Source organism: Priestia sp. TRM10, assembly GCF_057808375.1.
Window position 1 is genome coordinate 115,344 of record NZ_JBJZOT010000002.1, and the last position, 115,343, is coordinate 230,686.

The following is a 115,343-nucleotide window of genomic DNA, read 5'->3' on the forward strand; positions in this document are numbered from 1 at the left end:
ACAGGAAAAAATTTAGCATATGTTATGTATACTTCAGGATCTACAGGGAACCCAAAGGGAGTGATGATTGAGCATCATTCAGTGATTAATTATCTTGAATGGATGCAACATCAATATCCACTTTCTGAAAAGGATGTGATCTTGCAGAAAACGCCATTCTCATTTGATGTATCTGTTTGGGAGTTATTTTGGGGTATTAGCGTAGGCGCGTGTGTCTCTTTCTTACCTCCAGGTGGAGAGAAAGATCCTTCTATTATAGCTGAAGTGATTGAAAAACATCAGGTTACTATTGTTCAATTTGTTCCTTCGATGTTATCTGTTTTCTTAGATCATTTCAATCATATTAAATTGAATTTGAAATGTTCGTCCGTGCGTCATGTATTTTCTGGTGGGGAAGAGCTAAGTTCAGGGGTGGTTAGACGATTTCAACAGCAATGGAATCAGAGCGGACAAGTAAAACTAACCAACTTTTATGGACCAACTGAAGCAACTATTTACGTAAATGCATTTGACATTCAACCTAATCAAGAATTTGTTTCTATTGGCCAGCCGATACAGAATACGCAATTGTATGTATTAGACCAAAATCAACACGTGCAATCGATAGGGATAGAGGGTGAGTTATATATTGGTGGTGCAGGTTTAGCGCGTGGATACTTAAATCGTCCTGAGCTCACTGCTGAAAAATTTGTTCCGCATCCATTTCAATTGGGAGAACGACTGTATCGAACAGGAGATTCAGTAAGATATCTAACTGATGGGAATTTAGAATTTATAGGGAGAATGGACCATCAAGTGAAAATGCGTGGTTTTCGGATTGAGCTTGGAGAAATTGAAGCGACTTTAGAAAAGTATTCGTCCATTAAAGAGGCTGTCGTATTAGTTAGAGAAGATCGCCCGGGCAACCAGCGATTGGTGGCATATGTGATAAGCGATGGAAATATCAAAAAGTGGCGAGAGTATTTACAAAATCAATTACCGAATTACATGATTCCAGCGCACCTTGTAGAGTTGGAACAGTTCCCGCTTACTCCGAATGGGAAAATCGATCGAAAAGCCTTACCAGCACCTGATGAGCAACCTATAGGGGATTTTAATGTTCTACCTCGGACGCCATCGGAAGAGCTTATTGCTTCGGTTTGGAGTCAAGTGTTAGGGGTAGAAAATATTGGTGTTCAGGACTCCTTCTTTGAACGAGGTGGGCATTCACTACTCGCTACTCAAATCGTCTCTCGATTACAAGAAGTGTTCCAGATTAAAATCCCGCTACGTGAACTTTTCACGCACGTTACAGTAGAGGCATTAGCGAAGCGATTGGATCAGTTATGGAAAGGAGAGAAAAAACGAGAGGTTCCACCACTTGTACCTATGACGCGGGGAGAATCTATTCCGCTTTCCTACGCACAGAAACGTCTATGGTTTATTGATCAATTAATGCCAAATAGTGCGATGTACAATATTCATGCAGCTTGTCGATTAACAGGGAAATGGTCAATTCAAGCATTGGAGACCGGATGGAATCAATTGTTGGAACGTCATGAATCATTACGGACGATAATTCAAGAGCAAGAGGGGGAACCGTTTCAGCAGGTTCAATCTCATGTTTTCAAACCTATCCCTCAAATGGATCTAGCAAATCTCTCTCTAGAAGATAGGGAAAGAGAAATGAAACGGCTCATTCAAAACGAAGCGGAGGAGCCATTTCATTTGAGGAAAGGTCCTTTGATTCGAACACGAATATTGAAAGTGGACAAGGAAGAATGGGTGCTTCTTTGTACGATGCATCATATTATCTCGGATGGGTGGTCAATGGGAATCTTACTTGAAGAATGGATGGCTTTTTATGAAGGAGCGATAAGCGGAAAACCAGTGGAACTGAAGGAGTTATCTGTTCAATATGCAGACTTTGTCATGTGGCAAAAAGAATGGCAAAAAGAAGAGAATTTGGATCAGCACCTTCAATATTGGAAGGAAGAATTGTCTGGAGAACTACCGGTTTTACAATTACCGATGGATCGTCCTCGACCTGCGGTGCAAACCCACCGTGGTGCAAGTCAGTTCCTGATGGTGGAGAATTCTCTACTGGAAAAGCTCAAAGATTTAAGTCTGCAAGAAGGATCCACCTTATTTATGACCTTGATGGCGGCGTATCAAAGCTTCCTATCTCGTTATACAGGACAAGACGACATCTTGGTGGGAAGCCCGATTGCAAACCGAAATGTTAAAGAGATTGAAGGATTAATAGGTTTCTTTGCAAATACGTTGGTTTATCGAGCTGATTTTAGTGGAAATCCGACGTTCCAAAAACTTTTGTCGCAGACACGAAAAAAAGCACTAAAAGCATACGAGCATCAGGACATTCCATTCGAGAAAGTAGTAGAATCCGTAAAACCTGAACGGAATACAAGTCATTCGCCGATTTTTCAAACCATGTTTACTTTACAGAATATGAAACAAGAGGTATCTCAGCTATCTGAAAGAAACATGGAGCTGATGGAAAGTCATACTTCTTTTGCTAAATTTGATTTGAGTTTATTTGCTTCGGAGACGGAAGAAGGATTATTGCTAACTTTTGAATATAATACTGATTTGTTTAATGATACAACCATTGAACGTATGGCAGCTCATTTTGAACATTGGTTATATCAAATTGTATCTCATCCAAGAGATTCACTATCAGAACTGAATATGTTATCGAAAGTAGAATATAAGCAATTACTAGAGGAATGGAATGAAACAGGGGTTGTGGATATACGTGAAAGTAAGATTCATACACTGTTTGAAGAACAAGTAGAGAAAACGCCAGAAGCAATTGCGGTAGTGTGCGAAGATGAAGAACTAACATATCGAGAATTGAACGAACGCTCGAATCAGCTGGCACATTATCTACAGAAACGGGGAGTGGGATGCGAATCATTGGTTGGGATTTGCGTTACACGTTCACTCGAGATGATTGTCGGCCTCTTAGGAATCATGAAGGCAGGAGGAGCTTATGTTCCAATTGACCCAGCGTATCCGGAAAGTCGGCTGCAGTATATTTTAGCGGATGCTCATATAAAGGTACTGGTGACACAGGAAAAGTTACAGCAAAAAATGATTTTACCTAAATCCGTTGACATGATTTGCATTGATCGTGACCGAGCAGAAATTGAACAGGAAGTAACGACGGTGTGTATGAGTGAAGTGACAAGTTATAACTTAGCTTATATTATCTATACCTCAGGGTCCACTGGAAATCCTAAGGGAGTGATGATTGAGCACCGGAATACAGTAACAATGATTCATTGGGCGCATCAAACTTATTCCAGAAAGGATTTAGCAGGAGTGTTAGCTTCAACTTCGCTATCCTTTGATTTGTCAGTCTTTGAAGTGTTTGTTCCCTTAACAATGGGTGGCAAGGTGATTGTTGCTGAAAATGCTCTTCACCTAGATAAGCTGTCTACCAAGGGAGTAACTTTGGTCAACACTGTACCAGCAGCAGCAAAAGAGTTGGTTCGAGCAAATGCAATCCCTTCTTCGGTAAAGGTGATGAATTTAGCTGGAGAGCCATTGCCGCACTCACTTGTCCAAGACTTATATGAGAGAAGTACGATTGAGAAGGTGTACAACCTATACGGTCCATCCGAAGATACTACGTATTCCACATATATGGAATTAGAAAAGGGTGTCATGCACAGGATACCACCAATTGGTAAGCCCGTCTTCAATACAGAAGTATATATACTGAGCGCGAACCAGAAAATGGTTCCAATTGGTGTAATCGGTGAGCTTTACATTGGGGGAGCAGGATTAGCACGTGGATACTTAAATCACCCTGACTTAACAAACGAGCGTTTTATTCCGCATCCGTTTAAAGGAGAAGAGCGAGTATACCGGACTGGAGATCTTGTCAGGTATCTGCCGGACGGAAATTTGGAGTATTTCGGTCGAATCGATCATCAGGTGAAAATCCGTGGGTTCCGGATTGAACTAGGGGAAATTGAAGCAACCTTACAAAATCATACATTGATTAACGAAGCTATTGTGATGGTGCGTGAAGATTATCCTGGTGATCCGCGTTTGGTTGCCTATGTAGTGGGAGATGGAGATGTTCATACGTGGCGTAGTTATCTCAAGATCCAGTTACCAAATTATATGGTTCCAGATCATTTTGTCAGATTGAATGCATTTCCACTCACCCCCAATGGAAAAATTGATAGAAAAGCATTACCTGTACCAGAGTGTAAGGAAATAGCGAGTGGTTATATTGCTCCTCGTACACCTACGGAAAAAACCATCGTTTCAATATGGCATCAAGTTTTAGGTATAGAAAATATCGGAATTCAGGATTCATTTTTTGAAATCGGTGGCCATTCATTACTTGCTACACAGGCTGTTTCCAGTCTTAAAGAAGTCTTTGGAATTGATTTACCATTGCATGATGTATTTACGTATCATACGGTGCAGGAATTGGCAGAACGGATTGATCAATTGCTCTGTAGCGGAAATAAAGAAATGCAGAATGATAGTAAGGAGAATGTAAGTTTTCAAGACTATATTCAAAAAGAAGCAGAAGTGAGTAATGATGAAGAATTACTTGAACTTCTTAAGCAATTGGAAGAGTTATCGGAGGAAGAAGCGCAAGGTATATTCGAGAGTAATTTGGTTGAGAAAGGGGTAAAAAATGAGAAGTGATTTACTTGCAAAGCTGAGTTCACTTTCTCCTGAGAAGAGAGCTTGGCTTCAGGAGCAGATGCAAAAAAAGGGGAATAAAGAAGCGCTTCCGTTGTCTTATGCACAACAACGTTTGTGGTTTATGGATAGATTTAACCCCAACAGTTCATTATATAATATCCCGACAGTATGGCGTCTAAAGGGAACCTGGATACCTGAAGCTTTGGAAAAGGGATTCAATCGACTGATTGAACGTCATGAATCGTTACGTACCGTTTTTAAGGAAGTAGGAGAGCAACCTGTCCAACATATTGTCGAATTCCTTCCTAGAACATTACCTGTGAGGGATTACTCTCATCTTCCTCTAGAAGTAAAAGAAAAAGAGATAGATAGTTTAATTGCCAGAGAAGCGCAAGAACCATTTGATTTAATGAATGGCCCTTTAATTCGTAATCAGCTTGTTCAATTAGGAAAGGATGAATGGTTATTGCTGTGTACCATGCATCATATTATTTCTGATGCGTGGTCTATCGGTATATTAATGGATGAATTACTTGCTTTCTATGAGGAAGAAATGAGCGGAAACCCTGCTAGATTAAGTTCACTATCAGTTCAATATACAGACTTTGCGAAGTGGCAAAAGAAGTGGTTACAGGGTGATGTGCTAAATCATCAACTCACGTATTGGAAGGAAGAATTGTCTGGGGAGCTTCCCATACTACAACTGCCAGTGGACCGCCCTCGACCGGTTACGCAAACGTACGCTGGAGACACCTATCACGTGGTTTTTCCTCATAAATTACTCAGTCAATTGAAGGATATAAGTCGCCAAGAAGGGGCTACCTTATTTATGACTTTAATGGCTGCATATCAGAGCTTTCTTGCTCGTTATACAGGGCAAAAAGATATTCTCGTCGGAAGTCCGATTGCGAATCGGAATCATAAGGGAGTAGAAGAATTAATCGGTTTCTTTGTTAATACGTTGGTTTATCGAGCGGATTTGAGTGGAACGCCTACTTTTCGAGAGATTTTGTTTCAAACAAAGAAAAAGGCGTTAAAAGCGTATGAATATCAAGATGTACCGTTTGAAAAAGTGGTAGAAGCTGTGCAACCCGAACGAAGTATGAGTCATTCTCCTGTCTTCCAGACCATGTTTACACTACAGAATATAAAACCAGAACGACTAGAGTTGTCTGGTAGAAGCTTAGAAATGATAGAAAGTAATATTTCTATTGCGAAATTTGATTTGAGTTTAACTGCTTACGAAGTGGAAGAAGGTCTATTTGTCTCTTTTGAATACAATACAGATTTATTTGATAGTAGTACCATTGCACGTATGGCAGGGCATTTTGAGAACTGGTTAAATGAAATTGCGTATCATCCAGATGAATCATTTACAAAGCTGTCAATATTATCGGACACAGAGCAGAAACGGCTCTTAGAAGAATGGAATGACACTGAGGTAGCTTATGGACATGAGAGCATGATTCATGAACTGTTTGAACAGCAAGTTGCACGTACACCTCAAGCGGTGGCGGTAGTTTATGAAGGTGGACAGCTAACGTATCAAGAACTCAATGAAAAAGCGAACCAATTGGCGCATTATTTACAAAAGCGAGGCATAGGACCTGAGTCATTGGTCGGTATATGTGTTGAACGTTCACCTGATATGATTATTGGTCTCTATGGAATTCTTAAAGCGGGTGGGGCTTATGTCCCGCTGGACCCAAGTTATCCTGAAAACCGCCTGAAATACATTTTAGAGAACTCGCAAATTCAAGTGATTTTAACAAAAGAAGCACTACAGGACTGGTTACCTGAAGATATCCAAGCAATTTGTTTAGACCGTGATCAAGCAACGATTTCTAAAGAGAGTAATTTGGCTCCAGCGAGTGGAGTAACAGCAAATAACTTAGCGTATATCATATACACTTCGGGTTCGACGGGGAATCCAAAGGGAGTTATGATTGAACACCACTCGGTTATCAACCGACTACAGTGGATGCAAAAAAAATATCCATTATCTGAGGAGGATGCAATCCTACAAAAAACGCCGTTTTCGTTTGATGTTTCTGTCTGGGAATTATTTTGGTGGTCATTTGTAGGAGCACGTGTTTGTTTACTTCCACCTGGGGGTGAGAAAGATCCTGCGATGATTGAGAAGTATATCGAACGATATCGTGTGACCACGATGCACTTTGTTCCGTCGATGTTATCCACTTTCTTGGATTATATGGAACAATCTAAATCGAAAAAGAATGTATCATCTTTAAGTCAGGTTTTTACTAGTGGAGAAGAGTTAAACATTGAACAGGTTCGCCGGTTTAAGGGGGTATTTTACGATGTTCAGAAAACGAAGTTAAGCAACTTGTACGGCCCTACCGAAGCGACTGTGGATGTCACTTATTATGAATGTGATTTAGAAAAAGAACCAATGCTTATTCCAATTGGTCGTCCGATTGATAATACAAAATTGTATGTGTTGGATCAAAATCAACAGGTGGTACCGATTGGTGTGGCGGGGGAACTTTACCTTGGTGGAGTAGGCTTGGCACGTGGCTACTTCAATCGATCAGAGTTAACTGCCGAACGTTTTATTCCGCATCCATTTAAGGAAGGGGAACGACTCTATCGAACGGGTGACCTGGTGAGATATCTGAATAATCGTAACTTAGAGTATATCGGAAGAATAGATAACCAAGTGAAAATCAGAGGCTTCCGAATTGAGTTGGGAGAAATTGAAGCGGCCTTACATGATCACTCATCTGTAAAAGAGGCTATCGTGTTGGTGAAGGAAGATCGTCCAGGAGACAAGCAGTTAGTAGCTTATGTAGTAGGTGAAGGGGACGCTGGAGAGTGGCGTGAGTATCTCAAGAAGCAACTGCCGCATTATATGGTTCCGGCATACTTTTTCAAAATTGAAGCGATGCCACTCACTCCAAATGGTAAGGTTGATCGGAAAGCCTTACTGGAAATGGAAGCACAGTTCATAAGTGAAAATATTACTTCACCACGAACACCAGTGGAAGAGCTCATCGTTTCCGTATGGAGTCAAGTACTAGGGATAGGAAATATTAGTGTTCAGGATTCTTTCTTCGAACTTGGTGGTCATTCATTACTTGCTACTCAAGTAGTTTCACGCTTACAAGAAATTTTCCAAATCGAATTACCGGTACGTGAACTGTTTGAGTATTCAACGGTGGAGGCGCTGGCAAAGCGATTAGATCAGTTGTGCAAGGGAGACAAAAAAAGAGAGATTCCCCCACTGATTCCGATGGAACGAGGGGAAGCAATTCCGCTTTCTTATGCCCAACAGCGCTTATGGTTTATCGATCAATTTACGCCTAACAGTGCACTTTACAATATGCCGATGGTATGCCGTCTTACAGGAAATTGGGTACCCCAAGCATTGGAAACGGGATGGAATCAGCTGATAGAGCGACATGAATCATTGCGGACGGTCTTTCATGAAGTGAACGGTCATCCTGTGCAGCAGATTCAACCGTATGCTTTCCGCTCCCTCCAACAAATGGATTTAACTATGCTTTCTCCAGAAGACCTAGAAGCAGAAGTTAAACGTTTGACTCAGCAAGAAACAGAAGTGCCATTTGATTTAGGGGAGGGTCCACTGATCCGGGCAAATATTTTGCAAGTGGGAGAGGAAGAATGGATTCTTCTTTGTACTCTGCATCATATCATTTCGGATGGATGGTCCATAGGAGTTCTACTTAAAGAGTGGATGGCCTTCTATGAGAAAGCCACGGATGAGAAGGTAGCAGAACTTGGACCATTACCAGTTCAATATGCCGACTTTGCTCAGTGGCAAAAGGGATGGTTGAAGGAAGAAGTGCTTGAGCAACAACTCCAATATTGGAAGGAAGAATTGTCTGGGGAGCTTCCTGTGCTTCAACTGCCTAGGGATCGTCCTCGTCCCGCAATACAAACCCATCGTGGTTCGACATACACTGTGTTGCTGCCAAGTACGCTTCGTGACAAACTGAACGAATTTAGTCGTCAAGAAGGGTCGACACTCTTCATGACCCTGTTGGCTGCTTATCAAAGTTTTCTATCTCGCTATACAGGACAGGAAGATATTCTCGTTGGAAGTCCGATTGCAAATCGAAATTACAGAGAGATAGAAGGATTAATTGGTTTCTTCGTCAACACGTTGGTATACCGAGCTAATCTGAGTGGCGAACCGACATTCCAAGATATCTTATCTCAGGTTCGTCAAAAGGCATTGAAGGCGTATGAATATCAAGATATTCCTTTTGAAAAAATTGTAGAAGTTGTACAACCAGAGAGGAGTACAAGTCATTCTCCAATTTTTCAGACCATGTTCATCTTGCAAAATATGAAACAAGAGTTTCCGGTGTTGTCTGGTAGAAGTATTGAAATGATAGAAAGCCATAATCCAATCGCAAAGTTTGATTTAAGTGTAATAGTAGCTGAGACGGAAGAAGGATTAATTTTTACTTTTGAATACAATAAGGATTTATTCAATGTTACAACCATTGAACGGATGGCAGGACATTTTGAGAAATGGTTACACGAAGTTTCTCATCACCCACAAAAACCGTTGAATAGTCTGAGTATGCTATCTGAATCTGAGCGTGCTTTGTTATTAGAAACATGGAATGACACTGCAATAGAAATGTCACATCAGGGCCTTATTTGCGACAGATTCGAGGAACAAGTAGCAAGGCGTCCTGATGCGATTGCAGTAGTTGATCAAACGAGAGAGTGGACTTACAGTGAACTGGATACAAGAGCAAATCAGTTGGCAAATGCTTTACAGAAAAAAGGAGTTACTCCCGAATCAGTTGTGGGCGTTTACCTTCCAAGGTCAGCTGAGCTCATGGTAAGTTTACTCGGCATATTAAAAGCTGGTGGGGCTTATGTCGTCTTAGATCCGTTGTATCCAAAATCAAGGTTACAATACATGATTGAAGATGCAGGAATTCAAATCGTGGTGACGACGGCAGGGCAAAAAAGTCTTTCTGAACAGGTCGAAACGGTGAGGTTAGAAGAAATAACAGAGGAAAGTGTAATAGCGCCGAAGCGCCAGATAAATCCAGAGCACTTAGCTTATATTGTCTACACCTCTGGTTCTACTGGAAAGCCAAAGGGTGTCATGATTGAATATCGCGCATTAATGAATATGGTCTCTTGGCATCAAGAAGTTTATCAAATTACAGCAGAGGATCGGGCGACTCAGATTGCGGGGATTGCTTTTGATTCGGCTGTTCAGGAGATTTGGCCGTATCTTACTGCTGGTGCAGCACTCTACCTGTCAACGGAGGAGTTGAGAGTCAATCCAGAGGCGCTACGAGATTGGCTCATTGATTCGAGGATTACGGCTAGTTTTGCACCTACACCTATTCTAGAGAGACTCTTGAAATTATCTTGGCCAGAAAAGATTGATCTTCGTTTTATCATTACGGGGGGAGATCAATTAACACAGTATCCATCTGAACAAATTCCCTTTGCGGTAATTAATCAGTATGGTCCATCAGAAAATACCGTTGTTACCACGGATTGTTATGTACCTGTAGGAATGACAGCAGGTATGCCATCGATTGGTCGACCGATTGCGAATACAGAAGTTTATGTGTTAGATTCTCAACTTCAGCTGGTACCAATTGGTGTGATTGGAGATCTTTATATCGGAGGAAAGAGTCTTGCTCGCGGATATGCCAATCGTCCAGATCTCACAAAGGAAAAATTTATTTCAAATCCATTCAAGTCCGGGGAACGCCTCTATTACACCGGAGACAAAGCAAGTTATCTTCCTGATGGTGCTCTCCAGTTCCATGGTCGTATAGATGATCAAGTGAAGATTCGTGGTTTCCGGATTGAATTGGGAGAAATTGAAGCAACTTTACAGGCGCATTCGTCTGTGAAAGAAGCTGTTGTATTGGTACGAGAGGATGATCCAGGTGACAAGCGATTAGTAGCGTATGTAGTTGGGGAAAGAAGTGTTCATGAATGGCGAAAACATCTACAAACACATTTACCAAACTATATGGTTCCAGCAAACTTTGTTGAGATGGCATTTTTACCACTTACACCAAATGGAAAACTTGATTTGAAGGCATTGCCTATACCTGGTGAACTATCTACTGAAAATAATGTATACCCAAGAAATCACATGGAAGAACTTATTGCTTCCGTATGGAGTCAAGTGCTAGGGATAGGAAATATTAGTGTTCAGGATTCTTTCTTCGAACTTGGTGGTCATTCATTACTTGCTACTCAAGTAGTTTCACGCTTACAAGAAATTTTCCAAATCGAATTACCGGTACGTGAACTGTTTGAGTATTCAACGGTGGAGGCGCTGGCAAAGCGATTAGATCAGTTGTGCAAGGGAGACAAAAAAAGAGAGATTCCCCCACTGATTCCGATGGAACGAGGGGAAGCAATTCCGCTTTCTTATGCCCAACAGCGCTTATGGTTTATCGATCAATTTACGCCTAACAGTGCACTTTACAATATGCCGATGGTATGCCGACTTACAGGAAATTGGGTACCCCAAGCATTGGAAAAGGGATGGAATCAGCTGATAGAGCGTCATGAATCATTGCGGACGGTTTTTCATGAAGTGAACGGTCATCCTGTGCAGCAGATTCAACCCTATGCTTTCCGTTCCCTCCCACAAATGGATTTAACTAAGCTTTCTCCAGAAGAGCAAGAAAGAGAAGTGAAGCAATGGATTCAAACTGAAGTCGAAGCTCCATTTGACTTAGAACAGGGGCCGGTATTCCGTGGGCAAATCGTGAAAATCTCAGAAGAAGAATGGATTCTCCTTTGTAACATGCATCATATTATCTCGGATGGATGGTCGATGGAAATCTTGCTCCAAGAATGGATGGCATTTTATGAGGAGGCAGTTGGCGGAAAATCAACAGAGCTCGCACCATTACCAGTTCAATATGCCGATTTTGCTCAATGGCAAAGGGAATGGTTGAAAGAGGAAGTACTAAATCAACAGCTTGCATATTGGAAGGAAGAGCTGTCTGGTGAGTTACCGGTCTTAATGTTGCCGATGGATCGTCCTCGTCCTGCGATACAGACTCATCATGGATTAACACACACTGTGTTGTTGTCACGCTCATTACTGGACAAACTTAACGAACTTAGTCGTCAAGAAGGGGTAACGCTTTTTATGACCCTATTAGCATCGTATCAAAGCTTCCTTGCTCGATATACAGGACAATCGGATATTCTTGTTGGAAGCCCGATTGCAAATCGAAATTATAGAGAGGTTGAAGGATTGATCGGTTTCTTTGTCAATACGTTGGTTTATCGAGCTGATTTGAGTGGCGCACCGGCATTTCAAGAGTTGTTGTCTCAAGTACGGAAAAAAGCCTTGAAGGCATATGAGTACCAAGATGTTCCGTTTGAAAAAATTGTAGAAGTTATCCAACCTGAGCGAAGTACAAGTCATTCTCCGATTTTCCAAACCATGTTTACCTTACAAAATACGAGACAAGAGTTGCCAGAGTTTCATGGACGGAGTATTAAAGCAATGGAGAGTTACGCTTCAATCGCTAAGTTTGATTTGAGTTTAAGTGCCGCAGAAGTAGAAGAGGGTTTATTGCTTTCTTTTGTTTATAAGACTGATTTGTTTGACAGTGGAACTATCAAATGCATGGCTGATCATTTTGAAAACTGGTTGAATGTAATTGTGGAACATCCTGATAAATCATTAGCGAAGTTGCCGATGTTATCGGAATTGGAGCAGCAACAACTTGAAGAGTGGAATGATACTGCTATAACGTATCCCCGTGAGAGTGTGATTTATAAATTGTTTGAAGAGCAGGTGAATCGTACACCTGATACGGTGGCAGTGGTAGATGAAAATCAGCAGCTGACCTATCGAGAGTTGAATGAAAAAGCAAACCAGTTGGCCCATTATCTTCAAAAATGTGGGATTGGAGCAGAATCATTGGTCGGGCTCTGCTTCCAGCGTTCAGTTGAGATGGTTGTTGGTCTCATGGGAATCTGGAAGGCTGGGGCAGCCTATGTTCCATTAGATCCATCCTATCCAGAAAGTCGCCTACGATATATTCTGGATGACACAGGAATCCAAGTATTAGTTACGAACGAGGCATTAGAAGGTTGGATACCTAAAGAAGTCACAGCAGTTTGTTTGGATAGGGATCAAGAAATGATTTCGCAAGAAAGCAAACTGTCACCAGTATGCGAGGTAACAGGAGAAAACCTAGCGTATGTTATCTATACTTCTGGTTCGACAGGGAATCCCAAAGGGGCTTTAGTGCAGCACCATTCTGTAATAAACCTGTCGTATGGTTTAAAGAAAGAAGTTTTCTCGCATGAGATACCTGCTAACATGCGTGTTGGTTTAAATGCTTCCATTGCCTTTGATGTATCTATTCAACAATTACAAATGCTGTTGTATGGTTCGAGTTTGTATATTATTCCGAACGAAGTTCGCAGTGATCCTCAACAGTTCATAGCATATATTCGGGAGAACAAATTGGAAATGTTCGATATAACACCGTCATTACTCCAATTACTCCTCGATAGTGGGTTGTTAGAAACAAATGATAGTGTTCATGTTCCAAGCAAGGTATTGATTGGTGGAGAAGCAATCATGCCGTCATTATGGGAACAACTAGTAGGGGATGACAAAATTGATTTTTATAACGTATATGGCCCTACAGAATGTACTGTTGATGCGACATGCTATCATATTAAAAAAGATAGCATGAGAGTTACCATCGGGCGTCCGTTACCGAATGTTCAAACTTATGTATTAGATAGGAATTGGTTGCCAGTTCCAGTTGGTGTGATGGGTGAACTTTATATCGGTGGAGCAGGTCTAGCGAAGGGATACTTGAAACGTCCAGAGTTAACGTCCGAACGATTTATTCGTCATCCATTCAAAGAAGGAGAGAGATTATATCGGACGGGAGACCTCGTGAGATATCTTCCTGATGGTAATTTAGACTATCTAGGAAGAATGGATAATCAAGTGAAAATTCGAGGATTTCGGATTGAACTTGGAGAAATTGAGGCTACCTTACAAGAGGACTTCTTGGTAAAAGAAGCAGTTGTGATGGTTATGGAAAACCACCCGGGAGATAAGAGGCTGGTAGCTTATGTAGTGGGAGAAGGGAGTAAGGAGGAATGGCGTGAGTATCTCAAAACAAAAATGCCAACCCATATGATTCCTTCCTACTTTGTCGAAATGGAAGAGTTACCATTGACCATAAATGGAAAGATTGATCGGAAATCTTTGCCTATACCAGATTATCAAGGGACACAAGAAGGTTATGTGGCTCCAAGAAATGAACGTGAACAAATACTTTCTGTAATTTGGGAACGTGTGCTGGGTTTAAAACGTATTGGCATTCATGACAACTTTTTTGAAATCGGTGGAGATTCAATTCTCAGCATTCAGATTGTCTCTCGTGTGAAGCAAGCAGGTTTACAGTTGACTCCAAAACAAATATTTGAACACCAAACGATTGCCGAGCTGGCGCAAGTAGTCAAAGAAGAACAGGGGGTACAAGCCGAACAGGGAATTGTAACTGGAGATATGATTCTTACACCTATTCAGCAAAGTTTTTTTGCACAAAATCATTCTAACCCACATCATTGGAATCAATCCATGTTCTTTAGAACAAAAGAGCGACTGGACATAGTATCACTAGAGAAGTCAGTGCGTAACCTTCTGCTTCATCATGATGCCCTGCGTTTAAGATATGAATGTTTACCTGATGGAGCTTGGAAACAGTGGAATGAAGGAATAGAAGAACAATCGACGCTGACTGTGATTTCATTAGAGGAAGTACCGCAAGCAGATTGGTATCAAGTGGTTCAAAAAGAGATTAATGTTGCACAAGAAAGTTTGAATTTACATGCCGGTCCGTTAATGAGAATGGTATATTTTGATGAAGGTGAGAAGAAGACTGGCCGATTATTTTGGTCAATCCATCACTTAGCAGTAGATGGTGTTTCTTGGCGGATTTTATTGGAAGATCTGCAAACCGCATATACTCAAGCAATTCAGGAACAGAAAATTCAATTACCTATGAAGAGTACATCCTTTAAAGTGTGGGCGGAGAAATTACATCATTACGCTGAATCTAGAATATCGCAAGAAGCGCTTGATTACTGGGAACAGCAGTCCAAACAAGAAGTAGTTATGCCACCAGTGGATGTTACTGTTAATGATTCAATAAACGAAGTAACTGAGGAAATTACCGTGGTACTAGATGAAAAAGAGACCCGTACGTTATTGCAAGAGGTTTTAAGCACTCATCGTGCCCAAATTAATGAAGTACTATTAGCAGCATTGGTACAAGCTACGACAGTATGGACAGGAAAGCCGATACTGACCGTGGATTTAGAGGGGCATGGTCGAGAAGAAATTATTGAAGACATTGACCTATCGAGAACCGTGGGATGGTTTACAAGTATTTATCCTGTTCACTTAAATATTACCGGTGCCGACACGCCAATTGCAGCATTAAAAGCAGTTAAAGAACAAGTGCGCAAAATTCCTAATAGGGGCGTTGACTATGGGATTTTGCGGTACCTGAACGCAACAATGTGCGAGAAATTGGGATCTCAACGTACACCGTTCATTAGTTTTAACTATCTTGGACAATTTGACCAAATGTTTTCTGACGATGCAATGTTTGTTCCAGAGAATGGATTTAAGCGTTTAGATCATGCTTCTGGGTCCAAGCGATCGCATTTAATTGATTTAATTGGAATTGTAAAGGATGGAAAACTTCAGTTCACTTGGGTGTACAATGTTGGACAATTTGCGAAATCAACTATTCAAAGGATTGCAGAGAATATGCTCCATCAACTGAGAAGATTGATTCAATCTTCGGATAGAGAATCTGCACTGACCGTTTCGGATTTTGCGATGGCTAATCTTAACCAAGTAGGTTTGACAAAAGTACTATCCAAGATGAATCGTGGAAAGAATTATCCGATTACCGATTTATATCCACTATCACCTTTGCAAGAAGGTATGATTTTTCATACATTGCATGACCAAGGGGATGAACATGTAGCGCCGTATATAGTGCAATTAAGTTTCATGATTAGAGGGGAATTGGATATTCCTACCTTCGAGCAGGCGTGGAAATTGGTGATTCAGCAGCATGAGATTTTTCGTTCAGCATTTGTTTGGGATGAAATTGAAGAGCCTTTACAAGTGGTGTATGACAACATTCCATTTAAGGTGAATGAAGAAGACTGGCGTACGCTGACTGCTGAAGAAAAAGAGGCGAAAAGAAAAGTCTTTTTGGCATTAGATAGAAAACAAGCCTTTCTTTTTGATAAAGCGCCATTGATGCGGGTGACTGTCATTAAAGAGGGTGAGGAAGAATATCGGGTCGTTTGGACACATCACCATATTCTGTTGGATGGATGGAGCCTACCGCTGGTCTTTACCGAATTGCTTAAAGTGTATCAGAAGAGAATGAATGGAGAAGCTGTGAATTTACCTAAGTCATTGCCATACAAGAAATATATTCAATGGTTAAGAGAACAGAATCAGGATCAGGCGGAACAATTCTGGAGAAAGAAACTTAAAGGTTTTACAGCGCCAACCCCGCTGGGCTTAGAAAGTAAAGAGCAAGAAAAAGGTTACACAGAGAAGGTTACTCATTTATCAGAAGAGCAGACCCAAGCTTTACAAAGCTGGGCGAAGCGCAATAAGCTCACTTTGAGTACGATAATTCAAGGCGCGTGGGCGTATCTCATGAGCCGGTATAGTGGAGGAAATGACATTGTATTTGGTGTAACTAGCTCAGGGCGCCCTACGGAGATTATTGATGTTGAAAACATCGTAGGCCCTTTTATTAACACATCACCGACGCGAATTCAGTTGATAGATGATATAAAAGTAAGGGATTGGTTGCAAAAGATACAAGAGGAAGAGATAGAAAGAAGACAATATGAGTATGCTTCTTTGACAGAGATTCAGGGATGGAGTGAAGTTCCTAGAGGAACACCGCTGTTCAATAGTTTGTATGTGTTTGAAAACTATCCAGTGAAAGAGGAGTCTTCAGGAAATCTAGAAATTGGCGAGTTGGAAGGAGTAGAGCAAACCCACTATCCATTAGGGTTGGCTGTTGTTCCAGGAAGCCAGTTATCATTAAAGTTAATGTATGATCGTAGCAAATTTAATAGATCAACCATTAAACGGATGCTGGTGCATTTACGCCAAGTGTTAAAGCAAATGATTGAAAACGTTGATCAAACTCTGTCGGAGCTAGTGTATGTTACGGAAACAGAACAGAAGCAACTGTTAGAACAATGGAATGATAATGCTATATCATATCCACGTGAGAGTGTGATTCATAAATTGTTTGAAGAGCAGGTGAATCGTACACCTGATACGGTGGCAGTGGTAGATGAAAATCAGCAGCTGACCTATCGAGAGTTGAATGAAAAAGCAAACCAGTTGGCCCATTATCTTCAAAAATGCGGGATTGGGGCAGAATCATTGGTCGGGCTCTGCTTCCAGCGTTCAGTTGAGATGGTTGTTGGTCTCATGGGAATCTGGAAGGCTGGGGCAGCCTATGTTCCATTAGATCCATCCTATCCAGAAAGTCGCCTACGATATATTCTGGATGACACAGGAATCCAAGTATTAGTTACGAACGAGGCATTAGAAGATTGGATACCTAAAGAAGTCACAGCAGTTTGTTTGGATAGGGATCAAGAAATGATTTCGCAAGAAAGCAAACTGTCACCAGTATGTGAGGTAACAGGAGAAAACCTAGCGTATGTTATCTATACTTCTGGTTCGACAGGGAATCCCAAAGGGACTTTAGTGCAGCACCATTCTGTAATAAACCTGTCGTATGGTTTAAAGAAAGAAGTTTTCTCGCATGAGATACCTGCTAACATGCGTGTTGGTTTAAATGCTTCCATTGCCTTTGATGTATCTATTCAACAATTACAAATGCTGTTGTATGGTTCAAGTTTGTATATTATTCCGAACGAAGTTCGCAGTGATCCTCAGCAGTTCTTATCTTATATTCGGGAAAATAAGTTGGAAATGTTTGATATAACACCTTCAGTGCTCCAATTACTCATAGATGAGGGGCTGTTAGAAACAAATGATGGTATTCATGTTCCAAGTAAGGTACTATTCGGTGGCGAAGCGATTATACCCTCACTGTGGGAACGATTAGTAGCAGTCGATAAGATTCATTTTTATAACATGTATGGTCCTACAGAATGTACTGTTAATGCGACATGCTATCATATTAAAAAAGATAGTAAGAGGGTGACAATTGGGCGTCCGTTACCGAACGTTCAAGTCTATGTATTAGATAGAAATTTGCTACCTGTTCCAATTGGTGTAACGGGTGAGCTCTATATTGGTGGTGCAGGCGTAGCGAGAGGATACTTGAATCGCCCAGAGTTAACAGCTGAACGATTTATTCGTCATCCATTTAATGAAGGAGAACGATTATATCGGACGGGAGATTTGGTTCGCTATTTAACTGATGGCCATTTAGATTATTTGGGAAGAATCGATAATCAAGTGAAAATTCGAGGCTTTCGGATTGAACTTGAAGAGGTTGAAGCGAATTTAGAAAGTCATCCATCGGTGAAAGAAGCAGTAGTCTTGGTAAAAGAGGATAAACTAGGAGAGAAGAGATTGATCGCCTATTTAGTTGGAGAGGGAAGTATGCATGAATGGCGTGAACATCTTAAGACACAAGTACCGAATTATATGGTTCCTGCACACTTTATTGAGATAGACGCGATTCCGCTCACAACGAATGGAAAGGTTGATCGAAAAGCATTGAACAGCTTAACCATTCAAAGAGAAAATAACTTCTCTACACCAATTATACCAAGGGATGAAATTGAGTATCAGCTGATTAAAATCTGGCAGGATCTGCTACAGATAGAAGATGTCTATGTAAATGATGATTTCTTTAATAGAGGGGGGCATTCTCTTCTTGTAATCAAATTGATTTCAAAGATTAGAGAGACGTTTGGAAAAGAGATTAAGGTGTCCACACTGATTAAGAATCCAACAGTGGAAGGAATTGCCTGCCTAATTCGTGACAAGCATGATATGACAAAATCTTTATTGACTCTGGTTCCCCTACAAGAATCAGAGAAAAAGCCTTTCTTCTGTGTTCATCCGTTTATGGGGAATGTATTCTGTTACATTCAACTAGCAAGGTTACTCAAGAACCACTGCTCATTTTATGGTCTACAGAATCCTCTCGTAGAGAAAAGACAAATGGATGGGTTGACTTTGTCGGAAGTAGTTCAACTCTACATAGAGGAAGTAAAGCGCGTTCAGCCAGAAGGACCATATCGTCTAGGAGGATGGTCTTTGGGTGGCGCCATTGCCTATAAAATCGCAACTGTACTAAGGAATCAAGGAGAAGAAGTTGAGTTGTTGGTACTTATGGATACTAAGGTGCCTTCAGAACAGGATTACAAAACAAAGGAAGATGTGATCTCTTATATAACTAAGCATTTCATTCACTTTGATCAAGTAGAACAGGGAGAAGAACTTGTTCATCAACAGGATATACTTGTTGATCGGTTAATTGGGGAAGGAGTGCTCCCACCCGATGCAGATTTTACGAGTTTAAAACAAATTGCCAATGCTCATAGGAAATGTCTAAATTTAATGGCAGAGGATGTTTTAACGCCATATTCTGGGGAAGTAATCTACTTTAGTGCTGAAGAAGGTATAGAGTTGTTTTCGGATTGGCAGCCTTTACTACTGGGGAAAGTGAATAAGTATTTGATTCCTGGATCGCACGAAGAAATAGTCTTTTCCCCAGCTGTGGAAAAGGTATCTAAATATCTCGTAAATAAATTAGAAGGGATAAAGGGAGTTGACTTTTTGTTAGCTCGAAAGTAGAGAACCCAGAAAGGTAAAAGTTCATCAGTATGGTCCTGAATTAGGTGAGCAAGTACGACGTCACTTTAATCTAACCAATGGTTCTTGGCGAGTCGATGAGGCGTATGTGAAGGTCAAAGCGCAATGAGTATACCTATATCGTGCTGTTGATTCGGAAGGCAATACGATTGATTTTTATTTAAGCAAAACACGGGATCATCAGGCTGCAAAGCGCTTTTTCAAGAAAGCTTTGCAGTCTTTTTATGTTTCAAAGTCCGTGTTATCACAGTAGACAATAACCCAGCCTATCCTATAATAATTGAAGAGTTGAAGAAAGAGAAAAAGATGCCCGTAGGCATCCAAATAAGACAGGTGAAATATCTTAATAACATCGTGGAACAAGAGCATTGTTTTGTTAAAAAGAGAGTTCGTGCGATGTTAGAATTGAAATCTTTGCGTACAGCCAAGAACATTTTGAGTGGAATAGAAGCGAGGCATATGATCAAAAAGAAGCAAGTTTACCAAGGGATGAAATCTGCCCGAAAGCAAAAAGAATTCATTCATAAATTGTTTGGATTAGCTTCATAAACTAGCCATTTAAAGGGAATTGATAGTCTATGTTTCTAGCAAGTATTTTTTGAGCCAGAATCAAAAATATCCGTACTATGAAAATGAAAGTATTTTTATTAGTATAATAAGTGAGTTCTAACCAGTAAATGGTTTTTTGTGAAAAATATATAAAGGAATGATAAAAATGAAAGCTATTGTGTTTGGAAGTACAGGGTTTATCGGAAGTCATACTGTTGAGCAATTAGTATTAAAAGGTCATGAAGTGACAGCTGTTGTACGTTCACATCGTAACGTTGCTTTTTTAAAGTCTTTAGATGTTAGGATTGTTGAAATAGACTACTCGGATACTGCATCCATCAAAGAAGTAATCGAAGGTCATGAAGTTGTTTACAACTGTATAGGGAGTGTTGGTTTAAGTTCAAAGATTGATTTAGAGCATTCAGTAGAAATTGAACTTACAAAAAAGTTAGTGAGAGCAGCTTCTTTAAGTGCTGCAAACCGATTCATTCAGCTAAGTTCTATTGTGGTATACGATTTTCATAGCAGTGAGCCGTTAGATGAGTCATATTGCATAAAACCACAATATCCCATTCAACAACTGCTCCTGAGACGAGAAGAAATAGTGAGGAAGATAGGGGAAGAAACAGGTATAACAACAATTATACTACGTCCAGCAAGTGCAATTGGTCGTCGGGATTATACGTCTTTCTTCTCACGCTTATTTCAACAGCACATGAATGATCAGTTTCCACTCGTTAAAAATGGTAAAACGAAAGTATCGCTTGTTGACACAAGAGATGTAGGGCGAGCAATGGAGTGGCTCGGGAGGTACCCATTTCTTACAGGAAGCACAAATATATTTGTATTAAAAGGGTTTGATACAACATGGAGAAACTTGAAGGAAGAGACTGACGAAGCAAGAGGAATGAAGGCTAACATTTACGATTTATCTTGTGTTGTTGAGAATCCAATGTCATATAGTTTAAAGACGTTTCATACGGACCGGATTTGGAATGATGAAAAAATAAGGAAGCTTGGATTTACAACAAAATATTCTCAAAAAGAAAGTATCAAAGATGCGGTTCAAAGTTTACTTGAAAGGGAAAAAGATATAGGTGTTGAAGGCAGATAAATTGACTCCAAAAAAGCGAAATTCATATAATAAATTTGTAAGTTTGATGAGGAGGTGAATCAAAGCGTTACGCTTTGATTATCATGAAAATTGCTGAAGGATTAGAAATACTGAAGTTAGAAATGGGTTCTGGAGAACAGAAAATGGTTGTTTATCCTACGGTTATCTATGATAAAGAGTCTTGTGTGCTTGTTGATACAGGAATGCCTGGTTATGCAAAAGAGCTTTACAACTTAATGAGTGAAGAAAATCTAAATCCTGAACGTCTTACAGGAGTTCTGTTAACACATCAAGATATTGATCATATCGGAAGCTTGCCACAGCTAATAGAGGAGAACGAGAACTTACATATTTACGCTCATGAAGAAGATAGGCCATATATTGATGGAGAAAAGCCGTTTATTAAATTAGATGAAGAAAAGAAGAAACACATGACAAGTTCACTAAATGAGCATGAACGCTTATTGTTTGATGAGACGTTTTATAATCCCGAAAACAAAAATGTGACACATGTATTAAAGGATGGCGAGACGTTGCCTATTGCGGATGGAATAAAAGTGATTCATACACCAGGTCATACGCCGGGACATATTTCTCTTTATCATGAACAAAGCAAAACGTTAATTGCAGGAGACGCAATGATTGTAGAAAATGGTGAGCTTTTAGGTCCGAATCCTCCATTTACGCCAAATATGGAACAAGCTCTCGAATCTCTCAACAAATTTAAACACTTAGAGATTGAAACGTTAATTGGTTATCATGGAGGAATATTTAAAGGAGATATCGAGAAACGTCTTCAAGAATTAACGTCACATTCTAAGTCTTAATACTTGACCTATAAAATAAACTTAGCGGTTATTGCCGTTAAGTTTATTTTTTTATGAAATAATAAATTCTTTCATAATATAATTTCATTGAAAAGAAGAAATGCTGTTCAAAAAGGGGCGATGGAATGGCTAATGAGAAGATTTGGCACGATGTTGATCAGTATCTGAACGGTAAATTAGTTGGTGCTCACGATGTATTTGAAGAAGTGTTAAAAGAGAATGAAAAAGCAGGGTTGCCTGCAATTGATGTATCGCCTACTCAAGGTAAATTTCTTCACTTACTAGCAAAGATAAAAGGAGCAAAACGTGTTTTAGAAATTGGCACACTTGGAGGATATAGCACGGTTTGGCTTGCGAGAGCTCTCCCTAGTGATGGCAAACTTGTAACATTAGAAGTGAATAAAAAGCATGCAGAAGTAGCACAGGGAAATTTGAAGAGAGCACATGTAGATCATCTTGTTGAAATTATTGTTGGTTCTGCACTTGAGACGCTGCCATTGTTAAAAGAGAAGGGAGAGCCGCTTGACTTAATCTTCATTGATGATGATAAGCCTAACAATCTGCACTATTTAAAATGGGCTCTTCAACTATCAAAGAAAGGTACGGTTATTAGTGGAGATAATGTCGTGCGAGAAGGAAGAGTTATTGAAGAAGACAGTGAAGATGAAAGCGTAAAAGGGATTCGCGAATTTATCGATCTATTAGCGGGTGAAAAACAAGTTGATGCAACAGCTCTTCAAACGGTTGGAAGTAAAGGGTATGATGGTTTAGTTTTCGGTATTGTAGGATAAAGAAAGCATCCATTCTTTATCTAAAGAATGGATGCTTTTTGGGATAGGATGAGTTTAAAGGGAAGGTTTCTTAGGGTGGTTGTGATGAGACTCTACAAAGTAATCATCAAATGTTTCGATCTTTTCAACTTCAAGCGATTGTCCGTTGCTTTTTAAGCAGAAGTAAGCAGAAAGGTAAATAACAAAACAGAGAATAACAATAGAAAGCATCGTAAATCTCTCCTCACTTTCGATATTTGTTTCAAGTGTAGAGTATGAAACGCATTGCAGGTCAAACAGAAAATGAGGGAAGGATGAGAACATAAAAAATAACGGAGGAAACTCGCTAAAAAGTAACGAGCTTCCTCCGTTATTCATGTGTGCTATAACTTGGATGATTAGCTAACGATAAAATAAATGGCTACAGCGACCAAGTTCGGCACAGCGACTGAGAGCAATCGCTTTGATTTTTTCCAACTCTTCATGTTGCGGTCTTTCTTTTCGAAAGAAAATTTATTTTTATCTTTTAATGTGATACTGTGAACGAAGTAATCGGCTGAAAATAAGAACGCAACCCAGCCTACGCCACCTGAAATAAAGTAAAGGTATGACCCGTTCCCTGTGAAATAAAAGGCGGCCAATGACACCAACAATATAATAATGCCAATCATAAATCCTTTTTTAATCAAATTGATTCCTCGATTCCTTGATGGATTATTAATTCTATTTTAACATATTTCTGCAAGGAAGTGTTAGATAACGCTAAATACAATCATTAGTGTTGTTTGTGAAAATAATAATCCTATCATATATAAGCCGGAATTTCCAGTGTCAGCTTGCCCTTTTTTTCGATTGAAAGTAACGAAATAGAGCGCGATTAAAGCAATTGTGAGGACAATATTGATGATAAGTAATGGTGACATAGCACAGCTCCTTCATATCCTTTATTTACCTATTCTTTATTTTACAATAGAAAGATAAAAATTGGAAATAACAAGATTGATGTCCAGAGTATTGAAAAAAATGCATAATAACAAATTAGAGGTGATCCATTGAAAATTAGAAAAGCAAGTGAAAGAGATATAAAAGAGATTGCAAAAATCTATGTTGATAGCTGGCGAACAACATATGATGGTTTGGTACCTAGGACGTTTCTAAATGAATTATCATATGAGATGTCACAGCATAAATGGCAGTCCTTTTACGATGATCAAGCAAATGAGACGTTTATGTATGTAGCAGTAGATGAGATGGGGAAAGTTGTAGGATTTGCAGCGGCTCAGTGTATGCTTCATGACAAGCGTGAAGGTGAACTGTATGCTCTATACCTTTTAGATCAGTGCCAAGGGAAAGGGGTAGGAAGATCTCTCATTAAAGCGGTCGCAGCTCATTTTATCCAAAATGACGTTTCTTCCATGTTTGTATGGGTGATGAAAAATAATCGTGCTGGTCGGGGGTTTTATCAATCTTTAAAAGGTACATATACAAGAGGGCGCCAAAGCAAATTTGGGGGATATGTTGTTGAAGATGAGGCCTATAAATGGGATGATCTTTCCCTTTTAACATAATAAAAAAGAGACCATTTAGTAGGTCTCTTTTTTTGGTGTTTTTACATATTTTTATAATATTGTAATATAAAGTTTGTTTTTATTGAATGTATAGTAAAATACTTTATGGGATAAATACCTTTCAATTAAAAGCTTATATTTAAACATTTTATTGTGTATTTAATTATTTTTTGATTTTTTTATATAATTTTATTGACGTACATAATACTTTTTTAATAAAATAATAAAAGATTATATTCATTACAGTATGTATATTCTGACTTTTTTGTTGATTCACACAAATGAAAGACGATATCAGGCTGTGAGATTTTTTAGGGGGATTCATCATGGAAGCAGCTGTAAAGAAAGAAACACAGCAGCCGGCGGAATTAAAAAAGAAACATCCGCCTGGACTCTACTTATTATTTGCCACAGAGGCATGGGAACGATTTAGTTATTACGGAATGAGAGCTATTCTTGTTTTGTATTTAACAGCTACTGCCGCAAGCGGCGGGCTTGGTGTTGATAAAGCAACAGCATTAAGCTTATACGGCACATTTACAAGTGCAGTTTATATTACGCCAATGATTGGTGGCTATTTAACAGACCGTTATCTTGGCCGAAGATTAGCGATTACGCTCGGCGGTGTCATAATGGCGGTCGGGAACTTCTCTATTTTCCTTCATCAAAGCACAACCGCTTTATACATTGGACTTGCCCTACTTATTATCGGAAATGGATTTTTTAAACCGAACATTTCAACGCTTGTTGGAGACCTATACGAAGAAAACGATCCTCGACGTGACGGAGCGTTTACCATCTTCTACATGGGAATTAACGTTGGAGCATTTTTCGCACCGCTCGTTGTTGGATTAATGAGCTATAAATATGGTTTCCTAACAGCGGCAATCGGAATGATTGTTGGGCAAGTTTTATTTAATACATTAGCAAAACGTTACTTAGGTGATCTTGGTCTTAAACCAACAAGAAAAATTCAGCAAGAAAAAACACATACAACAAAAGCACCATTAACAAAACAAGAAAAAATGAGAACACTTGCGATTGTTATTTTAGCTTTCGTAACGATTGCTTTCTGGACAGCGTTTGAACAAGCAGGAAGCTCGCTCACTCTATACACGCAAGAACATATTGACCGTCATATTGGAAGCTTCACCGTTCCAACAGAATGGTTCCAATCACTAAATGCAATGTTTATCGTTCTATTAGCGCCAATTATGTCTATTGTTTGGTACAAGCTTGGGAAATCAAAACGCGGTGACTTTAAAACACCAACAAAAATGGGGATGGGATTAATCACCGTCGGTTTAGGGTTCTTAGTATTAGTATCTGCTGTATTACAAACAGGAAACAGCTCAGAATTAAAAGTAAACTTATTGTTTATGGTTTTCACTTATTTCCTACACACGCTAGCTGAACTGATGATTTCACCAGTTGGACTATCAATGGTAAGTAGACTTGCTCCACTGAAACTTGCTTCTCTTCTAATGGGAGTATGGATGGCAAGTTCTGCAGTAGCAAACAAGCTAGCAGGGGTGTTAGCAACATATACGCAATCATTTGGATATTTGGAAATCTTCGGTGTAATTAGTGCCGTAACCATTGTTCTTGGAATTATCGTCTTATTCCTTTCAAAACCAATTGCAAAATTAATGGATTAATCAAAAGCTGTCTTTTTAGAAGGCAGCTTTTTTTAGTATATTCACTTTTTGAGAAAACGTTTTCCTCATTTTATTATAAAGCTTTTTTCGAAAATATTAAGAAACAGGATAATAACGATTAATAAGACTCTATACAGTCATTATGTCTTGTTTTTATAGGGGAATAAAGTTGTTGACTTCAAACTAAAGGCGAGTATATAATCAGAAACATAGGGAAAACGTTTTCTTTAATTTCATTATCAAAAGACTGAATATTCGATATTGTATTAGTTATCTTTTTTTACTCACTCGCGACGACAAAGTAAGCGCTTACTTAATAGGGGGAGAAACACCATACTAAAAGGAGAGGTAGGAATCTATCATGAAAAAAGTGAAAGTTGGAATCGTTGGACTTGGACGTTTAGGAAGACAGCATGCGGAGAACTTAGCGTTCCGTATCCCAAACTGCGAACTTACTGCTGTATGCAGCATTATTGAAGAAGAAGCGAAAAAAGCGCAAGAAGAGTGGGGTGTAAAATATGCCTACACAAACTACGATGAAATGATTAAAAATGAAGAATTAGATGCTGTTTTAATTGCGTCTCCATCTGGTTTTCATTGTGAGCAAATTGAAAAAGCGCTCGAGGCAAATCTTCACGTTTTTAGCGAAAAACCGCTTGGTCTTTATTTAGAAGAAGCAGTGCGCGTTGAGAAAGCGGTTAAGAAGCATGAGGACAAAGTATTTATGCTTGGTTTTATGAGAAGATATGATAAATCATACGCATATGCCAAGAGAAAAGTAGAAAAAGGAGCAATCGGAGAACCTGTCTTGATTCGCTGCTACGGACTTGACCCAAGTAAAGCAATAGGTGGCTTTATGAGTTTTGCGAAAAACAACTATAGCGGTGGTTTATTTTTAGACATGGCTATTCATGATTTAGATCTAGCACGTTGGTATCTTAATTCAGAAGCAAAACAAGTATGGGCAATTGGTGGTGCTTACGGATATCCCGAAATCGGACAATTAAATGATGCTGAAACAGGAGCTGCTTTAGTGAAATTTGAAAACGGAACAATGGGTGTTTTTGTAGCAGGTCGAAATTGTTCACACGGCTATCATATTGAAACCGAAATCATCGGAACAGAAGGAACCTTAAGAATTGGAACAACACCAGAGCGAAATATGGTCACAGTATTCAATGAAACAGGAGCTGTAAAAGAGTGTTCAGAAGGATTTTTAGAAAGATTTGAACAAGCATACTTAAGTGAAGTAGAAGAGTTTATTCATTGCATAAGAGAAGAAAGAAAACCAGCCGTAACAGTAGAAGATGGCGTTTTATCCACTGCTTTAGGATATGCTTGCAAAGAATCATTTGAGACAGGAGAGCTTGTTACCGTTCAATCTCCTCATAACGTGGCTCGTTCTACAACATAACGATTGTTCCATCGTAGAAAGACATCGTTTGCTTGCTATGAAAGAGAGAAAAGGGGTTATGTTTGAAAGCGTTACCAGTTGTGAGTTTCATAGTTTATGAGAACGGGAGGAACACGATGTGGGAGATAATACAGGGAAACACAGGGAGCCAGCGAAGAAAATAAAAATAATTGCGTTTATTTCAACCTTTGGCGGTTTGCTTTTTGGGTATGATACAGGGGTAATTAACGGAGCATTGCCTTATATGTCAAGGCCTGATCAGCTCAGCCTTACTCCCTTTACAGAAGGACTGGTTGCAAGCTCCCTTTTGTTAGGGGCTGCGTTTGGGGCCTTGTTTGGAGGACAACTTTCAGATCGTCATGGCCGTCGCAAAAATATTATGTTTTTAGCTTTATTATTTTTTGGTGCAACACTTGGATGTACACTAGCGTCAGACACAACACTCATGGTTGTTTTTAGGTTTTTACTCGGTCTAGCTGTTGGAGGTGCTTCTGTTACAGTGCCGACATTTTTAGCTGAAATGGCACCAGCTGAAAAAAGAGGGCAGATTGTGACGCAAAATGAATTCATGATTGTGACCGGTCAATTTTTAGCTTTTACATTCAACGCTATTTTAGGCAATACATTAGGAGAAGTTGGACATGTTTGGCGCTATATGCTAGTCATCGCTTCTCTTCCTGCTGTAATTCTATGGTTTGGAATGCTTATTGTGCCAGAAAGTCCGCGCTGGCTTGCTTCAAAGGGGAGAATAGGCGAGGCATTAAAAGTACTAAAACAAATTCGAAAAGAAAAGCAAGCAAATGAAGAGTTAAGGGAAATTAAAACGTCGATAGCTAAAGAATCTAAAATGAAAAAAGCTACGATAAAAGATTTATCAACACCATGGATAAGACGTATATTGTTTTTAGGAATTGGGATTGCAGTTGTGAACCAAATTAATGGTGTAAATGCCATTATGTATTACGGAACTGAAATTTTAAAAGATGCTGGGTTAGGAATTAAAGCTGCACTAATCGGAAATGTAGCGAACGGCATCATTTCGATGGGCGCCATGCTCGTTGGGATTTGGCTGCTTGGAAAAGTAAACCGTCGTCCAATGCTTATTATTGGGCTTTGTGGAACAACGACTTCTCTTTTCCTAATCGGACTTTTCTCAATGCTTCTAGAAGGATCTCCTGCTCTTCCTTATGTTGTTCTTTCACTCACGGTTCTCTTCCTTGCTTTTATGCAAGGGGCAATTGGTCCTGTAACATGGCTTACGCTTGCTGAAATTTTCCCTCTTGGAATGAGAGGATTAGGGATGGGCTTTAGCGTATTTTGGATGTGGATCGTTAACTTTTCAATCAGCTTAACGTTCCCCATGTTACTCTCTTCAATTGGGTTAGCTATGACGTTCTTTATTTTTGCCATTCTCGGTGTGTTTGCTATTGCTTTCGTTTATAGATACTTGCCCGAAACAAGAGGATATTCACTGGAAGAAATTGAACAGCATTTTCGTTCTTATGACGATAACGGAGTTCAATCAGAACTGCAGAGACAAGTGAAACAGTAATAAGAAAAAGACAGCTTAAATGAAGCTGTCTTTTTTTAGGGGTAGGATTGATAGAGGAGGATTTTCTAATATGAAAATTCATCAATTTACCATAATGTGTTAAAATTTTATTGTAAACGATTAAGACAAGATTGATATAAAGAGGATGATAGAAAATGGGGGTGTGATAATGAATGAAAACAAAGAAACACCTGAAAGAAGAAGAGAAAGACTAAGAGGAGAAGAATTAAAAAGAAACTCTACTGGAAATATGAACGATGCGTTTAATAGGGCTGAAATGGGAAACCTTGCTGATTTAGTAGGAGGCTTAAGTTGGAAAGGGATGGGAATACTCCTCATTGTCATCATAATAGGGTTTATAGTCGCGTCCCTAATTTGAAGTGAGGCGACCTCTTTCTTATACAAAAACAGCCGTTAATAAAGTTAGAAGGACTCCGTTAAATTTTTATCGACTTTAATATCTGGATTGGCTTCTTTTAATAGAGAGATAAACTCCCGTTTGTTTTTAGGAGACACGAGCAGGATGCCGCTATGAGAATGCGACGTGATTTCGATTCTATCTAGTGAAAGAGCAGGAGATGCTAACGGATTTTTCGTTCGTTTCATCTTTTGGATATCTTTGATTGAAACTTTCTTTTTTAGGGGACCATTGTGGATGATTAGCAATTTCTCGTCTACCATATATCCTGTTTTGAAAAAGCATAACAGAAGAAAGAGTGCTAATGGAAGAGTGAAAAAAAGAGCTTCATAGTCTCTTTTAATAATAATAGGTGTGAAACAAGCGAAAATAACAATCCAATTTATAATAATAACCCATAGGTCTTTTTGGGATGGAAAATACATGGCTCTTTTCCTCCTTTCTTTTTAAGAATACGGTTTAAAGTCTAGGAGTAGAGTGGCTGTGCTGTAGAAAAAAGTTCTATGCTATAATAAATGGGTTCATTTACGTTCATTATTACATAAATACATACTCATTTCTGGAGAGAAAGGAGGAAAAAATGAAAATTACGATCCGTAGCGTTGCCGAAGAGGCCGGCGTTTCTATTGGAACGGTTTCAAAAGTAATCAATGATAGCGGGAAAATTAGTGAGAAAACGCGAAAAAAAGTGTTTCAAGCAATGCAAAAATTAAACTACAAGCCTGATGCAGCAGCAGCTTCTTTAAGAGGAAAGCGAACCAAATTAATTGGACTTCTTGTTCCTGATATATCGAACCCTTTTTATGCAGGAATTGCAAGAAGTATTGAAGATCGCAGTCATGAAGTAGGATTAAATGTAATGTTGTGCAGCACAGATAATAATACAGAAAAAGAAAGAAATTATTTAGCTCTGTTAACGAGTCAACGAGTAGACGGACTTGTTGTTGCTTCTGCATTTAGAAGCACGGTTTTGCTGCAAGAAACAATTGAAAGAGGAATTCCAAGTGTTTTAATTGCTTCCGAAATCCCTCAGCTTTCGATTAACACGGTCACTGTTGATGATTATAAAGGAGGCTATTTAGCAACATCACACTTGCTGGATTTAGGACATAAAGACATTGCAATCATTTCTGAAAACGTTCGCAGTAACGAACCGCGTTTAGCGGCCTATAAGGACTCTATGAGAGAAGCGGGCATAGATGTGAAACCAGAATATATCATGAAAACAGAAGCGACAATTCAAAAAGGATATGAATGTGCTAAAAAGCTTCTCTTATTGGATGAGAAACCAACCGCTATTTTTGCATGTAACGATTTGCTAGCAGCTGGTGTAATTCAAGCAGCTAAAGAGCTTGAACTTGACTTACCACGTGAGCTTTCCGTTGTTGGATTTGACAATACAGTTTTATCAACAACAACAGCTCCAATGCTGACAACCGTTTCTCAACCGATAAAACAAATGGGCGCAAAAGTTGTTGATTTATTACGGCAAGAAATGGAAGAGTCCAAAGGATATAAGGAGCGCCTGCTTATGGCTCCTGAACTTATTGTACGACAGTCTACAGCAAGTATCTAAAGCAATGAGGAGGGATGATGTGAGAAAAACGGAACTATATTCTTGGACAGAACAGTGGGGGGCTCTATATGAACAAGAGAAAGAGTTGCTCCATGAAATATTAAAAGATAATGTTATCCATATGTTTCATATTGGCAGTACCTCTGTTCACACTATTCCATATGCAAAGCCTATTATCGATATTTTAGTTGTAGTGTCTAATATTGAGAGAATCGCTTCTTATGAAAAAGAAATGATTGGAGTGGGCTACAGTGCTAAAGGAGAGAATGGTATTACTGGAAGGCGCTACTTTGTAAAAGGAAAAGAGAAGAGAACACATCATGTTCATATTTTCCAAAGCGGTCATGCGCATATTGAACAACTCCTAGACTTTAAAAAGTATTTGCTTCACCATCCTCTAGAAGCAAGAGCTTACGGAGAATTAAAGAGAAAGCTAGCGCGAGAATTTCCAGATTTTCATTATCAGTATCAAGAAGGAAAGAGGGAGTTTGTAACAGCACTAGCTCATAAAGCATCTCTTTGGGGAGAAGAACGACGAAGGAGAGAGGTAAAGTGAACCGTATTATGGTTGTGGGGGTTTCTCTAGGATTTGGAAAGTCGACGTTTGCACGGAAACTCGGAGAAGCATTGCATATTGAGGTTCATCATTTAGATGCATTGTTTTGGAAACCAAATTGGGTAGAAGCATCGTTAGAAGAGTTTTCAAAATCTCAGCAAGACATTATTCTCTGTGATCAGTGGATTATGGAAGGAAACTACAAAAACACTTTTCAAATTCGCTTACAAAGAGCAGATACGATTATTTATCTTGAACTTCCTCTTCATGTTTGTCTTTACCGCGTGGTAAAACGCTTTTGGATGAATAGAGGAAGAACACGCGCTGATTTAGGAGAAGGATGCGAAGAAAAGCTAGATTGGACATTTCTTAAAATTATCTGCACAACTTATTACGGTCGTAAGAAAAGAATGGCTGAATACTTTGAGGCTTTTCAAAAGCTAAATTCAAGCAATAAGGTTATTCTTTTAAAAAGTAAAAAGGAAATTAAGAGATATTTAGAAAATCTAAAATAAAAAAGTGTTTCTATAATAGGAGAGAAACACTTTTTTTCTGTTATTAATTCACTTTGTGAACTTAATGAATGAAATATATCTAAAGAAAACAAAACATTAAACACTCACAATATTTATGTTACTTTCTGAATACTATCTCATTTTTGGAAATACGCATTTTTTATATTTATTTTTTAAATAAACTATGTGCTAAAAGAAAAATTGTTACTGCTATAAATTCAATCCTTTGCTTTTTAAATCCAGAAAAGAGTATTCTATTTCTAGAGGTGATAGAATGGGAAAACGTAAAAAAGTTGTGGCTATTTCAGGAAGCATAAGAGAGAGTTCAATAAATACGAACATATTAGAAAATCTAGCTTCTTTTTTCGAAGGTAATATCGACTATTCTATTTACGATAAGATTGGAGAGTTTCCGCATTTTAATCCGGATTTAGATAATGAAGAAGGACCAAAAGTTATCGAGGAGTTCAGACAGGAATTAAACGAAGCGGATGCCCTTATTTTTTGTACGCCAGAGTATGCTCGTGGCATACCAGGAGTACTGAAAAATGCAATTGACTGGCTTGTTTCATCAGGTCAGCTGTTAAATAAGACTGTAGCTGTTATTACGGCTTCTCCTATGGTCTCGGGAGGAGAAAAAGCACAGGCGTCTTTTCTACAAACATTAGAAATGCTGAATGCTAACGTTGTGAAAAATGGAACGCTTGTCATTTCATCTGTTAGAACGAAATTGAATTCAAAAGGTGAAGCAATAGATAAAGATACAAGACTCTCTTTAGAGTTATTAATAGAAAGCATTATTACGGAAATAAAAAAGAAAAAAGCGCCCCTTGTCTAAATAAAAAGGAACTTCCACAAGAGAAGTTCCTTTTTATTCTATTTGTAGATGATTTTCAAAAAGGGGATTAGTAATTATATAAATAACAACCGAGCGATAGCAATGTTCAAAAAAATAACTAAAGAAGAAGAGAATTCAACGAAAAACGAAATAGAATGGTTAACGGAGTAAAGTGTATGTAGGGTGTCACATTAAAAAATGTAGAATGACCTAGAAAACAGGAACGAAATAAGGCTCCAATTCTCTAGGTTGGGAGAAAAAATATGGAGTTATACTTTCTCAAATTGATTTCGCAAAGAAATGTAATGAGCGGCAAGGTAAATAATAAGAAGAATTGGAAAGGAGTAGATATACTCCCATTTTATTGGTTTATAAATATCAAGCCATGTGAGGAGAGGGAGACCAATAAAGGAAGAGAGTCCTGCATAAATAATGCCTTTTATAAAGGGATTCATGTTGGGCTTAATTTGTAAAGTAATCATAATTGAAATAGGTAAAAGAAAGATATCCCAAGGAAAATAATTGTGTGTCAAAGGAAAAACTTCATATCGATAATCCCACAATCCGAGAAAATCACCAATCATATCAAGAAAAGAGGCTAAGATAGCAACAAAAAGCCCTGTATACAATAGTCTATCTGTGCTTTCTTTTTTTCTAAATTTCAGCCATATTACAATTAAACAAACGATCATAAAGACGCCTAACCACCATCTCCAGCTAAAAACGGTATAATCAAGCCAAATCTGTAGCTTTTCATGATTTAAATCATTTTGTTTTTCAAAATAGTTGTTATAGATGGAAGTTTTGTTAGCCATATTTTTTCCTTTCTAATAATATTTTTTCATAATCTAATCTGCATGAAAAAAGCTTAACAAAGAAGTGATTTTCGGACGGATAGATTTAATATGCAAAATATCTTTTATAGTGTGCACGAGCGATGAAGAGTTATTCTTTTTAACCGAAAGAACAAAATATTTTTTAAATAAACTATGTTCTAAAAGAAAAATATAAATATAAAAAACGGTATTTTAAAACACAACAGGAATTAAAAATACAGATTATAATCAATCTCTTTTCCTTATACTTTAAATAGAGCAGAAACATAAAAAAACCGTTTTTTTACGTTTTTGCTTTTTTAAAAAAAAGGGGGATATCACTATGACAAGAGGACAGTCAAGAAACAATAAACATAAAAATAAAGCAAAATTATCCCAAACACCTCGAAGTGGAAAAATAGTAAATGGGGAATTTGCAGACGAGATTACAGAACGCACAAAAATGCGTTTTCAGCGTAAATAAAGAATGCATAAAAGTCCTCAATCATTTTATTGATTGAGGACTTTTGTCATTACATAACAACAGTCACATTCCTGGACAATAAAGGGGTATAAAAAATCAAATTCAGGAAAAATTATCAATTAATGATAGCAGAAAACATCGAGCTCTTCATTCGGTGGCACTTGGAGGGGCATAAGATATGAACAGTGGATGGAAACGTCTAACAAAAAAACAAAGAAAGTCAAAAAAAGAGGCTCCTTACTATGAAGAAACAGCGGTTACTTCAAATGAGGAGGCGCTTAAGTCTTCTTTAGAAGAGAACATAAAAAAGATACAGGAAACTTTGGGGAACAGTGAGGATGTAGTGGTTAGGAACTTTACGATGGGGAAACCTTTTGTTCGTAAAGTGGCTTCTATTTATATAAATGGCTTAACAGATAAGGAAATCTTGGGAAGAGGTATTATTAAACAGCTCATGAGTAACGCAAATCTAGCTGAAGAAGAAGATTTCTCTTCACCAAGCCAAGTAGGAGCATACATAAAAGAACACATGCTAACCATCACAAATGTAAAAGATGTAGTGGACTGGAACAAACTATTTTTTTCTTTATTATCAGGAGAAACGATTGTTTTAATTGATGGGTGGAATCAGGGGTTTACTTGCGCTGCCCAAGGAGGAGATCTCCGGGCTATTTCAGAACCTGTTGCTGAATCTTCAGTAAGAGGACCTAGAGATAGCTTTACGGAGTCACTCATTAGTAATACAGCAATGGTCCGTCGCCGAATTAAAAGCCCTAATCTATGGTTAGAGACAATGGAATTAGGGGAGATTACCCAAACAACAATTGGGATTATGTATGTAAAAGGAATTGTAAATGATAAATTGCTTACGGAGGTTAAAGAAAGACTCCATAAAATTAAAGTTGATGAAGTATATGGTTCTAATACGGTTGAAGAGTGGATTTCAGATGAAACATGGACACCATGGCCAACCATTTTTGCTACAGAACGACCAGATGTAGTCGCAGGTAATTTACTAGAAGGCCGAATTGTTATCTTTGTTAATGAAACACCAATTCCTCTTATCGTGCCTGCGACTTGGAATCAATTCTTTCAAACAGCAGAAGACTATTATTTACGATGGACAATGGCTAGTTTTTTACGGTTACTGAGAATTACTTCTTTTTTAATTACTCTTCTAGGTCCATCGTTGTTTGTTGCCTTTATTTCCTTTCATCCTGAATTGATTCCAACTCCTTTATTAGTTAATTTAGCTGCACAGCGGCAAAACATTCCTTTTCCGATTATTATAGAAGCCCTATTAATGGAATTTACGTTTGAAGTATTACGGGAAGCAGGAATTCGGATGCCTCGTCCTGTAGGTCAGGCTGTTTCTATCGTAGGAGCTCTTGTATTAGGGGAAGCAGCGGTTTCAGCTGGTATTGTTTCAAGTGCGATGGTTATTGTTGTAGCTGCAACGGCTATCGCCAGTTTTACAATTCCTCATTATGCGATGACAGATGCGACAAGGTTGCTTCGTTTTGGAATGATGATTATGGCAAGCTTTTTTGGACTTTATGGAATTGGATTAGGGGTTATTGTGTTAGTTGCCCACACGTGCAGTTTGCGTTCATTTGGTATTCCTTACTTAACTCCTTTTGCTCCTATCGTGCTAGCTGATCAAAAAGATTCCATTATTCGATGGCCTTTACCGTTTTTATCCAAACGCCCCCGTCTAATTAGCCAAGTCAAGACCAAAAGAGTAGATCATAACCAAGATCGGGGCCCTTCAAAGAGAGAAGGACCTATGAAAAATCAAGAATCAAAGAGGGATCCTAATGAGACATAAGCTAGTAAGATTTCTGCTTCTTTTCGTTTGTTTATCCTTATTATCTGGCTGCTGGGATCGTGAAGAACTACAGAAGTTGAGTATCGTATCAGGAATGGCAATTGACAAAGGTAGTAACAAGACAAAGAACAGATACGAAGTTACTCTTCAAATCACTAATCCTTCTCAAATTGCAGGGGGCCAACAAGGAGGAAAAGTCCAAGCTTCTCCTGTCACTACATTCACAGAGAGGGGAAGTACTCTTTCAGAAACACTTCGAAAAATTTCTACAAAAGCGCCTGGCGAGCTCTTTTTTCCTCATCTTCAAGTGATGATTATTAATGAAAAAGTAGCAAAAGATGGGATTAAAGAATTGTTTGATGTCATTGAACGAGATGCTCAGTTTCGCGTTCTTTTTCCTGTTCTCATTACAAAAGGGAATACAACAGCCAAAAGAACGTTAGAAATAGCAACACCATTAGAAGATATCCCTTCTACTAAGATTTCAGATACCTTGAAATACTCCGAAAAAGAGTGGGGCGTCTATAAAAGTACACGTGCTGACCAAGTTATCCAAGGCTTAGAACAAGGGAGTTTAAGTGTTACAGGAATACAAGTTGAAGGGAAAGCTAGCGAGGGAAATGCGATGACAAATATACAACAGATTGACCCAAGCGCGAGAATTGCCATAAAAGGTCTTGCTCTTTTTAAAGATGGCAAATTAAAAAAATGGCTTAATGGTGACGATGCCCGTGGAGTGACATGGGTGATGAATGAAATGAAGACTACCGTTTTAAACCTTGACTGTGGAAAAGAAAAAGATGCGATTGCCATTGAAATCTCCCGGGCAAAGTCGAACGTTCATGTGAAATTTAAACATCAAAAACCCATTATCTATGTTGATGTTCATGCAGAAGGATTAGTGCTAGAAAATAATTGTGCTAAAGATCTTGGGAAATCACAAGTACTAGCAAAGTTAGATGAAGAAGTAGAGGAAGAAATAAAGAAAGAAATCCTTTTAACAGTCGAAAAAGCTCAAAAACAAAAAAGTGATATTTTTAATTTTGGTGAACAAATTAATATTGCAAATAAACATGTATGGAAAAATATAGAGTCCTCATGGCAAAAGGAGATTTTCCCGCAGACAGAAGTCCATGTGAATGTGCAGGCTATTATTCGTCGAACAGGTCTGATTACGAGATCTTAATAGGAGTAAGTGCGAAATGGCGAAGAAGGGAGTGATAGAAATGGAGAAGGCAAAAATAAGTGTTATTCAGCTATTTTCCCTTATGCTTATTTTTAATATGGGAACAGCGGTAGTGATCAGTTATGGTGCTAAAGCTGGGAAAGATGCATGGTTAGCTATTCTTTTAGCCATGTGTGGAGGTGTAGCTTTATTCTTCATTCACTATTACTCCTTTCGTCAATATCCTCATTTATTGTTTACTGAATATATTAGGAAGATATTTGGTAAATATTTAGGTTGGGTGCTTGGTCTGATATACTGTCTCTTTTTTCTATATATTTGTGGAAGAAATGTACGTGAATTTGGTGATTTAATTGTTTCATCTACTTTGACAAATACTCCCTTATTAGTCATTAATCTCACATTTATTCTTGTTATTTGTTATGTCATTCATTTAGGAGTAGAAGTATTAGGAAGAACAGCAGAAGTATTTATTGTCATACTGGTCGTGCTCGGAGCATCAGGGAACTTCTTAGTGCTTGTATCAGGAGATGTAGATTTCGAGCGAATACGGCCTGTACTTGAACATGGCTGGAAGCCGATTTTGAGGACAACTTTTCCAACTCTTATTTCTTTTCCATTTGGCGAGATGCTCGCTTTTACGATGCTTCTGCCGTATTTAAATCGCCCACAATTAGTGAAAAGAGTATGGATATCAGCAGTTATTTTAAGTGGTTTGATTTTAAGCTGGACTGTCATACTAAATATATCTGTTCTTGGTTTAGAGGCCATGAAAAGATCAACTTTTCCATTATTAATGGCGGTAGGAAAGGTCCATTTGCTTGAGTTTATTGAAAGGATGGACGTAATTGTCGTTTTTACTTTATTAATTACCGTGTTTTTTAAAGCCTCTGTTTATTTATATGGAGGGGTTATCGGGATAGCCAATTTATTCAAAGTAGAGAACTACAATCACATTCTTTTACCAATTGGAACGGTTGTCATCTTTCTATCTCTTGTGATGTCTTCAAGTTTTTCGGAACAGACAGAAGAAGGTGTTATTAATCAATATGTGGTTTTGATCTTATTCATCATGATTCCTTTTATTATGTTAGCTGTGCTAATGGTTCGTCAGTATATAAAGAGGAAAAGACTTTAGATCATGGGAAAGAGGATGAGCAAATAATTAGCTCTATTAAAGAAAGGAGCCTAAAAAATGGAGAAAGCAAAAATAAGCGTTATTCAACTCTTTGCTTTAATGTTTATTTTTAACTTAGGTACTGCTTTAATTGTTAGTTATGGAATTACAGCAAAGAAAGACGCTTGGCTCTCTATTCTTTTAGGAACGGGTGGAGGAATCTTATTATTCTTCATTTACTATCTATTATTTCGGCAATATCCTAACCTTCCCTTTACAGCGTGTATCAGAAAAATCGTAGGAAAATACATTGGGTGGGGATTAGGACTGATATATTGCTTGTTTTTTTTGTACATAGCGGCCAGAAACATACGTGATTTCGGTGATTTACTTCTTTCTTCAACTTTGCCAAACACACCGCTACTAGCAATTAACCTCACCCTTGTTTTAGTGATTTGTTATATCATTCATTTAGGAATTGAAGTTATAGGGAGAACAGGAGAAGTATTTATTGTTATTTTACTTTTATTTGGAATTGCAGCAAACTTTTTTGTGCTTGTATCAGGAGATATTAATTTACAACAGGTACGGCCTTTTTTAGAACATGGTTGGAGGCCTATTCTAACGACAACGGTCTCTTTCACGATGATTTTTCCATTTGGGGAAATGTTGGTGTTTACGATGCTATTACCATATTTAAATCGTCCCGAATTAGTAAAGAGAGTGTGGGTACTTTCTGTTATCTCAAGCGGTCTTGTTTTAAGTTGGACAGCTGTTCTGAATATGGCTGCACTTGGTATAAATATAATGGAAAGATCGACGTTTCCTACATTAGCTACGATTGGAAAGGTCAATTTGTTGAATTTTATTGAAAGACTAGATGCTATTGTAGTCTTTACTTTGCTGATGACGGTTTTCTTTAAAGTTTCGGTTCTTGTGTACGGTGCAATGATAGGACTTGTGGACTTATTTAAATTAGAGAGTCACAAACCCATTATTCTTCCGATAGGCATTGTGGTCATTTTTTTATCAATGACAATAGCTTCTAGTTTTTCTGAGCACATAGAAGAAGGATTGGATATAGTGCTTAAATATCTCTCCATGCCGCTTTTAATCATTCTCCCTTTAGTATTATTACTTATTTCTATGATACGAAATATCTTAAAGAGGAAAGCTAATTAGATTCATCTTGCTTATTCGCTCTTTTTTTCACGATTGTATAGATTTGCTGTCCAATAACAAGTAAAAAAAGTCCTGCTAGCATGACGTACTCTGCGCTACTTATGACCCAAAAGGGATTAAGAAGATGTAATATGGACTCAGAAAGATCAAAACCTAAGAGAAAATCCATAAATAAAAGGTTTAAAATAGATAATAGAAAAACAATAAGTGTGATTGCCAATACTTTCATCATTGTTCCCTCATTTGCGATTAAATGGTTATAGGATATTTTACGAAGAGAGTTTCTCCCAGAATGCGATTAAGAGAAAGATTATTGCTTACATCAGTTCTTTATAGTATAAGTATGTAGTGTTCTGATATACTTCCTGAAATCATAAAGAATAAAAATTTTAATGGGAGAAAAGGCAATTTTATTTAGTATTAAGAATAAAGGTTAGGGAAGAGGAATAAAGAAAATATGTTGAGGTTTTTGTGTGTATCATCTTTAATAAATTTTTATCTTGAAAACCGTTTAGAGAATACATATATTTAAAAATGAAACTTGCAATAAAAAAACGTATATAGAAAGGAGAGAAATAAGACTGTTTGAAAATTTAATAAAGGGATGTAAGTACTTACTGCGTGGTATTATCTTTGTTTTTTATTTTCCGTTCTATGTACTCTTTCAAGTAGTAAAAAAGGGAATGGTTTACCCTTGCCTTTGGTTTTGGCAAACGATCTTCCAACCTGTAGGACAGTTTATTTGGATACATATTTTAAAACCGGTTTTCCTGTGGCTCATTTTATATCCATTAGAAAAGCTTTGGCAATTTCTTATTTTACCCATATTATATTTCTTGTGGAGAAGGATGATAGTCAGTCTGTGGCAATACATGCTATATCCTTTTTTTTATTACATTTTATATCTTCCTTTTCATCTGTTTTTCGTTTATATTTTGCGACCATTTTATCATGAAATAATGGTTCCAGTACTACGTTTTTCAAAGGTAGTTTTAAAGTGGATATGGAAAAGAATTTGTTGGGTGTGGTTACATTTAGTGTGGTTTCCTGTTCAGTGGATATGGAATAGGCTCATTTGGATACCGTGTAGATGGGTTTATTATGAACTTGTTAGGCCTTGTATCAAGGCAATACGCCGGTTCCTTTCGTGATGAGAAAAGTTATTTAAGAAGCAACAGGTTAATAAAAATACGTTTTGCTTCATCATTAAGATTTATTTGTTCTACAATGTTGTCCTCTATTAATCTATAAGTCTCAAAAGTTCCTTTCATAAAAAAGCGGATAGAGATAACAGTTGTCAATTCATGCAAAAAGGGATTATGGCTAAAATAAGCTTATCAATATCCGCTCATTACATAAAAGTTCTTGTGAAAATCAAATAAGAGTATGAATCGTCTATGTAAGCAAAATAATAGTAATGAATTCAGGCTAATTATATAATTTTCGTATATTCTTAGAAATAGGAAGGTTGTTTAGAAATGCAATTACAATTAAAAGACAAACTTGTATTAGTCACAGGATCAACAGCAGGAATTGGAAAAGCAACAGCAAAAGCTTTTTTAGAAGAAGGGGCTCATGTAATTGTTAATGGAAGATCTCAAGAGAAAGTAGAAGCCGTTGTGGAAGAACTATCTTCCCTTGGAACTGTTCACGGCCTTCACGCTGATTTATCAAAAGCGGAAGAAAGTAAAGAACTTATCGAAAAAGTAAACAAAATCGGTGCGCTTGACGTACTTGTTAACAATTTAGGCTTTTTTGAAGTGAAAGAGTTTGAAGATGTGACAGATGAAGAATGGACAGAATACTTTGAAGTAAATGTAATGAGCGCTATTCGTCTTTGCCGAGCTTTTTTACCTGGAATGTTAGAGCGAAACAGCGGACGTATTTTGAATCTTTCAAGTGAAGCAGGAGTTAAACCTCTTCCACAAATGATTCCATATTCTTTAACAAAAACAGCATTAATTAGCTTATCAAGAGGATTAGCCGAGCGAACAAAAGGAACGAACGTTACCGTTAACTCTGTGCTCCCTGGTCCAACATGGACAGAAGGTGTTGCAAACTATATGAAGGGAGCGGCAGAAGCTGCTGGACAAGACCTTGATACGTTTGTAAAAGATTATTTTAAAGTCAATGAACCAACATCTCTTACACAGCGCTATGCAACACCAGAAGAAGTGGCAAGTGTTATTGTGTTTCTCTCTTCAGAAAAAGCAGCGGCTATTAATGGCGCGGCACAGCGAGTTGAAGGCGGGATTATTCGTTCGTTATAGGGGGAGAGACAGTGAGGTACTATGTGATGGAAGAAGATGAGTTTGATTCTTCTTCATCTGAAGAAATGATTTATGTGTTTGAGCATGAAAGAAAAAATACATGGGGAGAAATTCGCTCTCTAGAAGATTTTACGGCAAAGTGTTTGTTTATTGAATTAAGAAATCATTATATGTATCAAAAACATACTGTAAAAGAGATGGATGTATTTGAACTAGAAGGAAAGCTGAGAGAAGAATTATCATTACAAGAAGTCACTTACAATGAATGGTTGCAATTAAAAGAGGAGTTTTCAGAACAAATTAAACCGTTTATTTTTCCAGATAATATCGTAAGACGTGCTTATGCATATGAACCAGAGTGGAATGATCGTTTCTTTGTAGCGGAGACAGAGGAAAAGTACTTTGGGCTATATTGGTGTACAACGGCCTAAATCATAAAAGCAAATATATATTAGACTGTTCGTAAAGTTTGTACGACAACTTACGAGCAGTCTTTTTTGTGTTTTTTCAGAAAATAATAAAAATAGATTGTTTTCTTTTTTTAGCTATGCTAGTATTTAAATTGTAAAAATCATATATAAAATTACGAATCACATATGTGATTTAAAGGAGTGCTTTATGTCAGTTAAGTCAGCAGAACGTGTATTAAGGGTTTTTGAACTATTAGCTCGTCATCCAGAAGGGCTAACAGTAAAAGAAATTAGTAGCTCACTAGCTTTTCCGCAGAGTAGTACATTTAACCTCGTTACAACGCTGCACGAGGAAGGCTACGTAAATCAAGATCAGCTAAAAAGATATAAGCTTGGGCCAAAACTAATTCAAATTGGAACTGCCGCAATGGATTCTTTAGATATTTCCGCTGAAGGAAAACCCTATTTAAAGAAGCTTATGGAAGATGTACAGGAAACGGTATTTATGGCTTTATTGTCGGATGGAGAGCTCATTTATGTAGTAAAAATCGATAACAATCGCTCTATTCGTACAACTGCTCAGCTTGGAAAGAGAAAACCACTATACTGTACAGGGTTAGGAAAAGCATTTCTAGCATTTTTACCGTTAGAACGAAGAAAAGAGCTACTTCAAGGAATGGAGCTTGTTCCAATTACGGACTCTACGATTACAAACAAAGAAATGTTAGAGCAAAATTTAGATTCTTTTGTGGAAAGTGGTTACTCCATTGATGATGAAGAAAATGAAGAAGGTCTATTTTGTCTAGCAGCTCCTGTCTATGGAGCAAGCGGCATAATGGAAGCGGCCATTAGTGTCGCAGGACCAAAAGAAAGAATGCTAAAACATAAGAACATGATTGTAGAGAAGCTTCTTTCTACATCAAAGAAAATATCGGGGATTGCTGGATATACAGGAGAAAAAGAATAAAAGGAGGGGTATGATGGATGTGATTAGTTTGGGGGAGACAATGGTATTGTTCAACCCCCATTCAACGGGGAAAATGAGATACTGTCAAGATTTTTCCACAAAAGTAGCGGGAGCAGAAAGTAACACATTAATTGGTCTTTCTAAGCTTGGTTATCAAACCGGCTGGATTAGTCGAGTTGGAAAAGATGAGCTAGGAGCTCGAATTTTATCTACTCTTAGGGGGGAGGGAGTCGATGTTAGTTTTGTCATACGTGATGAAGAGTCCCCAACAGGTTTGTTTCTCAAGGAAAAAACAAATGAGAGACAGACAAAAGTATTTTATTACCGAAAAGGATCTGCTGCGAGCTTTATGAGCAAAGGAGACATTAATGAGGAATACCTCTCTAACGCAAAATACTTGTATATTACAGGTATTACACCTGCTTTAAGTTCATCCTGTTATGAGAGCGTTTTCTATTCTGTTAAAATAGCAAAAAAGCATGGATTAAAAGTCGTATTTGATCCAAACTTGCGCAAAACGCTTTGGGGAGAACATAAGGCTCGAGAAACATTGATTGATGTAGCAAAAGAGGCCGATATTATCCTACCTGGTATTAGTGAAGGAGAATTTTTATTCGGAGAACAGACTCCGGAAAAAATTTGTTCTCAATTTCATCAACTCGGAGTTGAAACAGTAGTTGTAAAACTAGGAGAAAAGGGAGCTTATTATTCTAGCGTAGAGGAGGCTTCTTATATAGAAGGTTATCCTGTTCATAAAGTAGTAGATCCAATCGGAGCTGGTGATGGATTTGCGGCGGGTTTTCTATCAGGACTCCTTGATCATGTTCCTCTACAAGAAGCTGTTAAAAGAGGATGTGCTATTGGGTCTATTGTGGTAACTGTTGAAGGAGACATTGAAGGATTACCAGATAAAGAGGAACTATATCATTTTATGAATACGGTTACAAGTGAAGATGTTACAAGATAAAAAGGAGTGTAGAAGATGAATTTACTTTCCCATATTTTAGAACATAAAATTGTGGCGATTATCCGCGGTGCCGAATCAAAAGATGTTGTCCAAATTGCTTCAGCTTTGCATGAAGGTGGAATAAAAAATATTGAAATTACGCTTAACAGCCCAAACGCACTTGAAGCTATTGAGAAAGTAGCAAAAGAGTTTAAAGGAGAAATGCTTGTTGGAGCAGGAACTGTACTAGATTCAGAGACAGCTAGAGCAGCTATCTTAGCCGGAGCTCAATTCATATTGGCTCCTACTGTAAATATTGAAACGATTAAAATGACGAAGAGATATGGAGCAATAAGTATTCCAGGAGCCTTTTCACCAACGGAAATCTTAACCGCTTATGAAAATGGAGCCGATATTGTAAAGGTATTCCCAGCAAGTATTGGAGCTCAATATATTAAAGATATCCGAGGGCCGCTTCCACATATTCCACTGCTTCCTACCGGAGGAGTTAACTTGGATAACATTGAGGAGTTTCATGCGGCAGGTGCAGTAGGGTTTGGAATTGGCAGTTCCCTTGTCAATACAAAAAGAGAAATAAACGCTAATTATTTAAAAGAGCTAACAATAAAAGCCCGTCAATATGTAGAAGCTATACACTCAAAACAAAAGGAGAATGTTTAATATGAAAATTACAAGTTATGAACTCTTTCAAGTACCACCACGCTGGTTATTTTTAAAAATTGAAACAGACGAAGGAATTGTTGGTTGGGGAGAACCGGTTATTGAAGGAAAGGCAGCGACAGTTGGAGCAGCTGTACATGAACTAATGGAATATCTTATTGGCAAAGATCCATTGAATATTGAAGATCACTGGAATGTGATGTACCGAGGTGGATTTTACAGAGGCGGTCCCATTTTAATGAGCGCTATTGCAGGAATTGACCAAGCGTTATGGGATATTAAAGGGAAATATTATAATGCCCCTGTTTATGAGCTACTAGGTGGTAAGGCGAGAGAATCCATTAAAGTATATTCATGGATTGGGGGAGATCGTCCATCAGATGTTGGAGAAGCCGCTAAACATGTCGTTGAAAAAGGATTTACAGCCGTGAAGATGAATGGGACAGAAGAACTTCAGTATGTTGATTCATATGAAAAAATTGATGCTGTAGTAGAAAGAATTGCAGCTGTAAGAGAAGCTGTAGGCCCTTATGTTGGCATCGGCATTGATTTCCATGGACGTGTCCACAAACCAATGGCAAAAATTTTAGCAAAAGAGATTGAAGTTTATCGCCCAATGTTCATTGAGGAACCTGTTTTACCTGAAAATAACGAAGCATTGCGAGAAATTGCTCATGCTACAGCGATTCCAATTGCCACAGGTGAAAGAATGTTTTCGAAATGGGATTTTAAAAAGCTTCTTACAGACGGATATGTTGATATTATTCAACCTGACCTTTCTCATGCAGGAGGAATTACGGAAGGTAAAAAGATTTTATCAATGGCAGAAGCATTCGATGTTGCGGCAGCTCCTCATTGTCCATTAGGTCCTATTGCATTAGCCTCTTGTCTCCAAGTAGATGCGACGTGTCATAACGCGTTTATTCAAGAACAAAGTTTAGGCATTCACTATAACCAAGGAAGTGACTTGTTAGACTACATCGTTGATAACAAAGTATTCAAATATGAAGAAGGCTATGTGAAAATTCCAGATGGTCCTGGTTTAGGGATTGAAATCAATGAAGAACATGTACGAAAGATGGCAAGTGTTGGGCACAATTGGAGAAATCCAGTATGGAGACATAAGGATGGTTCTGTTGCAGAATGGTAAAAACTAGCGATTAGCTAGTTCCGTAACGAAATTTGCAATAAGGGGATGACGGTGTGAAGGGGTACAGTGAGAAACCAACTCGGGTAAGATTTAAAGTTTTAGCCTTTATTTTCGTAAGCGTTGTCATAAATTATATGGATCGAAGCAATATCTCTGTAGCCGCAACGGCCATCGGAAAAGATTTAGAATTAACATCTGTCCAGCTTGGTCTTATCTTTTCCGCTTTTGGATGGGCATATGCTGCTCTGCAAATTCCAGGAGGTGTAATGGTTGACCGGTTTGGTGCTCGGCTTACATATGCATTTAGCCTTATTACATGGTCACTTGTTACATTACTCCAAGGATTTACAAAAGGATTTGTTGGGCTCTTTGGTTTGCGGCTTGCAACAGGGGCATTTGAAGCCCCTGCTTTTCCGACAAATAATAAAGTTGTGACAAGCTGGTTTCCAAATCAGGAAAGAGCATCTGCTATCGCATTTTATACATCTGGTCAGTTTGCAGGGCTCGCCTTTTTAACTCCTGCTCTTGTTACAATTCAGCACTTTTTAGGATGGAGAGGGCTGTTTATTACAACAGGAGCTATCGGTATCTTATGGGGGATTATTTGGTATATTTTCTACCGCGATCCGGCGCAGCACAAAAAAGCAAATAAAGCGGAGTTAGAGTATATTAAAGAAGGCGGAGGACTTGTTACACCCCTTAATGAAAAGGAAGAAAAAGCAAGGTTTGAGTGGGGAAATTTAAAAGAAGTGTTTGTTCACCGTAAACTATGGGGGATTTATTTAGGTCAGTTTGCTGTAAACTCTACGCTATGGTTTTTCTTAACGTGGTTTCCAACATATCTTGTGGAGTACCGCGGACTAGACTTCTTAAAATCAGGGTTCTTAGCTTCTGCTCCGTTCTTAGCGGCTTTTGTCGGCGTTTTATTATCTGGTTTCCTTTCTGACTTTTTAGTGAAGAAAGGAGTTTCTCTAGGTATTGCCCGAAAAACTCCTATTATTGTTGGATTGCTTTTGTCAACTTCCATTGTAGGCGCCAACTATGTGAATAATACTTCTCTTATTATTATGTTTATGGCTATTGCCTTTTTTGGAAACGGTTTAGCATCTATTACGTGGGTATTTGTATCAACACTTGCTCCGAAGCATCTTGTCGGATTAACAGGAGGCGTGTTTAACTTTATTGGCGGATTAGCCTCTATTGTTGTTCCGATTGTGATTGGGTTTCTAGCTCAAGGTGGCAGTTTTGCTCCTGCACTCGTCTTTATAGCCATTGTAGCTTTACTTGGTGCTTTATCGTATATTTTCCTCGTTGGGAAAGTAGAAAGAATTAAAGTAACTCAAAAACCCGACTCAAATCTTCCAATGTAGAAAACAAGCAGTGATAAGAGATAAACCCTATATCTTTCGAATTAATGAAAGATATAGGGTTTTATGGTATAATAAGGATAAAATAACAGTCTTCGCATTGTGAACAAGAATGAAAGGAAGTGATTTCACATGCGCGACTTCATTACGTCTAAAAAGTTTTTACCCGTCTATTTTATCGTCAGTTTTTTAACAGCGCTGTTGTTTAAAAGTCTAGGATGCTCACCCCTACAAATTGCACTTCAAAGCTTTCCTTGTTTTTTCATCGGAGTTGTATTTTCTCTTCAGCATTTTGTTTGGAAAGATCCTAACTTTTTTAATAAAGGAGCCAAATGATGAAGACCATACTTATCCTGATCACTCAGTTATTAAGCTAAATCTTATAATAGCAAAAACCTCTAGATGATAGAGGTTTTTGCTATTATATAAGGTTAGCATTCTTATAGACCAAAATAGGATTTTTCCTTTTAGCACAGTTCAAACAATGAAGAAAAGGAGGGGGAAAAGTGAAGAAACCTTGGTACTTAAAAACTGGATGGTTTTTTGTCTTATGTATATTAACGCCACCCATTGGCTATTTAATCATTCTCACAAACCTTAAGAAATTTGACAATAAAGATAAAAAACAGTTTGAGCAGAAAATTTTTTATTTAGCGATTGCAACGATAGGAATGGCTTTTTGGGTACTTAAATTTACACCACCTATCGTGCAAGAGGTTGTATTATGCGGGTTGCTTGCTATTTTTATTGGGCGAAAACTAAAACGAATGTTTAAAAAATAAGAAAAACCTATATTTTTTTTTAGAATGTAGGTTTTTTGATAGTCGTATGAAGTTTTGCTACTTACATTTCTCCTTTTTCTATATACAACATGTGGACCTTTATGTAAAATAAAAACAGGTCTATTATACTGTTGTTTTTGTTTATTATAACAGACAAAAGGAAAGGGGAATGATTATGCCATTAGTATCTTTTTTGATGTATATTTTTGTAACGAGTTTTACCCCAGGTCCGAACAATATTATGGCAATGGCTTTTGCAAACAAGTATGGACTAAAGAGAACGCTCAAATTCTGTTTTGGAGTGAGTGCGGGTTTCCTTATTATTATGCTTTTATCAAGTTACTTCAATTTGATGCTCAAAAGCGTTGTACCAAAAATTGAGTTGATTATGACAATTGTAGGTGCTTTGTACATGATCTATCTTGCAATTAAAATTATGAAAAGTAAAGATAGTAGTAATAATGGGGGAAACGAGAAAGAAAATAGCTTTTTTATGGGAATGGTTTTGCAATTTATTAATCCAAAAGGGATTCTTTATGGGATTACGGCTATTGCTACCTTTATTCTTCCGTATCATTCCTCGCATGGAAGTTTAATTTTTTACTCAATTGTTTTAGCATTTGTTGGTTTTTTAAGTACGTTTTGCTGGAGTTTATGCGGAAGTATTTTTCAGAAATTTCTATCAAAACATCATCGTCAGTTTAATATTGTAATGGGATTATTATTGATTTATAGTGCGGTATCTATTGTAGTACACTAGATGTTATACATATAGTAGATAAAGTCGCAACAATTGTTGTGTCTTTATCTACAATAAAAATATTATGTTAACTAACAGGGCTGCAAAAACAAGAGAAAGGAGCAGTACAATGAAAAAAGAAAAGCTATTTTATGAACGAGGAACAGAGGAGTTACAAAAGAAAAATATACGGGCACATAAGCTTGTTCAGCAGTTTAATCTTGCTGATGTTGAAGATGAGAAACAAAGAGAAGAAGCGATTCGTGAGCTATTTGGAAGTGCAGGGGAAAACGTGAGTATAGAACATAATTTTCATTGTGATTTAGGCGACAATATTCATGTTGGAGATCATTTTTATGCAGGATACAACTGTACGATTTTAGATATGGCAGAAGTCATCATTGGTGACAACTGTATGATTGGACCTGATGTTGGAATTTACACCGCTGGACACAACATTGCACCAAAAGGCCGAAATAAAACAGGCTATGCAATGCCAATTAGGATTGGAAATGACGTATGGATTGGGGGAAGCTGCGTTATTTTAGGAGGAGTAACGATTGGTGATCACTCTATTGTTGCTGCTGGCTCTGTTGTAACAAAAGATGTTCCTCCTAATGTAATTGTAGCTGGTAACCCGGCAAAAGTTATAAAAACAATTGAAGAGTAAAGGCTGTTAAAGGCCGCTATTCCGTATTGCTCATAAAAAAGGAGGCTGACTAAGAGTCAGTCTCCTTTTTTGTAGGACAGGTCATATGGACAACGTACTTTGTTAACCGTTATTTCTCCACTTTTACCGAATCTAAGTGGAATAATTTCTTCGCATTTTCACTTCCGATTTTAAGACGGTCATTCTCACTAATAGGGAAAGAATCAAACCATGAAGAGATTTCTTCCATTGATTCATACGGATAGTCAACAGAAAATAAAATACGGTCTGCGCCAACTTCTAAAAGCGTATCTAGCAATGCTTGTGTTCTGAAAACACCGCTTGTTGTAAGATAGAAATTATTGCGTAAGTATTCCATTGGCGCTTTTTTGTGATTGCCATGTGTTTCAGGACGCTGATGACGTAATCTGTGTCCGACACGAGGCAATGTAAATGGAAGACCTTCGCCAAGATGGCCAAGTATAATCGTCAAGTTTGGATAGCGGTCAAAAAGTCCGCTTAAAATAAGACGGATGGCGTGCATAGCCGTTTCCACCCCAAACCCCCACGCAGAACCTAGCAACCCTTTGTATCCTTCATAAATGCGCTGTTGATGTGGCAGTGGAATACGAGGATGCAAGTATACGGGAACACCAAGTTTTTCCACACGTTCCCAAAATGGCCACACTTGTGGTTCATCAAGATACTGAGCTGTATTTTCATCTCCAATATTGCTGTAGCCGTTCATTAATGCACCAGAGAACCCAAGTTCATTTACTGCACGTTCTAACTCATCCCCAGCAGCTTTTGGATCTTGCAATGGAAGTGCTGCAAAAGCTTTGAAACGATCGGGGTACTTAGCCAAAGCATGTTCTGCGATGTAATCGTTCATTTGTTTTGCAAGCTTAATCGCTCGTTCAGGATCTGTAATTCCTTCAATTCCAGGCTGTGTTAACGATAAAATGGATGTTTGGATTCCATTTTTGTTCATATCTTGGATTCGTTTGTCAAACTCTTGCAGCCTTTTTTGAACCGCTTCGAAATACTGTGTATCTGTAAAGTTATGAGTTCCTGTTGCTGAAAGATCAGGAGATTCCCAATGTTCCTCTAACGCAATTTTTCCTTCCATTATAAAAGACTCCTCTCATAAATTTGAACGGATTTATACCTATTTACCACTGGTTTAGTCCAGCTTCTCATTGACAAAAGTATTTTTCATCATGTACATTAATAGACGTAGTGTTTAGTAATGTACATTTTGTATAAATTATATTTTAATGGTACAGCACAATTTGAATAGAGGTTAATAAACAGAAAAAGCGGAACCGTTCATAACAATACATAGGAAATTGTTTGGTCTACAAAGTGCCAGAAGTTATACAAGGAGGTAGAAAATGTCTAAAAAACCCAAAGTAGATCCGCGCATAAGACGCACAAGTAAATATTTACGAAAAGCGCTTATCGAGCTTTTAAAGGAGAAAGATGTAGGGGCTATTACAATTCAAGAAATTACAGAAAGAGCAGATTTGACCCGTGGAACCTTTTATCTTCATTATCAAGATAAGCAAGATTTTTTGTTTCAAAACATGCATGAAATGTTGGAAAATCTTATAGAAGAAGTAAAGGCTCCAAAAGAAGAGAACCAGCAAATCTCTTTCGTCCGGCTTTTTGAATTTATTCACGAGCATGCGGACTATTTTAAGGTGATGCTGAGTGACCGGGGGATTCCACAGTTTCGAAGCTATATGACGAAGATTGTTCGAGATAAAGTGTATGGAGAACTAATTTCTTCTATTGGGGAAGCAGAGGAAGAGCTTGAAGTTCCAAAAGACATTTTAATTAGCTATATTGCTTCTGCTCATATTGGCGTTATTAGTTCTTGGTTAGAGAATGATATGAAATTTAGCCCGCTATATATGGCAAATCAATTAACTCGTTTGACGCTTCTTGGACCAATTAGAGTTGCTGGATTAGAGGATAAAATAAAGCTTCCACACTGAAGCTTTATTTTTGTTCTCTACATTTGTGAACGAATGAACAAATAATAAACATAGAAAGGAAAAGTGTAATGAAAATAGAAAGACACTGGGGAATTTCACTATTAGCTATTTTAGCGGTTGGCCCTGGCCTTATGTTAAACAGTGCGCTTACCCCACTTCAAGGGTTGCTTCAAAAAACGTTGGACTCTTCTTCTTATCCATCGATTATACCTATCCTGACAGGAACAATTGCTTTTGCCCTATTTGTTCCTTTAGGTCCTTTTTTACGTCATAAGTGGGGAGATAAAACAACGTATATAACATCAGCCTGTATTTCGCTGTTAGGTGTATTATTAAGCTTAATTTCAACAAAATTTATCGTATTTGAAGCAGGGAGAGTGTTACAGGGTATGGGAGCAGGTATGGCTCTCATGATGATGCTTCCTATGCTTGTTCTTGCTTTTCCTATTAGTCGCCGTAATTTGGCCCTACTCATTCTTATTAGCGGGTTTTATGGTTCAAGTATGATCGGTGTTTGTTTCGGAACGCTTGTTAGTCATACAGGGCATTGGAAAGAAATCTTTTATGTAGCTGTAGTCTGTTCTATCCTCGCTATCCTGTTAGGATATACGCTCCTTTCAAATGAAGGGACTCGACATGCAAAAGAGAAAGCACATTTTGACTGGATGGGTTTTGTTTGGGCAGGAATTTTCGCTTTATTAACAGCTTTTACAGTTCTTAGCTTACAAAAATGGGGTGGATCATCGCTTTACGTATGGATCGGATTAGGTGGCAGTGTTCTTTCTTTTCTTTTTCTATTTATTACGGAATATAGCACTACAAAGCCGCTTCTTTCATTTAAACTCATTTTGCACAAAAAACCGCTTCTAGCCATCTTAGTCGTTATAACAGGATATATAGCAATGACGTTAAGCTTAGCTTCACTACAAGGCATCTTAAAAACTGTAAATGCGCTCCCAAATAAAGAAATGGTCATTGTTTATCTATGCCTGCTTGTTGGAGTAGCCGTTGCCGCCATTTTAAGCTGTTTACTTTATGATAAGTTAGGTCCTGGAATTCTAGGAATGTTAGGGGCTCTCCTTATTATTGGCATAAACTTAACGTGGATGTATGCCGGGGATCATGAACCGTATACGTTCTTTGCCATCAGCTTCTTTGTACTGATTTTAGGCGTTGGCTTTACGATTGCTTCAGGGCTTATGGGGGCTGCTTTAGGCGGACCATTGCCAGATTTAGTGCCACGTATGGCGACTGTTCAATTTTTACGCATGATTGCATATGCCGCGATTCCGGTTATAAGTAGTTATATATTAAACAGATTCTCTGAACATCACTTAACAAATGGAAGTTCACAAGATGTAAGTGAACAAAGCGTTGAAAAATCGCAATTATTAGCTTATCATGACTTATTTTTTTCTTCTTTTAGTGCAAGTTTAGTATTGTTATGTTTTTCGTTTCTTATGGCCTTAACAGGGAAAGGACATAAGTTAGCTCATAAGCCGCATCATGGGCGAAATGAAGAGGGGAAAGAGAATTCACATTCAAATGAGAAGGTTGTACAATCCCCTCAACCCCCCACACTTTATACAAAAGATGCTGTAATTCCCGATCATGATTATCGAAAAGCACTTCAGAAATTTAAACAGCTTAAACAGACTCAAACAAATGATGATGTTTTTAGAGAAGCATTGAAAAAATTTAGAGAAAAGTAGCATGATATCCGGAAAATGAACAAACGCAACTTTGTTTATTTTCTGGTTTTTATATACATGAGAAAATGTAAGGATAAAACCTGTTATCTGGAATAAAAGATTTTGAAGATGAATACATATATAACCATAAAATAAAAATGAAAGCGCTTTATAGAAGAGGGTGCAAATGAATAATACGATTCTCAATCAAACAGTGATTCCATCTGTACGAAATTTAAAATATTTAGACTTAGCTTTAAAATCACCTTCTCCTTTTATCCTGTTATCTGAGACACATATCGGCAACCTACAGTTACTAACCAAAAGATGTCATGCAATGAATAAAAAAGTACTTGTTCACCTTGACTTAATAGGAGGGTTAAGTAAAGACCAAATAGGATTAAAAATGCTTCGTGACTTATACAAAATAGACGGAGTCATTTCACCAAACGCTAATTTATTAAAGCGGGTAAAAGATTTAGGGCTTATGAGTATTCAGCGTCTTTTTCTTCTTGATTCTCGTTCGCTTGAATCAGGCTTAAAGGCAATGGAAGAGCGCCATTTAGATGCCCTTGAACTTTTGCCAGGTCCTTTTTCTCTTTATGTAATAGAGAAAGTAAGGAAGGCTACGTCATTACCGCTTCTTGCAGGTGGATTTATTTCCGAAGATCGGATGGTAAAAAAGCTGTTTGAAGGAGGCATCAAAGGAATTACAACAAGCGAGAAGCATTTATGGAAAACAAAATAGTATGCGAAGGGGAGGCGATGATGAGAAACCCTACAAAGCTCTAGTATTAGCTAGAGCTTTGTAGGGTTTCTTTTTTTAATAAGGTAGGACAACATCTTCTAAGCTTCACTCTCATGATAAAGGAGGAAGATAAAATGAGTTTTATTAATGAAATTATTGAGTTAGGTCCAACGGTGATGATGCCGATTATTTTCTTTATTCTTTCCTTGATTTTTAGAGTAAAGATTGCCCAAGGCTTCAAAGCTGCCATGCTTGTTGGAATTGGATTTGTCGGGATTAATCTTGTAATTGGGCTTTTACTTGATACGTTAGGGCCTGCAGCAGAAGCGATGGTACAGCGGTTTAATTTAAATTTAACTGTTGTTGATCCAGGGTGGCCCGTTGGAGCAACAATTGGATGGGGAACGCCTATTGTTCCATTTGTCGTATTTGGAGCCATTATTTTAAATGTTGTTCTTCTTTTACTAAAACTTACGAAAACCGTAAATATCGATATTTTTAATTATTGGCATTTCATGCTAACAGGTGGCGTTGTGTACGCTGTGACAAATAGCATCGTAATCTCTGTTGTTAGTGCATTACTTCATTTTCTAATTGCCATCATTATAGCGGATTTAACAGCCAAAAGAATTCAAGAACAATACAATTTAAAAGGAGTTTCTTTTGCACATGCAACATCTGCGATCTATGTCCCAATCGGAATTGTGATGAACTGGATAATAGAACGCATTCCTGGATTAAACAAAGTAAAAGCGTCCCCAGAAGAAATTACAAAGAGATATGGCGTAATGGGAGAACCGCTAACACTTGGGACGATACTAGGTATTTTATTAGGACTTCTTGCAGGTCTTCCACTTGCAGATGTTGTGACACTCGGCATTAAAGTTGCTGCCGTTATGGTTCTACTTCCTGCAATGATTAATATACTTGTCCAGGGGCTTGAAATTGTTCGAGAAGCAGCAGAAGTCTTGTTGAAAAAGAGATTTCCAGATCGGGAGTTTTACATTGGACTTGATACCGCATTGCTTGTTGGAAACCCAGCTGTTTTAGCAACAGGTCTTTTACTTATTCCAGGTGCCCTTCTTTTGGCTATTATTTTACCAGGAAATAAAGTTCTTCCATTTGTTGATCTAGCTTCACTCGTCTTTCTTTTACCAATGGCAGCTCCTTTTTTAAAGAGAAACCTCGTCCGACTTTTCTTAACAGGAATGGTGATCGTGACATTTGTTCTTTATGCAGGAACATCCATTTCTTCTTATTATACGAAAGCTGCTGAAATGGTAAATGTAACGCTTCCAGAGAACGTTCAGTCAGCAACAGGCTTATCGAACTTAGTTGGTGGAGCAACAACACCTCTTGGTTGGCTCATCATTGAAATTTCAAAGCTATTTTAACGAGAAGGGGGAAGCAAAGATGGGGAAGTATGTGCTAGGGATTGATAATGGGGGAACCGTAACAAAGGCAAGTCTCTTCTCAATTGACGGAAAAGAGCTTGCTGTTGCTAGTCGAAAAACAGAGATGTATATGCCGTATCCAGGACATACAGAAAGGGACTGTAAAGAATTATGGGAAGCAAATGTAGCTGTTATTCAAGAAATAATTCAAAAATCTAAAATAGATGGAGAAGAGATTATAAGTGTTGCAGCAACAGGACATGGAAATGGATTATATGTTGTGGATGAAAAAGGAGAAGCTGTTCGGAAGGGAATTATTTCAACAGACTCACGTGCAAAAGAGATTGTTGAATTTTGGAAACAGCAGGGAATAGAAGAGAGAATTTTGCCGAAAACAATGCAGTCGGTATGGCCAGGTCAACCAGCAGCTCTTTTAGCTTGGATTCAAAAATATGAACCTACTACTCTTCATAAAACAAAGTGGATTTTTATGTGCAAAGACTATATTCGCTATCTTCTAACAGGTGAAGCATATGCTGAGATTACCGACATTTCTGGAACTAGTTTATTAAATAGCAGAGAGAAAAAATATGATGAAGGTCTTCTAAAAGAACTTGGGATTGAAAGCATATACGAAAAGCTGCCTCCTATTCTTTATTCCGGAGAAATTGGTGGATATATTACAAAAAAAGTAGCGCAATTAACAGGCTTAAAAGAAGGCACTCCTGTTGCGGGTGGGTTATTTGATATTGATGCAGCTGCTATCGCGACTGGTACAACAGACGAAGAAAAACTATGTATTGTAGCAGGAACGTGGAGTATTAATGAGTTTATTACAAAGAAACCAATTGTTGATAAAGATCTATTTATGACATCTCTTTTTTGCATACCAGGGTATTGGCTCACATTAGAAGGAAGTCCAACATCGGCAAGTAACTTAGAGTGGTACGTAAAAGAGTATTTCAATTCAGAACATGAAGAAAAGAGAAAAGGGATTTCTGTTTATGATCTTTGTAACGAAATGGTAGAGAATATTGAACCCCACGAATCGAACATTCTCTTTTTTCCGTTTCTCTTTGGGTCAAATGTTCATAGGGATGCAAAAGCGTGTTTCTTTGGGTTTAATGGCTGGCATACAAAAGCACACATGCTTAGAGCTCTATATGAAGGGGTTGTTTTTGGACATAAAATTCATGTTGATAAGCTTATGAAATATAGAGAAAAGCCAAACGTTATCCGGATTGCTGGAGGAGCAACAAAGTCTGAGGTATGGATGCAAATGTTTGCCGATATTCTACAAACACCTGTTGAAGTTGTTGTAGGGACAGAACAAGGAACACTTGGAGCAGCCATTTGTGCAGCGGTAGCAGTAGGAGCGTATCCTTCCTTTGAAGAAGGAGCAAAAGCAATGGTTCAAAAGGGAAGAACCTATAAACCAAATGAAGCACTAAAAGGAATATACGAGGAGAAATATAGCTATTTCACTTCAGTATTAGCTGCATTAGAACCGGTTTGGAAGCCTTAAAAGGAGGGGCAGGGCAATATGGATCTTTGTTTAAAAGGAAAAACGGCCGTTATAACGGGGAGTTCAAGAGGTGTTGGAAGAGAGATTGCACTCACCCTTGCTAAAGAAGGAGCAAATATCGTGCTTCATTACAATCGAAATGCTGAAAATGCAATCGAAATCGCAGATCTTATTAATCAAAATTACAGCAAATGCGTTGCTGTTCAAGCTGACTTAGCTCATGAAGAAGGATGCAAAAAAATCATTCAAAAAGGAAAAGAAGCTTTTGGAGATCTTCATATTTTAGTAAATAATGCGGGAATATGGCCTAAAAGCTGGGTGAAAGATATGTCTCTTTCCGAGTGGGAAAACACGATGAAAGTGAATCTTACCGCTGTTTTCTTGACGTGCCAAAGCTTTGTAAATCATTTACTTGAAGAAGAGCGAACAGGGACTATTTTAAATTTAACGTCACAAGCAGCATTTCATGGTTCAACAACAGGGCATGCTCATTATGCAGCAAGTAAAGCAGGAGTTGTTTCTTTTACGGTTTCATTAGCACGGGAAGTCGCGAAAAATGGAATTAACGTAAATGCCCTTGCATTAGGAATTGTGGAAACAGATATGATTGGGGACGCACTACAAGAAAACAGAGACTATTACGTAAACCGGATTCCGATTGGAAGAGTAGCACAACCAGAGGAAATAGCTGAAATTGCGGCGTTTCTCGTTTCAAGAAAAGCCCGCTATATGACGGGAGCAACAGTTGATGCAACAGGCGGAATGTTAATGAGGTAAGGAGTGAAACTATGCTTGTTTCGTTAAAAGAAGTAGTAGAGGATGCAAGAGCCCAGCAGTATGCAGTGCCTGCTTTTGATTGTATAAATGATGTTATGGTTCGAACCATTCTTGACAAAGCTGAACAACAGCGTTCACCCGTTATTCTAATGTGTCTTGAGCATAACTTAAGAGAACGGAAAGGATTTGTGTATTTAGCTGAGTATATTAAAGCTGTTGTGCCTTTTTATGATATACCGGTTGTGCTTCACCTTGATCATGCAATGGACGTAGAGTTAGTGGAAGAAGCGATAAAATTTGGTTTTTCTTCTGTTATGATTGATGGTTCAAGTCTTCCTTTTCAAAATAATATTGCTCTAACCAAAAGAGTGACAGATCTTTCTCATCCTAGAGGAATCAGTGTAGAAGCAGAGCTTGGGCATGTTGGAGGAGCAGAGCTTGATGGGGATTATGGAAGCGACTCTAAACTAACAGAACCTTCCCAAGTGGAAGCATTTATTGAGAAAACAAATGTTGATGCTCTTGCTGTCTCTATTGGAACTTCTCATGGAGTGTATCAGGCAGAACCCTTTTTAAATATAGAAAGAACAAAAGAAATTAACAAAGTAAGCAAAGTACCACTTGTTCTTCACGGTGGTTCTGGTACACCTCCTGATCAGATTCAAAAAGCGATTGAAAACGGGATTAGTAAAGTAAACTTGTATGCAGACTGCCGTATTGCGATGACAAAAGGATTAAAAGAATCTGCAAAACAAATTAGGAGAATTGACCCTTTACCAGAAGATTTATTTGCCCCTGTGAAAGAGCATCTTGCTCATGTTGTTGAAGAAAAAATAATCTTGCTTCGTTCAAACAACCGAGTATAAAAGGAGTGAGGAAATTTGAAACTGCTTGCAATTGGAGACGCTCTTATTCCAGCAGACGTGATGGAAGAAGGCTTATCCTCCTTATCTCTTCATGGGATAGAGGTAGAAGTACGTGAGTGGAAACACGATTCTGTTGAGGCTCTTCAAAAAGATAACTTACTTGTTGAAGGAAATGGCCCAGAAGCCATTACAGTCGAAAAAGAACTTTTTGACGGAATTGAAACATTTGATGCTATTGTTGTTCAGTTTACTCCTCTATCAAAAGAGATTCTTCAAAGAGGGAAGAAATTGAAACTCATAGGGGTATTAAGAGGGGGAACAGAGAATGTCGATCATATAGAAGCAAAAGCACTCGGTATTTCGGTCCTCAATACACCTGGCCGAAATGCTAGAGCAGTAGCGGAATTTACGTTAGGGATGATTCTATCTGAAGTGAGAAATATTGCTCGCTCCCACGAAGCTTTAAAAAAGGGGAAATGGGAAAAAGATTTTCCAAATGGTGAAGGAATTCCAGAACTTAATGAAAAGAAAGTTGGCATTGTTGGCTACGGCAATATTGGAAGATTACTTGGATCATACTTACATGCACTCGGATGTGAACTGTTAATCTATGATGAATATACAGATGACATTCCTTACTACAGTAAAAAAGTCTTGTTAGATGAACTTCTTGAGCAGGCAGACATTGTATCTCTTCACCTCCGTCTTACAGAAGAAACGCACCATTTTATTGGAAAGAGAGAGATTGAAAAAATGAAAGAAACAGCAGTTTTAATTAATACAGCTCGTTCAGGACTTATCGATGAGGAAGCCCTCGTTCAAAGTTTACAAGAAAAAAAGATTATGGGAGCTGCATTAGACGTATTCGACCACGAACCACTTCCTTACAATGATAAGCTTCTGCATCTTGAGAATGTTACGATTACGCCACACCTTGCAGGGAGTACAATTGATGCGTTTAGACAAAGTCCAAAAAAGATGGTGGAATATATAGTAGATTGGGTGAAAGCAAGATAAAAAAGACGGGGAGGCAGTAAGAGCCATCCCTGTCTTTTTTATGGTCATTGGTGGAAGACTCTCTATGCTTTCCTAAGAGAAGAAGGATTTCACCAGTAGAAATATTTAATCTTTGCTTTGTCCATAGAAATAACCCTAATCAAAAAGCTTACTCGTTTTTCAAAGGATCACCATCAAAAGGTTCACAACTCACTTTTATGGATTGAGTAGGACAGCCGTCAGCTGCGTCTTCCAAATCATCGTAAAAATCTTCATCGACAGAAGTAATTCCTTGATTGTCATCAATCAAGACATAAGAAATACCTTCATCATCATATTCAAATAAATCGGGACAACTTGCTCCACAAGCTCCACAAGCTATGCAAGTTTCTTTATCTACAATCGTATATTTAGTCATATCTCATCCTCCTTACTTTATAAGGTTTATCCCTAAAAGTTCAAGTTTTTAAGTATATCAATCTCTGTTTTCTGCCTACATCTCGTTCTCTTTAAGAATGAACTTTTTTTCATTAGCCTTGTCCTATGAAGAGGTTGAACTTTGGCATTAGAATCACTATTAGTACACACTCTAGGTTTATAACGTTTTAGAAACGGTTTGGATGGTAATAGTTATATTGAAAGCTAGATATGTCTCCATCCATTTCATAAACTAAATAGTAAAAAGGGATTTTCTTTTATCTAAGATACGAATGGCTTTTCCTTCAGATCTAGGAATACTTCTAGGGGCAAGCGCTTTGATCTTCATGCTTACTAAACAATTGTTTTTCATGGAATGTTGAACTTTCCTTACTACTGCCTGAATATGTTCATGAGCCATATTTCCATTTACTCTTTGGTAAAGTTCTTCATTAATTTCGACATGTAATTCTACTATATCCAATGTACCATCACAGGCTAAGTGAACTTGGTAGTGTGGAGCTAATTCTTGAATTTGAATTAAATAATGTTCAATTTCAGATGGAAATACGTTAACTCCCCGTATAATGAGCATATCATCAATACGACCTTTTACACGTGACATTCTTGTTGTGGTTCTACCACACCTGCAAGTTTCTCTAGTAATAGACGCAATATCGCCTGTGCGATAACGAATAACAGGGAAAGCCTCTTTTGTTAAGCTAGTGAATACTAGCTCACCTTCCTCACCGTCCGGTACTTGTTCAAGGGTGTCTGGATTGATAACTTCTACGAAAAAATGATCTTCAGCTATATGTAGGCCATTTTGAGCTTCATGACATTCTACAGCAACGCCAGGCCCCATTACTTCACTAAGACCGTAGATATCACAGGCTTTGAGATCGAACTTTTCCTCTAAAATCTTCCGCATTTCCTCAGACCATGGTTCTGCCCCAAAGATGCCAAATTTGATTGAACTTTCTCTAGGATTTAAGCCCCTTGCTTCCATTTCTTCAGCGATCTTTAAAATATAGGAAGGAGTCCCGGCAATTACAGTAGGTTTAAAGTCTTTAATAAGAGAAATTTGACGGTCTGTATTTCCTCCAGAAATAGGGACTGTCGCCATTCCGAGTCTTTCTCCTCCATAATGAAGGCCTAATCCACCTGTAAATAGCCCATATCCATATGCATTGTGAAATATCCCAGCTGGTTCTCCACCCGCAATAGCGATTGCTCTTGCCACAATATCAGACCAGTTTGAAATATCATTTTTCGTGTAACCTACTACTGTAGGTTTCCCACTTGTACCAGAGGAGGCGTGAAGACGGACTAGTTCTTTCATATCAACAGCAAATAAATTAAAAGGGTAATTTTCACGCAAGTCTGATTTTTTAGTAAACGGTAATTTGTTTATATCTTCTAACGTCTGTATATCTTCAGGTGAGATCGTAAGCTCCCTAAATTTTTCTTGATAAAAAGGTACTTTATCATAGACTCTTATTAGGGTTTCCTTCAAACGACTTAATTGTAGCGCTTTCATTTCTTTCCGAGAATACATTTCAACGTCATGAATAATCACAAATTTTATCCCCTTTCGTATCCCTTTTAATTAAAACGCTTACAAAAAATATAACAATTTAAAAACTATAACTATAAAAAAGTTATATAACACATTCAAAAATTATCATAAAATGAACGAATTGTAAATATTTTTTGATATTTCTACCTCTTTTATTTTAAAAACATACGAAAAAATGCTGAGTTCCAATTATGGATCATGTTTTTAGATTTGGTTTTATTTCAGTTTGGAAAGAGAAGAATCATGAATCCTTTCATGTATGAAGTTTAATTTCCGAAAATAAGAAGGAGAACTTCTTCTTATATTAATTAAAAATTAAAATGACATGAAAAAGGCGGGAATTATATATAACTAAATTATAGTAATTTTATATATGTGTGTTATGTTTGTCGTTTTTATTACTTTACAATTTGTTTAAAAAATAATGATGTGTGAATGAATAAAAAAGGGAAGAGAGTTTATTATACAATTCCTACCGAAGGGAATTGAGGAACGGTATAAATAAAAAGAATAGTAGAATAAAGGGTATAGCGATTAAGGAAGAAGAGTAAATGACACTAGTTACAAATGGGGGATATACAATCTGTCCTTTATGATTTGGTAAGATTTAAATAGATAAGAAAAGATATAAGAAAAGCATACGTCTGAATTGATAAATCTTTCTTTATCCAAAAGATTTAATGAGATTTGATCTGTTATTTTTAGAAGGTACTCATATTTTAAACATCAAAAAAATTAATCAAGAAATTTCAGAAAATATATACAAATGATAAAAAACGTGTTATATTATACCCAATGATATAACAGTAAAATAAAAAAATAATATTTTTTGTTATATTTTAAAATGATGTTGAAGCTATATTCCATAGCATTTCAACTATTTATAAGTCTTCAATAAGTGTATAAATAGTTGGTGTTATAAAGGGATGAATTGACACGGAAAATGCAATAGGAGAAGGGTAAAGAACAATCTTTATTTGTTTCTAAAGATATGTAGAAGCAATTGTGCATTACAACATAACTGAAAAATGTATTAACACTAAAAAATAGTTATGGAAGTTGTGGGGAGGGATAAAAAATGAGTACAACTAAAATTACAGAAGAAGAAAAACTTGAAAATTTTATACAACGCATTGAATCAGGTGAAAAAATTGAGGCAGAAGACTGGATGCCAGAAGAATATCGAGTAACATTGATTAAATTAATCTCCATGCATGGAATTAGCGAAATAATGGGAGCGCTTCCTGAAAAAGAATGGGTCCCTAAAGCTCCTTCTCTTCATCGTAAGCTAGGAATTATGGCTAAAGTACAAGATGAAATGGGACATGGTCAATTATTATTACGTGTTGCAGAAGATCTATTAAAGCCTTACGGAAAAAACCGAGGGGATTTAATGCAAGATCTCTTTAATGGAGATCTTAAGTTTCATAATGTATTTCATATGCCAGCTAAAACGTGGGGAGATGCTGGGCTAATTGGTTGGTTAGTAGATGGTGCAGCTATTATCACCCAAACAAATATGTTAGGTGCTTCATATGGTCCCTATGCACGTGCTCTTCAACGAATTTGTGCAGAAGAGGTCTTTCATGCTCAGCACGGAGAGGCTATTATTATGGCCCTAGCAGAAGGAACTGAAGTACAAAAAGCCATGATTCAAGAAGCATTAAATCGCTGGTGGGATTCTCTACTTATGTTCTTTGGTCCAGCGACAAGTAATACAACAGGTACTTCTAAACAAGACGTAACCGTAAAATATAAAATTCGCACAAAAACAAATGAAGAATTGAGACAGGATTTTCTTACTAAATACATTCCTCGTATTTTATCACTAGGGTTAACGATTCCAGATCCATCGCTTCACTATGATGAAGAACAAAAAACATGGATTTATCAACAACCGGATTGGAACGAATTTAAGAAAATTATTAAAAATCAAGGGCCTCGTTCCGAGGCGCGACTTAACCTTCGCCGAACTTCTTACGAAAGTAACGCATGGGTACGTGAAGCACTAAGTGCAGCTATTAGCTAGGAAAGGAGTATAAACGGATGGAAACTAATAAAAAAACATTCTACCAAGAGTATGAGGTTTTTAGTAAACGTACACCTAATTCTTCATTTCAACACCAATTCAGTCTACTTGCACCAAACGCTGACATGGCTTTAGTCATGGCTCAAGAGAACTTTATGCGTCGTGAACCAGTTACTGATATTTGGGTCGTTAATCGTACTGACATTCGCGGGATAAATCCTGAAGAAAAACAGATCCTCGCACGCTTAGACAACAAACAATATCGGACAACAAAAGGGTATGGCTATTTAAAGAAAAAATGGCGTCATTATGAACAACAAATGCTGGATGAAAAAGAAATTTTGTCATGGGGAGGAACGAAAAAATGAGTGCAACAGCCAACCTTACGAATCCAGCTTATACAAAAGCTCTGACAGAATTACTATTTCAGCTTGCAGATGATGATTTTCTCTTCTCTTATCGCGGTTCAGAGTGGCTAGGATTAGCTCCGCATATCGAAGAAGATGTGGCCTCTTCCTCCATCAGTCAAGATAGTATGGGCCATGCTGTTTTATATTATCGCCTATTAGAAGAACTGGGGCATGGAAGCGCAGATGAATTAGCTCATGCGAGATCATCCTCTGAACGAAAAAATAGTATTCTAGTTGAACGAGTCAACGGGCCTGGTCATTATATGGAAGATCCTCAGTATGATTGGGCTTATGCAGTAGTGAGGAATTACTTCTATACACTAGCAAAAAAGGTGAAAATTGATTCCTTAAAACAAAGTAGTTATCCGTCTCTTGCTGATATTGCTGTGAAAATTAACATGGAATTGTACTATCATCTTCTTCACTGGAAAACATGGTTTGTCCAATTATTAAGCACAACAGATGAAGCAAAAAAGCGGATGAATGAGGCTATTGGGAAAGTAATGAAAGACTTTGATGATGTTTTCTCCTTTGGAGATCATGGGGAATCTATCCCACAGTTTAAATTGATCGAAGAAGAAAATGTATTAAAAGAAAGATGGGTAGCAGCTCTTAGTCCTGTATTAGAATCAGTTGGAGCAGAGCTTCCTAGAGAGATAGAAGTTCACAATAAAAACGGACGAAATGGTGAGCATACAGATGAGTTAGAAAAAGCCCTGCTAACATTAGGGGAAGTATACCGCATAGATCCAGCAGTCCCTTGGTAAGCACATAGAGAAAGAGGTGAAAAAAATGGTCGCACGCTTAAGCGTTACGATTCAAGACGTGCTGGATACATTGAAACAAGTAAAAGATCCGGAGATCGATACGGTAAGTATTCTCGATTTAGGAATGGTAGAAGAGATTGTCGTCCAAGAAGATAGCATTTATATTCAGGTTCTTCCTACTTTTTCCGGCTGTCCAGCTCTTGAAATTATTAAAAGTAACATCGTACAGGCGGTGAAAAATGCCCACGCCATTGAACATGTACAGGTAGAATTTATTCAATCACCTCCTTGGACATCTGACCGTATTACCGAAAAAGGACGTCAAAATCTAAAAAAATTTGGGATATCTCCTCCCACCCAGATGAAAGAAGATGGATCGTGGCATATTGACTGTCCATATTGTGGCTCAACGTATGTAACAATGGAAAATATTTTTGGCCCTACTGCCTGTCGAAGTATTTTATATTGTAAAAACTGTAAAAATCCATTTGAAGCAATGAAACCAATGTCAACTTTATTATAAGTGAAAAGGAGAGGGATAAAATGGTAAAATTAATCGCGTTATATAAGCATCCTGAAAACAAAGAGGAGTTTGATGAGCATTACTTTAATGTACATGGACCAATTACAGAAAAAATCCCAGGTCTTCGCAAGATGGAAGTAACAAAAATCGTAGGTTCTCCTATGGGTGGAGAAGGTAAATATTATCTATTATGTGAAATGTACTATGATGATCATGAAGCTCTAAAACAAGGATTAAAATCAGCTGAAGGCAAAGCATCTGGAAAAGATTTGATGGGATTTGCAGCTGAGCTTGTTACCTTAATGATCGGTGAGGAAGTAAAGTGAGCACTTTCGAATTTATTGAAACCTCGATTAAAGATCAAGTAGGAATCATTGAACTTAATCGGCCTAAACAGTACAACGCATTGAATCGTACAATGGTAAGAGAAATCGTTGAATCTATGGAAATATTCGATAGGAATAATGAAGTAGTCACAATCCTATTAACAGGAAAAGGGCGGGCTTTCTCAGCTGGTGCTGATATTGAAGAAATGGCTAATGATGGACCTATTCATTTAGAGTTGTTAAATCAATTTGCTGATTGGGATCGTCTTTCATTGATAAAAAAACCGATTATTGGAGCTGTACAAGGATTTGTATTTGGCGGAGGGTTTGAGTTAGCGCTTTGCTGTGATCTGTTAATTGCAGCAAGCGGCACTGAATTTTCATTTCCAGAAGTAAATATTGGTGTAATGCCAGGAGCAGGGGGAACGCAGCGGCTTACAAAGGTTGTGGGAAGAGCAAAAGCGTTGGAATGGCTTTGGACAGGAGACAGAATTCCTGTGGAAGAGGCTTTAAAGTATGGCTTGGTTAACAAAATTGTTGCTCATGAGCTATTAATGGAAGAAACGTTCAAATTCACTAAAAAGTTATCTAAACAACCGCCTTTATCCTTGCGTCTTATTAAGGATTCTGTCAATAAAGCAGTAGATTACCCTTTATATGAAGGGATGCAATATGAGAGGAAGAACTTCTATCTATTGTTTTCTTCAGAAGATCAAAAAGAAGGAATGAAAGCGTTTTCCGAGAAAAGAAAGCCAGAATTTAAAGGAAAATAAGGAGATTAAAAAGTATGTTTGAAACCATTCAATATAATGTCCGAGATGGAGTAGCTTGGCTGATCTTAAATAGACCTAACAAGCTTAATGCGTTCATTGCCCAAATGAATCATGAGGTTAAATCAGCTATCAAAGATGCTTCCTTAGATGAAAATGTCCGTTGCATTGTTATTACTGGTGAAGGACGTGCCTTTTGTTCTGGTCAAGATTTAGCAGAAGTTGATGAACATATGGATCACGGTCAGGTTTTACGAGAGCATTACGCCCCAATGATAAAGCAAATTATGATGTGTGAAAAGCCTATTATAGCTGCAGTAAATGGTACTGCAGCAGGGGCCGGATTTAGCTTGGCCCTTGCATGTGACTTTAGATTAGTATCAGAAAAAGCAAGTTTTGTGAATGCGTTTATTCACGTTGGACTCATTCCAGACTCGGGGAACTTGTACTTCCTTTCAAAGTTGATTGGTCAGGCGAAAGCAGCAGAATTAGCTATTTTAGGAGAAAAAATTTCAGCGATTGAAGCCGAACATTTAGGGTTAGCAACAAAGGTCATTTCATTAGATACATGGGAAAAAGAAGTGAAAGAATTTGCTGTACGTTTAGCAACTATGCCAACAAAGGCAATCGGTTTAATTAAACGATATTTAAAATTAGCGAATGACCTATCTCTTAATGAATATTTAGACAAAGAAGCGGAAGGTCAGCGAATAGCTGGAACAACAGAAGATCATCGACATGGTGTTCAAGCATTTTTAGAAAAACAAAAACCTGTTTTTACCGGAAAATAAAAGGAGTGGATTATATGTCAACAGTTCAAGAAACAAAAGTAGAAAAACCGGAAATGAAGAGAAAATTTTATCATCTTATTATCAATGGAGAAAAACTAGAAAGTAGCAATGGTACAACATTTAAAACGTACAATCCTGCAACAGGTGAAGTCATAGCTGAAGTAGCAAAAGCCTCTAAAGAAGATACAGAAAAGGCAATTCAGGCAGCTCGTCAAGCATTTGATTATGGAAAATGGAAGAAGTACCCCGTGAATAAACGCTCGCGTACTATAAATAAAATTGCCGCAATTATGCGTGCTAGATTCAATGAATTAGTAGAGTTAGAGATTTTGGATACAGGAAAATCTCTTCATGCGGCACAAGGGCAAGTCATGCAGGCAATTGAGGATTTTGAATTTTATGCTTCAGCTATTGTTGGTCATCGTGGTGCCGTTAATAGCGTACCAGGGCAATTTCAAAATTATACGGAAAAAGAACCTGTCGGGGTTTGCGCTCAAATTATTCCTTGGAACTACCCATTAATGATGGCAGCATGGAAGATTGCTCCTGCTCTAGCTGTAGGATGTTCTGTGATTGTCAAACCAGCTTCCCTAACACCATTAACAGCCATCATTCTAGGCGAAATTTGTCTTGAAGCTGGTGTGCCAGAAGGTGTAGTAAATGTTATTCCAGGTTCTGGATCAGAAGTTGGGAATTATTTAGTTGAACATAAACAAGTGGACAAAGTTGCCTTTACTGGTTCAACTCCAACCGGAAAAAATATTATGGAAAGAGCGTCACAAACGTTAAAACGCGTAACGTTAGAGTTAGGAGGGAAATCTCCAAACATCGTGTTTGAAGATGCAGACCTAGATGCAGCTGTTGATGGATCATTATTTGGAATCTTCTATAATACAGGACAATCATGTGAAGCTCGTTCTCGTTTATATGTACATGAAAATATTTATGATGAGTTTGTTCGTAAGTTTGTTGAAAAAACAAAAAAATTAACATTAGGAGATCCATTTGACAAAGGTACACATATTGGGGCGGTCATTGATCAAAATCAACTAGATGTCATTGATGGCTATGTAAAATCCGCAGTACAGGATGGGGCAGATATTTTAACTGGAGGAAAAGTTGCTCAAGTAAAAGGATTTGAAAATGGCTTTTGGTATGAACCGACTGTTATCGCAAATGTTAATCATCAAATGAAAGTAGTAAATGAAGAAATCTTCGGTCCTGTTGTTGTGATTATGAAATTCACAGATGAAAAAGAGGCGATTAAACTTGCAAATGATACAGAATTTGGATTAGGTTCAGCTCTTTGGACAAAAGATGGAGCACGTGCTACACGTGTAGCAAACCAAATTCAAGCTGGTATTGTAATGGTCAATTGTCCATTCTCTGCATTCCCAGGCACTCCATTTGGTGGATATAAACAGTCAGGCTTTGGCCGTGAGTTATGCATTGAAACGCTTGATTTATATACAGAAACAAAAAGTATTATTTCTTACTATGGAAGCCGTCCTTTGAATCCATTTGGCTTGTAAGCCTAGAATACGTACGGATAAAGCTCTATAAGAGTTTTATCCGTACTCTTTTAAGTAAAACATAAGGGGGGAACGGAACAATGATAAATAATATTGTTGTAGTAGGTTCTGGTGTAATGGGCAGAGGTATTGCCTACGTATCAGCTGTAGGGGGCTATTCGGTTACATTAATAGATGTGGATGAATCTGCTTTACAAAATGCCGAAAAAGAGATTGTTAGTTTATTTGAAAAGAGTTTAAATCGTAGCCATATTTCTAGCGAATTAGTTTTACAAGCTAAAAGAAATCTTTCCTATTCTACAGATTTAAAAAGGGCAGGAAGTCAAGCAGACTTAATCATTGAAGCTGTGCCTGAAAAAACAGAAATTAAAAGAGGAGTGTTTCATAATTTAGAAGAATATGCGTCTGATTCCTGTATTTTCGCTACTAATACTTCAACAATGAGTCCGACAGAAATTGCTTCATATGCTAAACGCCCCGAAAAAACAATTGCTATGCACTTTTTTAATCCAGTACATAAGATGCCGCTTGTTGAAATCGTCCGCGGCTTAGAAACCAGTGATGAAACAGCACAACTTATTAAAGAAGTAGCAGAGCAAATGGGGAAAAAAAGCGTTGTAATTAATGAGTTTCCTGGATTTGTAACGAGTCGAATCAGTGCGTTAGTAGGGAATGAGGCTTTTTATATGTTACAAGAAGGATTAGGTACGCCAGAGGAAATTGATAAAGCTATTAAACTAGGATTAAATTATCCAATGGGTCCATTTGAACTTGTCGATTTGGTAGGATTAGATGCACGTTTAAATAATTTAAAGTATTTACATGAAAAGTTAGGTGAAAAATACCGACCAGCTCCGTTACTGGAGCAATACGTGAAAGCTGGACGTTTAGGCCGGAAATCAGGTAAAGGTGTATACGATTATACAAACAAGTCAAAAGAGGAGGTCAAAAAATGAGGGAAGTTGTTATTGTAGATGCAGTGCGAACTCCTATTGGAAGATATAAAGGAGCTTTAAAAAATATACGTCCAGACGATTTAGGGGCGATAGTTATTAAGGCGCTCATTGAACGTAACCCGGACCTCCCACCTTATCAAATTGAAGAAGTGATATTGGGGAATGCCAACCAAGCTGGTGAAGATAATCGTAATGTGGCTAGAATGTCAGCTTTACTAGCAGGACTTCCAACAAGTGTAGGGGGAACTACTGTCAATCGTCTATGTGGATCAGGTCTTGATGCTGTAATCTATGCAGCAAGAGCTATCGCGATCGGTGAAGGGGATATTTATATTGCTGGGGGCACAGAAAGCATGACTCGTGCACCTTTAGTGATGGCTAAACCCGATAAAGAATTTCCGAGAGGCAGTATGGAGTTACAAGATACAACAATTGGCTGGCGTTTTACAAATAAAAAATTAGAAGAAATGTACGGGGCAGAAACAATGCCTAAAACGGCTGAAAATGTAGCCCAACAATTTCAAATTTCACGTAGTGAACAAGATCAGTTTGCATTTGAAAGTCAACAAAAAGCAAAAAAGGCAATGGAAGAAAATCGATTCTCTGGAGAAATTGTACCTGTTATGTATCGAGATCGAAAAGGCAATGAAGTTGTTATTGATAGGGATGAACATCCTCGTCCTGAGACAACGTTAGAAACGTTAGGAAAATTAAGACCCCTTTTTGAAGGGGGAACGGTTACTGCAGGAAATGCCTCAGGTGTTAATGACGGAGCCTCAGCCCTTCTAATAATGAGTGCCGACAAAGCAAAAGAATTAGGTTTAAGACCACTTGTAAAGTATGTGGTTGGTGCAACTGCGGGATTAGAACCTAGCATCATGGGGTTAGGCCCGATTTTGGCTACTAGAAAAGCTTTGTCGCGTGCCAACTTAACAATACAAGACATTGGGCTAGTTGAATTAAATGAAGCTTTTGCTTCTCAATCTGTAGAATGTATTCGTCAACTAGAGTTAAATACAGAGAAAGTGAACGTAAATGGAGGAGCTATTGCATTTGGACATCCGCTAGGAGCAAGTGGGGCAAGAATATTAACAACTCTTATTTACGAAATGAAAAAACAAGATATTCAATATGGCCTTAGTACAATGTGTGTGGGTGTTGGACAAGGAATTGCAACAATTGTAGAAAATGTAAAAGAGTAAAATAGAGGAGTCCCTTATTTAGCCCTATGCTAGATAAGGGTTGTTTTATAGAAAAGGAGTGTAAAAATCATGTCTCGTATTTTATACAGAGTTGAAAATATGATTGGGTATGTTACAATTAACCGCCCAGAGGTGTTAAATTGTTTTGACTATGAAACATTAGAGAGCCTACAGGAAATTGTAGATGCGATTCATCTAGATTCAAATGTAAACATTGTCATTTTTACAGGTGCAGGTGAAAAGGCTTTTAGTGCAGGTGCGGATTTAAAGGAACGGAAAACATTATCAGAGATGCAGGTGAAACGAAATGTAAAGGCGATCCGAGATGTTTTCAATAGTATTGCAAATCTTCCTCAGCCTACTATTGCTGCGGTAAATGGATACGCGTTTGGTGGGGGATTTGAATTAATGCTAGCATGTGATTTTTCTATTGCTGTAGAAGAGGCGAAGATGGGCCTTACAGAGACAAGTTGGGCGATTATCCCAGGAGCTGGAGGTACACAGCGATTGCCACGTTTAATTGGAGAGGCAAAAGCTAAAGAACTGATCTTTACAGCAAGGAAAATTGCAGCTCAAGAAGCATATGAACTCGGCATACTTACAAAAGTTGTCGAAAAGAACGTGCTCATGACATCTTGCGAAGCCTTTGCAGCAGAAATGATGAAAAATGGCCCAGTTGCTCTAAAGCAAGCTAAATATGCTATTAGCCAAGGAATGAATGTTGACTTGCAGACAGGATTAGCGATTGAATCAAAAGCTTATGAATTAACGATACCTACAGAAGACAGGTTAGAAGCCTTGAATGCGTTTAGTGAAAAAAGAATGCCACAGTTTAAAGGAAAATAGCCGCTTCTGTAACAAAATATAATCATGACTTTTGAATGAAAAACGAGTGAAATATTCATACTTGTAGAAGAAAACTGTTATTTTTAAAAAGTTCATACCTAATACGAAGGAAAATAATAGTTGCCATGGTTAATAAACATTCGATATGATATTGTTAGATAAATCAAAAAAATTGCTCGTGCATTAGAAGGAAGGCTTAAGAAATAATAACTTTTATTAGTTAAAGAACTCTAACAACTCTTCATCATAATAGATATGGTGGGTGATTAGAGAATATATTTAAGAGCTTTTTAGTACTCCGCTGTATAACATAAAACAGGGTGAGCGAGTAGAAAGAGTGAGGTATTAATGAGTACTAACACACAATCGATGATTTTTACAATTTATGGTGATTATATTCGCCATTATGGTAATAAGATTTGGATTGGCAGTTTAATACGTCTATTAAAGGAGTTTGGGCATAACGAACAAGCTGTACGTGTTACTTGTTCACGTATGGTCAAACAAGGATGGCTGCAATCCCAAAGGGAAGGAAATAAGAGCTATTATTTTCTAACTCCTCGAGGCGTTAATCGGGTTGAAGAAGCAGCACGAAGAATTTATAAACTAAATCCTCATGAATGGGACGGAAAGTGGAGAATTCTCATGTATACCATTCCAGAGGAAAAAAGACAAATCCGTGATGAGTTTAGAAAAGAGTTAATATGGAGCGGATTTGGAAGTTTCTCAAATGGTTGCTGGCTATCACCTAATAATCTAGAAAAAGAAGTTGAACTATTAATTGATAAATATAATATTGAACAATATGTTGATTTCTTTATATCTGATTATAAGGGGCCTCATACAAATCAATCATTAGTAGAAAAGAGCTGGCCATTAGAAGAGATTGAACAAAAATATGAACAGTTTATTGATACGTATAGTAAAACATATATTATCCATCAAAGTGTCATTCAGCGAGGCCAGATGACTGATGCAGAATGTTTTGTAGAGAGAACAAATCTTATCCATGAATATCGAAAATTTCTATTTGTTGATCCTGGCCTTCCAAAAGAACTATTACCAGCACGTTGGATTGGTAATCATGCAGCCTTATTATTCAGCCAGTACTATAAAATGCTAGCTGATCCTGCTAACCAGTTTTTTGAAGACATTTTTCAAAAAGATAATGATTTAAGCCATAAAAGTAAATCATACGATTCTACAGATCATCCTTTAATTAGTGAACAAAATAGAAATTCCTAAGAGGTATCTCTTAGGAATTTCTATTTACTTAAATTTTTCTTAAACTCATATCCTTTTTGGACATAGGAATCAATAGACAATTGAATAACTTCTAAATCCTTCTCATTTATTTCACGAACAACTTTTCCTGGAGACCCCATAACAAGAGAACGAGGTGGAATGACCTTTCCAGAAGGAATAAGTGAATTAGCTCCAATAATACATTCTTCACCAATTTGAGCTCCGTCTAATATGGTAGAACCCATTCCGATAATAGACCGTCTTCCAATTGTACATCCGTGAAGAATCACATTGTGTCCAATTGTTACTTCATCCTCAACAGTGACTGGGCAGCCAGCGTATAGATGAATCGTTGAATTGTCTTGAATACTACATTTCTTTCCAATTTTGATAGCGCCTTCATCACCGCGTAAAACAGCGTTAAACCAAATAGTCGTTTCTTTTCCGATTTCTACATCTCCTATCACATAAGCCCCTGGCGCTATAAATGCTGTTTTATGAATATCCGGTTCTTTTTCATTATAAGAAATAATCATACTAGGGTCCCCCTTATAGATAATTTATAATTGTTTTTCCTTTATTTATAGTATAACATTATTGTGAGGGGAGTGGTGAAAATGTTATGCTTAACAGAACAATTGAATATTAAATATCCTATTATTCAAGGGGGAATGGGGAATATTAGCAACGCAATTCTCACTGCTGCTGTATCAGAAGCAGGAGGATTAGGTACAATCGGCTGCGGCACGATGAGACCAGATCAAGTCGAAGAAATAATTCAAGAAACAAAGCAGAGAACAGATAAACCCTTTGCTGTAAATATTCCTATTACTGTTACACCTTTTTTAGAGGATATCATAAATGTCGTTATAGATAATCACATTCCAGTTGTCTCATTATCAGCAGGAAATCCTGCTTCAATTATTCCGAGACTTCATTCGTACGGTATAAAGGTAATCGTAGTAGTCGCTTCTGTCAAACATGCTAAAAAAGCAGAGAGAGCAGGAGCCGATTTATTAGTAGCAGAGGGGTTTGAAGCAGCCGGAATTAATTCCAACCTTGAACTCACAACATTTACGCTTATTCCACAACTCACTGGATGTGTAGATATCCCTGTAATTGCTGCAGGTGGAATTGGGGATGGAAAAGGTTTGGCCGCAGCTTTAATGTTGGGAGCAAGTGGAGTTCAGATTGGTACCCGTCTGATTGCTACGCAGGAAGCACCATTTCACATGAGCTATAAACAAAAATTAATTCAAGCAAGTGATACAGATACAGTTGTTGTAGGACGTTCGGTAGGGCAGGTAAGAAGAATATTAAATACTCCATATGCAAATAAAATCGTTGAAAAAGAAAATGAAGGGATGATTTTAGAGGAATACAATAAAATGACTTCTGAAAATCTCCATGTCATAGGAGCTCTAAAAGGAGACTTTGTCAATGGATTTATTAACAGTGGACAAGTAGCAGGTTTACTTTCAAATATTCCTAGTGTAAAAGAGTTGTTAGAAAACATGATGGAAGAAGCTTCATCACAAATTCAACAATCCTTCTCAGTTTTTGAAACGTTCACATCTTAAAATATAATCTAGATTGTCTAAAAGGATTAGAAACTTTGTTTTTTTGATTTTTATCAACAAGTAAGATTTCTATTTATACAAGTTTTTCAGTTGCCTTTTTTTGAAAGCGTTTTAAATATAGATAACCTCCTAAAGAATGCTGTCTATCTTGGATGTTTAATAGAAGTGTTATTGAATAACCTTTTAAGAGGTGGGGATCTTAGAAAATCAATCTTACAGGAAGGCATTATCCTAGTTTTTTAAATTCGTATTTAGAAATATATAATAGTTTTTTTCTCCACCGTATTTAAATTGGAACCTTTTTCTATGTGACAGGTGTTTGACTAGCCCCAAAAAGCGGAGGAATCATAATGAAACCCAATATAACGGAACAAGAAATTCATCAGAAATACTATAATGAAATCTTTTCTCTTATGGAACAAGAACCCTTTGCCCAATTTCTAGGCATGAAATTAATCCATATGGGAGAAGGTACAGCAACCGCAGAATTAGATATCAAAGATCATATGTTAAATGCACATGGGACAGTCCATGGAGCAATCATCTTTTCTTTAGCAGATTATGTTTTTGCAGCAGCTAGTAATTCTTATGGAAAGACATCTGTTGGGCTATCAACAAATGTTAATTTTATGGCCCCCGGAAAGGTAGAAACGCGTTTAATAGCAAAAGCTGTAGAAGAGAAACGAAATAACCGTACAGGTTGGTATAAAATTAGAGTAGAAAGTGATGGAGAACTTTTAGCTACGATGGACGCCCTAGTTTACCGCAAGAATCATTATTTTGTTCCTGTTGAATAGATAAGGGAACGTCTCCTCTCATCTAAAGATGAGAGGAGGCGTTCTCTTTTTTATGTATTACATGCAAAAACTGGTAGCAATAATGTTTTATCCCCATAAAAGTAGTGTTCTTTAATCTGATAGATAAGGCTTGTCTTTCACTCGAAAATCAACCATAACCTTGTAGGTATGCAATTGACAGAATTGTGTAAAGAAGTTAACATCTATATATGTTAACCAAATTTTATATTTAGTTAACATATATAGGTTCGTAAATATTTTATCTTGAGATTCAGTTTTAGAATGAAAGTAGGAACAAGAGAATGAGAGACTTACCATATTATAGTGTGAGAATGAGAGCTTCTAAGAGTAAACCACACGAGGAAGGAGGGAAACATATATCAGGTGGGGAACAACTTGTTTTATTTGATGAAATTAGAGAGGCAGTAGATAAGCTGCTTCATAAAAGTTTAACCCATTCAAGAGGAACACCAGACTTTGCGCAAATTCAGTTTGAAGTAGTAGATAAGCCAGTTCAAGTCATTAGTCCTCTAGGAGTTACTACACATACTACAAATTCAGTTGAGGAGGGACAGTTAATAGCTCAAAACTTATTAATGAAATGTGGAGTGCCGTTTCCTATTATTCAAAAAGCTTACCTACTAATGAAAGAACATGCGGAACTCAGCGGTGCCGTTCTTATCGATAGTAAGACAGGACAACGATTAGATGAAAGTTATCACAATGGAAAAGGGATTCGTGTATCTAGAATGGATTGGCGAGATGAAAACTTTAAGAAATGGAATAGAGAGATTGCAGTCAATCAGAATAATCGATTGAAAGAAGCTATAACCCTTGCCTCAAAAGTAAGTATGCATCAAGCCACAGTTGCAGAACTATGTTGGTCTGATGATCCAGATTACACGACAGGATATGTGGCTAATAAAAAAATTGGATATCAGCGGATTACAAACCTAAAAGAATACGGGAATGAGCAAGGTTGCCGTATCTTCTTTGTTGATAGCTCTGAAGACATAACGAAATACATAGATTACTTAAAAAAGAACCCTGTTCTTGTTCAATGGGAGGTAAATCATGAATAGTGAATTAATCGAAAAAAGTAAAAAACATCTTTGGTTACCGTTTACACAAATGAAAGATTATGATGAGAATCCACTCATTATTGAAAATGGAGAAGGAATAAAGGTTAAAGATGTTTATGGAAAAGAATATTACGATGGCTTTTCTTCAGTATGGCTAAATGTACACGGACATCGTAAACAGGAGCTTGACGATGCTATAAAACGACAGTTAGAAAAAATTGCTCATTCTACTTTGCTTGGTATGACAAACGTGCCAGCGACCGAGCTTGCGGAGAAACTTATTAACATAAGTCCTAAAAACTTAACCCGTGTTTTTTATTCCGACAGTGGCGCAGAGGCGGTCGAAATTGCTTTGAAAATGGCTTTTCAATATTGGAAAAATGTTGGAAAATCAGAAAAGCAAAAATTTATATCTATGAAAAACGGTTATCACGGAGACACAATTGGGGCCGTTAGCATTGGTTCCATTGATTTATTTCATTATGTATATGGTCCATTAATGTTTGAAAGTTTTAAAGCTTCTATTCCCTATGTATATCGTTCAGAAAGTCAAGATCCTTGTATATGTCGTGACGAATGTCTACAGTCCCTTGAACAATTGTTAAAAGAGCATCATCATACAATTGCGGCTTTATCTATTGAATCTATTGTCCAAGGAGCTTCGGGGATTATTGTGATGCCAGAAGGATTTCTTTCAGGCGTACGTGAGCTTTGTACAAAATATGAAGTGTTATTAATTGTTGATGAAGTAGCAACTGGATTTGGTCGTACAGGGAAAATGTTTGCATGTGAGCATGAAAATGTGCAACCAGATTTAATGGCTGCCGGAAAAGGAATTACAGGTGGATATTTACCTATCGCAGTAACGTTTGCAACAGAACGGATTTATGAAGCATTTTATGATGACTATTCAAATATGAAAACCTTTTTTCATGGCCATTCCTATACAGGGAATCAACTTGGCTGTGCTGTCGCTCTCGAAAATTTAAGGTTATTTGAAGTAGAAGATATAGTAGAAAAAGTTGCCGAGAAGAGTGAAAGCCTTAAACAACTGCTTAACACACTATACGAATTGCCTCATGTCGGAGATGTTCGCCAACTTGGCTTTATGTGTGGTATCGAACTTGTTCAATCTAAAGAAACGAGACAACCTTTTCCGTCAGATAAGAGAATAGGTTACAAAGTCTCTTTAAAGATGAGGGAGCTTGGAATGCTAACTCGTCCGCTTGGAGATGTTATCGTTCTTATGCCGCCACTTGCAAGTACAGTAGAAGAGTTAAAAGAAATGATCGAGATTATAAAGCAAGCGATTACGGAGGTAACGAATGGTGTCCTTCAATGATGAGCTTGAAAATCGCCTTTTACAAATGAAGGAAAAAGGATTATATAGAACACTAAAAACCATGCAAAGTGCTCCGGAAACAGAGGTAGATATTGATGGAAGAAAACAACTTGTTTGTTCTTCTAATAATTATCTAGGTCTTTCTAATGATAGACGTCTAATTAGAGCAGCTCAAGATGGTGTAGAAACGTTTGGCGTAGGAAGTAGTGGAGCTCGTTTAACAACTGGGAATACAGTATTGCACGAAAGGTTAGAAAAAAAGTTAGCATCCTTTAAAAAAACGGAATCTGCTTTATTGTTTTCAAGCGGCTATCTTGCAAATATTGGGGTATTATCTTCTATTCCAGAAAAAAGCGATGTCATTTTAAGTGACCAACTCAATCATGCTAGCATTATTGATGGCTGTCGATTGTCAAGAGCACATACAGTCATTTATGAGCATGTTAATATGATTGATCTTGAAAAGAAGTTAGAAGATACTGGGCAATATGAGCGGCGTTTTATTGTAACAGACGGGGTTTTTAGTATGGATGGAACTCTAGCTCCTTTACCTGAAATTATGAAACTAGCGGAGAAGTATAAAGCGTATGTAATCGTAGATGATGCTCATGCAACGGGTGTGCTAGGAAAAACAGGAGGCGGAACAAGTGAACATTTTCAAGTTCATCCAGACATTATTATTGGAACGCTAAGCAAAGCAGTAGGAACAGAAGGTGGATTTGTAGCAGGTTCACACACACTTATTGATTTTCTACGAAACCATGCTCGCACCTTTATTTTTCAGACCGCTATGTCACCGGCTATCTGTGCTGCTTCATACATTGCCCTTGAAATTATTGAAAAAAGTGATGAAAAACGGAATCGATTATTTGGAGCTGTTGGGGAAATAACGAAGGGATTAAAGGGTATGGGCTTTAATGTAAAAGGAGGGATGACGCCGGTCGTAGCTGTTCTGATCGGCGACTCTACAAAGGCTGTTTCCTTTTCGCAAAGATTACAAAGCAAAGGAATTTATACGTCTGCCATTCGTCCCCCTACTGTTGCAGAAGGGCAAAGTAGAATACGGATAACGATAACATCAGAATACAAGGATACCGAGATAGAGAGGATATTAGAAAGTTTCTATGTAACGGGAAAGGAGATGAAGGTGATTTGAAATTCGGATTCTTTGTAACAGGAACAGATACAGAAGTAGGAAAGACCGTTGTTTCTTGTGCTTTAGCCTTACTGTTAAAAAAGCACAAAGGAAATGTTGGAGTGTTTAAGCCATTTTTAAGTGGGATAAGTCGAGATGATGTTAACAGTGATACAAGTTTATTGAAAGTTATGTCAGGAACTAAGCTCTCGCATGAAGAAATTACTCCGTTTGCATTTAAAGAACCTCTTTCTCCTTATACAGCCGGAAAGTTAGAAGGAAAAGAAGTAGGGCTCGATGAAGTGATGACAAGATGGAATGATATAAAACCTATACATAACTCTTTTATTGTCGAAGGAGCAGGAGGAATTTCCGTTCAGCTTGGTCAACATTTTTTAGTGAGTGATTTGATTAAATCGATAAACCTTCCCATTGTTATTGTCGCTCGTCCTAATCTTGGGACGCTAAACCATACTTTCCTAACTGTTCATTATGCTAAAAGTCAAGGGATAAAGATTGCAGGTATTATTATTAATGGAATGAGTGATAACCCAGGATTAGATGAACAAACAAACCCTACCTCAATAGAAGAGATGTGCGGTGTTCCTATTTTAGGAATTGTCCCAAAACTTAAGGAAATAACAAAAGAAAATATCGAGATGGTAGTGAATCAACATCTTGATACGAAATTTATTATAAATAGGATGGAAGGGCAATACGAATAAGTACTTTGTTTTCAAAAGGTGAATTGTTCATTATAAAGATAGAAGCTTCATCTTTATTAAACTATTTTACGAGTGAATTTTAGTAGAGAAAAAGTAAAAATGAGCAGTCGAGTGAATTTCGGCTGCTTATTTATTTTAAAATAACCAAGGAGGATAACATGAAAATAAATCCTACAAATATAGAGTCATTTTCTTTCAATATTTCAGAGTTTTTTCAAAATCCATATCCATTTTATGAAGAGATGCGATCCATTAATCCTATTTATAAAAGTACCTTATTAAAATATCAAGGGTGGTACGTAACAGGATATGAAGAAACGGTAAAAGTACTCAAAGATTCAAGATTCCATAGCCGTCCTCCTATTCCGGCTTTTTCTCGCAACTACGAGAATCTTAGAAGAATTCAAGAGAATATGATGTTATTTACTAATCCACAGCATCATAGACGATTACGCTCTCTTGTTACTAAATTTTTTACACCAAATATTATAAACGAATGCCGTCCTTTTATAGAGAAAACAGTAGATGAACTCATAGATCAAGTTAGTTGTAGAGGAACTATGGAGGTTGTATCTGACTTTGCTTTCCCTTTAGCAAGTTCTGTTATTGCTAAAATATTAGGAGTGCCAGTAAAGGATTATTCCTTATTTAAAGAATGGACGGCTAGTTTTATTCAATCCATTGATTTTACGAGATCTCCCAAAACGTTAGGGAATAGTCGCAAAGTAACGGAAGAAATAATAGCCTATTTCAAAAAAATAATTAAAACGAGAGAACAAGCACCAAAAGAAGATTTGATTAGTAAATTAATTCAGGAAAAACAGAGAGGAGAGAAATTAAGTTATGATGAACTCATCGCAACATGTGTTTTACTCTTAATTGCTGGGCACGAAACAACTGTTAATCTTATTAGTAGTTCTATCTTTTTACTAATTCAGAACCCAAGGCAATTAGAGAAATTACAAGATGACTCAAAATTAATAACAACAGCCCTAGAGGAGTTTTTAAGATTTGAAAGTCCTGCACAGCTCATTGCTCGTACTGCTTCAGAAGATATTACCGTGAATGAGGCTGTTATTCGAAAAGGAGAACAAGTCTATTTATTTTTAGGGGCTGCTAATCGAGATTCTAGAAAGTTCCGGAGTCCTCATCAGCTTGATATTACAAGAAATCCAAATCCACATCTTGCTTTTGGTCACAGTAGTCATTTTTGCTTAGGGTCTTCCTTAGCACGTCTAGAAGCTAAAATTGCGATCGAACGACTTTTACAAAAAGTACGAAATTTACAAGCGGCAGATGGCAATAGTCATTACCGAAAAATTATTGGCTTCAAATCTTTAGTAGAATTGCACATAACATTTGATTGATATCCAGATTAGAATTTTATTTAAGCATTAGATATATTGAATTATCTTGTATATACAAGTATAGTTGTGGTGAAGCAATTATACTAAGAGGAAGGACGAAAGAAATGAAATCTGAAAAAGAGAAAATGTTAGCGGGGGAATTGTACCAGTCAGATGATATGGAGTTAGGAGAAGATAGGAAAAAAGCACGAAAACTATTGAAAATATATAATGATAACATCGAGATGAGTGATGAAGAAAAAGGAGAGATTTTAGGAGAGCTGTTTGGTTCAGGAGGTGAGCATGCTAATATTGAGCCACCTTTTCGCTGTGATTATGGATACAACATACATATAGGTAAAAACTTTTTTATGAATTTTGAATGTGTCCTTCTCGATGTATGTGAGATTCGAATTGGAGATAACTGTTTTATTGCTCCAGGCGTACACATTTATACAGCTACACATCCATTAGATCCTCACGAACGAAATACAGCAGGAGAGTACGGAATCCCTGTTACAATTGGAAACAACGTTTGGATTGGCGGAAGAGCAATCATTAATCCAGGGGTAAAAGTTGGTCATAACGTTGTTATTGCTTCTGGAGCAGTTGTGACGAAAGATGTACCTGACAATGTCGTAGTTGGAGGAAATCCAGCCCGAATTATTAAAAAGCTTGACGTTCCTTCACTATAAGCAATGACGATATAAGGATAAGCAAAAAAGAAAACCTTTTGAAGGTTTTCTTTTTTGGCTTTTTGAACAAAGATAGAGGTTACCTTATACAGGACGAAATTTACTATGCTACCATTAAAGGGAAGGGAGAGGTTGGAATGCTAGGTCTGATTGGTTTTGTTATTGTTCTTGTAACGATTTTGTCTCTAGATACGCAGATAAGGAAAATCGTAAAGCAGAATGAGATAATCATTGAAATTCTTGAAGAAAAGAAGGGGAAGTAATTTGTTTTTAAGCTTGAATTTTTTAGAAAGTAAAGGTGAAAAGATGTTTGAAATTAACATTATAAATCAATATTGGCTAGGAGAGGAAGTTCACGATTTATGCTCACATGGAGAACTTTATATAAAAGTAGGAGATGTGGTTATCACAAACTCTGGTAGGGATGAAGAGTGGGGGATTAGTACTTCTGCATTAACTTTATTGCGTACGCTCTATGAAGAACCTGCTTTTATATACCAAGAGATTGATCCTGAACGTGATGAACCGCTTATTACCCATTGTGGAAATGCTTTATCACCAGGATGTCCAATCTCAATTTATTGGGGAGTACAACACATAGAGGGCGAGATTACCCTATCTAATTTTGTGAAGTTTACGACAACAAGCTATAAGGAAGGAGTTGTAGACTATAAAGGTTTAACGGTAAAAATCAGTAAAGAAGAATATCGAGAGGAAATTGTCGCATTTGCATTAGAAGTGAAAGCATTCTTTGAACAGTCACAGAAGAAAATAATAGAGGATGAAGATGAACGAGAAAGCTACGAGGCATTTTGGGAAGAATACAATATATTACTTGAAAAAGCTCATATTGCTTAAAAAGAGCAAGTCCTTTGTGAAAAAGGCCTGCTCTTTTTTTAATACTCTCTTTTCTTTCCCTTCTTTACAGCTTCCCAGTCTCCTTCAATATTCTTTCTTATCCGTTGAACAAGCTGAAAAACTTCCTCTCGTTCTTGTTCTGAGAACCCTGTTAAAGCTACTTTTTCAGAATGATCTCCTTCTCGTCTTAAAAACGGATAAACTTCTCTTCCTTTCTCTGTTGGAAAGAGTTTCTTAATTTTCTTATTGTGATGATCATCTTTCTTTTCGATAAATCCTTCCGTTTCGAGCTTTTTTATAGACCGAGCAGCAGTTGTGCGGTCTACTTTAATCATTTCCGCTAACTTTTCTTGAATAATGCCAGGATGTTCACAAATGCGCACGAGATATAAGTATTGTCCTTTTGTTAAGTTGTGTTCTTTAAATTCGATATTGCTAATCGAATCAAGTGCTCTTGCAATCATTCCAATTTCTCTTAAAACATCATCCACAAAAAAACCTCCGTTTTATATTTTTGTTGCATTTACAACAAAAATATTTTCTTGTATACTTTATAGGGATAATAAATTCATTATGAAGGATGTTCATTGATAAATCTAGAAAAGGTGGGGTTAAAATGACAGCAAAGAAAATTACAACAAGAGATGAGTTAGAGACTGCATTCTATATTAGAAAAGAGGTATTTGTGAGTGAACAAGGAGTATCACTAGCAGACGAGTTTGATCAATATGATCAACTGAATAATGGTTGTGATCATATTCTCGTCTATTATAACGGAGAGCCTGTTGGTACAGGACGTGTACGCGTTGTAGAAGGAGTTGGGAAGCTAGAACGAATTTGCATCTTAAAAGAATATCGAAAATATGGCCTTGGAAAAGTCATTATAGAAGCTCTTGAAAGAATTGTAGGAGAGAGTGGCGTTTCGTCTGTAAAACTGCACGGACAAGTGCAAGCGCAAGGGTTTTATACTAAGTTAGGCTATGATGCTTCTTCAGCTGTTTTTTTGGAAGATGGCATTCCACACATTTTAATGGTTAAAGAGTTCGTTCACTCATGATAAGAAGGAAAGTAAATGCTTTTACACTTGTTTTTTATAGTATAGGCATTCTTCTCTTAACTTTAGGAATTTCTCTTACGATAAAAGCAAACCTTGGAACGTCACCTTTTGATGCTCTTTTAGTTGGCCTATCCCATAACATTGGCTTAACAGTTGGAAGTTGGGAAGTTATGATTGCCTTCGTTCTTATCTTCACAAATGCATGTTTAAAAAAGCAAAAGCCAAAATTTTTAGGGTTAGTGACCGCTTTTATGACAGGAGTTTGCATTGATTTTTGGCTTTTTTTGATCAAAACACTTGAAAACCCCTCTACATTAACTAGCCAATTTCTCGTTTTCACGTTAGGCTTAATTATTATAGGGATTGGAACAGCGGTTTATCTTCATACAAACTTTGCTCCAATTCCACTTGATCATCTTATGCTTATTATAACTGAACGAACAGGAATAAGTATTAGGTTATCTAAAATTGTTTTGTATGTTATCTTTTTACTTCTTGCATTTTTGCTACATGGTCCAATTGGAATCGGAACGCTCCTTACAGTAGGGCTTGGCGGACCTCTTCTACAGTTTTTTATGCCGTTAACAAGAAAATGGATTCTTAAAAAAACAGAGGAGATTCTCCTTTCACCTTTAGAAGAAAAAGAATAGTTAGTATGAAAACGGGAGAGCGAGTAGGGGGAAATAGAGTGAAAGAAGAATACTTAAAAATATTTGATGAAAACCAAGTGCACATTGGTGAGAAAACCAGAGATGAGGTTCATAAGAAAGGATACTGGCACGAAACCTTTCACTGCTGGTTTGTTAGTGAATATGAAGGAGAGATTTATCTTTATTTTCAAATTCGAAGCAAAGAGAAAAAAGATTATCCGGATTTGTTAGATATTACAGCGGCAGGTCATCTATTAGCACATGAAACAGTTATGGATGGCGTCAGGGAAGTAGAAGAGGAGCTTGGCGTTGAAGTAGCGTTCAACAACCTTCTCTCGCTTGGCGTTATTCCATATAGCGTGACACTTCCATATTTTATTGACAAAGAGCTAGCGCATGTTTTCATTTATAAAACTCAGCACACATTTGAAGGATATACCCTTCAGCAAGAGGAAGTTGCAGGTCTTGTAAGAGCCAAACTTTCTTCCGTTGTTGAGCTTTGGTTAGGTCAAACGGATAGTATTGAGGTGGAAGGATTTCAAATACATCAAAAAGATGAGAAAACCTCGATTAATAAAGCCTTTTATTGGGAAGAATTTGTTCAACATAAGCCATTTTACTATAAAAAAATCATCCATGAATTGCATAAAACATTTCATTTCTAGCTTAAAAAAATCAGGTTGATTCCTAATTAATTAGGAATCAACCTGATTTTTTACCGTAAGAAAAACGTTAACCGAACCATATCTTGACAGCGGATGCCATTTTCAAATAATGGTTCTTTGTAATTTTCTAAAAAGAAGTTGCGTTCAATACCTGTCATGCGAAAGCCGCACTTTTGATAAAAAGCAAGCTGATTTATACTTGAATTTCCTGTTCCAACTTCAATGATTTCGTAGCCCTGTTCTTTTGTACTTTGAAGGACATGCTGAATTAATTTTTTGCCAATTCCTTTTCCATGAAGCTGTTCTTTCACTGCGATATTCACAAGTTCAATACTCTTTTCATTTTTTTCTTCTAAAATGTAGGCTCCGATTATTTCCTTATCTTCTTCCGCTACAAAACAAACGCCTTTTTCTAAATGTTCCTTCACTTTTTCTTGAGAAGGATCTGCAAGTAAGAGCAAAGAAAAAGGAGGCGTTTCCTCTCTGTGTAAGCTTCTTATTATCACAACAACACGTCCTTTTACAATTTGTATTTGTCATTCAACCTTCTTGAAGGAAATGGAATGTAGAGGTAAAATTTACAGTATACAACCATTTTACATCATGTAAGGAGTTTTGAACTTGCTAAAAAATAAAAGAGTAATTGTAACTGGAGCAGGAGCAGGTATTGGAAAAGAGATTGTGAGACTTTGCTTAGAGGAAGGAGCTTCAATTATTGCTTGTGACGTGAATGAGGAAGCTTTAGTAGAGCTAGAAAGATCAATGAAAAACATCAACTTATCTACATATACAATAGACGTTAGTTCTTATAAAGAAGTTGTTCGCTTTTTTGAATGGATTGATGAAAGAGGCGGGGAAGTACATGCCCTAGTAAATAATGCAGGGATTTATCTTGCACAAAATATATTAGATTACACCGAAGAAAGCATTGATTCTGTATTAAATATTAATGTTAAAGGAGCCGTCTATTTTTCACAGTTTTTTGCAAAGAAGCTGATGGGGAATAATGAAAAGGGAACAATTGTGAATATGTCGTCAGTATCAGGAATGGAAGGAAGCTCTGATGCCATTTATGGGATGTCAAAAGCCGCTATCTTAGGATTAACAAAAAGCTGTGCAGTAAACTTCTCCCCACATATTAGAGTAAATGCTGTTGCGCCCACAATGGTTGATACAACGATGATGAAGAGTATTCCAAAGTGGCGAAAGCAAGAATATTGGAACAGTCAGCTCATCCAAACACCTGTTACAGCTAGAGATGTAGCTGAAACGGTTCTCTTTCTCTTATCTGACAAATCTAAGCACTATGCAGGAGCAACATTTGATCTCAACAATGGAGGATATTTAAGATAGAATTCATAATAAAAAGAAGAAACCTATATTTTAATCGCTTGTTGAAATATATGGAAGATAGTTTTATAATGATAGCTGTTAGACCTTTCTAACATTGAGCAGAGTTTAGTAGAGTAGAGGAGAGATCGTAAAGATGAGTAAAAATGTATTTTATGAACAAGTTGGCGTTGCTATGACGTGCAGATCTTACGAAGAGTATGAAAAGATGTTTGACTTGAAGATGGAACAATTTAAAGCCGGAAAAGTGTTAGATGTGGCTGCAGGAGCTTCTTCTTTCGCAGCAAGCGCTTATCGTAAGGGATATGATGCTTACGCAGTAGATCCTTTGTATAATCTATCCCCACGAGAGATGAGAAAACACGGCGAAGAAGAAATCCAAGAAGCTAGTCGTAAGCTTAAAAAAGGGGCTCGAACTCTTTTATGGGATTCCTATAAGACGCTAGAAGAACATGATAAAATTCGAAGAGACTCGTTTTCCTTATTTATGAAGCAATATACGCAAAACGAAAAAGATCAACGCTTTTTTCACGGAGCGCTCCCGCATTTGCCTTTTTCAGATCAGACTTTTTCTCTCTTGTTATGCAATCATTTCCTTTTTTTATATGAAGCACAATTTGATTTTGAATTTCACATAAAAGCAGTGAGAGAAATGATTAGGGTAACGAAAAAAGGTGGAGAAATTCGAATTTATCCGCTTGTTGGATTTAATCATGAGATTTATCCATATTTAAATAGTCTAATCGAAACGCTAGAAAACGAGCACGTGAAAATAAAGCTCCTTCCAACAACATTTCGATTTATGCCAAAAGCAACCGAAATGCTCGTTATTTATAAAAAATAGAATAAAAAAGCTTCCTATTTTAAAATGGGGAGCTTTTTTATTTAATAAAAGACTATGTTCATAATAGATTGTCGCTTATTGGACTACTTACTGTACCTCTGAATTCTTTCGTTTTTTACTGGAGCAAATAAAGAACAAATGAGAAAGGCTATCCTTACGCAAAGTGTATGTATTATTGAATGGTCAATAACATTTCTAATTTCTAATCTAGAACGGCTCTTTTATTTTCAATCATTTCGCTAAAAACGTTCATTAAAGTATATATATTTTAGAAAACGTCTGTAATTATTTTTAGACTTAAACAGACATTGAAAAGAATAGATTTCTCTTAAAACAAATCCGTCTGTAGAAGTACACTTTTATGGACGTTCACTTTGTGAACTATCTGTTTGAATTCACTTTTTATGAAGTGGAAAGGTAATTAATGGATATGACCATTATGTCTGTTCGTTATGGGAATAAATGTAAACTTGTTGTTAAACAGTTTTGCGCTTTTTTACTACATGGAACATGTTTTATATAAACTAGAATTGAATCAAAAATTCAGTAATGTTAATTTTAGAATAACAAAGTTATAGAAATATTTTAACTAGCCATATTTTCTTGACATGAATTTATTAAAACTATAACATTGAATATAACTTAAATATATGCACTAGGGGTGTTATTTAACTGAGATGAGTATTAACTCAAACCCTTTGAACCTGAACTAGCTGAAACTAGCGTAGGAAAGTGTAAACTCTAATACATACTTAAAGAGCGATTGTGCCTTATTCTTAATATGTAGTTATTTGTTTTTACGCAATTTTCCTATGGGAAGGTTGCGTATTTTTTATTTTATCTATCATTTTATTATTTAAGTTTCATCAAAATTAAAAATATAGGAGTTGTTATGATGACTAGAACAGTATTAGTAACAGGGAGTAGTAGAGGTTTAGGAGCAACTATTGTAAAGACATTGGCACAACAAGGATTTCAAGTGGTTATCAATTACTATACAAGCAAAGATGCTGCTGAGAAGCTCGTTTCTGAGATTGGTGAAGAGAATGCTATTGCAATTCGGGCTGATGTAACCAATCGTAAAGAAGTAGATAAAATGATAAAAAAAGCAACGGAATATTTTGGTCAAATAGATGTTGTAGTCAACAATGCATTAGTAGACTTCAAATTTGATCCAAACAAACAGAAAACCTTCACAGAACTCACTTGGGATGATTATCAAAAACAACTAGATGGTACTTTAAAAGCAGCATTTAATGTAGTTCAAAGCGTCATACCTCAATTTATTGAACGACAAAATGGAAGTATTATCAGTATAGGTACTAATTTATATCAAAATCCTGTTGTACCCTACCACGAATATACAACAGCTAAAGCTGGATTAATAGGTTTTACACGTAATATCGCTTCTGAATTAGGACTACATGGTATAAAAGCGAATGTAGTTTCAGGTGGATTATTAAAAATGACTGACGCCAGTGCTGTTACAACACCAGAAGTGTTCGATTTAATTGCTCAATCAACGCCATTGAAGAAGGTGACCACACCTCAAGATGTAGCCAATATGGTCGCTTATTTATCTTCGGAAAATGCGAACGGTATTACAGGTCAAAATTTCACAGTAGATGGCGGTTTAACAATGAACTAATAGCTTAAATTACCATAGATAAGCCTTCAAAAAAGGGAGTATACAAGACAATTAATAATGATGTATTTTGAGGTGTGAAGAAATGACAAAAACTAAAGAAAAACAACTACACTTAGGTGTTTTGCTGTATGGTTGTGGCCACCATCAAGCTGCTTGGTTAATGCCTGACTCAAGCGTTGAACGTATTGGAGACATTTCCTATTACCAAGACTTAGCTAAATTATCGGAAAAAGGTTACTTTGACGCAGTATTCTTTGCTGATAATCAATCATTTCCAGGTAAACATTCTAGTGATATGCCAGCATTTTGGTTTGATCCAGTAGTCAATTTAACTGCTATTTCTCAAGTGACAAATCATGTGGGATTAGTTTCAACAATCTCAAGTACTTTTTCTAATCCTTTCACAGCTTCACGACAACTATTAAGTTTAGACCATATTACGAAAGGACGTGTTGGTTGGAATCTCGTTACGTCAATGACTGATTTAGAGGCGTTAAATCATAGTATGGAAAAACTACCTTCTCATGATAAACGCTATGAGAAGGCAGATGAATTCGCTGCTTTAATGAATAAGTTATTTCTTTCATGGGACAGTAATGAGTTTCTACATCATCGAGAAGAAAGAAAATTGATAAATCCTTCAAACATTCAGCCTTTTAATCATGATGGTACCTATTTTAAAGTGTATGGCCCATCCACTACGCCAAAAAGTCCGCAAGGCAAACCAGTATCAATGCAAGCAGGGGCATCTAAACAAGGCATTGCATTAGCCGCAAAATATGCCGATGCAGTCTATTCAGTGTCGTGGAACTTAAAGCAAGCAAAAAGATTTCGTGAAAAATTAGATGAACAAGTTAAACAAAGCGAAGACAGCAATAGACATATTAAAGTATTTCCAGGCTTAGTAACCTATGTAGGTCATACTCATGAAGAAGCTTTAGCTAAAAAAGCAGCATTAGATGAGCAATTACCTCTTGAAATAGCTTTAAAACAGTTGAGTTTCTTTATTCAACAAGACTGTTCTAATTGGGAAATTGATAAAGAAGTACCTCAATTACCCCCAGTAGAAGAATTTACTGGTCCAGTTGGACGTTACGAAACGATACTCGAAATTATTAATGATACACAACCTACAGTAAGAGAATTATTAGGATATCTTAATGCAGGCGGTGGACATCACACATTGATAGGTACACCCGACGAAATTGTGGATCAGATGGAAGTCTGGTTTGAAGCTGGTGTAGCTGACGGATTTAATCTTATGCCTCCTACATTACCCGGTAGTTTAGAAGATTTTGTTGAACTAATTGTTCCTGAAATGCAAAAAAGAGGTATTTTCAGAAAGAAATATGAAGGTCATACCTTCCGTGAACATTTAGGATTAACATGATAAATTATTATAAAATAACTGTACTAGTTGAAGAGATAAGATGTTGGTATTAGTATAAAAACTTGAGAATCTTCTTGTAAGTTAAATAACTATTTTATTAATGCATTATCATTTTAACAATTGTTTATTTATTACTTGCTAAATCCTTATTTATAATTAATGGACCATAAAAAGTAAATAGTTACTTTTCATTAAAATGAATGATTAGTTATACAAAAATTAGTAAAGAGGAAAAGTAAGTCTAAATGGTTTTATACGTCCGTAAAAGTCTATATAAATGAAAAAAAAAAGCGCAAACTTGTTGTTATTGGACAGGTTTGCGCTTTTTTACTTCCTCGAATATATTTTATGTTAACTAATTTTATATAAAACCAATAATTCTTCTAATACAATTCATATAAGTTAGAAAAACCCGATGATAAAGACATCATAAAATGAATTTGTATAGATATCTATATTATTTTCTGAATTATATGTATTTACAGTTTTATAAATTATTGCTATTATAAAAATATAATTTGTATAGATATCTATATTAATTATAAAATTTTCGATTTATTTACAATCTTATATAGCATTGATATCATGGGATTATAAATTATCTAGATATCTACATGGATTAAAAGGAGTCCTATATGAATTGTAAAGTAGACCGAAAATCAACTATACCCATTTATGTACAAATTGTTGAACAGTTAAGAGTAATCATTAAGCAATTTATGGAGGAAAATAAAGAAAAATTTTACACTGAAGATGAATTAGCAAAAATGTTTAATGTATCACGTTTAACAATTCGACAGGCAGTTCAAGTCTTGGTAGATGAAAATGTACTTAACAGAATTAAAGGAAGTGGCACATTTATATCAACTTCTGAGAAATTAGAAGCAAATATTGAAAACTTAGATAAGTTTGTTAATGGATTTTATCTCGATCAGGAGCTACGAACAGAACTATTATTTAACAGAATAGTTCCAAGCCCTACATGGGTTTCAAATAGGTTAGGAATAAAACCTTATGAAGAGGTAGTGTATATCAAACGAATTCGACTAGTAGGAGATATACCAATTGTAGTTGATAATCGTTACTTATTATTGGAGTTAGGTAAAAAAATCACTGATGAAGATTTATTGAACACTTCATTGGTTCACATTCTTACCCCAAAACTTAACTTAAATATTGTAGAGTCAGCTATAGAAATTGAAGCTCGTCTTGCTGATGAAGATTTATCTACTCTTCTTAGCATCCCTGAAGGTTCTCCAGTTCTATATCGGTATGCTGATATGAAAGCAGAAAATTATGGATGCTTTTTGACTGGAAACTCTTTTTTTAGAGCAGATATGTATAAATACAAGTCAGTTCTTCGAGATATGTAGGATGAAAATGAAAACTTTGTATTTAAAATTTTAAATAATGCACCTTTATTTTTTTAAGTTATGATACATTTTAGGATATCTGAACTAGTAAATAGTTCGGATATTCTAAAATGTAAGCGTTAACTAGTTCAACAGACAATCTGTCCCCTTGTGATTAAATATACAAAATAAAAGCTCGTAAAGATGGCACAATCCGGCTATTATATTCTGAATATTCAGAATATAATAGCCTCACGGTAGTCATCGATGGTGAAACTTCTACTAACTTTCATCTAACCAAGACATGTAAGCGTTATCTTTAATTGAACATTAAAGGGGGAGATAAAATGTAAAACTTATAAGAAATAGTGATTTAGGATGGGTTGGGGATATGAGGGTTCAATAAAGGGGGAACAAACAGTGAAATTTCTTTTGAAAAAAGCCTGGAATTATCGTTTAGTAATTCTTATTGTTTTATGGTTGCTTTATATTATTAATTATTTTGATCGAATGGCTGTTATTACATTAATGCCGTTTATACAAGAAGATTTAAACTTAACACCTATACAGGTTGGACAGCTTACTTCTGCCTTTTTCTTTGCTTATTCTATTGCATTGCTTGTCTCTGGAATTCTTGCCGACAAAATCGGCTCTAAAAAAGTAATGGGAATAGCTATTATTATCTTTACTGCTTTTACCGCAGTTACAGGAACAATAAAGAGTTTTTGGCAGTTTTTTATATTTAGAATAGGATTGGGATTAGGGGAAGGTCAGCATTATGCACCAGCTAGTCGTACTATCCAAAATTGGTTTCCCAGAACTGAAAGAGGACGAGCTTCCGCCTTTTTTGGTACCTCATGGACATTATCAGGGGCTATTGTTCCTTTACTTATTACAACTATCTCTATTTATTTTTTTAATGGTGAATGGAGACCTGTTTTCTATGTTTTAGCTGTTCCAGGGATTATTGGAATCCTGCTACTTTGGTTCCTCATCTATGATTCTCCTAAAGAAATGCTTCGGAAAAATAAGTTAACTGCACCTGAGTATAACCAAATTGCAGAAAAATTAGATAACAATCAAGAGCAAGGATCAAATAAGAAAGGAAATGGAACGATAACTGACTTTCTAAAAGATAGAAACTTCTATTTTATGTCGATTTTATTGTTCTGTCATCAATCTATATACTGGGGGACAAATACATGGTTGACGACATTTTTAGTGAAACAACATGGCTTAAATATTAAAGAAATGGGGTTCTTCGCATCCGCCCCTTACATCATAGCTGTTTTCGCCACATTAATTGGCGGACTTCTTATGGATAAAGTGTTTTATCGTATGAAACCCATTGCATTAATCGGTTACTTTGGCTGTATTCCAGTTCTTTGGCTTCTTGGTTCTCTAGAGAGTAATAACAAATTTATACTCTTAACTTTACTTTTATGCATGGGATTCTTTGTGAATATTAACTGGGGAACAAATTTAGCTTATTTACAAAATAGATATGCAAGTAGCGTTATAGGAAAGGCAATAGGTATTGCTTCAGCAGTAGGGCATATGGGAGCATTTGCTTCACCTCTGATCTCAGGTTACTTAGTAAAAGTGAATACAGATGGCACACAAGACTTCAAAACTGTATTTATATTTTTAGCTTGCATTGCTACAGTAGCTGCTCTTTTAGCTGTACTACTAAAAGAGAAAAAGGTTGGAAATATATTTAAATCATCTTCCGTGAAACAAGAACATATAGGCTAATTTATTTAACAAGCATAATCAATTATTTGGTTCTAATAAGGACTATTAAGTTAAAAAAGTAGTAGCAAACATTTTTCTTAGATTTAGGAATTAAATAGGTGGATAATTATGGGTATTTGGAGGTTTTTAGGAGGGAAAGTATGGTCAAATGGCGACCTTGTACAAAATAATTCTATAGAGGTAAATATGGTGGACGAAGATGATAAAAATATTTATTTACCTGAAACATCAATTGTTTTACCAGGTTTAGTAGATTTCCATTGTCATATGTGGGCTCCAAGAGCTCCTATAGGTATAACGGATAGAGAATATCTCTCTTCTGGAGTCGTAGCATGTGCTGATGCTGGTACCTTTGGCTATGAGAGATGGGAAGCTGCCAACCAATATTGGCAGAGCAGTCGTTTAACAGTACGTTCTTGGTTGTCTGTACTTCCAGAAGGGCTTACTATTCATCCAAATTATAGCCCTACACCACCTGATAATATTTCTTTAGAACGCATTTTAGAAGTTGGTTCCTCAGCAACAGAATCATTGTTAGGTTTAAAAATTCGATTAGGGCAAGTAGATGCAAAGACAGATCGCTCCTTTTTAAAAATGGCGCGTGAAGCAGCTGATAGACTTAACTTAAGAATAATGGTTCATCTTACTGGAACGGATTTAGATATAGAAGAGGTTGTACAATATTTTAATAAAGGGGACATTCTTACCCACCCTTTCCAAGGGAAACAAGGTAATATCCTTAATAAATGTGGCAAGGTTCGTCGGGAATTTATAGAAGCAATTGAACGAGGAATTTTATTAGATGTAGGTCATGGGGGAAATCATTTTACTTGGAGAGTGTTTCTTAAATGCTTAGAAGAAGGTATTAAGCCACATACAATTAGCACAGATTTAACTAGAAACACATGGGGGAAATCTCCTGTTTATAATCTCAATTTTATCCTATCAAAAATGCTTGCTGGTGGACTCTCCATGAGAGAAATTCTCGAGGCAATGTTGATCACAGCACCTGGAATCATGGGAATAGATATTTCAACCCTCAATAATCTTGTTGTTCTACAGTCAGATTTCTCTACAACGAGTTTTCCAGACGTAGATGGAGAGATAATAACAGGGGAGTTGGTCTATAAAAATAGCTTTATTATTAGCCAAGGTAATTTGATAAAAGGTGGTGACGAATTAAGCCTAAAAAATATTTAACACTGTTCATCTTATTTGGGGAGCATCTAACGGAAAACAGATGCTCTTCTCACGATAAATTTTTATATTAAATTTCTGATGTACTTTTGATATTAAGATAGGACTAGAAAAAAACAGGAGAATCTCTGCCTTGTTGAAGTTATAGAATCACTAAACTGAATTTAATTGTAAGCACTTACAAAAGAGGAGGAAATCAATGTTAACTTTTTTAGGTTTCTCTATGATGGTCGTATTTTTATATTTAATTATGAGCAAACGTCTAAGTGCTATAAATGCTCTTATTATTGTCCCTGTTGTTTTTGCTTTACTAGGTGGATTTACTGATTTAGGTCCTATGATGATGAAGGGGGTAGAAACCATTGCTCCAACTGCAGTTATGGTTACATTTGCTATTTTGTATTTTGGTATTCTGATAGATGCAGGTATGTTTGATCCCTTAGTAAATAGAATGATAAAAATTGCAAAGGGGGATCCACTAAAAATCACTCTTGCCACGGCCATTTTATCTCTAATGGTAGGTTTAGATGGCGATGGAACAATTACTTATCTTATTGTTGTAACAGCATTTCTCCCTATATATGAACGTCTAGGTATGAACAAGCTTATATTAGCCTGTTTACCTGCAATGGCTATGGGGATAATGAATTTACTCCCATGGGGTGGCCCAACATCAAGGCTCATGACTATATTTAATTATGATGCTCTGGAACTATTACAACCCCTTATTCCCTCCATATTAGTAGGAGCTTCATACATAATTGGTTTAGGAGTATTTTTTGGTCTTAAAGAACGAAAACGACTGGGGATAGAAAGTATCAAATCTGAGAGTTACAAACAGATAGCCGCAACCTTAGACACTACCCCGCAGAATTTAAAACGCCCACATTTGTTTTGGTTCAATGTCCTTACAACGCTCTTATTAATTGTTGGTTTATTAACGAATGTATTACCTTTGCCTGCTCTCTTTATGATTGGGTTTGTTATTGTAAACACTGTGAATTATCCTAAATTAAAAGACCAAAAGGAAAGACTTGAGGCACATGCGGGGAATATATTAACCGTTACTTCTTTAATTTTTGCAGGAGGTATTTTTGCTGGTATATTAGAAGGAACAGAGATGGTTGATGCAATTGCATCAGCTTTAGTTCACATCATCCCAGACTTCCTAGGTCCACAACTCCCTTCAATTGTGGCACTTACCAGTATGCCATTCACATTCCTAATGGCAAATGACCCTTATTATTTCGGTATTATTCCTATACTTGCAGAAACGGCAACAGGATTTGGACTAAGTAAATTAGAGATTGCTCAAGCTTCGTTGTTAGGACAACCACTTCATTTATTAAGTCCTTTGGTAGGTTCAGTATATGTATTGATTGGTCTGATAGGAATTGATTTTAGGGATCATATACGATTTTCTACAAAGTACGCTATTGGGACTTCTTTAGTTATGATTCTCACAGCAATTGCTTTTAGTGTACTATCTATTTAGTAGATATCGTGAAAGAAGCACAAACCGTGGCTACTAAACGGATTTGTGCTTTTTTACTGCTGATAATGCGTGTTATGTAAACTTGCTATGAACATAAACATATAAAATATACGTGATAACAAGTTGAAAAAATCTTCTTACTTAGGGGATTTTTTTATCATCAGCTTATATAGGTTATTATGTAATGAATTAATTCTTCAATCCATCCTTATATAATTTCCCCCATCTAATAACAATTTATGTAGAAACTTATATTCGCAACGATGGAAGGGACGACATTTTCAGGAATAAAAGCTACAAAGCTTGTGAACCAATAATTTAGAACACATAGTTACAATATTATGGGTATTGCTTCTATTGGTTAATGATGATTGTTAATTATATAAGATAGGAGCATAAAAACAACGTCGTTGAAAATATCACCAATTATGTAAAGGAGTTTCGTGTATAGACTTACCTTTGAAGAGTAATCTAATCTTGTAAAGGAGGTATAGTTTATGAAACATGTTAAAGCTTTTTTACTTAAGTTTATTGTAAGCTTTATTCTTTTATATGTGATTTTGGGTGGAATTAATGATTTTTCTATTCGGGATGTCTTTTTAACGACAATAATTTTGGGTGCATTATCTTATATTATTGGAGACCTACTGATTCTTCCTAGAACGAGTAATACTCTTGCAACCGTCGCTGATTTTGCTTTATCCTTTATCATTATCTGGGTCATGACCAATAATTTAGCTTACGGTGACTATCTTGCGAGAACCTTAATTTCTGCTCTAGGTGTTACTATTTTCGAGTTCTTTTTTCACCGTTATATGGCTAACAATGTTCTCCCTAATAATAAGTCAAACCGACAATCTAACGGACAGTTACGATACCAAATGGAATCTTCAGAAGAACTGAATCTTAAAAGAACAAAGAAATAATATCTTGTCTCGAAATAAAACAGGAGTATTTATACTCATGGAAATCTATTCATAAGAGTTAAGATTAAAGAGTAAGGAAACCTAACATTTATTAGGTTTCCTTACTCTTTACAATAGTTACTACATAAAACTTATTTACTTTTAAAAAAGACGGATGTATATTGATAAGCCTCTTCTCCCTTTAACTTAATTAAAGGGAGGCCATAATAGGGCAAAAAAATCACTTATTATAAAAGAGCATCGCGAGCCAAATTTTAAGGTGCAAGAATATACCCGTCGTGAACGTTGCAGACGCCCTCATTCAGTATTACGTGTCGTATTTGTCTCCGAGAACTTGCCTATGCAGGACAGATTCCTGGAGTAAAAAAAGCAAGCTGGTAATTAAAGCATATCTAGATAATTGATTTTAAGAGAAAACTATAGATAGCAAGATATAGAGTAATGAAAAGCACAAACTTGTGGTTATTGGACTTGTTTGTGCTTTTTTACTTCTTATAAGATCTATTATGTTAACTAAAAGGGAAAAAAGCTAATCATCCTAATTAAAATGAATGGTGTAAGAAGGAGTAATGTACAATTAGAAATTTGTTCATCAAGTCTGAAATTTTTCAGCTTCTCGTAGTATTTCTGGGAGTTTATCCATTATACTTACGAAAGATTTAAAAGATACTTTTGTAAGGTTTCTATTGCCATTTGTTCATCACACCCATCTACCAGTAAGGTAATTTCATCCCCTTCTCTGATGAATAGATCCATAATCAGCATGATGTCTTTCCCACTTGCAGTTTTTCCATCTTTGAAAAGAATGACTTCACTCTTAAACGAAGCCACTTTGTGTACAAATAAAGCTGTATGTCTCGCTTGAAGACCTCGTGGTAGTTGAACTATAAGACTATTCATCAACATATTTTCTCTCCCTATTCTTGTCCTCTTATTTTTCTCTTTTTAATCTATATAGCTGGTAATGCATCCCACTTTTTGTTAATAAATTCTTTAAATACTTATTCTTTAAGAGATATAGCGATATTTTAAGAAAGAGCACAAATCCGTTATTAATTAACGAGTTTGCGCTTTTTACTTCCTCGAACCTGCTTTATATAAACGAAAAGTTTTTTCTTAATTAGAAGTAAAAGATCCTTCTCTATGTTTTTCTGTTTGTCTTGAAGCGTTAAACATATTGTTTCTTAGTAGGATAACAACAAGGCTTAGGATTACAGATAGGATTCCTACTAATACGACGTATGGTGTACCCATTTCTGAAATGAATAATCCACCTGCAGCTGATCCAACTGTTGTTCCTACGTTACATGCTGATATAAATAAACCATTGGCGAAATCAGGAGCTTCTGGAGCTGATGATGAAATTAAATATTGATTAATATTAGCCATGATTCCTCCAGCCAATAGTCCCCAAAGAAAAGTAATTATTACCATAGGTACAGCAAATTCTCCAGTGAAGAATAAAAGGATGTAAACTACACTCAATAACAAAGGAAAAATTAAGATGGACTTAATAGGACTATTAGTAAGTACCCTCCCTGAAACGATATTTCCAATAATATTAGCTCCACCGAAAACGAATAGCGTTAAACTGATGATATTCGGAGACATTTGTGTAACAGTCTCCAGGTACTCAGCAATATAACTATATACCCCGAATACGGAGGCATTTAATAAAATTACAGCTACTATAGAAAACCATATAATAGATTTTTTTAATACAGCAAGTTGTTCACCGTAAGATTGTCTTTCTTCAACCGGCATCGTTGGTACAAAAATCAATGTAGCGATCAATACAAATACATTTACAATAGCAAAGAATGCCATAGCCATTTCATATGAAATAGCACTATCTATAAAACTTGCTATTGGGACGCCGGCTACCATACCGGCAGATATTCCTATGAATACTTTTGAAACAGCTTTTGGAGCTTCTTCAGGTTTTACTGAGGAAGCAGCTACGGTAAACGCCATGGAACAATAAACTGGATGAAAAAGAGCTAGTGCGATACGAATTATTAATAGAAGAGTAAAGTTAGTTGTAAATACGGATGCGATGTTTCCCACAACAAAAATACCTAATACAAGTAGCATGACTTTCTTCCGATTAATCCCGGATAACAATAACGGCATCGTTGGACCAGATACCGCAATAGTAAGAGCGAAAAGACTAACTAGTAATCCTGCTTTTGATATGCTGACATCAAAGTATTCTGAGACGGAAGGCAATAACCCAATAACCCCCATCTCCGTATTTAAAATGCCGAAAACACCTACTGTTAATATAAAAATCAACAACTTATTTTGTTTATGCAAAGTAAAAACAACTCCTATCTTCCAAAAAATTACCCTTAAAGAACTTTGGGAACTTTTTACCTCTTAGTTATTTATTTTAAGTACGTCTCCCTTTTATTACAAATACTCATTTCTTATGTATAGATATGCTTGATGGGCATTTCTTGAACGTTTATACTAAAACATGATAAAGGAGGAGGATTATATGGAATTTAGAGTTTTACGGTATTTTCTTACGGTTGCAAGAGAAGGAAGCATTACGGGGGCTGCTAATTTTTTGCATGTTACACAGCCAACCTTGTCAAGACAATTAAAAGACCTTGAACAAGAGTTAGGGAAAAAACTATTTATTCGCAGTAGTCACAGTATCATTCTCACTGATGAAGGAATGCTCCTGCGAAAGAGAGCAGAAGAAATTGTGGATATGGTTGATAAATTAAAAGAAGAATTTAGTTCCATGAAAGAAACGATAAGTGGTGATGTTTATATAGGTAGTGGGGAAACAGACGCCATGAAACAGGTTGCAAGGATAGTAAAAGATCTACAGTTAAGTTATCCAAATATACGATATCACATTTACAGTGGAAATGAAGAAGATGTAACTGAACGACTTGACAAGGGGTTAATTGACTTTGGGATTTTAATACAACCAGCTGAATTATCCAAATACAATTATATTAATATCCCGGCTAAAGATGTTTGGGGAGTTGTTATGAGGAAAGATAGTCCTCTTGCTTTTAAAGAAACCATTCAACCAGCAGATTTAATAAATGTTCCACTAATCTGTTCACGACAAGCTATGCAACAGACATTTTCTAAAAATGAATTTGCGGATTGGTTTGGTGAAGATTTTGATAAATTAAACGTTGTGACTACATATAATCTTGCTTATAATGCTGCACTTATGGTTGAAGAGGGCATTGGGTATGCCATAACTCTTGATAAATTAGTGAATACATCTAGTGATAGTAACCTTTGTTTTATACCATTAGAGCCCAGACTTGAATCTGGCTTAAATATGGTTTGGAAAAAGCATCAGGTTTTTTCTACTGCTGCTGAGAGGTTTTTAAAAGAAATTCAAGCAAGATTTTCGAATTCTTTATAAAATGTATAATACATTTTATAAACATAGCTAATAGCTAGACATCTAATAGGAAAAGCACAAATCCATTGCCAATCAACAGGTTTGTGCTTTTTTACTTCCGCGAACATGTTTTATGCAAACTAGAAGTGTATATGATATACAAGGTGAAATACATCCCTTTATATTATAATTTCAAAAAAATACAATATTAAGATGCTTAGGAAGGGTGAAATGATTGTCTAATTTTGAGATTGAGATTCTTCAATTGAGAACTACCCCTTACGAAATAGGAGTATGAAAAATTAAATTACAGAATAATTATAATTAGGTTAAAGTTAATCCAAAGATGGTGAATTTTGTACTTAAAGTAACGATGCAGGTTAAGGGAATAAAATTAATATCAAATAATGGGGGATATCTATGCAAACAAAACAAAATGAAAAAGTAATCAGTTCAATTAAAAAATCATTCATAAAACAAGTACAAAAAGATAAAAATTTAAAGGGTGCATTTTTATTTGTTCATTCAGAAAAGAAAGGTATCCATTTAAATATCGCAAGAGGGTCAATGAATCCAAAACAGCCAGCATATATGGCAAGCGTAGGAAAAATATTCACGTCAGTTTTGATTAGTATTTTATATGAAAACGGTCAATTATCATTCGAGGACTATATTACCGAATATTTAGATCAAGAATTAGTCAAACATCTTCATATTTATAAAGGTAAAGATTATACGAATGAGATTAAAATTAAACATCTACTCAATCAAACGTCCGGTTTGTATGATAATTTTCGCCCATTACTAGAAAGGATTCTGAATGATCCAAACTTTACCATAAGCCCACAAGAGGCAATTATTTGGGCAAAAACACATCGAAAACCTCATTTCCCTCCAGGTAACGGCTTTAAATATACCGATACTAACTTTCATCTATTAGGATTAATCATAGAAAAAATAACAGGATTACCTTTTCATGTAGCTATGAAACAATATATTTATCAACCCCTCGGTATGATGAATTCATCTGTACTACACTATTCTAATCCATTAGACAAAGATACCCAACATTTAGCAGACTTTTACGTTAATAAAAAGAACATAACTAATCACAAAGGATATGCAAGTCTCGACTACGCAGGTGGTGGAGTAGTATCTACTGGAGAAGATATGTTGAAATTCATGCAAGCGTTAGTATCCTATCAATTAGTAAAAAAGGAAACCCTTGAGAAAATGATGAACGATAAAGCGAAGTATGGTGTAGGAATTGAGTATGGTTATGGCATTATGCAGTTTAAAACAGTTCCACTACTTATGCCAAAAATATTTAATGTCTGGGGACATGCAGGTGCCACAGGGGCCTATTTGTTTTATCACCCTAAGATGGATACCTATTTAATTGGTACTTTTAATGACTTTTCTTATGAAAGAAAAGGTGTCAGATTTATGTTAATAAAAGTAATAAACCAATTAAAAAAAATTAAATGAAAGAAAAGAGATTTCTTATTCAAATGGCCCCACACTTACCACAACCACCCTTGTCATACTTTTTATAAAGGATGAGATATAGAAACATAGGTGTATATCAATCTATAAAACAGTCCATACTACTGCTGTATTCTCCCATATAAAAAAATCCTTTGATAATGATGAACAAAGGATTTTTTTATAGATAATTTAAGGAATATGTAATCTATTAATATTTAGAGGAACCCGTTTTCTGTAGATTAATAGAGTCTTTTCTTTTAGTAACTTCGGGTTTTTGTGTGAACTGTCTTGTTTCAATAAACCAATAAACGGTACCTAGAAACAAGCCTCCTCCAATAATATTTCCTAAGGTTACTGGAGTTAAATTATGAAAGAACCCTGTAAGTGTAATTGCTTCGGGATGGGGATGCATTGATGCTAATCCAAGAAAAGTCATGTTCGCCACACTATGTTCATATCCAGACGAAACAAACGCAAACAGCATCCAAAAAATAAGCATAATTTTCGCAGTATCACTTTTTGTACGAAGAGTAGTCCAGATTGCTAAACATACAAGCCAATTACACAAGATTGCACGGAAAAATAATTCCGATGAATCCATACTCATCTTCTTAATTGCAATAGTCATCAACCAATGATCTGGAGAAATGGATTTAAATATTCCGGTTCCCACTATTAATAAACAGAGGATAACGGATCCTATAAAATTACCAATAAAGCACCAAAACCAATTTTTACATACATCTTTCCAGCTAGTAACTCTGGACAATGTACTAACAGTAAACATCATATGATTTCCTGTAAATAATTCTGCACCTGCAAATATGACAAGTATAAGAGCAACAGCGAAGGGTAATCCCATAATTAATGATGTAACGGGTAAGGAAGAGAAGCAAAATTCTAAGTATGGTGCTGGTACATTTCAATTATCTTCTAAAACAGTTCGATTCAGAGTTGCGAATATAACCCCTACCAAAGTAGGGCAGTTTGTTGCATTTTGGGAAAAGGACGAAAATAATAAAAATCAACCTTACTTATATGAGGAAGCCCCTGATTTATTAGTTATAACTACCTTTAAAAATGAAAATGAGTTTGGTCAATTTATTTTTCCAAAAGAAATTCTTTTAAAACAGAACATTCTTAGGTCTACTTCAACAAAGGGCAAAATGGCAATAAGAGTTTATCCTAGCTGGGATAGTCCGAGTAGTAAACACGCAATGAAAACTCAAAAATGGCAGTTACCCTATTTTGTTGATATGTGTAATTCGAATAAATTACCCTTAGAAAAAATAATAGAACTGTATTCTCTTTAATCCTCTGCAATCGGGCGCTGTTGCTGTATACCCTTTAGATTTAAATGACTTTATTGTTTTATTTTTAGGATAGAAAAAGGGTATTACATGAAAATTAAACAACTTTATTTTCGCCAATCACTTTAAATACTCATTAAGAAGACCCCTAAGATTAGGGGTCTTTTTGTTTCTGCCGATAAACAGTGTTATGGTAACTAGCCTTATATATGAGGTTTATTTACCTTTATAGATAAAGGGTTATTTTTTATTGTTTTTTAATTCCTTTTATGTAAAATTAAAGATGAATCTATTATTTGGTAAAAGGAAAGGATTGTCTAAAATTATTATTAAAAAACATTTATTAATGTGTACATCTATTTTGGGTTTATCTACATCTATGCTTATGAATCAGAATGTTATTTCACCATTATCATCTGAAGGATTAAATAAGGACGTTGAAGTTCACCTAACAGAAGAGGAACAAAACCAAGCTGAAGCAAGGACTTATAACACTATGGACAACGTTCAACTAGAGAATAGAGATGTTGAAATTCATATTACAGCAGAAGAACAAAACCAGGTTGAACAAGAAAAGATGCTTAATACAGGAAACTTCTAATGAAAAAAGGGATGAAGATAGGTATTAGTTTTTCTAGTTTTGTCATGGTTGTGTGGTCCCTTATCTTCATAAATTGGGAACATATATTTGGAACTAATAGACCCATTGCTAATATGAAAGCTCTCTATCAATTAGAGATAAAAGAGAAAGATATAGCTAAGACATCAAATGTAGATAATGACATTTTGTATATCGTTCCTAGAGGACATTTAGATACATATATTAAAATGATGAGCAAAGAAGGATATGTATTATCAGAAGAAGATATACAACATAACAAATTGATTTTCAAAGAAGGTCAAAACACTGTATCTATTACCTATAAAAGGTTTGCTCGTAAATATACAATCATTGAGAGCCCATTTCTAGAAAAAGTTTAATTTATAATCACCATATAAACCAAATAACCTCTTTGATACTTAATTCAAAGAGGTTATTTTATTTTCTACTATTAATAAGCAGTGTCACGTTAAGTGGTTTTTGTGTATCCTAAATCATCTAAAAACAAAGTTTTTCATACAATCTTCTGCTTACTATTTTGTTGGTTTAATATAAGGAACAATTTGTGCAGTGGCCCCTACAGAAGCCCCACGAATAAAGCTCTTATTTTCTAGACTTTTAAAGTTTTTAGTTTGGCCCGTCACCATGACTCCCAAAACTTTGACATCCTCAAACGGTTTATTTCTATTTGACTGTAAAAAGTTTTGGATAGTCTCTTCATTCCCATTTTTATCATACTCTTTAAGGGATTTAATAAAGCTATGGTAAGCCTCCTTGGGTGAATCAGATGGATTAAATCCGTAAATTGGCATACCAGCAGGTCCCTTGCTTTCATCTCCAATTGAAGACGTCATATACAACCACACAATGTTCAAGTTATCAGGCATCTGTTTTTGAATTTCCTGGAATGTATAAGGTTTGTCAAAAGAAATTGCAACTTCTGCTACATGATCATCCATTTGTGAAATTTCCTCTAAATCATTTTGTACACCGTCATAGTATTTTTGAATAGATGGATGGTAAAAGATCGCCACTTTATTCTTCGTTTGTTTGTCATATTCATAGAGTTCTGTACCTTCTCCATAGAATCCTGGTATTAACTCGTTATAATCAATGTTAATACGAAGCCAATCATATGAACTTGTAAGCGTGCTCCAGGGTATTAAATAGCCATCTACATTTTTAGAACGATTTGTAACGATATTACCGCCAAACATAGAAGAATTGCTCGTAACCTGAGAATCAACTTGAATATTAGGTTCGGCAATTTCATTATGTAAAAAGAGCTGTTCATGAAGTCTTGTAGAACTTTTTGCAGCAAAGTAATTTCCTATTTTATAAAGTACGGGTAAAGTAATGAGTACCACAATAATTGAGATGACAATAATCTTTAGTAATTGTCGTCGCTTCGCTTTTCTTAAAGCATCTTTTAACGAATGTTCCATCTATGTCTTCCTCCTATTTTTGAGTGAATCGACTTACGTGCACGGAATAATTTTTGCTTCACACTACTTACTTTAAGATTCAAAATAACTGCAATTTCCTCGTATGAAAAATCATAGTAATACTTTAAAAAGAAAACTTCCCTATATTCTGTTTTGATGTCTTTTAATAGGTAGACAATCTCCTCTTTATTTAAAAGGGCCTCCAGTTCACCATCTGTATATTGGAGCTTTGAATAAATTTTCTCTGTTAAGTGGATGTTTTGGTGCTCCTTCTTTCTCTTTAAATCAATGTACTCGTTAAGTGTTACTCTAAAGAACCATGGGCGAATATTGTTTTCTGTTAGGTCATCTAATAGCGTGTACACTTTGTAAAAAGTATTTTGAATAATATCCTCCGCGTCTTCTTTTGTCGACCCTTTTGCCAGTAAGAATTTTAATACTTCCTCTCCTAAATGGATAAGATAGGAGGCTAATTCGTCTTCTTGTTTCATCCTTTTTCCTCCCTATACTTATACAACGAATAAACAACAACAAATGTATACACTTTTGATGAAAAATGGATCTTTCTAAAATTTATAATGAAAAAACTCAATTTTCATAGTAGTAATTAAAATACAACACAAAAAAACCGGACGTAAAAGTAGTATGTATAAACGAAAAAAAAGCGCAGACTCGTTATTACCGAACATGTCTACGCTTTTTTACTTTCTCCAACATGCTTTATGTTAACTGAAATTGAAACCAAAATAATACAGAAACGTATAAAAAAGTTGTAAGGGGAAGAATAGGAGGAGCCATTTATGTACAGCATAGAGCCTGATTTTGGGCTGAGATTCATATCGTTATTAGCTATTATTTTATAAGGGAGAAAAAATTCAAGTCAAAGAGGGAGAATAGTTTTGAAGATTCTAAGTAAATTTAACGGTAACGAGTTTAGCGTTTCATCTGAATTTAACAGCAACTATCTTATACCTATCATCAAGAATTTATTATTTAAAGCAAAGAAGGATTGGGATGACTATGATGAAGTTTATCATTGTTGTCATTTAATTGAAGAAGTTAAAACGAGGAAAGATATGAACATGGATTTTCATATTATGAAGAGAGATAGGGAACATTTAGGTATTGCTCTTGCAAACACAGGTTTACTTGACTTTAATATATTTTTCAAAGAGCCTATTCAAGTAAAGGAAGATATTTATGATATCTTAATACTTAACTATTTTCATATATGTCAGGAAGGACGAGGAAATGGGGAAAGGTGGCTTAGAGATGTGATTATTCCATATTATAAAACTAAAGGATATCGAGCTATCTATATGAAATCAAGCCATCCACGGGCATTTTCCATGTATGCTCGTCTAGGATCTGAAATTGGAGGGTATATAAGCTACAGTGATAATAAGTTATTTAAAAGAGAAGGAAAAGTGTTCAAAATAATACTGTAGTTTTTATATTTTCAGTCAGTATAACTTACATTATAAATAGTAAAAGCCTTTAAAATGTATGTATTTTAAAGGCTTTTTTGTGTTTAAATATCTACACGTTTTAATAAAAGGAGATTCAGAGATAAATGATGCCTATCAATACTATTTTTTAAGGCCAGCTGCAAATAGAGGGCCATTATAGGTCATCGTTGACAGGATACGTGCCATTTCTTGAGGAGATTCTTTTCTACCGTGTTGGAGCCATTGCTGAACGACCCCTAAATGTGCTGAAACAATATAGGAAGTTAAATACTCTCCTGGAACGAGTAAAGATTCCTGTTTAATGAAGGAATTTTGTACACCGTCTTCAAAAAGTGTCTTTCTCATAAATTCTTTTATTTTTATTTGAAAAGATAAATCTCCTTTTGGCCCCAATACAGCTTTCATAAAGGCTGCATTTTGACTGAGATATTCAAATATGGAAATTGCAAAAGAAAAGGCCATTTCGCTATCCACTACCCCTTTTGCAAAGATGGTCTTTGCAATAGTAGACATCTGATACATGATTTCCCGCTGACATTTATCCATGAGATCATATTTATCCTGATAATGTAAATAAAACGTTCCTCGATTAATTTCGGCTTTTACCGTGATATCTTTTACGGTTATAGCTTCAAACCCCTTTTCTTCTATCAGTTCGGTTAAGGCATTTCGAATAGAGGTCTTCGTACGTATTATTCTTAAATCTGTATTGAGCTCCTTCAATGGATTTCCTCCTAAATTTTATTCGACAGATATAGGCTATGTGTTCAATATGCATCATATCTATGGTTTCTGTTTATTGAATATCTCTATATCTATACTTATAATCCAAAGTGTAAGTAAATCAACACAATGTTCATTATAATTTAAACTAGGAAGAAGGTATATTCATTTGTTGAAAAACAAGCTCCTTTTTATATCGCCTTTAGTAGTAATTTTAGTTATTGCTTTATTTGGATTAACTCTAATCCCTTCTGTTCAACAGAAGCCAAAAAATCTACCGATTGCTTTAGTCAATGAGGACATCGGTGCTGTAATTCCCCAACAGGGAAAAGTAAATATGGGAAATACCATCACGAACATGCTGAAAAAGAATACAACTTCTACAGATGGTGAAGTCTCCCTCGTTAAGTGGATTAATGTTGAGAGTAAGGAAGACGTATTGAAAGGATTAAATAACCAGGAATACTATGGTGCTCTTATTATTCCTGAAAATTTCAGTCAAAAACAATCATCCTTAATGACTTCAAAACCAGAAAAACCTGAAATCAGTCTCCTTATTAACCAAGGAATGAACCCGGCTGCAGCTAATTTAACAAGTCAAATGTTAAATACAATAGGGGATAATCTAGAGAATGGAATACAAACACAAGTCCTCCAAGGATTAGCCAAGCAAAATGTTTCTTTGAAAGTCAATCAACTAACTTTGTTGACAGATCCTCTACAAGTTAATGTGGAAAATGTAAATGGGGTGGGAACAGCAAGTATGAATGGGAGTGCTCCTGTGGCCTTGTTTCAGCCTTTATGGATGTCAAGCATTGCTGGAGCGGTCGTGCTTTTCTTTGTTGCTAATAAGCTTACTTTTGTGAATAGAAAGCAAAAGCTATATGCTATGCTTACTCAAGTTCTTGCTGGAACTGTGTTAAGTCTAGTAGCGGGTTTTGGTTTAGCGTGGATTGCAGATTTATTAGGCATTCAGATTTCAAACTTTATGGATATCTCTTTATTCTTAACCATTACTTATTTTGCATTTTTCTTGCTTATTACAGCTGTTCTATCTTGGCTTGGAATGAAAGGAATTCCCATCTTTGTTCTCATTCTTTTCTTTGGAGCTCCATTACTTTCAATGGCACCAGAGATGATGTCTACTTTCTACCGAGATTATATTTATTCGTGGTTACCTATGCGATTTATGGTAGAGGGACTGCGGAAGTTATTTTTCTTCCATCAGGGCTTTAGCTTTAGTGGTACAACGTCTATCTTATTATGGATTGCTTTAGGAAGTTTCTTTCTCCTCGTATTATCTGTTTTGAAAGTACAAGGTTCAGCTTCAGACAAGGGCTACTATGAAGAGAAAAAAGCAAGGGCTACTAAAGGATAAAGGGAAGGAGAAAAAGCTATTTTACCAAGTATCGAAGTAAGAATCTTGTAATACAAAAAGGAAATAGGGATGGTCGTTCGTAATATTTATAGAAAGATTCATGTATGTGATGGGTTGTTTGTCATCTATCCCTATTCTTCTTATAGATGAAGTTCCAATAATACTTAAGCAGGACCTATAAACTTCTTATATCCTAGGCGGGACTTGTTATTTAAATATTTTAAGGAGGAGAAAGTGATGCAACCTCAAGTGTTAATTGTTGGAGCTGGTCCAACAGGATTAGCGTTAGCCCTTGGGCTTGAGAAGCAAGGAATTCCCTTTAGAATTATTGATAAAAATAAAGGACCTGGAGAAGCATCTAGAGCGATGACCGTTCATGCTAGAATATTAGAATTTTATCATCAATTTGGTTTTGTAGATGAAATAGTTCACTCAGGAATCCCTGTCCAACAAGTAGAAATTTATAAAGATAACAAACAAAGAGCGAAGATGAACTTGGGTTGCATTGGAAAAGGACTGAGTCCTTTTCCATACGTATTGAGCCTGCCACAAGATGAACATGAACGGATTCTAATAAATCAATTGAAAGCAAAAGGGATTTGTATAGAGTGGGATACAAAGCTAATCTCATTTCATCAGGAGGAAGACCGAGTTCATGTCATCACGACCAAGCAAGGGATCGAGAAAAAGCATCATTATGCTTATTTATGCGGGTGTGATGGAGCTCACAGTTCAGTTCGAAAGGGACTTGGCTTCGATTTTGCAGGTGGAACATACGAGCAAGTTTTTTACGTGGCGGATGTTCTAAGCGAAACACATATTGAGGGTTTACAGATGAAACTCTTCAAAGATGGCTTTGGTCTAATTTTTCCTATTCGGACAACAAATTCTCTACGCTTGATTAGTCTTGTTCCTCAAGCATTATTAGATAAAAAGTCAGAGATTAAATTTACTGAAATCGTTCCTTATATAGAAGCAAACTTAGGAGTGCATACGAATAAGGTGAACTGGTTCTCCACCTATAAAGTCCACCATCGAGTAAGTGAACACTTTCGAAAAGGACGTGTGTTTATTGCAGGAGATGCTGGACACGTTCATAGCCCAGCAGGAGGACAGGGAATGAATACCGGGATTGGGGATGCTATAAACCTTTCATGGAAGCTGGCTGCCGTCCTTAAAGAGAAAGCAAAAGAAGAACTTCTAGATTCTTATGAAGAGGAGAGAATGGATTTTGCTAAGAATTTAGTTGCCACAACAGATAGAATGTTTTCCGGAATTGTTGGAAAGGGTTTTTCTACGAAAATGATTCGTGAAGTATTGATTCCTTATATAGTTCCAAAAATGACAGGTATCTCTTCTATTAGAAAAGCACTATTTAAAGCCGTATCGCAAATCCGTATTCATTATCGTAATAGTATGCTCAGTACAGGAATGGCTGGTGCTATTCATGGGGGAGATCGTTTACCATGGGTACACGGGCAAGGCGGAGACAATTTTAAACCACTGCAAACCTTTGATTGGCAGTTCCATGTGTATGGAGAGGTAAAGGTTGACCTTCGTGAACTTGCTAAAACTGCTACTATTCCCCTTCATGAATTTCCATGGACAGCATCCATGAGGGAAGCTGGAATGAGTCCAGGATCAATGTTCCTCATTAGACCTGATGGCTATGTAGCATTGGCTGATTCTGAACAGGATATTGAAAAGATTAAAGCTTACCTTAATAAAATCGAAGGTAGTTCCGGATTAATTTAATAGTCCCTATTCAAATAAGATTCTTTTCCTCGAACATTTTATTAATAATTCTAACATATGTTTCTTTTAAAGACTTTTCTAAATTATGCTGCTTTAATTCTATTACTTTATTAGAGGGCTTTGCTCGCTGTCTTCATTTGTACGTTTTCTACCATTGAGAGAGACGATTACCAAAAGAAAGCAGGGATTATCTGCCCTTCCACTAAAAAAGGTTCTGATGTAAGGATAAAATAGTAGAAATAGACGATAATTTAGTCTTTACAACATAAAAAAACAGGAGTAATATATCTTTCATAAATTCATAAATCATCTTGATCGCTGAATCCGTATGGAACGGGGGAACCAAGTTTGTAACAGTCTTTTCTGTTACTTGGGGTGAATCCTTTATGTAAGTAAAGGTAGGGTTACTTCTTGACCCGAATCCGACAGCTAACTTCGTAAGCGTTAGGGAGAGGGTGTGAAACTTGTGATCAAAGAATAATACGACCACGGGGAAATCCTCTGTGGTCTTTTTGTCGTTAAATATATATTTCGGTGTTTTTTATACTAAACAACAAACACTAATGAAAACGGGGTAAGGAAGGATTATAATGAAGAAATTATTTGCTGTATTTGGTTTAGGGCGTTTTGGTTCAACTCTTGTTAAAGAGTTCTATGATCTGGGTATTGAAGTATTAGCTGTAGATACAGACGAGGCAAGAGTGAGTGAACATGTGAATTATGCCACACACGCCGTGTGTGTAAACTCAATTGATGAAACGGTTTTACGTAACCTGGGCGTTGGCAATGTCGATCATGCTTTCGTTTCTTTCGGGAATGATATGCAAACCAGTATATTAACTTCATTACTCTTAAAAGAAATAGGAGTACGTAAAGTGTGGGCAAAAGCGCAAAATGAATATCACTCAAAAGTACTTGAAAAAATTGGGGTAGATCGAGTAATCCATCCCGAACGAGATGTAGCCAAAAGAATTGCTCATCATATTACTTCCGATAAAATGATTGATTTTATTGAGTTATCCAAAGAATACAGCATTGCAGAGATTGTGGCAACAAACAAGCTGGATCACCATAGTTTGGAAGAACTTAACGTGCGAGCAGAATACGGATGTAACATCGTGGGAATTCAACGTCATGGAAGATTTGTGGTTGCTCCTGCTGCAGGGGAAATCATTTATAAAAATGATGTTTTAATTGTGATGGGACATAATCAAGACATCACACGCTTTGAAAAAGAAGGTGTGTAAGAGGAATGTAACATCCATTGAAATTCTTCCTAGTTCCTTGTATGGATGCTTGTGCTTTCCATTAGGGTAGGAGCAATATTGTTAAAGTTCTCCTTTGCCATGATGTAATCTTTCAGTTAAACCTTTACTCAAAACACGTTGAAAGGAATTTAATATGTTACTTTATAAGTCACGTAAAAGACATAAAATAAAGAAATTGGAACCTGCATCTATTTTATTTTCGGGATTTTTAGGCTTGATATTGCTAGGAACAGGATTATTAATGATACCTGCTGCTACAAGTGATCGACATCACTTGAGCTTTATCGATGCTCTTTTTGAAGCCACTTCTGCCGTATGTGTAACAGGATTAGCTGTTGTTGATACAGGAACTACCTTTACTCTATTCGGACAAATCATTCTACTTGTACTCATTCAAGTAGGTGGTTGGGGCTTCATGACCATTGGTATCCTTATGTTTATCATATTAGGTAAGAAAATCGGATTACAACAAAGGTTAATCCTTAAAGAATCTTTAAATGCATTTTCTTTGCAAGGCATTATTGCATTAGTTCGGCGTGTTGTGTTCATTACCTTAGCTGTAGAAGCTATTGGAGCCCTTATTCTAGCTATTCGTTGGGCACAAGAGATGAGTTGGGGAAAGGCTATTTATTATGGAATATTCCATTCTATATCTGCATTTAACAACGCAGGATTTGGCTTAGAACCTGATAATCTCAGTAAATGGGTGGGAGATCCAACCGTCAATATCGTTATTACGTCACTTTTCATAATAGGTGGAACAGGTTTTTTTGTCATCGCAGATATTTTAGAGAAACGAAATATAAGGAAATTTTCTCTTCATACTAAAATTGTATTAGCTTCGACCATTATCCTAAATATTGTGAGTACACTTGTTATTTTTGCTTTGGAATATCATAACGCTGACACGTTAGGTAAATTAAGCATGGGAGATAAATGGTGGGCAGCTTATTTTCAAGGAGTTGTTCCTCGTACAGCGGGTTTTAATACGTTAGATATAGGAGAGCTAACGTTAAGTTCAAAAGTCTATATGATGAGCCTTATGTTTGTGGGAGCAGCTCCTGGTTCAACAGGTGGTGGAATTAAGATTACGACCTTTGTCTTAATATTGTTGGCTTTGTGGTCAGTGTTAACAAACAAAGAGGATATTAACATTTTTCAACGCCGAATACCAAAATCCCTTATTTATAGAGCTTTTTCTATTGCTACTTCTGCAATGATTTTTGTCTTTGTCATTTTCTTTTTACTAACCATCACAGAAAAAGGAGTAGATATGTCCACACTCTTATTTGAAACCATTTCTGCTTCCGGAACGGTTGGACTAAGTGCTAATTTCACAGGCGACTTAAGCCCTGCAGGACGCATTCTTATTACGATTATGATGTTTATTGGGAGAGTAGGGCCTCTTACCATTGGTTTTGTGCTTGCTATTCGTTCGAATAGAGAGTCAAAAATTCGTTATGCAGAAGAAAAAATTCTTCTTGGCTAAAAAATAACTTTTATCTTTCGAACAAACTAAACAAGATGACATTAGAGAATCATCTTATACAGTCTAAAACAGGAAAAACCTTCTCATACAGTAGGATGGTTTTTTCTGTTTTTAGGATGTATATGTTATTCATTCCTAGTTTACGTAATGCATGTTCGAGGTAGTAAAAAGAGCGCAAAACCGTTCAATAACAATGAGTTTAGGCTTTATATATACTTTTACGGAATTGTTATATAACATCTACATAAACTAAAGGATAATAGTTAAATAATCAAATCAGTGTTTGATTATTAGGAGGTTCTTATGTTAAAAGATCGCTGTGATATTTATTGTTATAACAAAGAAAAAGTAAGTAGCATTAAACCGTCTCCAGCTGTATAAGATTAATAGTATGAATATTACTTGGCTTATATATAAAGTAATGATAATAAATAATTGAATGATAAAAAGTAATAAAGAAGTTTTGTTCTATTTTATAGGTCATATTTTCTTAGCTAATATAGCACAGATTTTCACTCTCTTCCTTTCATCACTTAGTTTCTTGGCCATAATATAATAAAAACACCAATTAAGCATACAAGCCCACCAATCCAATCATATGTATCTGGAATTTTCTTATCTACTAACCACCCCCAAAATAAACTCATAATAATAAAGACGCCTCCATAGGCTGCATAAACCCGACCAAAATCAGGGAAGGCTTGCCATGTAGCAATAATCCCATAGAGAACAAGAGCTATTCCACCGAATAACCCTAACCAACCAGATGCTCCTTCTCGTAACCATTTCCAAATAAGGTAGCCTCCACTGATCTCTGCTATTCCAGCTAATAAAAATATAAAGATTGCTTTAATCATCATAAATACTCCTTGCGTAAATTTTCTTCCTTTATATTGTATATCATATTGATTATTAGTTAATATAATAGTTTTTATGAGAAATGAAAAAAGCGTAAAACCATTAAAACTATAAAAGTGATTGCTGTGAAAGGTTAAATACTTATCTTATGAAGGGACTGGTTAGTTTTGAAAGACTTGACAGTCACTTCATGAAGTGTATTACCTCAAATTGAAAGTAGATATTCGTATTATTCACAAGGCACTTTGGGTATGAGTCGATATACGTAGTGAAAGGGCCTCACAAGGGCAAATAACTTTAATCTATTAGAAGTGTATGAAAGAAAAAGGCAGCATCCAATTAGATGCTGCCTTTTTCTTTAAGTAATTATAGGGATAATTATTATATATTTATTAAAATAATCTATTTTTTGATTTAAAATATTGTACTTTCATAACTCGAAATTACAACATATTCGAGAAAGTGAAAAAGCACAAACCTGTTGATTACCAACGAGTTTGTGCTTTTTCTTTTGCTTTTCCTATATTTATACTTTAGTCTAAATATTTTATGTGCCTACTTGTATATACCTATAAAAATTTTGTTATTTCTTTTTATTCAACTATAATGAAAGTCAGGTAGATGTTTTTAATATTTGCATTAAAACTGTCTTAAGAAGGATTCAAAAGAGGAGGAATCTAATGAATACAATTCAACCTAATATTCTTATATTTAGTCCTAATGAATCAGAGGTAAAAGCTTATACTGAATATATTTGTAATCAAGGGTTTACATCTGTCAAAGCAGCAACAAGTTTAGAACAAGCAGAAATATGTTTACCAGATACTGAAGTTATTTTAGGATGGAAATTTCCTACCCAATTATTGAATAAACAAATGGGCTCATCTGTCCGTTGGTTCCAATCAATGGGTGCTGGGATTAATGACCTTATTGCAGATAAATCAATACCTCAGAATATTAAAATAACTAGAATTGTCGACCAGTTTGGTACTTATATATCTGAATATGTATTTAAATTTCTCTTAGATATAGTTAAAAATGGTCCACGTATGAGAAAAGCACAACTAGAAAATCGATGGGATCCATTTATTTCTGATTCTCTAAAGGGGAAAACTATTGGAATAGCTGGGCTTGGATCAATTGGGACTGAAATTGTTCGTAAAGCCCGGGCATTTGATATGAATGTAAATGGATTAAGCTTTAGTGGCAAACAAGCTTCATTAGTAGACCTTCATTTTAATCCAAATCAATGGTACGATTTTGTAAAAGATCTCGATTATTTAGTGTTAACCCTTCCTTTAACAGACGACACGTATCATATTGTGAACTACGAACTTCTTCTAGCCTTGAAACCAAATTCTTGTGTTATTAACGTTGGACGTGGCTCCTTAATCGATGAAGATAGT

101 protein-coding genes, 4 pseudogenes and 2 riboswitches (2 of these 107 cut by a window edge) are annotated in these 115,343 nt (G+C 36.5%); of the genes and pseudogenes, 85 read left to right on the top strand and 20 right to left on the bottom strand.

Annotated features, from left to right (window positions below; genetic code table 11):
- The 6 genes and pseudogenes from ACK3CR_RS00660 to ACK3CR_RS00685 form a co-directional block, all read left to right on the top strand.
- Positions 1–4,674, top strand: the 3' portion of a protein-coding gene (locus ACK3CR_RS00660) for an amino acid adenylation domain-containing protein (protein WP_488974550.1). 1,803 nt of this gene lie to the left of the window's left edge; only the last 4,674 of its 6,477 coding nucleotides appear in the window; the start codon falls outside the window, past its left edge; the stop codon is at positions 4,672–4,674.
- The gene (locus ACK3CR_RS00665) at positions 4,664–19,549 is read left to right on the top strand and encodes a non-ribosomal peptide synthetase (protein ID WP_488974551.1); all 14,886 of its coding nucleotides are present in this window, start codon (positions 4,664–4,666) and stop codon (positions 19,547–19,549) included. Before ACK3CR_RS00660 ends, ACK3CR_RS00665 begins: the two co-directional genes overlap by 11 nt.
- A 19-nt stretch (positions 19,550–19,568) precedes the next feature.
- Positions 19,569–20,116: pseudogene (locus ACK3CR_RS00670) on the top strand (IS6 family transposase); the annotation flags it as partial.
- A gap of 166 nt (positions 20,117–20,282) precedes the next feature.
- Positions 20,283–21,230 carry an NAD-dependent epimerase/dehydratase family protein gene (locus tag ACK3CR_RS00675; protein ID WP_488974552.1) on the top strand — a complete coding sequence of 316 codons (948 nt, stop codon included), beginning with the start codon at positions 20,283–20,285 and terminating at the stop codon, positions 21,228–21,230.
- Between the two features lie 83 nt (positions 21,231–21,313).
- A complete protein-coding gene (locus tag ACK3CR_RS00680; protein ID WP_243520858.1) occupies positions 21,314–22,057 on the top strand; it encodes an MBL fold metallo-hydrolase in 744 nt (247 codons plus the stop codon).
- A gap of 125 nt (positions 22,058–22,182) precedes the next feature.
- Positions 22,183–22,848 carry an O-methyltransferase gene (locus ACK3CR_RS00685; protein ID WP_488974553.1) on the top strand — a complete coding sequence of 222 codons (666 nt, stop codon included), beginning with the start codon at positions 22,183–22,185 and terminating at the stop codon, positions 22,846–22,848.
- A gap of 54 nt (positions 22,849–22,902) precedes the next feature.
- Here the strand turns inward: ACK3CR_RS00685 and ACK3CR_RS00690 are convergent, their stop codons facing one another.
- From ACK3CR_RS00690 to ACK3CR_RS00700, 3 genes are all read right to left on the bottom strand, one after another.
- Positions 22,903–23,058 carry a hypothetical protein gene (locus ACK3CR_RS00690; RefSeq protein WP_243509934.1) on the bottom strand — a complete coding sequence of 52 codons (156 nt, stop codon included), beginning with the start codon at positions 23,056–23,058 and terminating at the stop codon, positions 22,903–22,905.
- A gap of 167 nt (positions 23,059–23,225) precedes the next feature.
- Positions 23,226–23,468 (bottom strand): DUF5316 family protein, encoded by a 243-nt coding sequence (locus ACK3CR_RS00695; RefSeq protein ID WP_243509931.1) that lies wholly within the window; start codon positions 23,466–23,468, stop codon positions 23,226–23,228.
- A 111-nt stretch (positions 23,469–23,579) separates the two neighbouring features.
- A complete protein-coding gene (locus ACK3CR_RS00700; protein ID WP_488974554.1) occupies positions 23,580–23,750 on the bottom strand; it encodes a hypothetical protein in 171 nt (56 codons plus the stop codon).
- 129 nt (positions 23,751–23,879) lie between these two features.
- On the opposite strand from ACK3CR_RS00700, the gene ACK3CR_RS00705 reads away from it, so the two are divergent.
- From ACK3CR_RS00705 to ACK3CR_RS00725, 5 genes are all read left to right on the top strand, one after another.
- Complete coding sequence (locus ACK3CR_RS00705; protein WP_488974555.1) at positions 23,880–24,395, top strand: GNAT family N-acetyltransferase; 516 nt, start codon at positions 23,880–23,882, stop codon at positions 24,393–24,395.
- 326 nt (positions 24,396–24,721) lie between these two features.
- The gene (locus ACK3CR_RS00710; RefSeq protein ID WP_243509921.1) at positions 24,722–26,053 is read left to right on the top strand and encodes a peptide MFS transporter; all 1,332 of its coding nucleotides are present in this window, start codon (positions 24,722–24,724) and stop codon (positions 26,051–26,053) included.
- 361 nt (positions 26,054–26,414) lie between these two features.
- Positions 26,415–27,467: a Gfo/Idh/MocA family oxidoreductase gene (locus ACK3CR_RS00715; RefSeq protein ID WP_243509918.1), complete on the top strand. Its 1,053-nt coding sequence runs from the start codon at positions 26,415–26,417 to the stop codon at positions 27,465–27,467.
- 118 nt (positions 27,468–27,585) lie between these two features.
- A complete protein-coding gene (locus ACK3CR_RS00720; RefSeq protein WP_488974556.1) occupies positions 27,586–29,019 on the top strand; it encodes a sugar porter family MFS transporter in 1,434 nt (477 codons plus the stop codon).
- A gap of 169 nt (positions 29,020–29,188) precedes the next feature.
- The gene (locus ACK3CR_RS00725; protein WP_243509913.1) at positions 29,189–29,398 is read left to right on the top strand and encodes a DUF6366 family protein; all 210 of its coding nucleotides are present in this window, start codon (positions 29,189–29,191) and stop codon (positions 29,396–29,398) included.
- Between the two features lie 44 nt (positions 29,399–29,442).
- Here ACK3CR_RS00725 and ACK3CR_RS00730 read toward each other — a convergent pair whose 3' ends face one another.
- A complete protein-coding gene (locus ACK3CR_RS00730; protein WP_243509911.1) occupies positions 29,443–29,862 on the bottom strand; it encodes a PH domain-containing protein in 420 nt (139 codons plus the stop codon).
- A gap of 155 nt (positions 29,863–30,017) precedes the next feature.
- Here ACK3CR_RS00730 and ACK3CR_RS00735 point away from each other — a divergent pair, with 155 nt between their 5' ends.
- The 4 genes from ACK3CR_RS00735 to ACK3CR_RS00750 all read left to right on the top strand — a co-directional run bounded on the left by ACK3CR_RS00735 (position 30,018) and on the right by ACK3CR_RS00750 (position 32,922).
- The gene (locus ACK3CR_RS00735) at positions 30,018–31,013 is read left to right on the top strand and encodes a LacI family DNA-binding transcriptional regulator (protein WP_328124430.1); all 996 of its coding nucleotides are present in this window, start codon (positions 30,018–30,020) and stop codon (positions 31,011–31,013) included.
- 19 nt (positions 31,014–31,032) lie between these two features.
- A complete protein-coding gene (locus ACK3CR_RS00740; RefSeq protein WP_243509907.1) occupies positions 31,033–31,569 on the top strand; it encodes a GrpB family protein in 537 nt (178 codons plus the stop codon).
- Complete coding sequence (locus ACK3CR_RS00745; RefSeq protein ID WP_488974557.1) at positions 31,566–32,084, top strand: P-loop NTPase family protein; 519 nt, start codon at positions 31,566–31,568, stop codon at positions 32,082–32,084. The genes ACK3CR_RS00740 and ACK3CR_RS00745 overlap by 4 nt, the downstream gene beginning before the upstream one ends.
- A 274-nt stretch (positions 32,085–32,358) precedes the next feature.
- Complete coding sequence (locus ACK3CR_RS00750; protein ID WP_243509903.1) at positions 32,359–32,922, top strand: NADPH-dependent FMN reductase; 564 nt, start codon at positions 32,359–32,361, stop codon at positions 32,920–32,922.
- Positions 32,923–33,191: 269 nt separating this feature from the next.
- On the opposite strand, the gene ACK3CR_RS00755 is transcribed toward ACK3CR_RS00750, so the two are convergent.
- Complete coding sequence (locus ACK3CR_RS00755; RefSeq protein WP_328124434.1) at positions 33,192–33,737, bottom strand: CBO0543 family protein; 546 nt, start codon at positions 33,735–33,737, stop codon at positions 33,192–33,194.
- Positions 33,738–34,080: 343 nt separating this feature from the next.
- On the opposite strand from ACK3CR_RS00755, the gene ACK3CR_RS00760 reads away from it, so the two are divergent.
- The 5 genes from ACK3CR_RS00760 to ACK3CR_RS00780 all read left to right on the top strand — a co-directional run bounded on the left by ACK3CR_RS00760 (position 34,081) and on the right by ACK3CR_RS00780 (position 39,534).
- Complete coding sequence (locus ACK3CR_RS00760; protein ID WP_488974558.1) at positions 34,081–34,221, top strand: YfhD family protein; 141 nt, start codon at positions 34,081–34,083, stop codon at positions 34,219–34,221.
- A 178-nt stretch (positions 34,222–34,399) separates the two neighbouring features.
- Positions 34,400–36,049 (top strand): spore germination protein, encoded by a 1,650-nt coding sequence (locus tag ACK3CR_RS00765; RefSeq protein WP_488974559.1) that lies wholly within the window; start codon positions 34,400–34,402, stop codon positions 36,047–36,049.
- Entirely contained in the window at positions 36,039–37,235 is a 1,197-nt protein-coding gene (locus ACK3CR_RS00770; protein ID WP_488974560.1) for a Ger(x)C family spore germination protein, read from the top strand. Before ACK3CR_RS00765 ends, ACK3CR_RS00770 begins: the two co-directional genes overlap by 11 nt.
- A gap of 16 nt (positions 37,236–37,251) precedes the next feature.
- Positions 37,252–38,373, top strand: a complete 1,122-nt coding sequence (locus ACK3CR_RS00775; RefSeq protein WP_430238734.1) for a GerAB/ArcD/ProY family transporter — start codon at positions 37,252–37,254, stop codon at positions 38,371–38,373.
- A gap of 57 nt (positions 38,374–38,430) precedes the next feature.
- Positions 38,431–39,534 carry a GerAB/ArcD/ProY family transporter gene (locus ACK3CR_RS00780; RefSeq protein WP_243509890.1) on the top strand — a complete coding sequence of 368 codons (1,104 nt, stop codon included), beginning with the start codon at positions 38,431–38,433 and terminating at the stop codon, positions 39,532–39,534.
- Here the strand turns inward: ACK3CR_RS00780 and ACK3CR_RS00785 are convergent.
- Positions 39,527–39,766: a YczF family membrane protein gene (locus ACK3CR_RS00785; protein WP_123796572.1), complete on the bottom strand. Its 240-nt coding sequence runs from the start codon at positions 39,764–39,766 to the stop codon at positions 39,527–39,529. The two genes, ACK3CR_RS00780 and ACK3CR_RS00785, sit on opposite strands and share 8 nt — an antisense overlap.
- 1,246 nt (positions 39,767–41,012) lie before the next feature.
- Between ACK3CR_RS00785 and ACK3CR_RS00790 the strand changes: the two genes are divergently transcribed.
- The 11 genes from ACK3CR_RS00790 to ACK3CR_RS00840 all read left to right on the top strand — a co-directional run bounded on the left by ACK3CR_RS00790 (position 41,013) and on the right by ACK3CR_RS00840 (position 49,516).
- Positions 41,013–41,804, top strand: a complete 792-nt coding sequence (locus ACK3CR_RS00790) for an SDR family NAD(P)-dependent oxidoreductase (RefSeq protein WP_430238731.1) — start codon at positions 41,013–41,015, stop codon at positions 41,802–41,804.
- An 11-nt stretch (positions 41,805–41,815) separates the two neighbouring features.
- Entirely contained in the window at positions 41,816–42,235 is a 420-nt protein-coding gene (locus ACK3CR_RS00795; RefSeq protein WP_430238729.1) for a hypothetical protein, read from the top strand.
- A gap of 187 nt (positions 42,236–42,422) precedes the next feature.
- Complete coding sequence (locus ACK3CR_RS00800) at positions 42,423–43,181, top strand: IclR family transcriptional regulator (protein ID WP_243509882.1); 759 nt, start codon at positions 42,423–42,425, stop codon at positions 43,179–43,181.
- Positions 43,182–43,194: 13 nt separating this feature from the next.
- Positions 43,195–44,148: a sugar kinase gene (locus tag ACK3CR_RS00805; RefSeq protein ID WP_488974795.1), complete on the top strand. Its 954-nt coding sequence runs from the start codon at positions 43,195–43,197 to the stop codon at positions 44,146–44,148.
- 15 nt (positions 44,149–44,163) lie between these two features.
- Positions 44,164–44,808, top strand: a complete 645-nt coding sequence (locus tag ACK3CR_RS00810; RefSeq protein WP_488974561.1) for a bifunctional 4-hydroxy-2-oxoglutarate aldolase/2-dehydro-3-deoxy-phosphogluconate aldolase — start codon at positions 44,164–44,166, stop codon at positions 44,806–44,808.
- A gap of 1 nt (position 44,809) precedes the next feature.
- Complete coding sequence (gene dgoD, locus ACK3CR_RS00815) at positions 44,810–45,958, top strand: galactonate dehydratase (protein ID WP_488974562.1); 1,149 nt, start codon at positions 44,810–44,812, stop codon at positions 45,956–45,958.
- Between the two features lie 53 nt (positions 45,959–46,011).
- Positions 46,012–47,328 carry an MFS transporter gene (locus tag ACK3CR_RS00820; RefSeq protein WP_488974563.1) on the top strand — a complete coding sequence of 439 codons (1,317 nt, stop codon included), beginning with the start codon at positions 46,012–46,014 and terminating at the stop codon, positions 47,326–47,328.
- 129 nt (positions 47,329–47,457) lie between these two features.
- Entirely contained in the window at positions 47,458–47,661 is a 204-nt protein-coding gene (locus ACK3CR_RS00825) for a hypothetical protein (protein WP_243509871.1), read from the top strand.
- Positions 47,662–47,831: 170 nt separating this feature from the next.
- Positions 47,832–48,107 (top strand): hypothetical protein, encoded by a 276-nt coding sequence (locus ACK3CR_RS00830; protein ID WP_243509868.1) that lies wholly within the window; start codon positions 47,832–47,834, stop codon positions 48,105–48,107.
- A 175-nt stretch (positions 48,108–48,282) separates the two neighbouring features.
- Entirely contained in the window at positions 48,283–48,867 is a 585-nt protein-coding gene (locus tag ACK3CR_RS00835) for a LysE family transporter (RefSeq protein WP_243509866.1), read from the top strand.
- Between the two features lie 109 nt (positions 48,868–48,976).
- Positions 48,977–49,516, top strand: a complete 540-nt coding sequence (locus ACK3CR_RS00840; protein ID WP_243509864.1) for a sugar O-acetyltransferase — start codon at positions 48,977–48,979, stop codon at positions 49,514–49,516.
- 109 nt (positions 49,517–49,625) lie between these two features.
- On the opposite strand, the gene ACK3CR_RS00845 is transcribed toward ACK3CR_RS00840, so the two are convergent.
- Positions 49,626–50,624 carry an amidohydrolase family protein gene (locus ACK3CR_RS00845; RefSeq protein ID WP_488974564.1) on the bottom strand — a complete coding sequence of 333 codons (999 nt, stop codon included), beginning with the start codon at positions 50,622–50,624 and terminating at the stop codon, positions 49,626–49,628.
- 265 nt (positions 50,625–50,889) lie between these two features.
- Here ACK3CR_RS00845 and ACK3CR_RS00850 point away from each other — a divergent pair, with 265 nt between their 5' ends.
- From ACK3CR_RS00850 to ACK3CR_RS00885, 8 genes are all read left to right on the top strand, one after another.
- On the top strand, positions 50,890–51,495 hold the full coding sequence (locus tag ACK3CR_RS00850) for a TetR/AcrR family transcriptional regulator (RefSeq protein ID WP_243509859.1): 606 nt from the start codon (positions 50,890–50,892) through the stop codon (positions 51,493–51,495).
- Positions 51,496–51,563: 68 nt separating this feature from the next.
- Positions 51,564–53,207: an MFS transporter gene (locus tag ACK3CR_RS00855; RefSeq protein ID WP_488974565.1), complete on the top strand. Its 1,644-nt coding sequence runs from the start codon at positions 51,564–51,566 to the stop codon at positions 53,205–53,207.
- Positions 53,208–53,373: 166 nt separating this feature from the next.
- Positions 53,374–53,934, top strand: a complete 561-nt coding sequence (locus tag ACK3CR_RS00860) for a glycerol-3-phosphate responsive antiterminator (protein WP_243509855.1) — start codon at positions 53,374–53,376, stop codon at positions 53,932–53,934.
- A gap of 134 nt (positions 53,935–54,068) precedes the next feature.
- On the top strand, positions 54,069–55,328 hold the full coding sequence (locus tag ACK3CR_RS00865; RefSeq protein WP_488974566.1) for a PTS transporter subunit IIC: 1,260 nt from the start codon (positions 54,069–54,071) through the stop codon (positions 55,326–55,328).
- Between the two features lie 19 nt (positions 55,329–55,347).
- Entirely contained in the window at positions 55,348–56,853 is a 1,506-nt protein-coding gene (locus tag ACK3CR_RS00870) for an FGGY-family carbohydrate kinase (protein ID WP_488974567.1), read from the top strand.
- 18 nt (positions 56,854–56,871) lie between these two features.
- Positions 56,872–57,630: an SDR family NAD(P)-dependent oxidoreductase gene (locus tag ACK3CR_RS00875; RefSeq protein ID WP_243509848.1), complete on the top strand. Its 759-nt coding sequence runs from the start codon at positions 56,872–56,874 to the stop codon at positions 57,628–57,630.
- 11 nt (positions 57,631–57,641) lie between these two features.
- Positions 57,642–58,496: a class II fructose-bisphosphate aldolase gene (locus ACK3CR_RS00880; protein ID WP_243509846.1), complete on the top strand. Its 855-nt coding sequence runs from the start codon at positions 57,642–57,644 to the stop codon at positions 58,494–58,496.
- A gap of 15 nt (positions 58,497–58,511) precedes the next feature.
- Positions 58,512–59,513 carry a 2-hydroxyacid dehydrogenase gene (locus tag ACK3CR_RS00885; protein ID WP_243509844.1) on the top strand — a complete coding sequence of 334 codons (1,002 nt, stop codon included), beginning with the start codon at positions 58,512–58,514 and terminating at the stop codon, positions 59,511–59,513.
- 148 nt (positions 59,514–59,661) lie between these two features.
- On the opposite strand, the gene ACK3CR_RS00890 is transcribed toward ACK3CR_RS00885, so the two are convergent.
- Together ACK3CR_RS00890 and ACK3CR_RS00895 are read right to left on the bottom strand one after the other, a co-directional pair.
- Positions 59,662–59,910: a ferredoxin gene (locus ACK3CR_RS00890; RefSeq protein WP_243509841.1), complete on the bottom strand. Its 249-nt coding sequence runs from the start codon at positions 59,908–59,910 to the stop codon at positions 59,662–59,664.
- A gap of 252 nt (positions 59,911–60,162) precedes the next feature.
- A complete protein-coding gene (locus ACK3CR_RS00895) occupies positions 60,163–61,488 on the bottom strand; it encodes a phenylacetate--CoA ligase family protein (protein ID WP_243509838.1) in 1,326 nt (441 codons plus the stop codon).
- 1,078 nt (positions 61,489–62,566) lie between these two features.
- Here ACK3CR_RS00895 and paaA point away from each other — a divergent pair.
- From paaA to paaX, 12 genes are all read left to right on the top strand, one after another.
- Positions 62,567–63,517 carry a 1,2-phenylacetyl-CoA epoxidase subunit PaaA gene (paaA, locus tag ACK3CR_RS00900; protein ID WP_328124447.1) on the top strand — a complete coding sequence of 317 codons (951 nt, stop codon included), beginning with the start codon at positions 62,567–62,569 and terminating at the stop codon, positions 63,515–63,517.
- A gap of 17 nt (positions 63,518–63,534) precedes the next feature.
- Positions 63,535–63,885, top strand: a complete 351-nt coding sequence (paaB, locus tag ACK3CR_RS00905) for a 1,2-phenylacetyl-CoA epoxidase subunit PaaB (RefSeq protein WP_019394484.1) — start codon at positions 63,535–63,537, stop codon at positions 63,883–63,885.
- Entirely contained in the window at positions 63,882–64,694 is an 813-nt protein-coding gene (gene paaC / locus ACK3CR_RS00910; protein WP_488974568.1) for a 1,2-phenylacetyl-CoA epoxidase subunit PaaC, read from the top strand. Before paaB ends, paaC begins: the two co-directional genes overlap by 4 nt.
- A 25-nt stretch (positions 64,695–64,719) precedes the next feature.
- Positions 64,720–65,217 carry a 1,2-phenylacetyl-CoA epoxidase subunit PaaD gene (paaD, locus tag ACK3CR_RS00915; RefSeq protein ID WP_488974569.1) on the top strand — a complete coding sequence of 166 codons (498 nt, stop codon included), beginning with the start codon at positions 64,720–64,722 and terminating at the stop codon, positions 65,215–65,217.
- A 20-nt stretch (positions 65,218–65,237) separates the two neighbouring features.
- The gene (locus ACK3CR_RS00920) at positions 65,238–65,543 is read left to right on the top strand and encodes an EthD family reductase (protein WP_019394481.1); all 306 of its coding nucleotides are present in this window, start codon (positions 65,238–65,240) and stop codon (positions 65,541–65,543) included.
- Positions 65,540–66,316 (top strand): enoyl-CoA hydratase/isomerase family protein, encoded by a 777-nt coding sequence (locus tag ACK3CR_RS00925; RefSeq protein WP_488974570.1) that lies wholly within the window; start codon positions 65,540–65,542, stop codon positions 66,314–66,316. Before ACK3CR_RS00920 ends, ACK3CR_RS00925 begins: the two co-directional genes overlap by 4 nt.
- A gap of 14 nt (positions 66,317–66,330) precedes the next feature.
- On the top strand, positions 66,331–67,104 hold the full coding sequence (locus ACK3CR_RS00930; RefSeq protein ID WP_488974571.1) for an enoyl-CoA hydratase-related protein: 774 nt from the start codon (positions 66,331–66,333) through the stop codon (positions 67,102–67,104).
- A 14-nt stretch (positions 67,105–67,118) separates the two neighbouring features.
- The gene (locus tag ACK3CR_RS00935; RefSeq protein ID WP_488974572.1) at positions 67,119–68,636 is read left to right on the top strand and encodes an aldehyde dehydrogenase family protein; all 1,518 of its coding nucleotides are present in this window, start codon (positions 67,119–67,121) and stop codon (positions 68,634–68,636) included.
- A gap of 80 nt (positions 68,637–68,716) precedes the next feature.
- Entirely contained in the window at positions 68,717–69,592 is an 876-nt protein-coding gene (locus ACK3CR_RS00940) for a 3-hydroxyacyl-CoA dehydrogenase (protein ID WP_488974573.1), read from the top strand.
- The gene (locus ACK3CR_RS00945) at positions 69,589–70,794 is read left to right on the top strand and encodes an acetyl-CoA C-acyltransferase (RefSeq protein ID WP_243509820.1); all 1,206 of its coding nucleotides are present in this window, start codon (positions 69,589–69,591) and stop codon (positions 70,792–70,794) included. The genes ACK3CR_RS00940 and ACK3CR_RS00945 overlap by 4 nt, the downstream gene beginning before the upstream one ends.
- 69 nt (positions 70,795–70,863) lie before the next feature.
- A complete protein-coding gene (locus ACK3CR_RS00950; protein WP_488974574.1) occupies positions 70,864–71,640 on the top strand; it encodes an enoyl-CoA hydratase-related protein in 777 nt (258 codons plus the stop codon).
- A gap of 348 nt (positions 71,641–71,988) precedes the next feature.
- Positions 71,989–72,885 carry a phenylacetic acid degradation operon negative regulatory protein PaaX gene (gene paaX, locus ACK3CR_RS00955; RefSeq protein ID WP_243509814.1) on the top strand — a complete coding sequence of 299 codons (897 nt, stop codon included), beginning with the start codon at positions 71,989–71,991 and terminating at the stop codon, positions 72,883–72,885.
- 20 nt (positions 72,886–72,905) lie between these two features.
- Here paaX and ACK3CR_RS00960 read toward each other — a convergent pair whose 3' ends face one another.
- On the bottom strand, positions 72,906–73,421 hold the full coding sequence (locus ACK3CR_RS00960) for a gamma carbonic anhydrase family protein (RefSeq protein WP_243509812.1): 516 nt from the start codon (positions 73,419–73,421) through the stop codon (positions 72,906–72,908).
- 81 nt (positions 73,422–73,502) lie between these two features.
- On the opposite strand from ACK3CR_RS00960, the gene ACK3CR_RS00965 reads away from it, so the two are divergent.
- The 10 genes from ACK3CR_RS00965 (at position 73,503) to ACK3CR_RS01010 (ending at position 82,445) form a co-directional block, all read left to right on the top strand.
- The gene (locus ACK3CR_RS00965; protein WP_328124461.1) at positions 73,503–74,465 is read left to right on the top strand and encodes an NAD(P)H-dependent flavin oxidoreductase; all 963 of its coding nucleotides are present in this window, start codon (positions 73,503–73,505) and stop codon (positions 74,463–74,465) included.
- A 350-nt stretch (positions 74,466–74,815) separates the two neighbouring features.
- A complete protein-coding gene (locus ACK3CR_RS00970; RefSeq protein ID WP_243509808.1) occupies positions 74,816–75,262 on the top strand; it encodes a PaaI family thioesterase in 447 nt (148 codons plus the stop codon).
- 302 nt (positions 75,263–75,564) lie between these two features.
- Positions 75,565–76,344 carry a 6-carboxyhexanoate--CoA ligase gene (locus ACK3CR_RS00975; protein WP_488974575.1) on the top strand — a complete coding sequence of 260 codons (780 nt, stop codon included), beginning with the start codon at positions 75,565–75,567 and terminating at the stop codon, positions 76,342–76,344.
- The gene (gene bioA / locus ACK3CR_RS00980; protein ID WP_488974576.1) at positions 76,337–77,686 is read left to right on the top strand and encodes an adenosylmethionine--8-amino-7-oxononanoate transaminase; all 1,350 of its coding nucleotides are present in this window, start codon (positions 76,337–76,339) and stop codon (positions 77,684–77,686) included. Before ACK3CR_RS00975 ends, bioA begins: the two co-directional genes overlap by 8 nt.
- Positions 77,673–78,842: an 8-amino-7-oxononanoate synthase gene (gene bioF / locus ACK3CR_RS00985; RefSeq protein ID WP_488974796.1), complete on the top strand. Its 1,170-nt coding sequence runs from the start codon at positions 77,673–77,675 to the stop codon at positions 78,840–78,842. The genes bioA and bioF overlap by 14 nt, the downstream gene beginning before the upstream one ends.
- Entirely contained in the window at positions 78,839–79,546 is a 708-nt protein-coding gene (gene bioD / locus ACK3CR_RS00990) for a dethiobiotin synthase (protein ID WP_430238694.1), read from the top strand. The genes bioF and bioD overlap by 4 nt, the downstream gene beginning before the upstream one ends.
- Before the next feature lie 158 nt (positions 79,547–79,704).
- Entirely contained in the window at positions 79,705–80,913 is a 1,209-nt protein-coding gene (locus ACK3CR_RS00995; protein ID WP_488974577.1) for a cytochrome P450, read from the top strand.
- 104 nt (positions 80,914–81,017) lie between these two features.
- Positions 81,018–81,587, top strand: coding sequence for a maltose acetyltransferase domain-containing protein (locus tag ACK3CR_RS01000; protein ID WP_243509790.1), 570 nt, complete (start codon positions 81,018–81,020; stop codon positions 81,585–81,587).
- A gap of 137 nt (positions 81,588–81,724) precedes the next feature.
- On the top strand, positions 81,725–81,850 hold the full coding sequence (locus ACK3CR_RS01005) for a hypothetical protein (RefSeq protein WP_276517178.1): 126 nt from the start codon (positions 81,725–81,727) through the stop codon (positions 81,848–81,850).
- 43 nt (positions 81,851–81,893) lie between these two features.
- A complete protein-coding gene (locus ACK3CR_RS01010) occupies positions 81,894–82,445 on the top strand; it encodes a hypothetical protein (RefSeq protein ID WP_488974578.1) in 552 nt (183 codons plus the stop codon).
- Positions 82,446–82,483: 38 nt separating this feature from the next.
- Here the strand turns inward: ACK3CR_RS01010 and ACK3CR_RS01015 are convergent, their stop codons facing one another.
- Positions 82,484–82,936, bottom strand: coding sequence for a MarR family winged helix-turn-helix transcriptional regulator (locus tag ACK3CR_RS01015; RefSeq protein ID WP_120045573.1), 453 nt, complete (start codon positions 82,934–82,936; stop codon positions 82,484–82,486).
- Positions 82,937–83,061: 125 nt separating this feature from the next.
- On the opposite strand from ACK3CR_RS01015, the gene ACK3CR_RS01020 reads away from it, so the two are divergent.
- From ACK3CR_RS01020 to ACK3CR_RS01030, 3 genes are read left to right on the top strand one after another with little or no spacing between them, the layout of a single operon-like run.
- Positions 83,062–83,502, top strand: a complete 441-nt coding sequence (locus ACK3CR_RS01020; protein WP_243509785.1) for a GNAT family N-acetyltransferase — start codon at positions 83,062–83,064, stop codon at positions 83,500–83,502.
- Positions 83,499–84,152: a YczE/YyaS/YitT family protein gene (locus ACK3CR_RS01025; RefSeq protein ID WP_488974579.1), complete on the top strand. Its 654-nt coding sequence runs from the start codon at positions 83,499–83,501 to the stop codon at positions 84,150–84,152. The genes ACK3CR_RS01020 and ACK3CR_RS01025 overlap by 4 nt, the downstream gene beginning before the upstream one ends.
- A gap of 38 nt (positions 84,153–84,190) precedes the next feature.
- On the top strand, positions 84,191–84,817 hold the full coding sequence (locus ACK3CR_RS01030; protein ID WP_488974580.1) for an NUDIX hydrolase: 627 nt from the start codon (positions 84,191–84,193) through the stop codon (positions 84,815–84,817).
- 50 nt (positions 84,818–84,867) lie between these two features.
- Here ACK3CR_RS01030 and ACK3CR_RS01035 read toward each other — a convergent pair whose 3' ends face one another.
- On the bottom strand, positions 84,868–85,323 hold the full coding sequence (locus ACK3CR_RS01035) for a GNAT family N-acetyltransferase (protein ID WP_243509779.1): 456 nt from the start codon (positions 85,321–85,323) through the stop codon (positions 84,868–84,870).
- 115 nt (positions 85,324–85,438) lie between these two features.
- On the opposite strand from ACK3CR_RS01035, the gene ACK3CR_RS01040 reads away from it, so the two are divergent.
- The 10 genes and pseudogenes from ACK3CR_RS01040 (at position 85,439) to ACK3CR_RS01085 (ending at position 97,155) form a co-directional block, all read left to right on the top strand.
- Complete coding sequence (locus ACK3CR_RS01040) at positions 85,439–86,170, top strand: SDR family NAD(P)-dependent oxidoreductase (protein WP_243509777.1); 732 nt, start codon at positions 85,439–85,441, stop codon at positions 86,168–86,170.
- Positions 86,171–86,303: 133 nt separating this feature from the next.
- Complete coding sequence (locus ACK3CR_RS01045; RefSeq protein ID WP_243509775.1) at positions 86,304–87,011, top strand: class I SAM-dependent methyltransferase; 708 nt, start codon at positions 86,304–86,306, stop codon at positions 87,009–87,011.
- 647 nt (positions 87,012–87,658) lie between these two features.
- Positions 87,659–87,759, top strand: a riboswitch (TPP riboswitch).
- 147 nt (positions 87,760–87,906) lie between these two features.
- Positions 87,907–88,659: a 3-oxoacyl-ACP reductase gene (locus tag ACK3CR_RS01050; protein WP_243509773.1), complete on the top strand. Its 753-nt coding sequence runs from the start codon at positions 87,907–87,909 to the stop codon at positions 88,657–88,659.
- Between the two features lie 82 nt (positions 88,660–88,741).
- On the top strand, positions 88,742–90,049 hold the full coding sequence (locus ACK3CR_RS01055) for an LLM class flavin-dependent oxidoreductase (protein WP_243509772.1): 1,308 nt from the start codon (positions 88,742–88,744) through the stop codon (positions 90,047–90,049).
- Positions 90,050–90,684: 635 nt separating this feature from the next.
- Complete coding sequence (locus tag ACK3CR_RS01060) at positions 90,685–91,422, top strand: GntR family transcriptional regulator (protein WP_243509770.1); 738 nt, start codon at positions 90,685–90,687, stop codon at positions 91,420–91,422.
- 399 nt (positions 91,423–91,821) lie between these two features.
- Positions 91,822–93,156 carry an MFS transporter gene (locus ACK3CR_RS01065; protein WP_243509768.1) on the top strand — a complete coding sequence of 445 codons (1,335 nt, stop codon included), beginning with the start codon at positions 91,822–91,824 and terminating at the stop codon, positions 93,154–93,156.
- Between the two features lie 108 nt (positions 93,157–93,264).
- Positions 93,265–94,356: an amidohydrolase family protein gene (locus ACK3CR_RS01070; protein WP_243509766.1), complete on the top strand. Its 1,092-nt coding sequence runs from the start codon at positions 93,265–93,267 to the stop codon at positions 94,354–94,356.
- 196 nt (positions 94,357–94,552) lie between these two features.
- The gene (locus ACK3CR_RS01075) at positions 94,553–95,848 is read left to right on the top strand and encodes a CitMHS family transporter (RefSeq protein WP_488974581.1); all 1,296 of its coding nucleotides are present in this window, start codon (positions 94,553–94,555) and stop codon (positions 95,846–95,848) included.
- Between the two features lie 497 nt (positions 95,849–96,345).
- Positions 96,346–96,774 (top strand): YndM family protein, encoded by a 429-nt coding sequence (locus ACK3CR_RS01080; protein WP_488974582.1) that lies wholly within the window; start codon positions 96,346–96,348, stop codon positions 96,772–96,774.
- 226 nt (positions 96,775–97,000) lie between these two features.
- Positions 97,001–97,155: pseudogene (locus ACK3CR_RS01085) on the top strand (uS14 family ribosomal protein).
- A gap of 267 nt (positions 97,156–97,422) precedes the next feature.
- Here ACK3CR_RS01085 and ACK3CR_RS01090 read toward each other — a convergent pair.
- Together ACK3CR_RS01090 and ACK3CR_RS01095 are read right to left on the bottom strand one after the other, a co-directional pair.
- Positions 97,423–97,674, bottom strand: coding sequence for an HPr family phosphocarrier protein (locus tag ACK3CR_RS01090; protein WP_488974583.1), 252 nt, complete (start codon positions 97,672–97,674; stop codon positions 97,423–97,425).
- A gap of 216 nt (positions 97,675–97,890) precedes the next feature.
- Positions 97,891–99,090: an MFS transporter gene (locus ACK3CR_RS01095; protein ID WP_488974584.1), complete on the bottom strand. Its 1,200-nt coding sequence runs from the start codon at positions 99,088–99,090 to the stop codon at positions 97,891–97,893.
- Positions 99,091–99,274: 184 nt separating this feature from the next.
- On the opposite strand from ACK3CR_RS01095, the gene ACK3CR_RS01100 reads away from it, so the two are divergent.
- Together ACK3CR_RS01100 and ACK3CR_RS01105 are read left to right on the top strand one after the other, a co-directional pair.
- Positions 99,275–100,174: a LysR family transcriptional regulator gene (locus ACK3CR_RS01100; protein WP_243509755.1), complete on the top strand. Its 900-nt coding sequence runs from the start codon at positions 99,275–99,277 to the stop codon at positions 100,172–100,174.
- 399 nt (positions 100,175–100,573) lie between these two features.
- A complete protein-coding gene (locus ACK3CR_RS01105) occupies positions 100,574–101,641 on the top strand; it encodes a serine hydrolase domain-containing protein (protein WP_488974585.1) in 1,068 nt (355 codons plus the stop codon).
- Between the two features lie 208 nt (positions 101,642–101,849).
- On the opposite strand, the gene ACK3CR_RS01110 is transcribed toward ACK3CR_RS01105, so the two are convergent.
- Positions 101,850–102,503: a formate/nitrite transporter family protein gene (locus tag ACK3CR_RS01110; protein ID WP_488974586.1), complete on the bottom strand. Its 654-nt coding sequence runs from the start codon at positions 102,501–102,503 to the stop codon at positions 101,850–101,852.
- Here ACK3CR_RS01110 and ACK3CR_RS01115 point away from each other — a divergent pair.
- The 3 genes from ACK3CR_RS01115 (at position 102,466) to ACK3CR_RS01125 (ending at position 103,932) form a co-directional block, all read left to right on the top strand.
- The gene (locus ACK3CR_RS01115; protein WP_488974587.1) at positions 102,466–102,954 is read left to right on the top strand and encodes a MepB family protein; all 489 of its coding nucleotides are present in this window, start codon (positions 102,466–102,468) and stop codon (positions 102,952–102,954) included. The two genes, ACK3CR_RS01110 and ACK3CR_RS01115, sit on opposite strands and share 38 nt — an antisense overlap.
- 310 nt (positions 102,955–103,264) lie before the next feature.
- A complete protein-coding gene (locus tag ACK3CR_RS01120) occupies positions 103,265–103,552 on the top strand; it encodes a hypothetical protein (RefSeq protein WP_488974588.1) in 288 nt (95 codons plus the stop codon).
- Positions 103,552–103,932, top strand: coding sequence for a hypothetical protein (locus tag ACK3CR_RS01125; protein WP_488974589.1), 381 nt, complete (start codon positions 103,552–103,554; stop codon positions 103,930–103,932). The genes ACK3CR_RS01120 and ACK3CR_RS01125 overlap by 1 nt, the downstream gene beginning before the upstream one ends.
- A 153-nt stretch (positions 103,933–104,085) precedes the next feature.
- Here the strand turns inward: ACK3CR_RS01125 and ACK3CR_RS01130 are convergent, their stop codons facing one another.
- Both ACK3CR_RS01130 and ACK3CR_RS01135 read right to left on the bottom strand, forming a co-directional pair.
- Positions 104,086–104,997, bottom strand: coding sequence for a sigma factor regulator N-terminal domain-containing protein (locus ACK3CR_RS01130; protein WP_328124493.1), 912 nt, complete (start codon positions 104,995–104,997; stop codon positions 104,086–104,088).
- Positions 104,982–105,488 (bottom strand): RNA polymerase sigma factor, encoded by a 507-nt coding sequence (locus ACK3CR_RS01135; protein ID WP_243509738.1) that lies wholly within the window; start codon positions 105,486–105,488, stop codon positions 104,982–104,984. Before ACK3CR_RS01135 ends, ACK3CR_RS01130 begins: the two co-directional genes overlap by 16 nt.
- Positions 105,489–105,896: 408 nt before the next feature.
- On the opposite strand from ACK3CR_RS01135, the gene ACK3CR_RS01140 reads away from it, so the two are divergent.
- A complete protein-coding gene (locus ACK3CR_RS01140) occupies positions 105,897–106,445 on the top strand; it encodes a hypothetical protein (protein ID WP_488974590.1) in 549 nt (182 codons plus the stop codon).
- 141 nt (positions 106,446–106,586) lie between these two features.
- On the opposite strand, the pseudogene ACK3CR_RS01145 reads toward ACK3CR_RS01140, so the two are convergent.
- A pseudogene (locus tag ACK3CR_RS01145) lies at positions 106,587–106,907 on the bottom strand (TetR-like C-terminal domain-containing protein); the annotation flags it as partial.
- 50 nt (positions 106,908–106,957) lie between these two features.
- Positions 106,958–107,189: pseudogene (locus ACK3CR_RS01150) on the bottom strand (TetR/AcrR family transcriptional regulator); the annotation flags it as partial.
- 169 nt (positions 107,190–107,358) lie between these two features.
- Between ACK3CR_RS01150 and ACK3CR_RS01155 the strand changes: the two are divergent.
- The 4 genes from ACK3CR_RS01155 (at position 107,359) to ACK3CR_RS01170 (ending at position 113,079) form a co-directional block, all read left to right on the top strand.
- Complete coding sequence (locus tag ACK3CR_RS01155) at positions 107,359–108,567, top strand: YhgE/Pip domain-containing protein (protein WP_488974591.1); 1,209 nt, start codon at positions 107,359–107,361, stop codon at positions 108,565–108,567.
- 237 nt (positions 108,568–108,804) lie between these two features.
- Entirely contained in the window at positions 108,805–110,322 is a 1,518-nt protein-coding gene (locus ACK3CR_RS01160; protein ID WP_488974797.1) for an FAD-dependent monooxygenase, read from the top strand.
- 306 nt (positions 110,323–110,628) lie between these two features.
- Positions 110,629–110,781: riboswitch (cyclic di-AMP (ydaO/yuaA leader) on the top strand.
- 131 nt (positions 110,782–110,912) lie between these two features.
- Complete coding sequence (locus ACK3CR_RS01165) at positions 110,913–111,569, top strand: potassium channel family protein (RefSeq protein WP_243509730.1); 657 nt, start codon at positions 110,913–110,915, stop codon at positions 111,567–111,569.
- A gap of 154 nt (positions 111,570–111,723) precedes the next feature.
- Positions 111,724–113,079 carry a TrkH family potassium uptake protein gene (locus ACK3CR_RS01170; protein WP_243509729.1) on the top strand — a complete coding sequence of 452 codons (1,356 nt, stop codon included), beginning with the start codon at positions 111,724–111,726 and terminating at the stop codon, positions 113,077–113,079.
- A 533-nt stretch (positions 113,080–113,612) separates the two neighbouring features.
- Here ACK3CR_RS01170 and ACK3CR_RS01175 read toward each other — a convergent pair.
- On the bottom strand, positions 113,613–113,936 hold the full coding sequence (locus ACK3CR_RS01175) for a YnfA family protein (protein WP_488974798.1): 324 nt from the start codon (positions 113,934–113,936) through the stop codon (positions 113,613–113,615).
- A 681-nt stretch (positions 113,937–114,617) separates the two neighbouring features.
- Between ACK3CR_RS01175 and ACK3CR_RS01180 the strand changes: the two genes are divergently transcribed.
- Positions 114,618–115,343, top strand: partial view of a D-2-hydroxyacid dehydrogenase gene (locus ACK3CR_RS01180; protein ID WP_243509727.1) — the 5' portion only. The gene runs 234 nt beyond the window's last position; the window shows 726 of its 960 coding nt (coding positions 1–726); the start codon lies at positions 114,618–114,620; its stop codon lies off the right edge, out of view.

What these genes read in the sequence shown, in the direction of transcription:
- ACK3CR_RS00680 (WP_243520858.1), top strand. Translation starts at nt 21,314, where the DNA reads ATGAAAATTGCTGAAGGATTAGAAATACTGAAGTTAGAAATGGGTTCT.
- paaX (WP_243509814.1), top strand. Translation starts at nt 71,989, where the DNA reads ATGAGTACTAACACACAATCGATGATTTTTACAATTTATGGTGATTAT.
- ACK3CR_RS00960 (WP_243509812.1), bottom strand. Translation starts at nt 73,421, where the DNA reads ATGATTATTTCTTATAATGAAAAAGAACCGGATATTCATAAAACAGCA.
- ACK3CR_RS01135 (WP_243509738.1), bottom strand. Translation starts at nt 105,488, where the DNA reads ATGAAACAAGAAGACGAATTAGCCTCCTATCTTATCCATTTAGGAGAG.
- ACK3CR_RS00715 (WP_243509918.1), top strand. Translation starts at nt 26,415, where the DNA reads ATGAAAAAAGTGAAAGTTGGAATCGTTGGACTTGGACGTTTAGGAAGA.
- ACK3CR_RS00665 (WP_488974551.1), top strand. Translation starts at nt 4,664, where the DNA reads ATGAGAAGTGATTTACTTGCAAAGCTGAGTTCACTTTCTCCTGAGAAG.
- ACK3CR_RS01045 (WP_243509775.1), top strand. Translation starts at nt 86,304, where the DNA reads ATGAGTAAAAATGTATTTTATGAACAAGTTGGCGTTGCTATGACGTGC.
- ACK3CR_RS00880 (WP_243509846.1), top strand. Translation starts at nt 57,642, where the DNA reads ATGCTTGTTTCGTTAAAAGAAGTAGTAGAGGATGCAAGAGCCCAGCAG.
- ACK3CR_RS00800 (WP_243509882.1), top strand. Translation starts at nt 42,423, where the DNA reads ATGTCAGTTAAGTCAGCAGAACGTGTATTAAGGGTTTTTGAACTATTA.
- ACK3CR_RS00710 (WP_243509921.1), top strand. Translation starts at nt 24,722, where the DNA reads ATGGAAGCAGCTGTAAAGAAAGAAACACAGCAGCCGGCGGAATTAAAA.
- ACK3CR_RS01170 (WP_243509729.1), top strand. Translation starts at nt 111,724, where the DNA reads ATGTTACTTTATAAGTCACGTAAAAGACATAAAATAAAGAAATTGGAA.
- paaB (WP_019394484.1), top strand. Translation starts at nt 63,535, where the DNA reads ATGGAAACTAATAAAAAAACATTCTACCAAGAGTATGAGGTTTTTAGT.
- ACK3CR_RS00860 (WP_243509855.1), top strand. Translation starts at nt 53,374, where the DNA reads ATGAATAATACGATTCTCAATCAAACAGTGATTCCATCTGTACGAAAT.
- ACK3CR_RS00935 (WP_488974572.1), top strand. Translation starts at nt 67,119, where the DNA reads ATGTCAACAGTTCAAGAAACAAAAGTAGAAAAACCGGAAATGAAGAGA.
- ACK3CR_RS01060 (WP_243509770.1), top strand. Translation starts at nt 90,685, where the DNA reads ATGAATTGTAAAGTAGACCGAAAATCAACTATACCCATTTATGTACAA.
- ACK3CR_RS01090 (WP_488974583.1), bottom strand. Translation starts at nt 97,674, where the DNA reads ATGAATAGTCTTATAGTTCAACTACCACGAGGTCTTCAAGCGAGACAT.
- ACK3CR_RS01005 (WP_276517178.1), top strand. Translation starts at nt 81,725, where the DNA reads ATGCTAGGTCTGATTGGTTTTGTTATTGTTCTTGTAACGATTTTGTCT.
- ACK3CR_RS00940 (WP_488974573.1), top strand. Translation starts at nt 68,717, where the DNA reads ATGATAAATAATATTGTTGTAGTAGGTTCTGGTGTAATGGGCAGAGGT.
- ACK3CR_RS01055 (WP_243509772.1), top strand. Translation starts at nt 88,742, where the DNA reads ATGACAAAAACTAAAGAAAAACAACTACACTTAGGTGTTTTGCTGTAT.
- ACK3CR_RS00725 (WP_243509913.1), top strand. Translation starts at nt 29,189, where the DNA reads ATGAATGAAAACAAAGAAACACCTGAAAGAAGAAGAGAAAGACTAAGA.
- ACK3CR_RS01160 (WP_488974797.1), top strand. Translation starts at nt 108,805, where the DNA reads ATGCAACCTCAAGTGTTAATTGTTGGAGCTGGTCCAACAGGATTAGCG.
- ACK3CR_RS00890 (WP_243509841.1), bottom strand. Translation starts at nt 59,910, where the DNA reads ATGACTAAATATACGATTGTAGATAAAGAAACTTGCATAGCTTGTGGA.
- ACK3CR_RS01075 (WP_488974581.1), top strand. Translation starts at nt 94,553, where the DNA reads ATGTTAACTTTTTTAGGTTTCTCTATGATGGTCGTATTTTTATATTTA.
- ACK3CR_RS00840 (WP_243509864.1), top strand. Translation starts at nt 48,977, where the DNA reads ATGAAAAAAGAAAAGCTATTTTATGAACGAGGAACAGAGGAGTTACAA.
- ACK3CR_RS00770 (WP_488974560.1), top strand. Translation starts at nt 36,039, where the DNA reads ATGAGACATAAGCTAGTAAGATTTCTGCTTCTTTTCGTTTGTTTATCC.
- ACK3CR_RS00755 (WP_328124434.1), bottom strand. Translation starts at nt 33,737, where the DNA reads ATGGCTAACAAAACTTCCATCTATAACAACTATTTTGAAAAACAAAAT.
- ACK3CR_RS00975 (WP_488974575.1), top strand. Translation starts at nt 75,565, where the DNA reads ATGAGAGACTTACCATATTATAGTGTGAGAATGAGAGCTTCTAAGAGT.
- ACK3CR_RS00760 (WP_488974558.1), top strand. Translation starts at nt 34,081, where the DNA reads ATGACAAGAGGACAGTCAAGAAACAATAAACATAAAAATAAAGCAAAA.
- ACK3CR_RS00775 (WP_430238734.1), top strand. Translation starts at nt 37,252, where the DNA reads ATGGCGAAGAAGGGAGTGATAGAAATGGAGAAGGCAAAAATAAGTGTT.
- ACK3CR_RS01105 (WP_488974585.1), top strand. Translation starts at nt 100,574, where the DNA reads ATGCAAACAAAACAAAATGAAAAAGTAATCAGTTCAATTAAAAAATCA.
- ACK3CR_RS00735 (WP_328124430.1), top strand. Translation starts at nt 30,018, where the DNA reads ATGAAAATTACGATCCGTAGCGTTGCCGAAGAGGCCGGCGTTTCTATT.
- ACK3CR_RS00675 (WP_488974552.1), top strand. Translation starts at nt 20,283, where the DNA reads ATGAAAGCTATTGTGTTTGGAAGTACAGGGTTTATCGGAAGTCATACT.
- ACK3CR_RS00825 (WP_243509871.1), top strand. Translation starts at nt 47,458, where the DNA reads ATGCGCGACTTCATTACGTCTAAAAAGTTTTTACCCGTCTATTTTATC.
- ACK3CR_RS01130 (WP_328124493.1), bottom strand. Translation starts at nt 104,997, where the DNA reads ATGGAACATTCGTTAAAAGATGCTTTAAGAAAAGCGAAGCGACGACAA.
- ACK3CR_RS00850 (WP_243509859.1), top strand. Translation starts at nt 50,890, where the DNA reads ATGTCTAAAAAACCCAAAGTAGATCCGCGCATAAGACGCACAAGTAAA.
- ACK3CR_RS00685 (WP_488974553.1), top strand. Translation starts at nt 22,183, where the DNA reads ATGGCTAATGAGAAGATTTGGCACGATGTTGATCAGTATCTGAACGGT.
- ACK3CR_RS01020 (WP_243509785.1), top strand. Translation starts at nt 83,062, where the DNA reads ATGACAGCAAAGAAAATTACAACAAGAGATGAGTTAGAGACTGCATTC.
- bioA (WP_488974576.1), top strand. Translation starts at nt 76,337, where the DNA reads ATGAATAGTGAATTAATCGAAAAAAGTAAAAAACATCTTTGGTTACCG.
- ACK3CR_RS01100 (WP_243509755.1), top strand. Translation starts at nt 99,275, where the DNA reads ATGGAATTTAGAGTTTTACGGTATTTTCTTACGGTTGCAAGAGAAGGA.
- ACK3CR_RS00920 (WP_019394481.1), top strand. Translation starts at nt 65,238, where the DNA reads ATGGTAAAATTAATCGCGTTATATAAGCATCCTGAAAACAAAGAGGAG.
- ACK3CR_RS00790 (WP_430238731.1), top strand. Translation starts at nt 41,013, where the DNA reads ATGCAATTACAATTAAAAGACAAACTTGTATTAGTCACAGGATCAACA.
- ACK3CR_RS01165 (WP_243509730.1), top strand. Translation starts at nt 110,913, where the DNA reads ATGAAGAAATTATTTGCTGTATTTGGTTTAGGGCGTTTTGGTTCAACT.
- ACK3CR_RS00835 (WP_243509866.1), top strand. Translation starts at nt 48,283, where the DNA reads ATGCCATTAGTATCTTTTTTGATGTATATTTTTGTAACGAGTTTTACC.
- ACK3CR_RS00950 (WP_488974574.1), top strand. Translation starts at nt 70,864, where the DNA reads ATGTCTCGTATTTTATACAGAGTTGAAAATATGATTGGGTATGTTACA.
- ACK3CR_RS00855 (WP_488974565.1), top strand. Translation starts at nt 51,564, where the DNA reads ATGAAAATAGAAAGACACTGGGGAATTTCACTATTAGCTATTTTAGCG.
- ACK3CR_RS00700 (WP_488974554.1), bottom strand. Translation starts at nt 23,750, where the DNA reads ATGTCACCATTACTTATCATCAATATTGTCCTCACAATTGCTTTAATC.
- paaA (WP_328124447.1), top strand. Translation starts at nt 62,567, where the DNA reads ATGAGTACAACTAAAATTACAGAAGAAGAAAAACTTGAAAATTTTATA.
- ACK3CR_RS00730 (WP_243509911.1), bottom strand. Translation starts at nt 29,862, where the DNA reads ATGTATTTTCCATCCCAAAAAGACCTATGGGTTATTATTATAAATTGG.
- ACK3CR_RS01175 (WP_488974798.1), bottom strand. Translation starts at nt 113,936, where the DNA reads ATGATTAAAGCAATCTTTATATTTTTATTAGCTGGAATAGCAGAGATC.
- ACK3CR_RS00970 (WP_243509808.1), top strand. Translation starts at nt 74,816, where the DNA reads ATGAAACCCAATATAACGGAACAAGAAATTCATCAGAAATACTATAAT.
- ACK3CR_RS00780 (WP_243509890.1), top strand. Translation starts at nt 38,431, where the DNA reads ATGGAGAAAGCAAAAATAAGCGTTATTCAACTCTTTGCTTTAATGTTT.
- ACK3CR_RS00845 (WP_488974564.1), bottom strand. Translation starts at nt 50,624, where the DNA reads ATGGAAGGAAAAATTGCGTTAGAGGAACATTGGGAATCTCCTGATCTT.
- ACK3CR_RS00690 (WP_243509934.1), bottom strand. Translation starts at nt 23,058, where the DNA reads ATGCTTTCTATTGTTATTCTCTGTTTTGTTATTTACCTTTCTGCTTAC.
- dgoD (WP_488974562.1), top strand. Translation starts at nt 44,810, where the DNA reads ATGAAAATTACAAGTTATGAACTCTTTCAAGTACCACCACGCTGGTTA.
- ACK3CR_RS01115 (WP_488974587.1), top strand. Translation starts at nt 102,466, where the DNA reads ATGACAAGTATAAGAGCAACAGCGAAGGGTAATCCCATAATTAATGAT.
- ACK3CR_RS00965 (WP_328124461.1), top strand. Translation starts at nt 73,503, where the DNA reads ATGTTATGCTTAACAGAACAATTGAATATTAAATATCCTATTATTCAA.
- ACK3CR_RS01080 (WP_488974582.1), top strand. Translation starts at nt 96,346, where the DNA reads ATGAAACATGTTAAAGCTTTTTTACTTAAGTTTATTGTAAGCTTTATT.
- paaD (WP_488974569.1), top strand. Translation starts at nt 64,720, where the DNA reads ATGGTCGCACGCTTAAGCGTTACGATTCAAGACGTGCTGGATACATTG.
- ACK3CR_RS01110 (WP_488974586.1), bottom strand. Translation starts at nt 102,503, where the DNA reads ATGGGATTACCCTTCGCTGTTGCTCTTATACTTGTCATATTTGCAGGT.
- ACK3CR_RS00870 (WP_488974567.1), top strand. Translation starts at nt 55,348, where the DNA reads ATGGGGAAGTATGTGCTAGGGATTGATAATGGGGGAACCGTAACAAAG.
- ACK3CR_RS01070 (WP_243509766.1), top strand. Translation starts at nt 93,265, where the DNA reads ATGGGTATTTGGAGGTTTTTAGGAGGGAAAGTATGGTCAAATGGCGAC.
- ACK3CR_RS01000 (WP_243509790.1), top strand. Translation starts at nt 81,018, where the DNA reads ATGAAATCTGAAAAAGAGAAAATGTTAGCGGGGGAATTGTACCAGTCA.
- ACK3CR_RS00930 (WP_488974571.1), top strand. Translation starts at nt 66,331, where the DNA reads ATGTTTGAAACCATTCAATATAATGTCCGAGATGGAGTAGCTTGGCTG.
- paaC (WP_488974568.1), top strand. Translation starts at nt 63,882, where the DNA reads ATGAGTGCAACAGCCAACCTTACGAATCCAGCTTATACAAAAGCTCTG.
- ACK3CR_RS00805 (WP_488974795.1), top strand. Translation starts at nt 43,195, where the DNA reads ATGGATGTGATTAGTTTGGGGGAGACAATGGTATTGTTCAACCCCCAT.
- ACK3CR_RS00785 (WP_123796572.1), bottom strand. Translation starts at nt 39,766, where the DNA reads ATGATGAAAGTATTGGCAATCACACTTATTGTTTTTCTATTATCTATT.
- ACK3CR_RS01010 (WP_488974578.1), top strand. Translation starts at nt 81,894, where the DNA reads ATGTTTGAAATTAACATTATAAATCAATATTGGCTAGGAGAGGAAGTT.
- ACK3CR_RS00810 (WP_488974561.1), top strand. Translation starts at nt 44,164, where the DNA reads ATGAATTTACTTTCCCATATTTTAGAACATAAAATTGTGGCGATTATC.
- ACK3CR_RS01025 (WP_488974579.1), top strand. Translation starts at nt 83,499, where the DNA reads ATGATAAGAAGGAAAGTAAATGCTTTTACACTTGTTTTTTATAGTATA.
- ACK3CR_RS00750 (WP_243509903.1), top strand. Translation starts at nt 32,359, where the DNA reads ATGGGAAAACGTAAAAAAGTTGTGGCTATTTCAGGAAGCATAAGAGAG.
- ACK3CR_RS00865 (WP_488974566.1), top strand. Translation starts at nt 54,069, where the DNA reads ATGAGTTTTATTAATGAAATTATTGAGTTAGGTCCAACGGTGATGATG.
- ACK3CR_RS01125 (WP_488974589.1), top strand. Translation starts at nt 103,552, where the DNA reads ATGAAAAAAGGGATGAAGATAGGTATTAGTTTTTCTAGTTTTGTCATG.
- ACK3CR_RS00765 (WP_488974559.1), top strand. Translation starts at nt 34,400, where the DNA reads ATGAACAGTGGATGGAAACGTCTAACAAAAAAACAAAGAAAGTCAAAA.
- ACK3CR_RS00945 (WP_243509820.1), top strand. Translation starts at nt 69,589, where the DNA reads ATGAGGGAAGTTGTTATTGTAGATGCAGTGCGAACTCCTATTGGAAGA.
- ACK3CR_RS00875 (WP_243509848.1), top strand. Translation starts at nt 56,872, where the DNA reads ATGGATCTTTGTTTAAAAGGAAAAACGGCCGTTATAACGGGGAGTTCA.
- ACK3CR_RS01050 (WP_243509773.1), top strand. Translation starts at nt 87,907, where the DNA reads ATGACTAGAACAGTATTAGTAACAGGGAGTAGTAGAGGTTTAGGAGCA.
- ACK3CR_RS00995 (WP_488974577.1), top strand. Translation starts at nt 79,705, where the DNA reads ATGAAAATAAATCCTACAAATATAGAGTCATTTTCTTTCAATATTTCA.